99 protein-coding genes and 2 pseudogenes (2 of these 101 cut by a window edge) are annotated in these 114,886 nt (G+C 64.4%); 52 read left to right on the top strand and 49 right to left on the bottom strand.

Annotated features, from left to right (window positions below; translation table 11 throughout):
* The 3 genes from DCM80_RS07160 to DCM80_RS07170 form a co-directional block, all read left to right on the top strand.
* A protein-coding gene (locus DCM80_RS07160) for a branched-chain amino acid ABC transporter permease (RefSeq protein WP_028137583.1) crosses the window boundary here: on the top strand, positions 1–926 show its 3' portion. Its footprint begins 148 nt before the window's first position; only the last 926 of its 1,074 coding nucleotides appear in the window; its start codon lies off the left edge, out of view; the stop codon is at positions 924–926.
* 44 nt (positions 927–970) lie between these two features.
* On the top strand, positions 971–2,254 hold the full coding sequence (locus tag DCM80_RS07165) for an ABC transporter substrate-binding protein (RefSeq protein ID WP_257175612.1): 1,284 nt from the start codon (positions 971–973) through the stop codon (positions 2,252–2,254).
* Positions 2,255–2,400: 146 nt separating this feature from the next.
* Positions 2,401–3,240, top strand: a complete 840-nt coding sequence (locus DCM80_RS07170; protein WP_257175613.1) for an ABC transporter ATP-binding protein — start codon at positions 2,401–2,403, stop codon at positions 3,238–3,240.
* A gap of 12 nt (positions 3,241–3,252) precedes the next feature.
* Here DCM80_RS07170 and DCM80_RS07175 read toward each other — a convergent pair whose 3' ends face one another.
* Positions 3,253–4,407 carry an AGE family epimerase/isomerase gene (locus DCM80_RS07175; protein ID WP_257196342.1) on the bottom strand — a complete coding sequence of 385 codons (1,155 nt, stop codon included), beginning with the start codon at positions 4,405–4,407 and terminating at the stop codon, positions 3,253–3,255.
* An 86-nt stretch (positions 4,408–4,493) separates the two neighbouring features.
* Here DCM80_RS07175 and DCM80_RS07180 point away from each other — a divergent pair, with 86 nt between their 5' ends.
* The 8 genes from DCM80_RS07180 to DCM80_RS07215 all read left to right on the top strand — a co-directional run bounded on the left by DCM80_RS07180 (position 4,494) and on the right by DCM80_RS07215 (position 13,248).
* Positions 4,494–5,717, top strand: a complete 1,224-nt coding sequence (locus tag DCM80_RS07180; RefSeq protein ID WP_257196343.1) for a phenylacetate--CoA ligase family protein — start codon at positions 4,494–4,496, stop codon at positions 5,715–5,717.
* A 312-nt stretch (positions 5,718–6,029) separates the two neighbouring features.
* Positions 6,030–7,406: a CBS domain-containing protein gene (locus DCM80_RS07185; RefSeq protein ID WP_257196344.1), complete on the top strand. Its 1,377-nt coding sequence runs from the start codon at positions 6,030–6,032 to the stop codon at positions 7,404–7,406.
* Between the two features lie 19 nt (positions 7,407–7,425).
* Positions 7,426–9,345, top strand: a complete 1,920-nt coding sequence (locus DCM80_RS07190) for an N-acetylneuraminate synthase family protein (protein ID WP_257196345.1) — start codon at positions 7,426–7,428, stop codon at positions 9,343–9,345.
* Positions 9,345–10,034, top strand: a complete 690-nt coding sequence (locus DCM80_RS07195; RefSeq protein WP_257196346.1) for an acylneuraminate cytidylyltransferase family protein — start codon at positions 9,345–9,347, stop codon at positions 10,032–10,034. Before DCM80_RS07190 ends, DCM80_RS07195 begins: the two co-directional genes overlap by 1 nt.
* A complete protein-coding gene (locus DCM80_RS07200) occupies positions 10,027–10,791 on the top strand; it encodes an SDR family oxidoreductase (RefSeq protein ID WP_257196347.1) in 765 nt (254 codons plus the stop codon). Before DCM80_RS07195 ends, DCM80_RS07200 begins: the two co-directional genes overlap by 8 nt.
* Positions 10,788–11,636: a sugar phosphate isomerase/epimerase gene (locus DCM80_RS07205; RefSeq protein WP_257196348.1), complete on the top strand. Its 849-nt coding sequence runs from the start codon at positions 10,788–10,790 to the stop codon at positions 11,634–11,636. Before DCM80_RS07200 ends, DCM80_RS07205 begins: the two co-directional genes overlap by 4 nt.
* Positions 11,633–12,394, top strand: coding sequence for an SDR family NAD(P)-dependent oxidoreductase (locus DCM80_RS07210; protein ID WP_257196349.1), 762 nt, complete (start codon positions 11,633–11,635; stop codon positions 12,392–12,394). Before DCM80_RS07205 ends, DCM80_RS07210 begins: the two co-directional genes overlap by 4 nt.
* A 14-nt stretch (positions 12,395–12,408) precedes the next feature.
* Entirely contained in the window at positions 12,409–13,248 is an 840-nt protein-coding gene (locus DCM80_RS07215; RefSeq protein ID WP_257196350.1) for an SDR family oxidoreductase, read from the top strand.
* Positions 13,249–13,350: 102 nt separating this feature from the next.
* On the opposite strand, the gene DCM80_RS07220 is transcribed toward DCM80_RS07215, so the two are convergent.
* Positions 13,351–14,226 carry a hypothetical protein gene (locus tag DCM80_RS07220; RefSeq protein WP_257196351.1) on the bottom strand — a complete coding sequence of 292 codons (876 nt, stop codon included), beginning with the start codon at positions 14,224–14,226 and terminating at the stop codon, positions 13,351–13,353.
* A 58-nt stretch (positions 14,227–14,284) separates the two neighbouring features.
* A complete protein-coding gene (locus DCM80_RS07225; protein WP_257196352.1) occupies positions 14,285–14,971 on the bottom strand; it encodes a hypothetical protein in 687 nt (228 codons plus the stop codon).
* An 854-nt stretch (positions 14,972–15,825) separates the two neighbouring features.
* Here DCM80_RS07225 and DCM80_RS07230 point away from each other — a divergent pair.
* The 6 genes from DCM80_RS07230 to neuB all read left to right on the top strand — a co-directional run bounded on the left by DCM80_RS07230 (position 15,826) and on the right by neuB (position 24,164).
* Positions 15,826–18,297: a hypothetical protein gene (locus DCM80_RS07230; protein WP_257196353.1), complete on the top strand. Its 2,472-nt coding sequence runs from the start codon at positions 15,826–15,828 to the stop codon at positions 18,295–18,297.
* A 73-nt stretch (positions 18,298–18,370) separates the two neighbouring features.
* Positions 18,371–19,573: an HAD-IIIA family hydrolase gene (locus DCM80_RS07235; protein ID WP_257196355.1), complete on the top strand. Its 1,203-nt coding sequence runs from the start codon at positions 18,371–18,373 to the stop codon at positions 19,571–19,573.
* Positions 19,574–19,702: 129 nt separating this feature from the next.
* Positions 19,703–20,722, top strand: a complete 1,020-nt coding sequence (locus DCM80_RS07240; protein ID WP_257196356.1) for an NAD-dependent 4,6-dehydratase LegB — start codon at positions 19,703–19,705, stop codon at positions 20,720–20,722.
* Between the two features lie 19 nt (positions 20,723–20,741).
* On the top strand, positions 20,742–21,926 hold the full coding sequence (locus tag DCM80_RS07245; protein WP_257196357.1) for a LegC family aminotransferase: 1,185 nt from the start codon (positions 20,742–20,744) through the stop codon (positions 21,924–21,926).
* Positions 21,919–23,097 (top strand): UDP-N-acetylglucosamine 2-epimerase, encoded by a 1,179-nt coding sequence (gene neuC, locus DCM80_RS07250; protein ID WP_257196358.1) that lies wholly within the window; start codon positions 21,919–21,921, stop codon positions 23,095–23,097. Before DCM80_RS07245 ends, neuC begins: the two co-directional genes overlap by 8 nt.
* Positions 23,094–24,164: an N-acetylneuraminate synthase gene (neuB, locus tag DCM80_RS07255; RefSeq protein WP_257196359.1), complete on the top strand. Its 1,071-nt coding sequence runs from the start codon at positions 23,094–23,096 to the stop codon at positions 24,162–24,164. The genes neuC and neuB overlap by 4 nt, the downstream gene beginning before the upstream one ends.
* Here neuB and DCM80_RS07260 read toward each other — a convergent pair.
* On the bottom strand, positions 24,161–24,772 hold the full coding sequence (locus tag DCM80_RS07260) for an acetyltransferase (RefSeq protein WP_257196360.1): 612 nt from the start codon (positions 24,770–24,772) through the stop codon (positions 24,161–24,163). The two genes, neuB and DCM80_RS07260, sit on opposite strands and share 4 nt — an antisense overlap.
* A gap of 197 nt (positions 24,773–24,969) precedes the next feature.
* Between DCM80_RS07260 and DCM80_RS07265 the strand changes: the two genes are divergently transcribed.
* The 10 genes from DCM80_RS07265 (at position 24,970) to DCM80_RS07310 (ending at position 38,499) form a co-directional block, all read left to right on the top strand.
* On the top strand, positions 24,970–26,019 hold the full coding sequence (locus tag DCM80_RS07265) for a nucleotidyltransferase family protein (RefSeq protein ID WP_257196361.1): 1,050 nt from the start codon (positions 24,970–24,972) through the stop codon (positions 26,017–26,019).
* The gene (locus DCM80_RS07270) at positions 26,016–26,924 is read left to right on the top strand and encodes a Gfo/Idh/MocA family protein (RefSeq protein WP_257196362.1); all 909 of its coding nucleotides are present in this window, start codon (positions 26,016–26,018) and stop codon (positions 26,922–26,924) included. Before DCM80_RS07265 ends, DCM80_RS07270 begins: the two co-directional genes overlap by 4 nt.
* A complete protein-coding gene (locus tag DCM80_RS07275; protein WP_257196363.1) occupies positions 26,921–27,622 on the top strand; it encodes an acylneuraminate cytidylyltransferase family protein in 702 nt (233 codons plus the stop codon). The genes DCM80_RS07270 and DCM80_RS07275 overlap by 4 nt, the downstream gene beginning before the upstream one ends.
* A 13-nt stretch (positions 27,623–27,635) precedes the next feature.
* Positions 27,636–28,457, top strand: coding sequence for an SDR family oxidoreductase (locus tag DCM80_RS07280; RefSeq protein WP_257196364.1), 822 nt, complete (start codon positions 27,636–27,638; stop codon positions 28,455–28,457).
* Between the two features lie 10 nt (positions 28,458–28,467).
* Positions 28,468–29,982 carry a lipopolysaccharide biosynthesis protein gene (locus DCM80_RS07285; RefSeq protein ID WP_257196365.1) on the top strand — a complete coding sequence of 505 codons (1,515 nt, stop codon included), beginning with the start codon at positions 28,468–28,470 and terminating at the stop codon, positions 29,980–29,982.
* Between the two features lie 69 nt (positions 29,983–30,051).
* Entirely contained in the window at positions 30,052–31,440 is a 1,389-nt protein-coding gene (locus DCM80_RS07290; protein WP_257196366.1) for a surface carbohydrate biosynthesis protein, read from the top strand.
* A gap of 4 nt (positions 31,441–31,444) precedes the next feature.
* The gene (locus DCM80_RS07295) at positions 31,445–32,848 is read left to right on the top strand and encodes a capsule biosynthesis protein (protein ID WP_257196367.1); all 1,404 of its coding nucleotides are present in this window, start codon (positions 31,445–31,447) and stop codon (positions 32,846–32,848) included.
* A gap of 11 nt (positions 32,849–32,859) precedes the next feature.
* Positions 32,860–33,609, top strand: a complete 750-nt coding sequence (locus tag DCM80_RS07300; protein ID WP_257196368.1) for a glycosyltransferase family 2 protein — start codon at positions 32,860–32,862, stop codon at positions 33,607–33,609.
* A 169-nt stretch (positions 33,610–33,778) separates the two neighbouring features.
* Positions 33,779–34,741 carry a UDP-glucuronic acid decarboxylase family protein gene (locus DCM80_RS07305; protein ID WP_257196369.1) on the top strand — a complete coding sequence of 321 codons (963 nt, stop codon included), beginning with the start codon at positions 33,779–33,781 and terminating at the stop codon, positions 34,739–34,741.
* Positions 34,742–35,070: 329 nt separating this feature from the next.
* The gene (locus DCM80_RS07310) at positions 35,071–38,499 is read left to right on the top strand and encodes an autotransporter domain-containing protein (protein WP_257196370.1); all 3,429 of its coding nucleotides are present in this window, start codon (positions 35,071–35,073) and stop codon (positions 38,497–38,499) included.
* A gap of 90 nt (positions 38,500–38,589) precedes the next feature.
* Here the strand turns inward: DCM80_RS07310 and DCM80_RS07320 are convergent, their stop codons facing one another.
* Entirely contained in the window at positions 38,590–41,913 is a 3,324-nt protein-coding gene (locus tag DCM80_RS07320) for a M10 family metallopeptidase C-terminal domain-containing protein (protein ID WP_306594640.1), read from the bottom strand.
* 284 nt (positions 41,914–42,197) lie between these two features.
* Here DCM80_RS07320 and DCM80_RS07325 point away from each other — a divergent pair, with 284 nt between their 5' ends.
* Positions 42,198–42,410, top strand: a complete 213-nt coding sequence (locus DCM80_RS07325; protein ID WP_373569388.1) for a hypothetical protein — start codon at positions 42,198–42,200, stop codon at positions 42,408–42,410.
* Between the two features lie 119 nt (positions 42,411–42,529).
* Entirely contained in the window at positions 42,530–43,723 is a 1,194-nt protein-coding gene (locus tag DCM80_RS07330; protein ID WP_257196371.1) for a CaiB/BaiF CoA-transferase family protein, read from the top strand.
* A 66-nt stretch (positions 43,724–43,789) separates the two neighbouring features.
* On the opposite strand, the gene DCM80_RS07335 is transcribed toward DCM80_RS07330, so the two are convergent.
* The 7 genes from DCM80_RS07335 to DCM80_RS07365 form a co-directional block, all read right to left on the bottom strand.
* Positions 43,790–44,662, bottom strand: a complete 873-nt coding sequence (locus DCM80_RS07335; RefSeq protein ID WP_257196372.1) for an outer membrane protein — start codon at positions 44,660–44,662, stop codon at positions 43,790–43,792.
* 156 nt (positions 44,663–44,818) lie between these two features.
* Positions 44,819–46,336 (bottom strand): tripartite tricarboxylate transporter permease, encoded by a 1,518-nt coding sequence (locus DCM80_RS07340; protein WP_257196373.1) that lies wholly within the window; start codon positions 46,334–46,336, stop codon positions 44,819–44,821.
* Positions 46,337–46,347: 11 nt separating this feature from the next.
* Entirely contained in the window at positions 46,348–46,890 is a 543-nt protein-coding gene (locus DCM80_RS07345; RefSeq protein WP_257196374.1) for a tripartite tricarboxylate transporter TctB family protein, read from the bottom strand.
* A gap of 132 nt (positions 46,891–47,022) precedes the next feature.
* Positions 47,023–47,976 (bottom strand): tripartite tricarboxylate transporter substrate binding protein, encoded by a 954-nt coding sequence (locus DCM80_RS07350; protein ID WP_257196375.1) that lies wholly within the window; start codon positions 47,974–47,976, stop codon positions 47,023–47,025.
* A 175-nt stretch (positions 47,977–48,151) separates the two neighbouring features.
* Entirely contained in the window at positions 48,152–48,949 is a 798-nt protein-coding gene (locus DCM80_RS07355) for an enoyl-CoA hydratase/isomerase family protein (RefSeq protein WP_257196376.1), read from the bottom strand.
* 24 nt (positions 48,950–48,973) lie between these two features.
* Positions 48,974–50,173, bottom strand: coding sequence for an alanine--glyoxylate aminotransferase family protein (locus DCM80_RS07360; RefSeq protein WP_257196377.1), 1,200 nt, complete (start codon positions 50,171–50,173; stop codon positions 48,974–48,976).
* Positions 50,174–50,312: 139 nt separating this feature from the next.
* Positions 50,313–51,515 carry an alanine--glyoxylate aminotransferase family protein gene (locus DCM80_RS07365; protein ID WP_257196378.1) on the bottom strand — a complete coding sequence of 401 codons (1,203 nt, stop codon included), beginning with the start codon at positions 51,513–51,515 and terminating at the stop codon, positions 50,313–50,315.
* 134 nt (positions 51,516–51,649) lie between these two features.
* Between DCM80_RS07365 and DCM80_RS07370 the strand changes: the two genes are divergently transcribed.
* The 3 genes from DCM80_RS07370 to DCM80_RS07380 all read left to right on the top strand — a co-directional run bounded on the left by DCM80_RS07370 (position 51,650) and on the right by DCM80_RS07380 (position 55,887).
* Positions 51,650–52,387, top strand: a complete 738-nt coding sequence (locus DCM80_RS07370; protein WP_257196379.1) for a GntR family transcriptional regulator — start codon at positions 51,650–51,652, stop codon at positions 52,385–52,387.
* Between the two features lie 103 nt (positions 52,388–52,490).
* The gene (locus DCM80_RS07375; protein ID WP_257196380.1) at positions 52,491–55,466 is read left to right on the top strand and encodes an FAD-binding and (Fe-S)-binding domain-containing protein; all 2,976 of its coding nucleotides are present in this window, start codon (positions 52,491–52,493) and stop codon (positions 55,464–55,466) included.
* Positions 55,459–55,887, top strand: a complete 429-nt coding sequence (locus DCM80_RS07380; RefSeq protein ID WP_257196381.1) for a heme-binding protein — start codon at positions 55,459–55,461, stop codon at positions 55,885–55,887. The genes DCM80_RS07375 and DCM80_RS07380 overlap by 8 nt, the downstream gene beginning before the upstream one ends.
* Before the next feature lie 143 nt (positions 55,888–56,030).
* Here DCM80_RS07380 and DCM80_RS07385 read toward each other — a convergent pair whose 3' ends face one another.
* From DCM80_RS07385 to DCM80_RS07410, 6 genes are all read right to left on the bottom strand, one after another.
* Positions 56,031–56,813, bottom strand: coding sequence for an enoyl-CoA hydratase/isomerase family protein (locus DCM80_RS07385; protein ID WP_257175680.1), 783 nt, complete (start codon positions 56,811–56,813; stop codon positions 56,031–56,033).
* Between the two features lie 130 nt (positions 56,814–56,943).
* Positions 56,944–59,034 carry a molybdopterin oxidoreductase family protein gene (locus DCM80_RS07390; protein WP_257196382.1) on the bottom strand — a complete coding sequence of 697 codons (2,091 nt, stop codon included), beginning with the start codon at positions 59,032–59,034 and terminating at the stop codon, positions 56,944–56,946.
* A 163-nt stretch (positions 59,035–59,197) separates the two neighbouring features.
* The gene (locus tag DCM80_RS07395) at positions 59,198–60,004 is read right to left on the bottom strand and encodes an SDR family NAD(P)-dependent oxidoreductase (protein WP_257196383.1); all 807 of its coding nucleotides are present in this window, start codon (positions 60,002–60,004) and stop codon (positions 59,198–59,200) included.
* Between the two features lie 23 nt (positions 60,005–60,027).
* The gene (locus DCM80_RS07400) at positions 60,028–61,320 is read right to left on the bottom strand and encodes a TRAP transporter large permease (protein WP_257196384.1); all 1,293 of its coding nucleotides are present in this window, start codon (positions 61,318–61,320) and stop codon (positions 60,028–60,030) included.
* Positions 61,311–61,862: a TRAP transporter small permease gene (locus DCM80_RS07405; RefSeq protein WP_257175684.1), complete on the bottom strand. Its 552-nt coding sequence runs from the start codon at positions 61,860–61,862 to the stop codon at positions 61,311–61,313. Before DCM80_RS07405 ends, DCM80_RS07400 begins: the two co-directional genes overlap by 10 nt.
* A 63-nt stretch (positions 61,863–61,925) precedes the next feature.
* Positions 61,926–62,897, bottom strand: coding sequence for a TRAP transporter substrate-binding protein (locus tag DCM80_RS07410; protein ID WP_257196385.1), 972 nt, complete (start codon positions 62,895–62,897; stop codon positions 61,926–61,928).
* 298 nt (positions 62,898–63,195) lie between these two features.
* Between DCM80_RS07410 and DCM80_RS07415 the strand changes: the two are divergent.
* Positions 63,196–63,972: pseudogene (locus DCM80_RS07415) on the top strand (cyclase family protein).
* A gap of 10 nt (positions 63,973–63,982) precedes the next feature.
* On the opposite strand, the gene DCM80_RS07420 reads toward DCM80_RS07415, so the two are convergent.
* From DCM80_RS07420 to DCM80_RS07430, 3 genes are all read right to left on the bottom strand, one after another.
* A complete protein-coding gene (locus DCM80_RS07420; protein WP_028137643.1) occupies positions 63,983–64,711 on the bottom strand; it encodes a Crp/Fnr family transcriptional regulator in 729 nt (242 codons plus the stop codon).
* A gap of 278 nt (positions 64,712–64,989) precedes the next feature.
* Positions 64,990–65,115, bottom strand: coding sequence for a hypothetical protein (locus DCM80_RS07425; RefSeq protein ID WP_257196387.1), 126 nt, complete (start codon positions 65,113–65,115; stop codon positions 64,990–64,992).
* A 90-nt stretch (positions 65,116–65,205) separates the two neighbouring features.
* Complete coding sequence (locus DCM80_RS07430; protein ID WP_257175688.1) at positions 65,206–65,919, bottom strand: helix-turn-helix domain-containing protein; 714 nt, start codon at positions 65,917–65,919, stop codon at positions 65,206–65,208.
* Positions 65,920–66,073: 154 nt separating this feature from the next.
* On the opposite strand from DCM80_RS07430, the gene DCM80_RS07435 reads away from it, so the two are divergent.
* Positions 66,074–66,391: a cytochrome c gene (locus tag DCM80_RS07435; protein WP_257196388.1), complete on the top strand. Its 318-nt coding sequence runs from the start codon at positions 66,074–66,076 to the stop codon at positions 66,389–66,391.
* Between the two features lie 6 nt (positions 66,392–66,397).
* Here the strand turns inward: DCM80_RS07435 and DCM80_RS07440 are convergent, their stop codons facing one another.
* The 3 genes from DCM80_RS07440 to DCM80_RS07450 are packed head-to-tail and all read right to left on the bottom strand — an operon-like array spanning position 66,398 to position 69,411.
* Complete coding sequence (locus tag DCM80_RS07440; RefSeq protein WP_257196389.1) at positions 66,398–67,501, bottom strand: MlaD family protein; 1,104 nt, start codon at positions 67,499–67,501, stop codon at positions 66,398–66,400.
* Positions 67,502–67,504: 3 nt separating this feature from the next.
* Entirely contained in the window at positions 67,505–68,272 is a 768-nt protein-coding gene (locus DCM80_RS07445; protein WP_028137647.1) for an ABC transporter ATP-binding protein, read from the bottom strand.
* A 2-nt stretch (positions 68,273–68,274) separates the two neighbouring features.
* Positions 68,275–69,411, bottom strand: coding sequence for an ABC transporter permease (locus DCM80_RS07450; RefSeq protein WP_257175691.1), 1,137 nt, complete (start codon positions 69,409–69,411; stop codon positions 68,275–68,277).
* A gap of 173 nt (positions 69,412–69,584) precedes the next feature.
* On the opposite strand from DCM80_RS07450, the gene DCM80_RS07455 reads away from it, so the two are divergent.
* Positions 69,585–69,860: a hypothetical protein gene (locus DCM80_RS07455; RefSeq protein WP_257196390.1), complete on the top strand. Its 276-nt coding sequence runs from the start codon at positions 69,585–69,587 to the stop codon at positions 69,858–69,860.
* On the top strand, positions 69,861–70,373 hold the full coding sequence (locus DCM80_RS07460; protein WP_257196391.1) for a phage holin family protein: 513 nt from the start codon (positions 69,861–69,863) through the stop codon (positions 70,371–70,373). It begins immediately after the preceding gene.
* A gap of 8 nt (positions 70,374–70,381) precedes the next feature.
* Here the strand turns inward: DCM80_RS07460 and DCM80_RS07465 are convergent, their stop codons facing one another.
* Positions 70,382–73,075 carry a bifunctional acetate--CoA ligase family protein/GNAT family N-acetyltransferase gene (locus DCM80_RS07465; protein WP_257196392.1) on the bottom strand — a complete coding sequence of 898 codons (2,694 nt, stop codon included), beginning with the start codon at positions 73,073–73,075 and terminating at the stop codon, positions 70,382–70,384.
* Positions 73,076–73,140: 65 nt separating this feature from the next.
* Positions 73,141–73,521, bottom strand: a pseudogene (locus tag DCM80_RS07470) (universal stress protein); the annotation flags it as partial.
* Between the two features lie 214 nt (positions 73,522–73,735).
* Between DCM80_RS07470 and DCM80_RS07475 the strand changes: the two are divergent.
* Genes DCM80_RS07475 through DCM80_RS07485 form a run of 3 tightly spaced genes read left to right on the top strand, consistent with a single transcriptional unit; the run spans position 73,736 to position 77,262 of the window.
* Complete coding sequence (locus tag DCM80_RS07475) at positions 73,736–74,719, top strand: zinc-dependent alcohol dehydrogenase family protein (protein WP_257196393.1); 984 nt, start codon at positions 73,736–73,738, stop codon at positions 74,717–74,719.
* Between the two features lie 22 nt (positions 74,720–74,741).
* A complete protein-coding gene (locus DCM80_RS07480; RefSeq protein ID WP_257196394.1) occupies positions 74,742–76,304 on the top strand; it encodes a bifunctional aminoglycoside phosphotransferase/ATP-binding protein in 1,563 nt (520 codons plus the stop codon).
* Complete coding sequence (locus DCM80_RS07485) at positions 76,291–77,262, top strand: CHAD domain-containing protein (protein ID WP_257196395.1); 972 nt, start codon at positions 76,291–76,293, stop codon at positions 77,260–77,262. Before DCM80_RS07480 ends, DCM80_RS07485 begins: the two co-directional genes overlap by 14 nt.
* Here the strand turns inward: DCM80_RS07485 and DCM80_RS07490 are convergent.
* A complete protein-coding gene (locus tag DCM80_RS07490; RefSeq protein ID WP_257196396.1) occupies positions 77,259–79,112 on the bottom strand; it encodes an alpha/beta hydrolase in 1,854 nt (617 codons plus the stop codon). The genes DCM80_RS07485 and DCM80_RS07490 overlap by 4 nt on opposite strands.
* Positions 79,113–79,321: 209 nt before the next feature.
* On the opposite strand from DCM80_RS07490, the gene DCM80_RS07495 reads away from it, so the two are divergent.
* The gene (locus DCM80_RS07495; protein WP_028137655.1) at positions 79,322–80,050 is read left to right on the top strand and encodes a CBS domain-containing protein; all 729 of its coding nucleotides are present in this window, start codon (positions 79,322–79,324) and stop codon (positions 80,048–80,050) included.
* Between the two features lie 36 nt (positions 80,051–80,086).
* Here the strand turns inward: DCM80_RS07495 and DCM80_RS07500 are convergent, their stop codons facing one another.
* From DCM80_RS07500 to DCM80_RS07510, 3 genes are all read right to left on the bottom strand, one after another.
* The gene (locus DCM80_RS07500) at positions 80,087–80,545 is read right to left on the bottom strand and encodes a RidA family protein (protein ID WP_257196397.1); all 459 of its coding nucleotides are present in this window, start codon (positions 80,543–80,545) and stop codon (positions 80,087–80,089) included.
* Positions 80,546–80,566: 21 nt separating this feature from the next.
* Positions 80,567–82,258 (bottom strand): benzoate-CoA ligase family protein, encoded by a 1,692-nt coding sequence (locus DCM80_RS07505; RefSeq protein WP_257196398.1) that lies wholly within the window; start codon positions 82,256–82,258, stop codon positions 80,567–80,569.
* A gap of 147 nt (positions 82,259–82,405) precedes the next feature.
* Positions 82,406–82,924 (bottom strand): MarR family winged helix-turn-helix transcriptional regulator, encoded by a 519-nt coding sequence (locus DCM80_RS07510; RefSeq protein ID WP_257196399.1) that lies wholly within the window; start codon positions 82,922–82,924, stop codon positions 82,406–82,408.
* A gap of 250 nt (positions 82,925–83,174) precedes the next feature.
* Here DCM80_RS07510 and DCM80_RS07515 point away from each other — a divergent pair, with 250 nt between their 5' ends.
* Positions 83,175–84,350 (top strand): ABC transporter substrate-binding protein, encoded by a 1,176-nt coding sequence (locus DCM80_RS07515; protein WP_257196400.1) that lies wholly within the window; start codon positions 83,175–83,177, stop codon positions 84,348–84,350.
* A gap of 29 nt (positions 84,351–84,379) precedes the next feature.
* Positions 84,380–84,835, top strand: coding sequence for a cupin domain-containing protein (locus tag DCM80_RS07520; RefSeq protein ID WP_247801388.1), 456 nt, complete (start codon positions 84,380–84,382; stop codon positions 84,833–84,835).
* A 9-nt stretch (positions 84,836–84,844) separates the two neighbouring features.
* On the opposite strand, the gene DCM80_RS07525 is transcribed toward DCM80_RS07520, so the two are convergent.
* The 4 genes from DCM80_RS07525 to DCM80_RS07540 form a co-directional block, all read right to left on the bottom strand.
* Positions 84,845–86,095, bottom strand: coding sequence for a flavin-dependent oxidoreductase (locus tag DCM80_RS07525; protein WP_257196401.1), 1,251 nt, complete (start codon positions 86,093–86,095; stop codon positions 84,845–84,847).
* A 51-nt stretch (positions 86,096–86,146) separates the two neighbouring features.
* Positions 86,147–88,498: a bifunctional salicylyl-CoA 5-hydroxylase/oxidoreductase gene (locus tag DCM80_RS07530; RefSeq protein WP_257196402.1), complete on the bottom strand. Its 2,352-nt coding sequence runs from the start codon at positions 88,496–88,498 to the stop codon at positions 86,147–86,149.
* A gap of 97 nt (positions 88,499–88,595) precedes the next feature.
* The gene (locus DCM80_RS07535; protein ID WP_257196403.1) at positions 88,596–89,432 is read right to left on the bottom strand and encodes an enoyl-CoA hydratase family protein; all 837 of its coding nucleotides are present in this window, start codon (positions 89,430–89,432) and stop codon (positions 88,596–88,598) included.
* Positions 89,433–89,459: 27 nt separating this feature from the next.
* The gene (locus tag DCM80_RS07540) at positions 89,460–90,221 is read right to left on the bottom strand and encodes an SDR family NAD(P)-dependent oxidoreductase (protein WP_257196404.1); all 762 of its coding nucleotides are present in this window, start codon (positions 90,219–90,221) and stop codon (positions 89,460–89,462) included.
* Between the two features lie 182 nt (positions 90,222–90,403).
* Here DCM80_RS07540 and DCM80_RS07545 point away from each other — a divergent pair, with 182 nt between their 5' ends.
* Genes DCM80_RS07545 through DCM80_RS07565 form a run of 5 tightly spaced genes read left to right on the top strand, consistent with a single transcriptional unit; the run spans position 90,404 to position 96,131 of the window.
* Entirely contained in the window at positions 90,404–91,219 is an 816-nt protein-coding gene (locus tag DCM80_RS07545) for an alpha/beta fold hydrolase (RefSeq protein ID WP_373569389.1), read from the top strand.
* A gap of 12 nt (positions 91,220–91,231) precedes the next feature.
* Positions 91,232–92,521 (top strand): acyl-CoA dehydrogenase family protein, encoded by a 1,290-nt coding sequence (locus DCM80_RS07550; protein WP_257196406.1) that lies wholly within the window; start codon positions 91,232–91,234, stop codon positions 92,519–92,521.
* A gap of 2 nt (positions 92,522–92,523) precedes the next feature.
* Positions 92,524–94,050 (top strand): class I adenylate-forming enzyme family protein, encoded by a 1,527-nt coding sequence (locus tag DCM80_RS07555; protein WP_257196407.1) that lies wholly within the window; start codon positions 92,524–92,526, stop codon positions 94,048–94,050.
* Complete coding sequence (locus DCM80_RS07560; RefSeq protein ID WP_257196408.1) at positions 94,047–95,135, top strand: NAD/NADP-dependent octopine/nopaline dehydrogenase family protein; 1,089 nt, start codon at positions 94,047–94,049, stop codon at positions 95,133–95,135. The genes DCM80_RS07555 and DCM80_RS07560 overlap by 4 nt, the downstream gene beginning before the upstream one ends.
* Before the next feature lie 3 nt (positions 95,136–95,138).
* Positions 95,139–96,131 carry a 3-hydroxybutyryl-CoA dehydrogenase gene (locus tag DCM80_RS07565; RefSeq protein ID WP_257196409.1) on the top strand — a complete coding sequence of 331 codons (993 nt, stop codon included), beginning with the start codon at positions 95,139–95,141 and terminating at the stop codon, positions 96,129–96,131.
* On the opposite strand, the gene DCM80_RS07570 is transcribed toward DCM80_RS07565, so the two are convergent.
* The 6 genes from DCM80_RS07570 to DCM80_RS07595 form a co-directional block, all read right to left on the bottom strand.
* Entirely contained in the window at positions 96,128–97,174 is a 1,047-nt protein-coding gene (locus DCM80_RS07570) for a peptidase M29 (RefSeq protein WP_257196410.1), read from the bottom strand. The two genes, DCM80_RS07565 and DCM80_RS07570, sit on opposite strands and share 4 nt — an antisense overlap.
* A gap of 35 nt (positions 97,175–97,209) precedes the next feature.
* Positions 97,210–97,974, bottom strand: coding sequence for an ABC transporter permease (locus DCM80_RS07575; protein ID WP_257175713.1), 765 nt, complete (start codon positions 97,972–97,974; stop codon positions 97,210–97,212).
* Positions 97,974–98,759 (bottom strand): ABC transporter permease, encoded by a 786-nt coding sequence (locus DCM80_RS07580; RefSeq protein WP_257196411.1) that lies wholly within the window; start codon positions 98,757–98,759, stop codon positions 97,974–97,976. The genes DCM80_RS07575 and DCM80_RS07580 overlap by 1 nt, the downstream gene beginning before the upstream one ends.
* Positions 98,756–99,601, bottom strand: coding sequence for an ABC transporter ATP-binding protein (locus DCM80_RS07585; RefSeq protein ID WP_257197890.1), 846 nt, complete (start codon positions 99,599–99,601; stop codon positions 98,756–98,758). The genes DCM80_RS07580 and DCM80_RS07585 overlap by 4 nt, the downstream gene beginning before the upstream one ends.
* Positions 99,602–99,683: 82 nt before the next feature.
* The gene (gene ilvD, locus DCM80_RS07590) at positions 99,684–101,378 is read right to left on the bottom strand and encodes a dihydroxy-acid dehydratase (protein ID WP_257196412.1); all 1,695 of its coding nucleotides are present in this window, start codon (positions 101,376–101,378) and stop codon (positions 99,684–99,686) included.
* A gap of 72 nt (positions 101,379–101,450) precedes the next feature.
* A complete protein-coding gene (locus DCM80_RS07595) occupies positions 101,451–102,434 on the bottom strand; it encodes an ABC transporter substrate-binding protein (protein ID WP_257196413.1) in 984 nt (327 codons plus the stop codon).
* A gap of 166 nt (positions 102,435–102,600) precedes the next feature.
* Between DCM80_RS07595 and DCM80_RS07600 the strand changes: the two genes are divergently transcribed.
* Entirely contained in the window at positions 102,601–103,509 is a 909-nt protein-coding gene (locus DCM80_RS07600) for an NAD(P)-dependent oxidoreductase (RefSeq protein WP_257196414.1), read from the top strand.
* Positions 103,510–103,540: 31 nt separating this feature from the next.
* On the opposite strand, the gene DCM80_RS07605 is transcribed toward DCM80_RS07600, so the two are convergent.
* The 6 genes from DCM80_RS07605 to DCM80_RS07630 all read right to left on the bottom strand — a co-directional run bounded on the left by DCM80_RS07605 (position 103,541) and on the right by DCM80_RS07630 (position 107,983).
* Positions 103,541–104,098: a flavin reductase family protein gene (locus DCM80_RS07605; RefSeq protein WP_257196415.1), complete on the bottom strand. Its 558-nt coding sequence runs from the start codon at positions 104,096–104,098 to the stop codon at positions 103,541–103,543.
* Positions 104,099–104,107: 9 nt separating this feature from the next.
* Complete coding sequence (locus DCM80_RS07610) at positions 104,108–105,337, bottom strand: acyl-CoA dehydrogenase family protein (RefSeq protein WP_257196416.1); 1,230 nt, start codon at positions 105,335–105,337, stop codon at positions 104,108–104,110.
* A gap of 112 nt (positions 105,338–105,449) precedes the next feature.
* The gene (locus DCM80_RS07615) at positions 105,450–106,715 is read right to left on the bottom strand and encodes a CaiB/BaiF CoA-transferase family protein (protein ID WP_257196417.1); all 1,266 of its coding nucleotides are present in this window, start codon (positions 106,713–106,715) and stop codon (positions 105,450–105,452) included.
* 243 nt (positions 106,716–106,958) lie between these two features.
* Entirely contained in the window at positions 106,959–107,387 is a 429-nt protein-coding gene (locus tag DCM80_RS07620) for a GNAT family N-acetyltransferase (RefSeq protein WP_257196418.1), read from the bottom strand.
* Positions 107,388–107,450: 63 nt separating this feature from the next.
* Entirely contained in the window at positions 107,451–107,750 is a 300-nt protein-coding gene (locus DCM80_RS07625; RefSeq protein ID WP_028137680.1) for a hypothetical protein, read from the bottom strand.
* On the bottom strand, positions 107,747–107,983 hold the full coding sequence (locus tag DCM80_RS07630) for a hypothetical protein (RefSeq protein WP_373569390.1): 237 nt from the start codon (positions 107,981–107,983) through the stop codon (positions 107,747–107,749). The genes DCM80_RS07625 and DCM80_RS07630 overlap by 4 nt, the downstream gene beginning before the upstream one ends.
* Before the next feature lie 422 nt (positions 107,984–108,405).
* Here DCM80_RS07630 and DCM80_RS07635 point away from each other — a divergent pair, with 422 nt between their 5' ends.
* Positions 108,406–109,368: a hypothetical protein gene (locus tag DCM80_RS07635; RefSeq protein WP_257196419.1), complete on the top strand. Its 963-nt coding sequence runs from the start codon at positions 108,406–108,408 to the stop codon at positions 109,366–109,368.
* 100 nt (positions 109,369–109,468) lie between these two features.
* On the opposite strand, the gene DCM80_RS07640 is transcribed toward DCM80_RS07635, so the two are convergent.
* A complete protein-coding gene (locus tag DCM80_RS07640) occupies positions 109,469–109,855 on the bottom strand; it encodes a hypothetical protein (protein WP_373569391.1) in 387 nt (128 codons plus the stop codon).
* Between the two features lie 448 nt (positions 109,856–110,303).
* Between DCM80_RS07640 and DCM80_RS07645 the strand changes: the two genes are divergently transcribed.
* From DCM80_RS07645 to DCM80_RS07655, 3 genes are all read left to right on the top strand, one after another.
* Positions 110,304–110,492, top strand: coding sequence for a hypothetical protein (locus tag DCM80_RS07645; RefSeq protein ID WP_257196420.1), 189 nt, complete (start codon positions 110,304–110,306; stop codon positions 110,490–110,492).
* Positions 110,493–110,550: 58 nt separating this feature from the next.
* Entirely contained in the window at positions 110,551–110,895 is a 345-nt protein-coding gene (locus tag DCM80_RS07650) for a response regulator (protein WP_257196421.1), read from the top strand.
* Between the two features lie 237 nt (positions 110,896–111,132).
* Positions 111,133–112,665 carry an FAD-dependent monooxygenase gene (locus DCM80_RS07655; RefSeq protein ID WP_257196422.1) on the top strand — a complete coding sequence of 511 codons (1,533 nt, stop codon included), beginning with the start codon at positions 111,133–111,135 and terminating at the stop codon, positions 112,663–112,665.
* Positions 112,666–112,814: 149 nt separating this feature from the next.
* Here DCM80_RS07655 and DCM80_RS07660 read toward each other — a convergent pair whose 3' ends face one another.
* Positions 112,815–114,452, bottom strand: coding sequence for an AHH domain-containing protein (locus DCM80_RS07660; protein ID WP_257196423.1), 1,638 nt, complete (start codon positions 114,450–114,452; stop codon positions 112,815–112,817).
* A gap of 376 nt (positions 114,453–114,828) precedes the next feature.
* Positions 114,829–114,886, bottom strand: partial view of a DUF1629 domain-containing protein gene (locus DCM80_RS07665; protein ID WP_257196424.1) — the end only. 575 nt of this gene lie beyond the right edge of the window; only the last 58 of its 633 coding nucleotides appear in the window; its start codon lies beyond the right edge, outside the window; its stop codon occupies positions 114,829–114,831.

Below are 114,886 nucleotides of genomic sequence, written 5' to 3' on the forward strand. Positions count from 1 at the left end.
GGCTCAGCATCCTGATCCAGATCGGCATCTTCTCGATCGCCGCGCTCGGCCTCAACATCCTGGTCGGCTTCACCGGCCAGATCTCGATCGGGCACGCCGCCTTCTTCCTGCTCGGCGCTTTCACCTCGGCCTACATCTCCAACAACGCGCCGATCCCGGTGTTCTTCGCCATCCCGCTCGCGGGAATCGTCACCGCGCTGGTCGGCCTGATCTTCGGCATCCCGGCGGCGCGGCTGAAGGGCCTCTATCTCGTCATCGCGACGCTGGCCGCGCAGTACATCCTGCTCGACTTCTTCTCCCGCGCCGAATGGTTCTCCGGCGGCTCGGTGCCGGCGAGTGCCGCGCCTTTCTCGATCTTCGGCTATACGCTGCGCGGCGACCGACAATATTTCTACGTCGTGCTGGCCTATGTGCTCGTGAGCTACATCCTCGTCACCAATCTGATGCGTACGCGGGACGGCCGCGCGCTGGTGGCGATCCGCGACCATTATCTCTCCGCCGAGATCATGGGCATCAACCTGACGAAATACCGCACGCTGTCGTTCGGGCTCGCCGCCTTCTTCGCCGGCATTGCCGGCGCGCTCTACGCGCACTACCAGCTCGTGGTGTCGCAGGAAGGTTTCGGCATCGAGCGCTCGATCTTGTTCCTCGCCATGATCATCATCGGCGGCACCGGCTCGGTCATGGGCACGCTGATGGGCACCGCCTTCGTGGTGCTGCTGCCGGAATCGATGGAATGGCTGAGCCATCATCTGAAGGGCGGCGCGATCGACCAGGCGCTGTCACTCAACACCAACATCACCTTCCTGCGAGAGATCGCGATCGGGGTGATCATCATCGCGTTCCTGATGTTCGAGCCCGATGGGCTTGCGCATCGCTGGCGGCAGATCAAGGCGTACTGGAAACTCTACCCGTTCTCGCATTGAGCGCGGACCACTTCACTTAAACAATAAACAGGAGGAACCGACCCATGACGATGAAGTCACTTTTGAGCACCGCATCGCTCGCGATCGCGATCGCCGCATTTTCGACCGGCGCGCAGGCGCAGATCGCGATCGGACACCTCGCCGACTATTCCGGCGGCACCTCCGACGTCGGCACGCCCTTCGGCCAGGCCGTCGCCGACACGTTCGGCTGGGTCAACAAGAACGGCGGCGTCGGCGGCAAGCAGCTCAACCTCGACACCAACGACTATGGCTACCAGGTGCCGCGCGCCATCGCGCTCTACAAGAAGTGGTCGGCGCCGGACACCAAGGTCGCCGCGATCATGGGCTGGGGCACCGCCGACACCGAAGCGCTGACCGGCTTCCTCGCCCAGGACAAGATCCCCGACATGTCCGGCTCCTATGCCGCCGCACTCACCGATCCCGGAGGCATCAGCGGCAAGGCCAAGCCCGCGCCCTACAACTTCTTCTACGGCCCGAGCTATTCGGACGCCCTGCGCGCGATGCTGATGTGGGCCGCCGAGGACTGGAAGGCCAAGGGCAAGTCCGGCAAGCCGAAGTTCGTGCACATGGGTGCCAACCATCCCTATCCGAACGCGCCGAAGGCCGCCGGGGAAGCGATGGCGCAGGAGCTCGGCTTCGAGGTGCTGCCGCCGCTAGTCTTTGCACTCGCACCGGGCGACTACAGCGCGCAGTGCCTGAGCCTGAAATCCTCCGGCGCCAACTACGCCTATCTCGGCAATACCGCCGCCTCGAACATCTCGGTGATGAAGGCCTGCAAGACTGCCGGCGTCGAAATCCAGTTCCTCGGCAACGTCTGGGGCATGGACGAGAACGCTGCGAAGACCGCGGGCGATGCCGCCAACGGCGTGATCTTCCCCTTGCGGACCGCGGTGAGCTGGGGCGGCGATGCGCCCGGCATGAAGACGGTGATGGAAATCTCCAAAATGTCCGACCCGACCGGCAAGGTCTATCGCCCGGTGCATTACGTCGCGGCCGTCTGCTCCGCGATGTACATGAAGGAAGCGATCGATTGGGCCGCCAAGAACGGCGGCGCCACCGGCGAGAACGTCGCCAAGGGCTTCTACCAGAAGAAGGATTGGGTGCCGGCCGGAATGGAAGGCGTCTGCAATCCCTCGACCTGGACCGACAAGGACCATCGCGGCACGCTGAAGGTCGATCTCTATCGCACCAAGATCTCGGGCGCGACCGACGGCGACCTCAACGATCTCATGGCCAAGGGCACGATCAAGCTCGAGAAGGTCAAGACCGTCGAGCTGCCGCGCAAGCCGGAATTGCTGGGCTGGTGAGCCAAGCATTTGCCGAGCCCAGAACTGTCATCCCCCGCGAAGGCGGGGGATCCAGTACGCCGCGGCCTTTCGGGGGAACGTCAGGCGTCTCTGGAATACTGGGTCACCCGCCTTCGCGGGTGACGACACCGAGAAAGTAGCTGATCATGAGTGAAACGGCCGAGATCGAGCGTCCCTCCCCCAGCATCGTAGCCGCGCCTCCACTCCTCGCCGTGCGCAACATCGAGGTGGTCTATGACGACGTCATCCTGGTGCTGCGCGGCCTCAGCCTCGACGTGCCCAAGGGCGCGATCGTGGCGCTGCTGGGCGCCAACGGCGCCGGCAAGTCGACGACGCTGAAGGCGATCTCGGGGCTGCTCAAGACCGAGGACGGCGAAGTCACCCGCGGCGAGATCTTGTTCGAGGGCGAGCGCATCAACGGTATCGATCCCGACAAGATCGTCCGCCGCGGCATCTTCCAGGTGATGGAGGGCCGGCGCATCGTCGCCGACATGACGTCGCTGGAGAACCTCAAGCTCGGCGCCTTCACCCGCAGGGACCGCGAGGTCGATTCCGACCTCGACATGGTCTTCAATTACTTCCCGCGCCTGAAGGAGCGCACTGGCCTTGCCGGCTATCTCTCCGGCGGCGAGCAGCAGATGCTGGCGATCGGCCGCGCGCTGATGGCGCGTCCGAAGATGATCCTGATGGACGAGCCCTCGATGGGCCTGTCGCCTCTGCTGGTGAAGGAGGTGTTCTCGATCATCCAGAAGATCAACCGCGACCTCGGCGTCACCATCCTCCTGGTGGAGCAGAACGCACGCGCCGCGCTGTCGGTGGCGAGCCACGGCTACATCATGGAGCAGGGCAAGGTCGTGCTCGACGGCAGTGCCGACGAATTGCGCGACAACGAGGACGTCAAGGAATTCTATCTCGGCGGCGCCGGCGACCAGCGCAAGAGCTTCAAGAACCTCAAGAGCTTCAAGCGGCGCAAGCGCTGGCTGTGATCCACAAGAAGCCTAGCCCAGCACCTGCTCCGCTTCCGTGACCGCGCAGAGAACATGATAGAACGACGACGCAGGAATGGTGTCGATCAGCGATTTGCCGTCGCGATCGAACTGGTCGTACCAGCCGCCCTTCACGGGATGGCTGAGATAATGCCGTTCGAGCCGCACCAGCGCCGCGCGGGCCTCGTCCGCCGCCCCTGCCTCGCCCGACTCGGCTTGCGCGATCCACGCCTTCGCAATCTCGGTCTGCGGCCACAGCCGGCGCGTGCTGCGGCGGATGTTGCCGACGTCGTCGCCTTCGTCGATCAGGCAGCCCGTGGTCTCGTCGCGATAGCGCATCGCGGTCGCCAGGAGTTCGGCGCGCCGTTGCCCGGTCGGGCAGCCCGTGATGCGCTCGAACCCCTTCAGCAGCCAGACCCATTCCGCCTGATGGCCCGGCTCGACGCTGACCGGCTGGATCTTCGACCAGTCCTCCTCGAAATACTCCGTCAGGATGCGCTTTTGCTTGTCGTAGAGATTGGCCAGGAACAGCGCGAAGAATTCGCCGGCGCGGTTCTGGAACGACAGATCGTGGGTCGCGTCGAAACAGGCGATCATCGCCTCGAACAGATGCATGTGCGGGTTCTGCCTGCGCGGCAGCGAGACCGGAAGGCCTTCGTGCACGCCCCCATGCGGCGAACGGAGATGGCCGTCGAGGAAAGCGAGCAGTGCGTCGATCTCGGCGCGAACCTGCGCGTCCTGGTCGAGCGCGTAGACGGTCGCGAGGGCAAACAGGATGAAGGCGTGGTCGTAGGCATCACGCCGGCCGTCCAGCACCGTCCCCTCCGGCGTCAGCCGGTGCACAAAGCCGGGCCGGCCGTCGGGCGCCTTGGCTTTGGCCAGCAGATGTTCCAGTCCCTTCAGCGCGACCGCGCGCCCCTCAGGATACCAGCCCATCTGCGCCGCCTTGGCGTAGCAATAGATTTGCCGGGCCTGAACGAACACGCGCCGCGGCGCAGCCGCATCCGCCCTGCCATCGCGGTGCAGCCGGTCGATGAAACCGCCGGTAGCCTGATCCCAGCCGACGGTCGACCACAGCGGCAGCGCCTCGTCGACCATGCGGAGCTTCAGGCGCGCCACGACATCCGCAGCCTCATTCGCCGCCGCAACGCTTCCCATGTCCGCCATCGGGTCCTCTCCAGGCCTCGCCAATGGCGGTCTGATACCCATGCCGGTGGCGGCGCGCAACGGATGCCAACACGGAAAGAACAGCCATGACCGCCCATTACGATGCCCGCGAGACGCGCGAGCCGGCAGCCCGCGAGGCCGATCTGTTCTCCCGCCTGCCAGAGGTTCTGCGCGCCGCGATGGCTGCGCCAGCTTATGCCGAGCGGCTCCGGGGCCTTGATCCCGCCGCCGTGGCCTCCAGGACCGCGCTGGCGGGCCTGCCGGTGCTGCGCAAGTCGGAACTGCCCGCTTTGCACAAGGCTTCTGCGCCCTTCGGAGGCTTCGTCGCGGCGCCCCCCGGCTCATTCGCCCGCCTCTTCACCTCCCCCGGGCCGATCTTCGAGCCGGAGGGACGGCAAGCCGATCCCTGGCGCGGCGCAAGGGCCCTGTTCGCGGCCGGGTTCCGGCCCGATGACATCGTCCTCAATACCTTCAGCTACCATCTCACCCCCGGCGGCTTCATCTTCGATGCGTCGGCGCGTGCACTCGGCTGCGCCGTGATTCCCGCAGGGCCCGGCAATACCGAGCAGCAATTCGAGCTGATCGAGGCCTACCGCCCGGTTGGCTACAGCGGCACGCCGGACTTCCTCAAGATATTGCTCGATGCGGCGGCGAGTTCGGGCCGCGACGTCTCCTCGATCAAGCGTGCACTGGTTTCCGGGGCCGCGTTCCCGCCCTCGCTCCAGGCCGAGATCAAGGCGCGCGGCATCGACGCCTACCAGGCCTTTGGCACCGCCGATCTCGGCCTCATTGCGTTCGAGACCGCGGCGCGCGAGGGCATGATCGTGAACGAGGACCTGATCCTGGAGATCGTCAAGCCCGGCACCGGCGATCCCGTGGCGCCCGGCGACGTCGGCGAGATCGTGGTGACGTCGCTCGACCCGCATCATCCCTGGATCCGCCTTGCGCTCGGCGACCTCACCGCCGCTCTCCCAGGTCCGAGCAAATGCGGGCGCACCAATATGCGCATCAAGGGCTGGATGGGCCGCGCCGATCAGACCACGAAGGTCAAGGGCATGTTCGTGCGTCCCGAGCAGATCGCCGAGATCGGCAAGCGTCATTCCTCGCTCGGAAGACTGCGCCTCGTGGTGACACGACAGGACGAGACCGACGCGATGACATTGAGAGCGGAAACGGCGACCGCGAGCGAGGCGCTACGCGAGGAGATCGCCGGGACTTTGCGCGCTGTGACGAAGCTCGGTGGCGCCGTCGAACTGGTCAGCCCCGGCGCACTGCCGAACGACGGCAAGGTGATCGCGGACGAACGCTGACTTCAAGTCGCGTCCCGGATGCGTGGAGCGCATCCCTCCGCAGTTGAGATCAACTCGCGGTCGCGCGGCAGCACCGCGCGCCGTCGTGATGCCCATCCCGGCCCGATTCCAATCGCGACCATTTCGTGCGGTCTCGTTATGGAAGCCTGCGCCAAGCACTCGGCCAATGTAGAGCTACAACCCGACCAAAGTGCTTGGCACCAGCCATTGGCGGGATACCGGCGGGCCCAGGAACCTTGCATCGTCGCTGCCGCTCCCGTATTACGAACCCTTGCGATATGGCCGGAATCGGCCCTTTCTGGACCCCAAAACGTGCTTGAACGAACCCTCGTCACCATTGCCGAGACCGAAACCATTGAGGAAGCCTTCCGGCGCCTGAATGCCAATATGCTCGGCATCCTGTTCGCGCAGGACGCAAGCGGACGAATCGTCGGCGCGGTGACGGACGGCGACATCCGCAGGCGCATGCTGACAGGCACCACGATCCAGGACAGGGTCGCGACCTGCATCAACCGCAACTTCGTCTGGGCCCGGACCGGTGGTCCGCGCGAGCAGATCCTCAAATTGCTCGACCAGCGCGTGCACGTGGTGCCGATCCTCGATGGCGAAGGACGGCTGGTCGACGTGTTCAGCCGCGAGCTGTTCAACCTGTCCGAAGAGAGCGAAGTGTTCGCGCGCGCCCGCTCGCCGGTGCGGATCAGCTTCTCCGGCGGAGGCACCGATCTCACGCACTATTTCGTGGCCAATGACGGCGGCGCCGTCATCAACGCCACGATCAAGATGTACGCTCATGCGACGCTGCGACGGCGGAACGATTCCAGCATCCGGATCTATTCGCACGATTTCCGTCGCACGATCGAGGCCGACAATCTCGCAGAGCTTGGAACGGACGGAGATCTCGCGCTGATCAAGTCCGTCGTGCGCCTGATCAAGCCGGCTTACGGGTTCGAGCTCGAAGTCTCCGCTGACTTCCCGGTCGGCTCCGGTCTCGGCGGCTCGGCGGTGGTCACCTCCGCCATCATCGGTTGCTTCAACGAATTCCGCAGCGACCAGTGGGACCGCCACGAGATCGCGGAGATGGCATTCCAGGCCGAACGGCTGATGCTCAACATTCCCGGCGGCTGGCAGGATCAGTACGCCACCGTGTTTGGCGGCTTCAATCACATGGAGTTCTTCTCCGACCAGAACACCATCGTTCCGCTGCGGCTCGATCCCAACATCATCGCCGAGCTCGAGGAGAGCCTGGTGCTCTGCTACACCGGCTCGGGCCGCGATTCCGGCGACATCCACCGCGACCAGAAGGCACAACACGAGACAAGCGACGCCGTCGCCGCGGCCGCCAAGCAGAAGGAGGTGACGCGCGACATCCGGCGACACCTCTTGCGCGGCCAGCTCCTGGAATGCGGCCGGCTGATCGACGAGGCCTGGCACGCCAAGCGGAAGCTGAGCTCGAAGATCTCGTCGGACGCGATCGATGCCATCTACGATTTCGCCAAGCAGCATGGCGCCGTCGGCGGCAAGCTGCTGGGCGCCGGCGGCGGCGGTTATTTCCTGTTCTTCGTTCGCCCGTTCGAGCGCTACCAGCTGATCGCCGCGCTCGAACAACAGGGACATACCTGCTCGCGCATCATGTTCGAAGAGAACGGGCTGCGGACCTGGAAATCGCGTTTTCCGACGCGATTCACCTGACTATGAGACGAGAATGTTGATGACATCGCCCAAACAGCCTGCTCCGGTCCGCATCGGCAACCGTCTTCTGGGCGACGGCGAACCCTGCTACGTCATCGCCGAGATCGGCAACAACCACAATGGCGACTTCGACCGCGCCATCGCGCTGGTCGATGCCGCAATTGCCGCAGGGGCCGATTGCGCCAAGTTCCAGATGCGCAAGCTCGACGAGGTCTATCGTGCGTCGAGCCTGTCCGGCAAGGACGACGACCTCGCCGTCGAATATACGCTCGATCTGCTGCGGCGCTTCGAACTTCCGACCGCGCAGCAGAAGAAGATCGCCGAGTACTGCGCCGCGAAGGGTATCCAGTATCTCTGCACGCCCTGGGACGCGAGCAGCGTCGCCGTGCTCGAAAGCTTCGGCGTGCAGGCCTACAAGGTTGCCTCGGCCGACCTCACCAATCTGCCGCTGCTGGCGCGCCTCGCCGCCACCGGCAAGGCGCTGATCGTCTCGACCGGCATGAGCACGACGGACGAGATCAAGGCCGCGGCGGAATTCCTCGACGAGCGCAATGCGAGCTACGTGCTGCTGCATTGCCAGAGCACCTATCCGGCGGCGCTGCACAACATCCATCTGCGCTTCATGGAAACGTTGCGCGAGATCCACCCGGTGGTCGGCTATTCCGGTCACGAGCGCGGCATTGCGGTGTCGATCGCCGCGGTGGCACTCGGTGCCGTCGTCATCGAACGTCACATCACCCTGGACCGCGAGATGGAAGGGCCGGACCACGCCGCAAGCCTGGAGCCGGAGGAATTCAAGTCGCTGGTATCGGGCATCCGCGAGGTGGAAGCCGCGCGCGGCGAGAAATTGGCCGAGCGCGCGCTGAGCCAAGGCGAATTGATCAACCGCGAAAACCTCGCCAAGAGCCTGGTGGCCGCACGAGACCTTTCGGCCGGCACTGTGATCTCCGAAGCCGACATCGCGGTGAAGAGCCCGGGACAGGGCTTGTCGCCGCTGAAGATGCCGGCGCTGCTCGGCCGCAAGCTGACGCGGACCATGGCGGCTGACGATTATTTCTTCCAGAGCGACCTCGACGAGGGCGCGGCAAAGGCGCGTCGCTACCGCTTCGACCGCCCTTGGGGCGTGCCCGTGCGCTATCACGACACCCAGCGCTTCCTGGAGATCTGCGAGCCCGACATCATCGAATTCCACCTCAGCTACAGCGACATGGAGCGCGACCCCGCGGCCTACCTGTCCGGCACCTACGATCTCGGCTTCGTTGTGCACGCGCCCGAGCTGTTTGCCGGCTCCAAGCTGATGGACCTCGCAACGCCGGACGAGGCGCTGCGACGCTATTCGCTGGAGCAGACCCAGGCGGTGATCGACATTACCCGCGGCCTGAAGAAGTACTTTCCCAAGACCAAGCGCCCGCCCATCGTCGCCAATATCGGCGGCTTCACCATGGACGAGCCATTGCCGCCGGAGGAGAAGGCCGAGCGCTACCGCATCTTCGCGCAGAGCCTGACCGAGCTCGACATGGACGGTGTCGAGCTGACGCCGCAGACCATGGCTCCGTTCCCCTGGCATTTCGGCGGCCAGCGCCACCAGAACATCTTCATCTTCCCGGAGGAGTCGGCCGCGTTCTGCGCCAAGCATGATTTGCGCATGTGCGTCGACATCTCGCACACCAAGCTCGCCGCCAATCATTTCGGCTTCGACTTCGCACAAGGCCTCGCCCAGCTCGGACCGCACACCGCGCATCTGCATTTCGGCGACGCTAAGGGGCTGGACGGCGAAGGGCTCCAGATCGGGGAAGGCGAGATCGATTTCGACGAGATCGGACAGGTGCTGCGCAAGCATGCGCCGACCGCGTCCTTCATTCCCGAGATCTGGCAAGGCCACAAGAACATGGGCGAAGGCTTCTGGACCGCGCTCGAGCGTCTCGAGGGACACATCTGATGGCGCGCAAGACGCTGGCCGTGATCGCCGCGCGCGGCGGCTCGAAGGGCATCCCGCACAAGAACCTGCTCGATCTCTGCGGCAAGCCGCTGATCGCTTGGACGGTCGAGCAAGCACGCGCGGCGCGCGGCGTCGACGTGGTGGCGGTGTCTTCGGACAGCGACAACATCCTCGCCGCAGCCGAGGCCGCCGGAGCCGTCGGCGTGCGGCGCCCGGACGACATTTCAGGCGACCTCGCCTCCTCCGAATCCGCTTGGCTGCATGCGCTCGAGGCGGCCGACGCGCGGATGGGTCGGTTCGAGCGGATCGTCGCGCTCCAGGCTACCTCGCCGATCCGCGAACCGAGCGACATCGAGAACGCGCTTGCGACCTTCGATCGCGATCACCTCGACAGCCTGCTCTCGGTTTGCGAGGTCGAGGATTATTTCAACTGGCGTATCGGCGCGAGCGGACCGGAGCCGATCAACTACGATTATCGCAACCGCCGCATGCGGCAGCAGATCGAGAAGCGCTATCTGGAGAACGGCTCGTTCTACGTCATGATCCCGTCCCTGCTGCGCGAGCAGAACAACCGCCTCGGCGGCAAGATCGGCTTCCACGTGATGGAGCGTCACAAGATGTTCCAGATCGACCGTCCCGAGGATGTCAAGCTGTGCGCCGCCATTATGCGAAGTTACGGCTATGCCTGATCTCAGCGCCTTTTCTCTCGCCGGCAAGATCGCGGTGGTCACGGGCGCCTCGCGAGGCATTGGCGCTGCCATTGCGGCCGGCCTGCAAGATGCGGGCGCTACCGTGTTCGGCCTCAGCCGTTCCGGGATCGCGCCGCAGGACGTGACCGCCATGGCCTGCGATCTCTTCGACGACAAGGCGATCGACGACGCGTTCCGCATGATCGAGGCGCAAGGCGGGCGTATCGACGCCCTGGTCAACGCCGCCGGCATCAGCCTTCCCGCCAAGAGCGAGGAAAGCGAGCTTTCGCGCTTCCGCGCCACCGTCGCCACCGACCTTACCGGCGTTTATGCCACCATCCTCGCCGCCTATCCGCTGCTGAAGCGGCCGGGCTCGGCTGCGATCGTCAACGTCACCAGCATCAATTCGGTCCGCGGCTTTCCCGGCAATCCCGGCTACGTCGCGGCGAAGGCGGGCCTGGCCGGGCTGACGCGCGCCCTCGCCGCCGACTACGCGCCCGACGGCATCCGCGTCAACGCACTCGCGCCGGGTTACGTCGCGACCGAGATGACCGCGAAAAGTTTTGCCGACCCCGTCATGCACGAAGACAGGCGGCGCCACACCATGCTCGGCCGCTGGGGACAGCCTGCCGACCTGGTGGGAGCCGCCGTTTTCCTGACATCGGATGCCTCTGCCTATCTGACGGGGCAAGAGATCTTCGTCGACGGAGGCTGGACCGCCAAAGGCCTCGCCATCAGCTCGGATAGAAAATCGTGACCGCAACGCTGCAACGCATCGGCTTCATGCAGGGACGGCTCTCGGCCCTGGTCGACGGCAAGATCCAGACCTTCCCGTGGAACGAATGGCGCGAGGAATTCCCGCGCGCCAAGGCGCTCGGCCTGACGCGGATGGAATGGACCATCGATCAGGAACGGCTGCGCGAGAACCCGCTGATGACCGAGCCGGGGCAGCAGGAGATCGTTGCGCTGTCGCGCGAGAACGGCGTACGCATCCCGAGCCTGACCGGCGACTGCTTCATGCAGGCACCGTTCTGGAAGGTCGATGCCGTCGTGCGCGACGCGCTCGTCGCCGACCTCGACCTCCTGATCGCCGCCTGCAGCCGCATCGGCATCGAGTTCGTCGTGATACCGCTGGTCGACAACGGCAAGATCGAGCGCCAGAGCGAGAGCGATACGTTGAAGCGCGTGCTGCTGGCCCGCCAGGAATCGCTGACGAGGCAGAACGTCAAGATCGTCTTCGAATCCGATCTGCCGCCGGGCGAGCTGGCCAGGTTCATGGAGGCGTTCCCGGCCGACGTCTTCGGCATCAACTACGACAGCGGCAACAGCGCCTCGCTCGGCTACGACAGCGACGAGGAGATCGCCGCTTACGCGCCGCGCATCCTCAACGTGCACATCAAGGACCGCATTCGCGGCGGCACCACCGTGCCGCTCGGCACCGGCAATGCCGACCTCGCCAAGACGATCCGCCTGATCGAGCGTTCCGGCTACAAGGGCCAGTACATCCTGCAAACCGCGCGCGCCGCCGACGGCGACCATGCCGGCGCGCTCGCCAGATATCGCGACATGACAATCGGCTGGATCGAGGACGCCGCGCGATGAAGCTCGAGCTGAACGATCGCGTCGCTCTCGTCACCGGCGCCAGCCGCGGGATTGGGCTTGCGATCGCGACGACGCTCGCGGCGGAAGGTGCCAAGGTCGCGCTCGCCGCGCGTGGCGCCGATGCGCTTGATGCCGCACGTGCTGCGATCGGCGGCACCACGTCGACGCACGTGGCCGACGTGACCGATCCGGCCGCCGCCGCGGCCCTGACTCACGAGATCGAACGGCGCTGGGGGCGCCTCGACATCCTCGTCTGCAATGTCGGTAGCGGCGCTTCCGTACCGCCGGGACAGGAGACTGCGGCGGAGTGGTCGCGCGTGATGGATCTCAATCTCTTCGCCGCGACTAACATGATCGAAGCTGCCCGGCCGCTGCTGGCGCGCGGCAGCGGCGACCGCGCAATCGTCTGCATTTCCTCGATCGCAGGCATGGCAGCGCTTGGCGCACCCGTCACCTATTGTGCGGCAAAGGCGGCGCTGAATGCCACCGTGCGCGGTCTGGCGCGCCCGCTGGCGCTCGAAGGCATACGCATCAATGCTGTCGCACCGGGCAATATCCTGGCCGCCGACGGCACATGGGCGCGCAAGCTCGCGGAAAACAGAGTTGCGGTCGAGGAGATGCTTGCGCGCGAGGTGGCGCTGCGCCGACTTGGCAAGCCCGAAGAGATCGCCGACGTCGTCGCATTCCTCGCCTCGCCCCGCGCGGCATTCATCACCGGCAGCGTCCTCGTCGCCGATGGCGGCCAGTTGCGCAGTTGAACAGGAGCCTTCGTATGGCAAGCCCGTCTTCACGCTATGACCTGACCGGCAGCACCGCTCTCGTGACTGGCGCAGGCGGCCTGCTCGGGCGCCAGCATGTCGCCGCGCTTTCCGAGGCCGGCGCGCGCGTTGTCGTCACCGACGTCGGGCTTGCGCAGGCCGAAGCGGCCATTGCCACCCTCAAGCAGCACGCGCCGTCGGCCGACCTGATCGCCCTGGCGATCGACGTCACCACGCTCGACTCGGTGCGGGCTGCCAGCGAGCAGCTTTCCGGTCGCGGCGTCTCCGTCGACATCCTCGTCAACAACGCAGCTATCGACCCCAAGGTGACCTCCGCACCTGGCGTGATGCATTCGTCCCGCTTCGAGGCATTTCCGGTGCCGCAATGGCAGACGGAGATCGCCGTAGGCCTGACCGGTGCCATGCTGTGCGCGCAAGTGTTCGGCGGCGCGATGGCGGCGCGTGGCCGCGGCGTGATCCTGAACATCGCCTCCGATCTCGGCGTGATCGCGCCGGACCAGCGACTCTATCGACAGCCGAACGTATCGCGCGAGGAAGAGCAGCCGGTGAAGCCGGTGACCTATTCGGTGATCAAGCACGGCTTGATCGGGTTGACGAAATACCTGGCAACCTACTGGGCCGATCACGGCGTGCGCGTCAACGCGATCTCGCCGGGGGGCGTCTTCAACAACCAGGACCCGGCCTTCGTCGAGCGATTGACCCGACTGATCCCGATGGGCCGCATGGCCGATGTCGACGAGTACCGCGCCGCCGTGCAATTCCTCTGCTCGGACGCATCGAGCTACATGACGGGGCAAAATCTCGTCATGGATGGGGGGCGGAGCGTCTGGTAACCAGGCGGCGCACGCCGCCGAAGAGACTGCGCCCGGCGCTGTTACGAGGGCAAGCCAGACCATGGCAGCATTGCCGCCTGCTCCAGCGCACGATGTCCTTGATCAATGCTGCAGAATGCCGGCGAGATTCATGTGCGCGGGCCGCGAGTGCTCGATGCCGAGCAACGTCCGCCGATTGTCGTTGGTGCGCTGCAAGTGCAGGCTCGCAAGCGTCATTCCGGTGCAAGTGGTGACCGTGGTTCCTCGCCCGCCGAATGGCTTGAGAAAGTCGAACACGCGGCTGCCGAACATGTCGACCACCGACATCTCGCGGGCTCCGAGCGGCGGGATCTCCCCGAAGTCGCCCTCGATCTCCTCGCCGTCCCCGCGGATCAACCTCGATTTCGGCCGCGCCGCGTGCGCGTATTCGGGATCGGAGGAATGATTGATCAGCATCACGCTGCTGACGATGTCGTCGGTCGCAATGATCTTCGGATTGATGCCCGTGAACCCGACATGTGCCTTGAGCCTGCCCTCGTTCAAAGGCCGGGCGAACGCGCCGGTGCGGTAGATCGCGACGTTGTCCTGATCGACATAGGTCATCGAATAGCTGGCCGGCGACGAACGGAAGCCGTCCATGCGTCCGCGCGACATCACGGCGATGACGAGGTAATCGTCCTGCGGCAGCTTCAGCGAGGCGAAAAGACGAGACAGCTCGATCTCGACTGAGGCGCCCGGCGCGTAGTCCTTCGGAAACTCGTAGGTCGCCCGGTATTCGCCGTCGCGCGACAGGATGTGCAACTTGAACCTGAGCTTCTTGCTGAAGCCCGAGGCGACCAGGCTCGAGAGCTCCGGAAGGAGATCCTTGACAGTCTCGCGAAAGTTCTTGCGCAGGCTGCCGGCAACGAGGCTGCGAAGATACTTGATGTCGACCGGACGATACCATGCGGGGATCGAGAAACCCATGCGCGACTCGACGCCCGCGAAAGTCGGGAACATGAACCTCGGCTCGTAAGGCTTCCAAGGACTGGATGAGAAACGAGTCACGAACGCGCCCCTAAAAATGATGCAAGCTGAACTTGCCGTTGGCAAATTCATAGTAGCTGAACGGGCTGGCGATGTTGGTGCCCTTGAACTCCAGGGCGAATCCCTCGGCCGCGCCGATCAGTCGATCGGCCTCCGGGAAGAGGTCCAGCGTGCTGATGCGGGCTGCGCCCATCGGCGCAATTTCCGGCAGCACACGCTCGCCCAATGTGGTGCCGTCCAGGGCCATGAGCCGGGCCGTCCCCACCGAGACGCCTTCGGACGCCATGCAGGAGTTCACGAGCACCACACCGGACTCCCTCAGGAATCGCGTGAGGTAGGATTGCATCCAGGCAGAGGTCGGAAACGGCGTTGCCGCGACGGGCTCGCGCTCGTGCGACAACGTGATCGCCCCGTGCTGCGAGAAATATTGTGCGTAGTAGCCGGTGGTCACCTTCCGTCCGGGACGAAGCTTGGTCTCGTGTTTCGGAACCAGGGTCATCGCGACCGTTCCCGAAATGCGGGGGCACAGCTCCGACGTCTGCAATTGCAACTGCCCGTCAACCCCGAGTTCCCTGTGGAAATATCCAGCCGGCTTGCCCGCTCCGTCGAAGAACCAGACATGAGCGTCCACCTCCGGATGATCCTTCATGAAGACCGAGAAGTAGTTGAACGCGCAGACTTCCGTGGTGACAGTCGCGTCGTTGCGCAGATACAGCACAGCAGGCGGATAGCCTCTCGCAACGGCCTCGCCAATCAGCAATTCACCGGGCATTCGACAAGACTCGGCGGGAGAGCAACAGATCGGCACAGGCCGAACCGGCCAATGGCCTTGCACAAATCATACGCGATGTCCTTGCCCGCATGCTAAAACGCCGCCGCAATTCCAGGTTTCTTTACGCCGGGCCGAGGGGGGAATCAACCGGAACGGCGTCGCGCGCCGAAACACAGCCCGCCGGCCTCCCTCTCGTCGTGCTCAAGGGACGCCAGTGCTCCGTAGCGGCGCGGGCGGCCGGCGAAGATCCCCCTGCTCCCGACTCTGTTGGCGATTCCACCTGCCTTGAAATCCTTGCATTGCCGCTACGGCTCCCGTATGACCGAATCCACCTGGTTGATTAGATACCTGCCTGAAATTGGCCGGAACATCGGCCTTTTTTGATGGACCCGCGCCGTGTTTCAACGACTGCCCGTCAGCTTCACTCCGATCACGGCGTCCATTCCGCCAGGGAAGCGCTGACGTGCGCGGGCAGACAACGGCACGAGCGTTCGGCATGCTGTCGAATGCATCCAGGGCAAAGACCTGCGCGATGCCCTGCAACGTTGCGCCTGCATCATCGCGAACATCTGCAGCTCTTAAGCGAGGCGGGGTTTCAACTGCTCATCAACCAAACCCGACCGCCGGCCGCCGGAGCAGCTGATCCTGAAACGACTGGCACCATACTTCAGAGACTTCTCCGAACAGGATCGTTTGCGCTAGGCTCGCTGGTCGTTTGCCGCCCGGCCCGATCCATCGAAAGGAACTGACGATCTCCATTTCCCGGTCGCTTGGCCAAAGCTCATTGTAGAGATCTCGCGATGTGGACGACCACACTTGTCCTGACGTTCCTGTTCTTCCTGATCCAGCTCGGCACCGGCTTTTCGATTCTGGCCATTGCGTCAACGAGATTCGTCGAAATTTGCCAGCTCACCAAGGCCCAGTTCGTCACTCTCGGGCTGACCATCGGCGCGTCTGCAACGGGCATCCTGTTCGGATTGTTATCGGTTCTCGTAAGCAATATTTGGCTTCACCTTGCGATCATCGTTGCATTGTCCTGCTTCGGACTGGCCTGGTCGTGGCCCAACTGGCGTCCAGTCGTCGGCGACATCCGCACGGCGGCGATTTGGTGCATGCTGTCGCTCCCCATTGCCCTCATCACATGGTGGTGGACCTTCGGCGCATTTTCCAACTTCCCCTATGCGGACATCGGCGCAGACGTTCACTGGATGAAGACTGCGCAAGAATACGCCGACAGCGGCATTCTCAATCCCTACGCAGCCCAATCCTATGTCGATCTCCGCTCGGCGCTCTCCGGCGCCCTGGCCGGAACGCTCGGCCTGGATCTCCTGCGGTTCAGTTGGACCTACCGCTTCTTCTCGGTCCTGTTCTTCCTGTTGGCGTCCTATGCCTTCGTGCAAGGCATCTATTCCACGTCTTCACGAAGATGGATCGCCTTCTTCTTCGCGGCGACGGGCAACACGGTCGCCTTGATGACGAACGGCAGCCTGGCCGTCGCCGGCAGCGTCGTGTTTCTCGGCGTGCTGATGGGCAATTCCAATCGGAATGCAAACGGTCCGTCGGCGCGTTTCGTCCTGCTGCTGATCGTCGGCACCATCGCGACGCTGCTGCTCGCTTTCGCCGTCAACAACAACACACTCATGCTCGCGCTACTCGTGGCCTTGCTACTTCTGCTCAGGATCATGAGCGGCACCACGGAATATGCAGCACCTCTCCTTCTCGGTTGCATCTGGCCGGCGACGTTGCTGCTTGCGCATCGCGGCTCCTATCTGTTCGTTCCAACCGTTCTGGTCAGCTGGCTTCTCTATCTTGCCATTGTCCGGATGATCTCCGCTTGGCCGGCGCCCGGCATCGCGGTCCTTCGATTCCTTTCCTTTGGCTTGCCCCTGATCATCGCTGCAATCGTCCTCTGCGTTGCGGGAACGCGCTTCGGCTATATCCCGTCGCTGAGCACCAACGAGACGTTCTCCTCGATTACGGAACTGGTTCTGGGCCGAAGGATCCAGGTGGGTGACGAGCTGTCCCTGGGCTCCGGACCGCAGATCGCCACTATCGAGCTCGGACGGGCAATAGGTCCGCTCTTCTCCATCTGCATCACACTGGGCATTGCATGGTGGTGGATGACCCGACCTGCCCGTCGTGATCGCTCGGGTGCAATCGAGCGCCAAGCCGAAGGCTTCCCCATACTCGTGTGGTCCTGGATTGCCGGCTGCGGTCTGAGCGTCGCTATTCTCTCGGGGTTCCCTTTTCTGTATCGAACCGGCGCGATCCTCGTGTCGCTCTTCACGATCGCGGCGACCGAGACCTTTTGCCAGTTGTTGGTCGATTCCGCCCCGTCCTCGCGATATCGGCGGACCCTGGTTGCGGCGGCGGTTGCGCTGCTTGCGACCATTCTCGTGGTTGCGATCTACGGTTTTGCCTGGCGGCCAGACCTGCCTTTTGCGCAATATCAGGGGTTCCTGCGACCAACGGAAATCGCAGGCGTTGGGCTGCTCGTGATGCTTGCGCTATTGACCCTTTCGCGATCGAGACCGATCTACATTTGCAGTCTGGTGGGTGTCGTGGGGTTGGGCGTGGCCGTCGACAAGGCCGGTTTGTCCGGCATTCTCAAAAACTACAGCTATGGCGCGCCTCCAGACCGGGCCGCGGTCGTTTCGCATTACAATGCCAACGACCTTGAAGTCGCCCACTGGCTCCGCACCAATCTCAAAAAGGGAATTCTTCTCTCCGACCCCTATACGTTGGGCATAGTCCAGGCATTGACGGGCGCTCCAGCGGCCTATTTGTTCTCCAATCTGGACACCGTCAACGCAATACTCGCGCAGCGGGCAAAATCAATTCTGCGCGCCATCCTTGAGCCGGCGGGAGAAGGTCAAGGCGTCGCGAATGCGTGCAGACTGGCCATGTCTCTGATTGGCCCAATCAATGCGGACGCCTTCTTCCAGATATATAGGATCGAGCCATACCGCGGATTCCTGCGGACCATCCGCGGCGGGCCGACAACCGCTCCGGAACTGCCTCCGCCGTCGTTCGACACACTCCAGAACATTCCGGAGCCGAAGGACGACGATTGGAACGTCGTTGCGATCATCACGCCACGGACCATCGAGTGGACGCGGCTCGCGAACGATCGCCGTCTCAACTATTTTCCGCCCACCGAGCCGATTGAGCCTGCTCTCGCCGAAGCGTTACGCGCCAGCCGGTTTCGAGTGTTGTTTGCCAACAAGCAGGCAATCGTCGTTCGCACTCCCTGCTCGCGTGAATTGAAGTGAACGAGACCTTGATCCTCCTATCGTCTCAGATCGGCGTTGCGCTCCGGCGTGCACGCCGGCAGAAGGGCATATCATGCTGAGACAGGCCGTGATCCTCGTCGGCGGGCTGGGTACCCGGCTGGGTGAGCGAACCAAGCTCGTTCCGAAGCCGATGCTCGACGTCGGCGGACGACCGTTTCTCGACACGCTGATCGACGAGCTCGTGCGCTATGGCGTGTTCGATGAAATCCTCCTGCTGGCGGGCCACAAGGCCGAGATCGTCGAGACGCACTACGCGGCAGCCGCCAGGGGGCGGACGCGAATCGTCGTGTCCCGTGAAACGGAGCCGCTCGGCACCGGCGGCGCGCTCGTGCATGCGCGCGACTTGCTGCACGATCGCTTCCTGTTGCTGAATGGAGATTCCCTGTTCGACTTCAACCTGCTCGATCTGATCGCCCGTGCGCATGACGGTCGCGTTCACATGGCGTTGCGGGACGGCGTCGTCGGGGACCGCTACGGCCGCGTCGTGCTCGATGGCGACGTGGTGCGCGACTTCATCGCCCCGGGTGCGGGGGCCACCGGGCCGGTCAATGCCGGGATCTACGTCATCGACAAGTCCGTTCTCGACGACATCGCGACGCTTCCCGCCTCGCTCGAGCAGGAAATATTCCCCGGCCTCGCCAAGTCCGGCGCGCTGCGCGGCACGGCCTATCGCGGCTACTTCATCGACATCGGCATTCCCGACGATTTCGCTCGCGCCGATCGCGAATTGCGCCGGCAACTGCAGCGGCCGGCCGTGTTCTTCGATCGCGACGGCGTGCTCAACCACGATGCTGGATACACGTTCGAAACGCACAAGTTCGACTGGATCGAGGGCGCACGCGAGGCCGTAAAGGCCGTGAACGATGCCGGTTATTTTGCCTTCGTCATCACCAATCAGTCCGGCGTCGCACGCGGCTACTACGAGGAGCACCACGTCGTCGCTCTGCACCGCTGGATGGCAGACCAGATGGCAGAAATCGGCGCGCATATCGATGCCTTCGAATACTGTCCCGATCACCCCGACGGAAGCGTCGCGCGCTACTGTCGTGTGAGCGACCGGCGCAAGCCGGCGCCCGGCATGATCACCGATCTCGCCCGGCGCTTTCCGATCGACATGACGCGCAGCATGGTGATCGGGGACAAGGAAAGCGATATGGAAGCGGCGCGGGCGGCCGGCCTCGCAGGATACTTGTTCGAGGGCGGAAATCTGGAGGCTTTCGTGAAACAGCGCCTGAGACCGATCGACGGGCCTTAGGCGCGCAAAAAACGCTGCATCCCCGGACATTTGACAGCCGCCGAGCGCTGCTCTGTTGCGCGCGAGCGTCAGTGTGCTATAGCGCCATCTTGTTGCGAATATTGGCGTAATCGCCTTTTGGGGTCCGGCATGGCAGATCTGAAGGACGCCCGCGTCCTCGTTACCGGAAGCGACGGCTTCATCGGTTCGCATGTCGTCGAGGAACTGGTGAAAGCCGGAGCCCGCGTCAAGGCGGTCGTCTATTACAATTCCTTCAACTCGTGGGGCTGGCTCGACACGATACCGGCCGACATCATGGCGTCGGTGGAGGTGGTGGCTGGCGACATTCGCGACCCGCATTTCATGATCGCGGCCGCCGGCGGCTGCACCGACGTCCTGCACCTGGCGGCGCTGATCGCCATCCCCTTTTCCTATGTCGCGCCCGATTCCTATGTCGAGACCAATGTGCGCGGCACCGTGAACGTGCTCCAGGCCGCGCGCACGGCCGGCGTGCGGCGCTTCGTTCAAACCTCGACCAGCGAGGTCTACGGCACGGCGCAGACGGTTCCGATCAAGGAGAGCCATCCGCTGGTCGGGCAGTCGCCCTACTCGGCATCGAAGATCGCCTCAGATCAGATGGCACTGTCGTTCCAGGCATCCTTCGACATGCCCGTCGTTGTGATCCGTCCGTTCAACACATTCGGCCCGCGGCAATCGGCGCGCGCAGTGATCCCGACGATCATCAGCCAGATCGCGACGGGCAAGCGGAAAATCCGTCTCGGGGCCGTCAGCCCGACGCGCGATTTCTCCTTCGTCACCGACACCGCACGCGGCCTGATCTCGGGCCTCACCGCGCCCGCGGAACAGGTCGTCGGCCAGACCATCAATCTCGGCAGCGGCTTTGAGATCTCGGTCGGCGCGACCGCGCAGATGATCGCCGATGTCATGGGGACCACGATCGAAATCGAGACCGACGAAGTGCGCCTGCGCCCCGCCAACAGCGAGGTCGAGCGGCTCTGGGCCGACAATTCCAAGGCCCGCCAGCAGCTCGGCTGGAGCCCAGAATTCGGCGGCATCGAGGGTATGCGGCAGGGTATGATCAAGACGGTGAACTGGTTCACCAATCCTGCAAACCTCAGCCGCTACAAGGCTGACTTGTACAATGTCTGAGACAATGGTGGACGGTCCCGTGACAAGGTCAGGCTTCGACCAGGAAAAGATCGTCGATGCCGTGCGACGCGCGGTGGGAACGCCGAACGGCATTCTCGGGCTGCACGAACCGGTGTTCGCCGGCAACGAGATCGCCTACCTCGAAGAGTGCATCAAGAGCACCTACGTCTCCTCGGTCGGCCCCTTCGTCGATCGGTTCGAGCGCATGCTCGAGGAGATCACCGGCGCCAAGCGCGCGGTCGCCGTCGTCAACGGCACGGCCGCGCTGCACGCCTGCTTCAGGCTCGCCGGCGTCGAACCCGGCGACGAGGTCATCTCGCCGGCGCTGACTTTCATCGCGACGACGAATGCGATCGCCTATTGTGGTGCGACACCGCATTTCGTCGACAGCTCACTCGAAACGCTCGGCATGGACGCGCGCGCACTCGCGGTGCGGCTCGACGCGATCGCGCAGAAGACTGCAACCGGCACCATCAACCGCGAGACCGGCCGCCGCATCGCGGCGATCGCTCCGATGCACACCTTCGGCCATCCCGTCGATCTCGACGCGATTGCCGCACTTGCAAAAGATTGGAACATCGCGCTGGTCGAAGATGCCGCCGAATCGCTGGGATCGACCTACAAGGGTCGCGCGGTCGGATCACAGGCACGCCTTGCAGCACTCAGCTTCAACGGCAACAAGATCGTCACCACGGGCGGCGGGGGCGCCATCCTGACCAATGACGAGGAACTCGGCCGCCGCGCCAAGCACCTGACGACGACGGCGAAATTGCCGCACAAATGGGCCTTCGTCCACGACGAGATCGGCTTCAACTACCGGCTGCCCAACTTGAACGCGGCGCTCGGCTGCGCGCAGCTGGAGCAGCTCGACGGATTCTTGGCAAGCAAGCGGAAGTTGGCTGCGGCCTATGAGCGCGTCTTTGCGGATGTGCCCGGCGCGCGCTTCTCGCGCGAGCCCGCGGGCACGACGAGCAATTACTGGCTCAACGCTATCCTGCTCGACGAGGCGTATGCCGACAGGCGCGACGACCTTCTCGCCGCGCTCAACGACGCCGGCTTCGGGGCGCGCCCGGTCTGGACGTTGATGCACAAGCTGCCGATGTTCGCACAGAGCCCGCGCGGCGACCTTTCGACGGCCGAATCCATCGAGCGCCGCCTGATCAACCTGCCCAGCAGCGCCAGCATCAGGGCCCGCGATGAATAGTGGCGCGCGAAAGATCTGCTTCGTCACCGGCAGCCGTGCCGATTTCGGCCTGCTGGTCTGGCCGATGCGCGCGATCCGGGAAACGCCCGGATTGACACTTCAGCTCGTCGCCACCGGCATGCATTTCGCGCCGGAGTTCGGCTACACCTTCAGCGCGATCGGCCACGAAGGATTCGAGGTCGACGCGCGCGTCGAGACGCTGCTGAGCAGCGACACCGGCGCCGGCGTCGCGAAATCGGTCGGCCTCGGCGTCATCGGCTTTGCCGATACCTTCACACAGCTACAGCCGGATCTCGTCGTCGTGCTCGGCGACCGTTTCGAGATGTTCGCAGCCGCGCAGGCTGCGATGTTCATGCGGCTGCCGATGGCGCATCTGTTCGGCGGCGACGTCACCGAGGGCGCGGTCGACGAGTCCACGCGCCATGCCATCAGCAAGATGTCGCACCTGCATTTCACCAGCAATCAGGACTCGGCGCGGCGAGTGATGCAACTCGGCGAGCACCCGTCCCGTATCCACACCATCGGCTCGGTCGGCATCGACGCCATCAAGCAACTCGATCTGATGGACCGCGACGGCATCAGCCGTGCGATCGGGATGCCGCTGGGCGAACGCAACGCGCTCATCACGTTTCACCCGGTCACGGTCGAAGCCGGGCGCTCGGTGGCCGAGCTGGACGAATTGTTCGCGGCGCTCTCGACGCTCGATCCCGCCTTTCGTTTCGTGTTCACGCTCGCGAATGCCGACGCCGAGGGCCGCGCCTTGAACGCCCGGATCGAGGCTTTCGCGGCCGGCCGACCGAACACGATGGCGGTCGCCTCACTCGGCCAGCTTCGCTATCTCAGCCTGATGAACCAGGTCGACGTGGTGATCGGTAATTCCTCGAGCGGCGTGCTCGAAGCGCCCTCCTTCGGCGTTCCCACGGTCGATATCGGCGACCGTCAGAAGGGACGCGCGCGCGCGGCCTCGGTGTTTCACGCAGCGCCCGAACGCGGCGCCATTGCCGGCGCCATTGCGGCGGCGCTCCAGCGCGGCCGTCAGGCCACCGTCAACCCTTACGGCGACGGCGAGTCCAGCCGACGATTTGCCGATATCGTCGCCGGCATCCCGGATTTCCGGCAGCTGCTTGCAAAGGGCTTCTACGAGCTTGCGCCAAGCGGAGTGCAGGCATGACCCCGCACACGCTGATCATCGCGGAAGCGGGCGTCAATCACGACGGAAGCCTGGAGAAGGCGCTGGCGCTGGTCGACGCCGCCGCCGACGCCGGCGCCGACATCGTCAAGTTCCAGACTTTCAACGCGAAGGCACTGGCGGGCGGCGCGGCGAAGAAGGCCGACTATCAGCAGCGTACCACCGATGACGCCGAGAGCCAGCTTGCCATGCTGGAACGACTCGAGCTGCCGCAGGCCGCGCATCGCACGCTGATCGAACGAGCCACGGAGCGCGGCATCGAATTCCTGTCGACGCCGTTCGACGACGCTTCGCTCGCCTTCTTGCTGTCGCTGAGACTGCCGCGCATCAAGATCGGATCGGGCGATCTCACCAATGCGCCGCTGCTGCATGCGGCGGCGAGCGCCGGCGCGACGCTGATCCTATCGACGGGCATGGCGACGCTCGGCGAGATCGAGGAGGCGCTGGGCGTCCTCGCGCATGGCTACGGCCCATCCGATGCCCCACCCGGCATCGCCGCCTTCCGCGCGGCGTGGCGCGATCCGGCCGCGCGCACGGCGCTCGCACGGCACGTCATCCTGCTCCATTGCACGACCGAGTATCCCTGCCCCATCGGTGACGTGAACCTCGCGGCGATGGCGACAATGCAGACCGCGTTCCAGCTTCCAGTCGGGTATTCCGATCACACCGATGGTTTCGAGGTTTCGGTGGCTGCCGTCGCGCTCGGCGCGACGGTCATCGAAAAGCACCTGACGCTCGACCGCAAGGCGCAAGGCCCCGATCACGCTGCCTCGCTCGAGCCGGACGATTTCAGGCGCATGGTCGCCGCAATCCGCAATGTCGAGAGCGCGCTCGGCGACGGCGTGAAATCGCCAAAGGAGTCCGAGATCAGGAACGTTCCTGTGGCGCGCAAGAGCATCGTTGCGGCGCGTGCGCTGAAGGCTGGCGAGACCATCGGCCCCGCCGACATCACTGCCAAGCGGCCCGGCGGCGGCCGGCCGCCGATCGACTATTGGTCGCTGGTCGGAACGGTCGCGCCGCGCGCGCTCGAGCCGGACGACCCGGTCTAGCCTTGCGGTCTTGCCGGAACGCCGCGCAGGACGGACCCAGGCGGGCATGGAGCCGTGACCACCGATCCCATCGCGACCAGCGTGTCGTCTCCGATCGCGATGTGATCCCTCACCCGGCTACCGAGACCGATGAAGCAATTCTCGCCGATCCGAGTGCCTCCACCGACCACGGTTCCAGGCGACAAATGCGTGCAATCGCCGATTCGCACGTCGTGCTCGACGACGACAGCGGAATTGATGATGCAGTGATCGCCGATCCGGCTTCGTGCGTTGACGATCGCGCCCGGCATGATGACGGTGCCTGCGCCGATCATGGCTGACGGCGAGACGATCGCGCGCGGATGAATCACGGGCGCCCAGCGCTTGACCGGCATGCGGCCGATCATCTGCCGGCGTGCGGGCCCCGCCTGCATCGATCCGATTCCGAGCACGAAGGCGGCATCCGGATACTCGCGCGCGGCCTCGTCGGTTCCGAGATAACTGACGTCGCCCAGCGTTCCGGGCTGCCGATCGAGGAAGCCGACGACCTTGAACTGGCCGGACAACAGCGCCGCTTCGCAGACCATGAAGGCATGCTCGCCGCCGCCTATGATGATGAGATCATCCATCGCGATTCCCCTGCGCCGGACGATCTTAACGGGGGACAGCGGGTCTTCAAACCGTCGATTCGGACCCTCGAAACGCCGAGGTCAACGGAGCTGTTCAGGGGGTGCCGTTGGGGTTGACGCCGCCTCTCGCAGCCGCGATATAGCAGGCTCAGCCGTGGGCCGCCCCCCAATATCTGGCGTAAACGAGGCAGATTGCCATGAAATCCTGGCGTAAGGCCGTCGTTGGAACGCGGGCGACCGTGGGCGAGGCCATTGCTGCCATCGAGAGCGGAAGCATTCAGATCGCGCTCGTGCTCGACGACCAGAATCGACTGCTCGGCGTGGTTACCGACGGTGACGTGAGGCGCGGGCTGCTGCGGGGTGTGCCGCTCACCGGCCTTGCGACCGACATCATGAACCGCACGCCGGTGTCGGTTCCGGCGACGCTGCCGCGCGAGGAGCGCCTGCAGCTGATGCGGCAGAAGTCGATCAAGCAGCTCCCGCTTGTCGATGAGGGCGGCCATCTGGTCGTGGTCGAGACGCTCGATGAGCTGCTCGAGCCGGCTCACTATCCGAACCCCGTCCTGATCATGGCGGGCGGCCTCGGCGAGCGCCTGGGCGCGTTGACGCGCGACGTGCCGAAGCCGATGCTCAATGTCGGCGGCCGACCGCTGCTCGAGACGATCGTCCGCAACGTCGTGCAGCAGGGCTTCGGCAACATCTTCATCTCGGTCAACTACAAGGCAGAGACGATCAAGGACTACTTTGCCGACGGCGCCGCCTTCGGCGCCAACATCCAGTACATCCACGAAACCGAACGCCTGGGGACTGCAGGCGCGCTGGGACTGTTCAGGACGCCGCCGGACCTGCCGATGATCGTCACCAATGGCGATATCCTCACCACGATCAACTACGGGGCCCTGCTCGACTTCCACAACGCAACGCCGGCGGCGGCGACGATGGCCGTACGCGAGCACAAGGTCCACGTCCCCTATGGCGTGGTGTCCACGTCGGACGGCTTTCTCGATGCCATCCGCGAGAAGCCGACCGAGAGCTGGTTCGTCAGCGCCGGTATCTATGTGATCGGCCGGTCCGTCTTCAGCCATGTTACGCCCGGCGTCAGCATCGACATGCCGACGGTGCTGGAGCGGGTGATTGCCGACAAGGGACGGGTCGCGGTCTATCCCATTCGGGAATACTGGCTCGACATCGGCCGCCTGGAGGATTTCGAGCAGGCTCATGCGGAGTTTCACGAGGTCTTCCCGTGACCTCGACAAAAGCCGTCGTGGTTGGCCTCGGCTCGATCGGCACAAGGCATGCGCGCATCCTGCGCGAGCTCGGCCTGGAGGTCGCGACCGTCAGCCGCCGCGAAGGCGGCGACTACAGGTCGATCGCGCAAGCCATCGTGGCGGCGCATCCGGACTACGTGGTGATCGCCACCGAGACCGCGCGCCATGCGGCGGATCTGCAAGAGCTCGCGCAGGCCGGCTTCGCTGGCAAAGTCCTTGTCGAAAAGCCACTGTTCGCGACACCGGCCCCTGCCCCGAAATATCCGTTTGCCCATGTCAGCGTCGGATACAATCTGCGCTTTCACCCCGTCATGACGGCGCTGGCCGAACGACTGCACGGGCGCGACGTGATCACGGTCGCCGCCTATGTCGGCCAGGACATCAGGGACTGGCGGCCCGGCCGCGATCATCGCGCGACCGCATCCGCCACGGTTGATTCCGGAGGCGGCGTGCTGCGGGATCTCAGCCACGAACTGGATTATCTGCTGTGGCTGTTCGGGCCGTGGCATCGCGTGGCGGCGCTCGGAGGCGCATCCGGCGCGCGCGACATCGACGTCGACGACCACCTCGACCTGCTGCTCGATATGCAGCGGGCGCCGTCGGTCCACGTCCATATGGACTACCTCGACCGGCAGGGCATCCGCCGCATTCGCGTCAATGTCGACGACGACACCATCGAGGCCGACCTCGTCGGCAGCCGCCTCACGGTCAACGGCAAGACGACCGAGATCCCAAGCGAACGCGACCAGAGCTATCGCGACATGCATGTCGCGGCGATGCACGGCGCGGCGCCCATATGCTCGCTGCCCGAGGCGCTCGGTGTCGTCCATCTGATCGACGCCAGCGAGCGGGCTATGCGCACCAAGACCTGGATTTCGCCATGAGTCTGCTCTGTACCATCTGCGCGCGGGGAGGCTCGAAAGGGGTCGTCGGCAAGAATGCGCGCGATCTCCTGGGCAAGCCCGTGCTGGCGTGGAGCATCGCGCAGGCGCGCGAGACCGGCTTGTTCGATGCGATCGCCTTCAGCAGCGATTCCGACGCGCTGCTCGACGCGGCGCTGAAGGCCGGTGCCGACATCGCGGTCAAGCGTCCCGACGAGATGGCGACCGACGCCGCGCCGAAGCTGCCGGCGATCCGCCACTGCCTCGAGCAGGCCATTGCGCAAACGGGCACGACGCCGGAGATCTTCGTCGATCTCGATGTCACCTCGCCGCTCCGGCTGGCCTCCGACATTGCCGGCGCCGTGGCACTGCTGCGCGAGAGCGGCGCGCGCAACGTCATCACCGGCGCGCCGGCGCGCCGCTCGCCCTATTTCAACCTGGTCGAGCAGCGCAGCGATGGCAGCGTCGGCCTTTCCAAAGCCGCCGATCCTCCGATCACGCGCCGGCAGGACGCGCCGCGCTGCTTCGACATGAACGCGTCGATCTATGTCTGGCGTGTCGCGCCGTTCCTGGCGCAGCCGGCAGTGTTCTATCCCGACACGCGTCTGTTCGAGATGCCGGAAGAGCGCTCGATCGACATCGATTCCGATCTCGATTTCGCGCTGGTGGAACTGTTGCTGCGCCAACGACTGTCGGCCTGAGGAGGCCCAAGCGATGACCACGAGCTTCAAGGCTCTGTTCGATCTGACCGGCCGCACGGCCGTCGTCACCGGCGGATGCGGCATCCTCGGCCGGCGCTTCGCCGAAGGCCTCGCCGAGTTCGGCGCCAATGTCGCGATCGTCGATCTCGATCAGGCTGCGACCGATGCGGCGGCCGCCGACGTCACGTCACGCCACGCCGTCCGAGCCAGGGGCTATGGCTGCGACATCACCGAGCCCGGCTCCGTCCGCACCACGGCCGATGCGATAGAGGCCGATCTCGGGCCGGTCTCGATCCTGCTCAACAACGCCGCCAGCAAGACCCGCGACGTCGATGCCTTCTTTGCGCCCGTCGAGAAATTTTCCCAGGACACCTGGCGCGAGATCATGGCGGTCAACCTGGACGGCATGTTCAACGTCGCGCAGGTGTTCGGCGGCCGGATGGCCGAGCGCGGCTATGGCGCCATCGTGCAGACCGCCTCGATCTACGGCCTGATGGCGCCCGACCAGCGCATCTACGAAGGCTCCGAATATCTCGGCCGCGCCATCAACACCCCCGCGGTCTACACGGCGTCCAAAGCCGGCGTCATCGGCCTCACCAAGCACCTGGCGACCTACTGGGCGGCGAAAGGCGTTCGCGTCAATACCCTCACCCCGGGCGGCGTGGAGAGCGGCCAGAACGAGACCTTCAAGGCGCGCTATGGTGCCCGAATTCCGCTCGGTCGCATGGCCAAGTCCGATGAAATGGTCGGAGCCATTCTGTTCCTGGTCTCCGATGCAGCGTCCTATATCACCGGTCAGAACATCGCGGTCGATGGCGGCCTGAGTGCATGGTGAGCGGCGACGCATGCTCAACCAGTTGATCCGGAATACGCTGATATCGAGCGCAGCCTTCGGCATTGCTGCGGTGCTCGGCTTGGTGGTCATCCCCGTCATCATCCGGACCTGGGGTGTGGCCGAATTCGGCCTCATCGTGATGGCGCGCATCCTGCTGCCAAGCGGCATGATGGGGCTGCTCGATCTCGGTCTCGCCGAAGTCACGACGCAAGCGATCGCGCGGGCGCGCGAGCATCGCAATTGGCGCCTCGCGGGCCAACAGCTAGCGTTACTCACTGTGATGGCCGCCGTTCTCGGAGGGCTGCTCGCAGTCGCGATTTGGATCAGCGCGCCCTACCTGACGATCGCGCTCCGCGTCGATACCGCTCACGCCGACAGGTTTTCCGATATTTTGCGCTACACGGCACTGGCCAATCTGGTCCTGATCCCCGCACTTGTCTGGGAAGGCATCGTGAAGGGCTTCGAGCGCTACAACGTGCTGCGGCTGGCAGAAGTGACCTCCACGATCGTCTACGTCGCCTGCACCATTTGGGCTGCAAGGTCCGGGTCCTCGTTCGAACTGGTGGCCTATATCTATCTTGCGAGCACCTTGATGCGGGCGTGTCTGGTGTTCGTTGCCGCCTTTGTCGCCGTCGTGCGCAAGGTCAGGCTCGCGCTTTGGGACGCACCGATCCGGCGCGATCTGTTCCACCGCTGCGCGCTGTTCGCGCAGGGCAAGCTGACGGGCGGCTTGGCTTTGCCGATTCAGCCTTTCCTGGTCGGCCTTCTGTTCGGACCCAAGGGTGTCGGGGTGTACGATACCCTGGTTCGGCTGCCTCGCGTATCCAAGGTCGTCGTTGGACTGCTCACGTCCGCCTTGCTGCCGGTGGCAAGCCGCCTGGACGAGCGCGGTAACGCCGTGGCGTTCCAACGCCTTGGTGAATTCGGCCTCATCATCCTGCCCATGTTCACGGTGCCGCCGCTGGTCGCGGCCGCCGTGCTGTCGCGCGAAATCATGCAGGTATGGATCGGATCGCAGATGACTGCCTACGCGCTCTGGATGGGTCTGAGCTTTCTGGTGCCGATCTGCGCTCAGTATCTGGCCTTCGGCAACGTCATGTTCCTCACCCGAACAGACGTGCAGGCGCGTTTGAACCGGCTCATGATCTACCAACTGGCAGTATGGACCGTGGTGGCGGTTGCGACCCTGCGCCTGTTCGACGAACGAGCGCTGATCCTTGGTCAGGTGGTTGGGAACGTCGTCATTCTACCGCTGCAGATCAGCGCCGTGAGCCGCGGGTTGCACCTTGACTCCTACCGCCTCGTTAGAGCACTTCTCGCCCAAGTTGCCATTCTCGCGGTCCTGGGGCTGCTGCTATTTGAGCTTGCAGACCGTTTGGCAATCGACGGTTTCTGGGGACTCGGGCTGGCGATTGCCGCGTTCTGCGTGGTGAGCTGGGCCATTCAGTATTTTCTCGTTCTGGAAGACCGGCAACGGGCGGTCTTCGCGGAACTCGGCCATCGCTTCGGCTGGACACAGACCTAGCTTCGTGATTGGCACCACCTTGCTCAGGAGATCGATGAGCGTTTTGATCGGCACGAGGAGACGCGAACGGTGCGCATAGGCCTGGTGGTCGATCACCCCAAGCGTGACCTGCCGGGCGCAGTCATGCTCGGCTATCAGCTCGCCCGGCGCGGCGCCGCCGTCGCGCTGGTGCCGATGTACGAGCAGGCCGTCGATGTCCCGCGTCTTGGACTCGACGCACTGGTCGTCAACTACGCACGTCCCGTCAATCTCGACCTGATGCGCAGCTTTGCCAGAGCGGGTCTCGCGCTCTACGTGCTCGACACCGAAGGCGGCGTGCTGGCAGAAAAGGGCGGCAACTCGCCTCCGGCGATGGCCGCCCACATCAAAGCCAGCGGCTACGCCGACATACTGGCGGGCTATTTCTTCTGGGGAAGCCGGCTGCACGACGCCTTCCTCGCAGCCGAAACCATGAAGCCGGAGCAGCTTCATCTCACCGGATGTCCGCGCTTCGACTTCGCAGCCCCACGCTGGCGCGCGCTGCTCGACGGCGAGCCGCAAGGCTATCTGCTCGTCAACGCCAACTTTCCGCTGGTCAATTCGCGCTTTACCGACAAGCCGGGCGGCGAGCGCGAGGCGATGGTGCGGGCCGGCTGGGATGGCGCCTATGTCGACCGCTTCATCGCGGATCTGAAGCAGGTCTTCGCCAACTATCTCGCCGAGATCGACCGGCTCGCCGCAGCGCGGCCCGACCGCAACATTCTGGTGCGTCCGCACCCCTTCGAGCGCGAGGACGTCTATCGCAATGCGCTTTCGCGCCACGCCAACGTCCTGATCGACGGCACCGGCAGCGTGCTCGACCGCATCCGCAATGCGGCCGCGGTCATCCATCTCAACTGCGGAACGGCCGTGGAATCGGTATTGCTCGGAAAGCTGCCGCTCCAGCTCGAATATTTGAACACCCCGACCACGGCAGGCCACGCCGCGTTGCCCACGCGCGTCAGCCGGCAGGTTGCCTCGTTCGAGGAGCTGCTCGCCGCGGTCGATGATATCGAGCGCGAGACCGAGACCTTCGATTTCGCCCGCGTTCACGCCGCCGATATCGAGGCCTTCTTCCATCTCAACGACGGAAAAGCCGCCGGACGCGTCGCCGATGTTCTGATCGGGACGACGAGCTCGCACCGTCCCTACGTCTCGCTGCTTGCCACGGTAAAGGGAACGCGTGCCAAGCCGAGCCTTGGTCAGATCGTCAAGGGCGCCGCCAGCGCCGCGCTCGGCTCGGCGGTCACCGAGCGGCTACGCAGCCAGTTTAATCCGGCCCGGCGCGACAAACGGATCGCGCCGCCCTTCGTCCAGTCCCTGCTCCAGCGCATCGCCGCTCACGATCAGGCGAGTCCGTCTCGATTCACGGCAAGACGCGCGCATTGCGCGACGACGGGCCTGCCGCTCGCGAGCATTGCGATCGAACACGCCAAGTAGAGCCATGGTAGCATCTGCAAAGACCATTCTCATCACCACGCTTGCCGAATACCAGACCCGGTTCTGGATTCCGGTCGCGCAGCGATTGCGCGCGGCAGGTCATGACGTCGAGTTGCTTGCCTTCGACGATCGCAGCGCGGAGATGTCGACTGCGGAGGGCGTGCCGGTCACGAACATGTACCGCGAGGGCCTCAAGGCCGGCCCCTCACCCGACGATCGCGGCGCGTTCGACGCGCGCGTCGCATCCTACGGGCTCGACGGCACCAATTTCCTGTTCAGCCACGAGCGCTTCACCTTCGGCATTCGCGACACCGCCGCGCTGCGCCGGCGTTTCATGATCTATGCCAACGCGATGGAGGCGGTGCTCGACCGGCTGGAGCGGCAAGGCAAGCGCGCCGAGCTGGTGCAGGAGCTGGGCGGCTTTCTCTCGGTGCTCGCGAGCTTCTACGCCGCCAAGCGCCGCAACATTCGCAACTGGTTCATCGAGCCCTCTTTCTTCCGCGGCCGCATGTACTTCACGCCCGACACGCTCGGCGCACCCGACGTGATGCCGGCGCCGGCGGACGCCGTGTCTTCGGAGGTGCGCGCCTATCTGGACGACACGCTGACGCAGCGCGCGATCGTCATCCCCAAGAAGGACCAGCATCATTATTCCGCAGCCTTCAAGAAGGTCGTGAACCTGCGCAATGCCCGCCGTCTCGGCGAGAAGCTGTGGGACCAGTTCGCACTCGGCAAGCACCAGGAGTTCGGGCACAATCTGCGTCACGCCCGCGTGCACGCCGCGATGGCGCTCAACGCGACGCGGCTGCGCAAGCTCTACAGGCCGATGCCCGAGGCGCCCTTCGTCTATTATCCGTTCCACGTCCCGGCCGACATGGCGCTGACGCTGCGCTCGCCGGACTATCTCGACCAGGTCGCGACCGTCGACTTCCTGCTGCGGACGATCCCGGACTCGCATGTGCTGGTGGTGAAGGAGCACCCCGCCCAGATCGGTGCGATCTCTGCCGACCGCCTTTTCGAGCTGGCGCGCCGGTTCGACAATTTCGTGCTGCTGCCGCCGCAGACCAACAATTACACCGTGCTCAATCGTGCCGATGCCGTCATCTCCGTCAACAGCAAGTCGGGTGCCGAAGCGCTGCTGCTCGGCAAGCCGGTCGTGGTGATGGGCGATGCGTTCTACCGCTCCTGTCCGCTGGTATATGCGGTCGATCGTCTGGCCGACGTACCTGCCCGGCTGCGCGAGGCGCTCTCCGCCGGGTCTTTCGATCCGGCCAAGGGCGCGCCCTATTTCGAGTCCGCCTGGCGCCAGTCTTATCCGGGCGAGCTCTATATCAGCGATCCCAAGCTGCTCGACACGTTTGCGGCCTCCTTGCGCACGGCAATCGCCGAGCCGGCCCGCGTGAACTGAACGGACCCATCATGCCGCTCGTCTCGATCATCACACCGTCCTGGAACGTCGAAGGCCTGATCGAGGAGACGATCGGCTCGGTGCAGAGCCAGACATTCGCCGATTGGGAGCTCTTGATCGCCGACGACTGCTCGACCGACAAGACGCCGGCGATCATCGCCGCCATCGGCGAGCGCGACCCGCGCGTCAAGCTGATCCGGCAGGCCAGGAACGGCGGCCCGGCGCTGGCGCGCCAGGCGTCGATCGACGCCGCACAAGGCCGCTATCTCGCTTTCCTCGACAGCGACGATCTGTGGCTGCCCGAGAAGCTGGAGCGGCAGCTTGCCTTCGCGAAGGAGAAGCAGGCCGCGCTCAGCTACACCGCCTTCCGGCGCATCAACGAAACCAACACCGTCACCGGACGGCTGATCGAGGTGCCGGCCTCGCTGACCTACGACCAGCTCCTGAAGAACACCGCGATCGCGACGCTGACGGCGATGGTCGACCGTGAGATCGCCGGCCCCATCGCGATGAAGAACGAGGGCTATGACGATTTCTGCCTGTGGCTCTCAATCCTCCAGCGCGGTCACACCGCCTACGGCCTCAACGAGGATCTGGCGCGCTACCGCGTCAGGGGCTCCTCCGTCTCCAGCCGCCCGGTGCGGTCGGCAAAATGGGTCTGGCAGATCTACCGCAATGTCGAGCACCTCTCCCTGGTCCGATCGGCCTGGTGTTTCGGCCATTGGGGGGCACGGGCCTGGTTGAAGCGGCGGGAATTCTAAGCTGATCGCCGGGCAGCCCGGCGCACCCGCCCCCTAAAAAGTGCGGAAACAACCCCATGCACAGTAGAGGTGTTTAGATACCTCACTCCAAGGCATTTGGCTATTGGCGAGTCCGGCCGTTGCCGATACCACTCAGCCGCTCCCCGTCGCGAACAACCTGGAATCGATCATGCCGTTTGAAAACTACAGGAACAGCCGCATCCTCGTGACCGGGGGAGCCGGGTTCATCGGATCGCACCTCTGCGAACGACTGCTTGAGACCGGGGCCGAGGTGGTGTCCGCCGACAATTATTTCACGGGCAGCCGGCGCAACATCGCCCATCTGATCGCAAATCCGCTGTTCGAGGCCGTCCGGCACGACGTCACCTTCCCGCTCTACATCGAGGTCGACGCCATCTTCAACCTGGCCTGCCCGGCCTCGCCGATCCACTACCAGCGCGACCCCGTGCAGACCACCAAGACCTCGGTGCACGGCGCCATCAACATGCTGGGGCTCGCCAAGCGGCTCAAGGCGCGCATCTTCCAGGCCTCGACCAGCGAAGTCTATGGCGACCCGCTGATCCATCCTCAGACCGAGGATTACTGGGGCAACGTCAATCCGATCGGCATCCGCTCCTGCTACGACGAGGGCAAGCGCTGCGCCGAGACCCTGTTCTTCGACTATTGGCGCCAGCACGGCCTGCCGATCAAGGTCGCGCGCATCTTCAACACCTACGGCCCCCGCATGCAGCCCAATGACGGCCGCGTGGTGTCGTCCTTCATCGTCCAGGCTCTCAAGGGCGAGCCGATCACCGTGTTCGGCGACGGCGGACAGACCCGCTCGTTCTGCTATGTCGACGATCTGGTCGAGGCCATCATGCGGTTGATGGCAACTGCGGAAGACATCACCGGCCCGATCAATATCGGCAACAATTCCGAGTTCACGATCCGCGAACTCGCCGAGAAGGTGATCAAGCTCACGGGCTCGCGTTCCAAGCTGGTGTTCAAGCCGCTGCCGCAGGACGATCCGCGCCAGCGCCAGCCCGACCTCGCCAAGGCCAAGGCGCTGCTGAACTGGGAGCCGAAGGTCGCGCTCGAGGACGGGCTGAAGGAGACGATCGCCTATTTCAAGCGCACGCTCGAGATCGCCTGAGCCGCTGCGGGAACGTCCATCGACGCATTAAGCCCCCGCAATAATCGCGCCGCGCGGCATCATCAGCGATCGGCGCGCCGCCTGGACTCGGGAGCCCCTCCCCCAGCGGACACGGGCCTTCCGGCCTGCCCCGCCGCAATGCAACATGTTGCCCGGTAGCCACGGCGGCTGAAAATGCAGGGCGAGCCAGGCCGGAAACGAGCGCAAATGGACGGCCATTCATTGCGGGCCGTTGCGGCACCATGGGAACATGGCGTGGGTGTCGGGCGACAGCACACGCCAAAGTTGCATACTCGCAATGATTTCTTTGCTGATTTGAGAAGATTTGGATGGCCGGACCGATAAAGGCAGGAGGGCGGATCGGATATGGGCTGCGATCCATCGTGCGCGGCTCCCTGGCGACATTCCTCGCGACCACCGCACTCGGCGTCGTCGCCGCGCACGCCCTGGACGGCACCTGGACCGGCGGCTCCTCGGACTGGACCAATCCGGCCAACTGGTCATCCAACCCGGGCGTGCCCGACGGGACCGCGACCTTCGCCAACACCGGCAACACGGCGGTCGACAACAACAACGGCGGCATCAGCATCGGCACCATCCGGTTCGCGAACACCTCGCAGGCCTACACGTTCACGATCGGCAACCCGTTCACCGTCAACGCAACGGGCATCATCAACAACGACACGGTCAATACCCAGAACTTCGAGGTCACCTCCGGCAACAATCTGGTGTTTCAGAACGGCAGCACCGCGAGCGGCGGCGTCGGGATCGTGATCATCACCAACGATGTCGGCGGCAACGTCAAATTCAGTCAGAGCAGCACGGCCGGAACAGCAAGTCTCGCCAACAGCGGCATCGTCACGTTCGAGAATTCGGCCTCTGCCGGCAGCGCCACGATCACCACCAACAACGGCGCGACGACGAACTTCACCGGCACGGCAACCGGCGGCAGCGCCAGGATCGTCACCAACGCCGGCGGCACCGTCGATATCTCAGGCCTGACCAGCGGCGGAATGACGGCCGGGTCGATCGAAGGCGCAGGCGATTATGTCCTCGGCGCCAACACCCTCACGACCGGCAGCCTCAACAGTTCGACCCAGGTCGACGGCATCATCTCCGGCGCCGGCGGCCTGACCAAGGTCGGCACGGGCACGCTGACGCTGGCCGGGACCAACACCTACAGCGGCGCCACGACGATCTCGGCGGGAACGCTGGCAATCTCCGGCTTCGGCAGCATCTCGTCGTCCAGCCTCGTCACGGTGGACGCGACACTCGACATCTCGGCGTCCGCCGTCCCATTCAACGTGATCACGACGCTTGCCGGCAGCGCTTCCGGCGTCGTCGACATGGGTGGCAACGGGCTGGTGATCACCAATGGTTCGACCGAGTTTGCAGGCACGATCCAGGGCACCGGCGGGTTCGAGGTTTTCGGTGGAACGCAGACGCTGTCCGGCATGAATACCTACTCGAATGCGACCCAGATCGATGCCGGCGCCACGTTGGCGCTGAAGGGGGCGGGCTCGATCGCAAATTCGGCGTTCGTCTCGTTCAGCGCGGCGAGTGCCACGCTCGACATCTCGCAGACGACCTCCGGCACGTCGGTCCGCGGCCTCGGTTCGCCCGGCGGCAGCGGCATCGTCGCGCTGGGATCGAAGACGCTGACGATCACGTCCGGCAGCACGTTCGGCGGCGTGATCCAGGACGGCGGCATTGCCGGCAGCAGCGGTGGCAGCGTCGTCATCGCCGGCGGCGCCGTTCAGGCGCTCGGAGGCGTCAACACCTATACCGGGACGACCACCATCCAGGCCCTCGGCGAGCTGGACCTCGTCATCTCCGGGGGCACCGATGGCAGCATTGCGACCTCGAGCAACATGATCGCCAACGGCGTCTTCGACATCACGGCCCTGAGCACCGGCACCGCGATCAGATCGCTCTCGGGCGCGGGCACCGTCAATCTCGGCGCCAACACTTTGACGATCACGAGCGGCAACGGCACCTTTGCCGGCGTCATCGACGACGGCGGCGCCGGTGGCGGACTCACACTCACCGGGGGCACGCAGACGCTGACCGGCATCAATACCTATACCGGCGCCACCGCCGTGACCGGCGGCACGTTGGTGGTGGATGGCTCGATTCTGAACAGCTCGACCGGCGTCAATGCCGGCGGCACGCTCGCCGGCAGCGGCACGATCGCGGGGGTCGCCGTCAACGGTGGCACGCTGGCGCCCGGCAGCACGACTAACCCGTTCGGCCCGATGACGATCAGCGGATCGCTGACCTTTACCGCCGCCTCGACCTATCTGGTGCAGGTGTCCTCGGCCAATGCGAGCCTCACCCAGGTCACGGGCGCAGCCGGTCTCGGCGGCGCGGCGGTGAGCGTCAACTTCACATCGGGTACGGTCAAGAAGCAGTACACGATCCTGACTGCTGCCGGCACCCTGGCCGGCAGCACCTTCAACCCGAACGTCGCCACCAACGTGCCGACGCTGAAGGGGACGCTGAGCTACGACCCCAACAACGTCTTTCTCAACGTCAACGTCAATTTCGCGCAAGGTGGCGGGCTCAACGTCAACCAACAGAACGTCGCGAATACATTGACCAACTTCTTCAACACCACCGGCGGTATTCCCGTGGCCTTCGCGGCACTGTCGCCAGCGGGGCTGAGCACCGCCTCCGGCGAGCTCGGCACCGGTATCATCCAGGCGGCGATCAATGCCGACGGCCAGTTCCTCAACCTGATGCTCGACCCGACCGTCGCCGGACGCAGCGGTGGCTTCGCCAAGGCGGGCAGCGTCGCACAGTTCGCCGGGAGCAATGAGGTTGCCTCCTACGTCGCGATGCGGCCGGCCACGGCGCGCGAGCGCGAGGCTTATGCGATGGCGACCAAGGCGCCGCTCCTTTCCTCGCAGCCAAGCAGCCGCTGGAGCGTCTGGGCGGCCGGCTATGGCGGCTCGGCCCAGGTCGGCGGCAACGCACCGGTCGGCTCGCACGATCTGACGGCGCGGGCCTGGGGCGGTGCAGCCGGCGCGGACTACAGGATCTCGGTGGACACGCTGGTCGGCTTTGCGCTCGGTGGCGGCGGCCTGAATTACTCGCTCGCCGACGCGATGGGCTCGGGCTCGGCCGACCTATTCCAGGCCGGCGTCTACGGCCGGCACAATTTCGGGCCGGCCTACGTCTCGGCTGCGCTCGCCTATGGCTGGCACGACGTCACGACCAACCGCACCGTGGCGCCCGGCGGCTTCGACCAGCTCCAGGGCCGTTTCAAGGCCGACACATTCTCGGCCCGCTTCGAGGGCGGCTATCGCTTCGCGACGCCGCTGGTCGGCATCACGCCCTACGCTGCGGCGCAGATGACGAACTTCAATCTTCCCAATTACTCGGAAGTCAGCCTCAACGGTGGCGGGCTGTTCGGGTTGAACTATGCTTCGCAATCGCTGACCGATACCCGCTCTGAGCTTGGCCTGCGCGCCGACAAGTCCTACGCGATGCAGAACGGCGTACTGACGCTGCGCAGCCGCGCCGCCTGGGCACACGACTACAATCCGAGCCGCGCAGTCACCGCGCTGTTCCAGACCCTGCCCGGCACCAGCTTCGTGGTGAACGGCGCTCAAGTCGATGCCGATTCCGCACTCGTGAGCGGCAGCGCCGAGATGAAATGGCTGAGCGGCTTCTCGATCGCCGCCACCTTCGACGGCGAGTTCTCGAGCAACGTCACCAGCTATTCCGGCAAGGGCGTGTTCAAGTACGCCTGGTGAGCTGCAAAGCCGCGGCGTCCGGCGCGCGGCAGCCGTCTTCGAAATCGCGGCGGCTAACGCCCTAAACTGCGTCGATCGACGTCCACGCCGTCAGTTCAGCAGGAAACCGTTGTCCTGCTGGTTGTGAAGAAAGTCGGCCAGAATGTCGCTTACATCCGAGTCTGGGCTTTCCGACTGCTGCGCCCACAGCTCTGACGCTGTCTGCACATTCGCGGGTGCAGGCATCGCATCCGGCAACTCGAACGAGGCCGTCGACGAAGTCTCGTCCTGAGTGAAATTGAAGGCAAAGCCCTCCCCGGACATATCGGGCCCGGCAGTTGCGGGCGGCGCTGCGCCCACGGCGCCATCGCCATTGAGATCCTGCTGCAGGGTCGGCTCAAGCGCCTTCAGGGACGGATCGGACCCGAGTACCTCAGGAGCCGCGGCAAGCGTCGTCACGAAATTGCCGCTGCTGTCGGTGCTCCAGACGGAATAATGTCCGTTCGCCGTGTTCTTCCAGACCACGTCGTAACCGCCCGACACTTGCTCGGCGGCAATGACCGACCATGTGCTGTAATTGGCCGTGTTCACCACAGAGCCCAAGTATTTCAGCGTAGGGCCGGTGCCGGTCGCGATGTTCTCCAGATAATAATTGCCACCGGACACGACCACGCTGGTCGATCCGATCGCCTCGACCGTCACAGGAGCGGCAACCGGCACCCCGATCGTGCCGTCGCCGTTAAGATCCTGCTGCAGCGTCGGCTCCAACGCCTGCAGAGAGGGATCGGTGCCCAGCACCTCGGGTGCCGCCGCAAGCGTCGTCACGAAATTGCCGCTGCTGTTCGTGCTCCAGACCGAGTAATGCCCGTTCGACGAATCCTTCCAGACCACGTCGTAGCCACCGCCCGAGACCTGCTCGGCCGCGATGACCGACCATGTGCTGTAATTGGCCGTGTTCACCGCATTGCCCATGTACTTCAGCGTAGGTCCAATGCCGGTCGAGATGTTCTCCAGATAGTAGTTGCCACCGGACACGACCACACTGGTCGATCCCAGCGCCTCGACCGTCACAGGAGCGGCAACCGGCATCCCGATCGTGCCGTCGCCGTTGAGATCCTGCTGCAGCGTCGGCTCCAACGCCTGTAGAGATGAATCGGTGCCCAGCACCTCCGGGGCTGCCGCAAGCGTCGTCACGAAGTTGCCGCTGCTGTCCGTGCTCCAGACCGAGTAATGCCCGGTCGACGAATCCTTCCAGACCACGTCGTAGCCGCCGCCCGAGACCTGCTCGGCCGCGATGACCGACCATGTGCTGTAATTGGCCGTGTTCACTGCATTGCCCAGGTACTTCAGCGTAGGTCCGGTGCCGGTGGAGATGTCCTCCAGATAGTAGTTACCGCCCGACCGCACGACGCTGGTCGATCCCAGCGCCTCGACCGTCACAGGCGGGGCAGCCGGCACGCCGATCGTGCCGTCGCCGTTGAGATCCTGCTGCAGCGTCGGCTCGAGCGCTTTCAGAGAGGGATCGGTCCCCAGCACTTCGGGGGCCGCCGCCAGCGTCTTGACGAAATTGCCACTGCTGTCCGTGCTCCAGACCGAGTAGTGCCCGTTCGAGGAATCCTTCCAGACCACGTCGTAGCCGCCTGACACCTGCTCGGCGGCAATGACGGACCAAGTGGTGTAATTCGCCGTGTTCACCACCGAGCCTGAATATTTCAGCGCAGGTCCGATGCCGGTGGAGATGTTGTTCAGATAGTAGTTACCGCCCGACCGCACGACGCTGGTCGATCCAAGCGCCTCGATGGTGACGACGCTGAGGCCAATCGTTCCGTCGCCGTTGAGATCCTGCTGGAGGGTCGGCTCCAGCGCTTGCAGCGTCGGATCGCTTCCCAGCACTTCCGGGGCCGCCGCAAGCGTCGTCACGAAATTGCCGCTGCTGTTCGTGCTCCAGACCGAGTAATGCCCAGTCGAGGAATCCTTCCAGACCACGTCGTAACCGCCGCCCGACATCTGCTCCGCGGCAATGACCGACCAGGTGGTGTAATTGGCCGTGTTCACCACAGAGCCCGCGTATTTCAGCGTAGGTCCGGTGCCGGTGGAGATGTTGTTCAGGTAATAGTTGCCGCCCGACTGGACCACGCTGGTCGATCCGAGCGTCTCGATCACGGTCGTCATCAGAGTCGAGCTGGCGACCGCGACGCCGGCAAACTGGAAATATTCGACCCCAGTGACGGTATCGGTGCCGTCAGGAGAACCGCCGCGCAGGTCGACCAGGGTGAAGGTCTGTGTCGTCGTGTTGTACGTAATCGTGTAGTTGGCCTGGCCGCCCGAGTACACCGCGGTGTCGGTGCCGGCGCCGCCGGTGATGGTGTCGTTGCCCGCCCCGCCCGTGATCGTGTCGGCGCCGCCGCCGCCGGTCAGCGCATTGGCGATGGCGTTGCCGATAATGGTGTCGTTGCCGGATCCGCCGATGGCGTTGTCGATGTAGGAGCGTGCGTCGCTATTGTAGAGATAGGCGTTGTAAAGGTTGCCAGAGGCGTAATGGCCGTCGCCGAGATACGCCAGTTGCGCGGAAGAGAACACCGACGAAGCGCCGGGATTGAGATTGAGGCTCAGGTTCGTCGTGTAGTTCGACAGGTCGTAGGTATCGACGCCGCCGCCGTCCCAGACCGTCTCGTAGATGCGGTTGGCCGAGCCGCCGACCCCGCCGCCCGCCGCGAGCTGCCCGACGCCGTTGATGGATTGCTGCCCGGTGGTCGGATTCCAGGTGTAGACGGTATTGCTGCTCTGGGTCGTGAAGTCCGCGCCGTACATCGTCTGGAGCGCGAGGATATCGTTCGCCATGTAGGTCTGCGAATATCCGTACGCCTCGTTGGTGTAGCCGGACGTCGTTGAACCACCGACATAGCTGCGATAGCTCATGACGGTGTATTCGCTGCTGTCATGCGCGCTCGGCACCGCGACGTTGGCGGGGCCGCCGGCCTCCTGGCTGTGCTTGAGGCCGAGGGCATGGCCGAGCTCGTGCAGCGCGGTCGTGAAGTAATAATTGCCAAGCTTGGCCAGCGAGAAATTGTACTGGGTGCCGAACCAGATGTCGCCGCCGGGCGCATAATTGAAGGGATAGTAGGCGTAAGCAGTCGGATTGGCCGCCGGCGATTGCGCGACCATGATGTCGGCGCCGTTCGTGCCCGCGTACTGGATGTTGGCGTTAGTGTAACCGAGGATCAGCCCGACCGCGTAGTTGATCGCCGCCTGGATCTGGGTGGGCGCCGAGGCGAAGCCCGAGGTGGTCGGCTCGCCGTCACCATAATAGGGATTGGGATAGTCGCTCGATGCGTCGGGAAAGCTATAGGTGATCGTGCCGGTCCATTTGTAGCCGGACAGCAGGCCGTCGATCTCGGCGTTGTTGGTGGCACTGACACTGACAGCGGTGGCCAATTGACTCTCCAGAGCAACGCATTGGGCGTGATTCGCCGCGAAGGCCCATAATTCTAGCTTGAGAGTTAAACGTTTGGTTTAAATGGGGCACTGGCGTGCGTGCGCCTTCGATAAGACGATGTTAGCCATCAAAACCCGTAGTCATACGGGCCGCCAATAAGGTCTCGGGTCCCGGAACGCCCGTGATTTTCAGGGTTTTCATGACACGACCTCGATTTCCAGCTCGCCTGTTTGGCGCCCTGCTCACGCTCGCCGGATTGAGCCCCCTCGGAGGATTGCCTGTCATGGTGGAAAAGGCCAAGGCCGACGACAAGGGCAAGGCAGTGCGCACGCCCGTGATGCCGATGGCCCGCGACCCCGCTGTTGCGGTGGCAGAGGAATACGAAGCCGCGCACCGCAAGGGAACGCGGGAGGCCCTTGAGCTCTTCATCGCACGCCACCCCGACGATCCCCTGGCCGAGCAGGCGCGCGTCGAACTGAAACGCCTGTCGCGCTGATCTCGCAGGCAGCGCATCAGGCATGGCATTTCGGCAGGCGGGATCGGCGTCGGCGCGGACTTGTGGCGTGATCTTTCGGCACTATGGTAGGCCCGCAATCTGTCCCGGAGCCTTTCAAGATGCCCTTTCCGCATGCCTCGGAAGCCCTGTCGCGCTTCACCGTGCTCGATCTGACCCGCGTCCGTTCCGGGCCGACCTGCGTGCGGCAACTGGCGGACTGGGGCGCGAATGTCGTCAAGATCGACGCGCTGACCGAGGACGCCGGCGGTGAGCAGCCGGGCGGCCCCCGGCAAGGTTCCGACTTCCAGAATCTGCACCGCAACAAGCGGGCCATGACGCTGAACCTGAAAGACGAGCGCGGGCTCGCATTGTTCAAGCGCCTCGCCGCCAAGGCCGATGTGGTGGTCGAGAATTTCCGACCCGACGTGAAGAAGAAGCTCGGCATCGACTATGACAGCCTCGCCGCGATCAACCCGCGCATCGTCTATGGCAGCATATCCGGCTTCGGCCAGGACGGCCCCTATCACAAGCGGCCCGGCTTCGATCAGATCGCGCAAGGCATGGGCGGGCTGATGTCGATCACTGGGGCGCCGGGCCAGGGCCCGATGCGGGTCGGCATTCCCGTCGCCGACCTGACCGCCGGCCTGTTTTGCGCCATGGGCATTCTCACCGCGCTGCTCGAGCGCGAGGTGTCCGGCAAGGGCCAGTGGGTGCAGACGTCGCTGCTGCAGGCCCAGATCTTCATGCTCGACTTCCAGGCCGCGCGCTGGCTGATGGAGAAGGAGGTCGCCAAGCAGGCCGGCAACAATCACCCCACCAGCATCCCGACCGGCGTGTTCAAGACCTCCGACGGGTACATCAACATCGCCACCACCGGTGGACGGATCTGGGAGCGCTGCGCGCAGGCAATCGGCGCGCCGGAGCTCTATGCCCATCCCGACTATGCGACGGCCCCTGCCCGTTCCAAGAACCGCGACGCGCTCAACGCCGAGATCGAGAAGCGCACCGTGACGAAGTCGACCGAGACCTGGGTCCGCGAGCTCAACGAGGCCGGCGTGCCCTGCGGGCCGATCTATGCCATCGACCAGATGTTCGAGGACGCCCAGGTCAAGCATCTCGGCATCGCCCAGGACGTGCCGAACGAGGAGGGCCGCCAGATCCGCCTGGTCGGCCAGCCGGTGACGCTGTCACGCACGCCGAGCAGGATGGTGGCGCGGCCGCCGGAATTCGGCGAGCAGACCGAGGAGGTCTTGAAGGAATTCGGCCTCGGTGCGGACGAGATCGCCAAGCTCAGAGATGCGAAGGTGGTGTGAATTGGGCCGGAAACGACGATGCCCGGCAGGATTGCCGGGCATCGAAGGCGCCTCGCTCTGGACAGCTCAGTATTTCGCGACGACGGGGGTCGGGGTGAACGCATAGTTGAAGCCGGCACGCAGCACGTGATCGTGGAAACTGACGTCCGCCTGGTTGGCGGTTCCCGCGAAGTAAGTCTTGGTGCCGAAATCCATGTAGAGATATTCGAGCTTGGCCGACCAGTTCCGGGTGAACTTGCGTTCGACGCCGGCGCCCAATGTCCAGCCGAGCCGGGTATCGCTGCTGGACACCGCCGCCCCGATCGGAAAGCTGAACGCGCCCACCGGCGTGGTGCCGCCGAGGCCCGGCCCGAAGACCTGGATTCCAAGATTGGTCGCGGACGAATACTTGAACTCGCCGACAGCGAGACCACCGGTCGCGTACCAGAGGGTCTGCGGATCCGACAGGATGCCGACGCGTCCGCGGAACGTCGCGAACCACTGCAGATCGTAGGAAAGATTTGCGGTGAGCGTTGCAATGGAATTGAAGTCGGAGCCGATGGGAAGACCGATGATATTCGAACCGTAGCGCGCGCTTGTCGTGGTCACCGTCCGCGACGAACGCTCCCCGGTCGCCTGAATGTCGCCCTCGAGGCCGACGACCCATTTCGGATCGACCTGCCAATTGTAGCCCAGCTGACCGCCGGCCAGCCAACCATCGACGTTCTGGCCGAACGCACCGAACTGCGTGGCCGGGAATGGCAGTGCGATCGGCGCGATGGTCGTGTCCGCGCGGCCCCAGCTGTATCCGGCGTTCAATCCGGCATAGAGGCCCGTCCAGCTCCAGACCGGATCGACCACCGGCGGGGCCTTCACGTAGGGTTTCGATGCCAGGTCGGCGGCCAATGCACTGCTCGCGACCAGTGATGCCGCCACGATGCCTATCACAACCTGCTTCATTGCAATGCCCTCTGAAAGACTGGAAATCCAGGGGGAGCATAGGCGCCAAGGACGGCCGAGGCTGTCGCCCGGCAGCAACATTTGGAGAGAAGCACTAGGCGTGAGCAACCGGCCTATTGCGACACGACGAGCTAAGATACTGATAAAACTTGCTTGTCATAGCGTCGCCGGTTTGTCCCGCTGGCTCCAGCCGACCCGGCCGAGCAAGCGCTCGATCAGGGGCCAGAACAGCAGCACGATCGCGAGTGTCGTGATCGAGCCGACCAGCCCGTTCGACCAGAACACCTTCAGCGTGCCGCCGGAGCCGATCATCGAGAGGCGGAAGGCATCCTCGGCGCGGTTGCCGAGCACGAGCGCGAGGGTGAACGGCGCCAGCGGAATGCCGATCTTCTTGAAGACGTAGCCGACCACGCCGAAGCCGAGCATCAGCCAGATGTCGAACATCGCGTTCTGGATCGCGTAGGCGCCGATCGCGCAGGACACCACGATCATCGGCGCCACCGCGGCAAAAGGCACGCGCAGGATCGAGGCGAAGATCGGCACCGTCGTCAGCACCAGCACGAGGCCGACGACATTGCCGAGATACATCGAGGCGATCAGGCCCCAGACGAAGTCCTTGTGCTCGACGAACAGCAGCGGTCCCGGATTGAGCCCCCACACCATCAGCCCGCCGAGCAGGATCGCCGCAGTGCCCGAGCCGGGAATGCCGAGCGCCAGCATAGGCAGCAGCGCCGAGGTGCCGGAGGCATGCGCCGCCGTCTCGGGCGCGAACACGCCCTCGATGCGGCCCTTGCCGAAGCTCTCCGGCTCCTTGGCGAAACGCTTGGCAAGATTGTAGCCCATGAAGGAGGCCGCGATCGCGCCGCCCGGGGTGATGCCGAGCCAGCAGCCGATGAAGGAGGAGCGCAGCAGCGTCATCCAATATTTCGGCAAGTCCCTCCAGACGCCGAGCACGACGCGCAGGGAAATGCTCGCCGCATGTCCGCGCAGCGCCAGCCGCTCCTCCATCGTCAGCAGGATCTCGCTGATGCCGAACAGGCCGATGACGGCGACCAGGAAGTTGATGCCGCGGAGCAATTCCGGCGAGCCGAAGGTCATGCGCAGGTTGCCCGACACGGTATCCATGCCGATGCCGGCCAGCAGCAGCCCCAGCGACATCGAGATGACCGTCTTGTGCTTGGCCTCGCGTCCCAATCCGACGAAGGAGCAGAAGGTGAGCAGATAGACCGCGAAGAACTCGGGCGGGCCGAATTTCAGCGCGAAGGAAGAGATCATCGGCGCCAGGAAGGTGATCAGCAGCACCGCCACCAGCGAGCCGATGAAGGAGGAGGTGAACGCCGCGGTCAGCGCCTCCGCCGCCCTGCCCTGCTGCGCCATCGGATAGCCGTCGAAGGTGGTCGCGACCGACCAGGCCTCGCCGGGAATGTTGAACAGGATCGAGGTGATGGCGCCACCGAACAGCGCGCCCCAATAGATGCAGGACAGCATCACGATCGCCGAGGTCGGATCCATCGTGAAGGTGAGCGGCAACAAGATCGCGACGCCGTTGGGACCGCCGAGGCCCGGCAACACGCCGACGAAGATGCCGAGCACCAGCCCGACCATCATCAGGACGAGCGTCTTCCACGTCAGCAGGACGGCAAAACCGTGGAGCAGGAGACCGAAGGCTTCCATGGCAGGCCCGCCTAGCGGCCGAAGGCCGCTTCGAGCGGCCCTTTCGGCATGATGACGTCGAAGGCGACGTCGAAAGTGACGAACATGATCGCCGTGAACACGAAGGCGGTCAGCAGCGACTTCCACAGCGCGATCTTTCCGACCAAACGCATGAAGCCCGCGATCAGCAGGAAGCTCGCGACATAGAGGCCGAGGAACTGCATCGCCAGGCAGAACAGCAGCGTCGGCACGAACACCGCCAGCACGCGGCGCGCCTGCGCCTGCGTGACGAAGGTCTCAGCCGCCTTGCGGTGCGCGACCAGCGCCGCGATCAGGCCGTAGAGGCTGCCGCCGCCGAGGATGACCGAGAGATAGAATGGGAAATATCCAGGCTCGGGCCCGGTCGAATCCCAGGACGCGCCGGTGCGCCAATTGTCGTAGCCGAGCGTGACGGCCAGCGCGAGCAGCAGCAGGCAGACGACGATCTCGATCGTGCCGGAGGACACGACGGAGGGCGAATCGTCTTCGGGCGCGGTCGGATCGTCGACGACGATTTCGAGATCGGTTTGGGACATGAGCTGCCAAATCAAATTGCCCTGTCATCATCCGCGAAAGCGGATGATCCAGTACTCCGTCCAGAAGCCATATCGTTGAGCTCTGTGCGATACTGGATGCCCCGCCTTCGCGGGGCATGACGCCAGAGGTGGTTACTTCGCGACGAAACCGGCTTCGGTCATCAGCGACTTGTTGAGCGCATCATCCTCCTCGAGGAACTGCACCATGTCCTTGCCGGTGAGGAAGATCGGCTTCAAGGCCTGCTTCTCCATGTAGTCCTTGTACTCCGAGGTCTGCGTCACCTTGTGGAAGAGATCGACATAGAACGCCTGTTGCTCGGCCGTCACCTTGCCGGGCAGGAACATCGCGCGCAGCATCAGATATTGCACGTCGACGCCCTCCTCCTTGCAGGTCGGAATGTCGGCCCAGGACTGGGTGTCCGTCACCTTGCTGGTGTAGGAGATGCGCTCCTTGTCGAACACGCAGAGCGGACGCACCTGGCCCGCGCGCCAGACTTCGAGATTCTCACTGGGGTTGTTGACGTTGGCTTCGGTGTGGTTGCCGACCAGCTGGGTCGCGGCCTCGCCGCCGGACTTGTAGGGCAGATACGAGAACTTCGCGCCGGTCTTCTGCTCGAGGAAGACGGTCAGCACGTGGTCCTCGCGCTTGGAGCCGGTGCCGCCCATCTTGAACGGCGCACTCGCGGCCTTCGCGGCCGCGACGAATTCCTTCACCGTCTTGGGACCCGCGCTGTTGTCCCACAGCACGAACTGGTCGAGCGCGACCACCGAAACCGGGGTCAGCTCACGCCAATTGAAGGGGATCTTCGCCGACAGCGGCAGCATGTAGATCAACGAATAGGCGATCAGCACCTTGTTCGGATCGCCCTCGCTGGACTTCATGTACATCAGCGCTTCCGCACCCGAGGCGCCGCCCTTGAGCGAGACGACGATCGGCTGCTTCATCAGATTGTTCTTCTGGATCGCGGCCTGCATCATCCGCGCCATCTGGTCGGAGGCACCGCCCGCGCCTGCCGCCACCACGATCTCGACCGGCTTGGCCGGCTCCCAGCCGGCAAATGCCGGCGTGCTCAACAACAGCGCCATTGCAGCGCCGACGGCTTTCCCTGGAATTCGCACGAGTTTCGTCCCCTGATGTTTATTGAGTTGTAGTGCGGAAACTTTTATCCCTGCATTGTGCGGACTATCACCGACGAGTTCAAGCAAGCGAGCCGGTCGAACCCTATGACTTTCGGCTGACGAAGCCGAAAGCGCGTGAGACTTACCTGCCCTTCCAGACCGGCGCGCGCTTGTTGAGGAAGGCGTCCATGCCTTCGCGGAAATCTTCGCTCATATAGGCCTTCAGGATCAGGTCCTCGCCCTCTTCGCGCGACAGCGTACGGCGGATGCGGCGCACGGCTTCCTTGGTCGCCTCCAGCGTGAGCGGGGCGTGGCTGGCCACGAGCTTTGCGGTCTCGTCGGCGCGGCGCTGCAGCGTCTCGACATCGGGCACGACCTCGTTGAGCAGGCCGAGCGCCAGGGCTTCCTGTGCCTCGACGAGGCGCGCCTTGAAGATCAAGTCCTTGGTGCGGGCGGGTCCGACCAAGGCGACGACGCGACTGATGTTGGACATCGACAGGCAATTGCCGAGCGTGCGCGCAATCGGAAAGCCGATCCGCGTCGTCTCGGTGCCGATGCGTAAGTCGCAGCAGGCGGCAATGCCTGCGCCGCCGCCGGTGCAGGCGCCGGCGATCGCCGCGATCACGGGCACGCGGCATTGCTCGAGCGTGCCGAGCACGCGGTCGATGCGTGCCTCGTAGTCGAGCGCGTCCTGCGCGGTCTTGAATGCACGGAACTGGGAAATATCGGTGCCGGAGGCGAACGCCTTGTCGCCGGCGCCGGTCAGGATCAACGCCTTGATCGAGCGGTCGACGTTGATCTCGAGGCAGATCTCCGCCATGCGGTCATACATGGCGAAGGTCATGGCGTTGCGCGCCTGGGGGCGGTTGAAGGTAATCCGCGCGATGCCGTCCTGGACGGAGTAGAGCAGGTCTTCGTTGGTCGTCGCAGGTGCGTTCATCACGCGCTCACTTTCCAAGTTCGTTCAGGCCACCTGGGCCTTGGTCATCTGCACCGCCTCGCGCCCCTTCAGGACGTCCATGGCCGCCAACACGCCGCCGCTGCGGTGCGGAATTTTTGCGAGATCGAGGCCCATCTCGACGCCGGCAAGCGTGCCCATCAGCATCAGATCGTTGAAATGGCCGATATGGCCGATGCGGAAGACCTTGCCCTTGACCTTGTTCAGGCCGGTGCCGAGCGACATGTCGAAGTTCTCCAACACCACCTTGCGGAACGCGTCGGCATCAAAGCCCTCAGGCACGCGCACGCCGGTCAGCGCCGGCGAGTGCGCGGCCGGGTCGGAGCACTGCGTCTCCAGGCCCCAGACCTTGACCGCAGCACGCGTGGCGGCGCTGTGGCGCTTGTGGCGGGCCCAGACGTTTTCCAGCCCTTCCTCCTCCAGCATCTTGACCGCCTCGCGCAGGCCGTAGAGCAAATTGGTGGCGGGCGTATAAGGGAAGGTGCCGAGCGTGTTGAAGTTGATGACTTCCTGCCAGTCCCAATAGGAGCGCATGCCGGGGTTAGCCTTGGCGACCGCGAGCGCTTTTTCCGAGACGGCGTTGAAGCCGAGGCCGGGCGGCAGCATCAGGCCCTTCTGAGAGCCGGCGACCGAAACGTCGATACCCCAGGCATCGTGCTCGTATTCCATCGAGCCGAGGCCGGAAATGGTGTCGACCATCAACAGCGCCGGATGCTTGATCCGATCGAGCAGCTTGCGCACCTCCAGCGGCGGCGTCACACAGCCGGTCGAGGTCTCGTTGTGAACGACGCAGACGGCCTTGATCGCATGCTGCTTGTCGGCGGACAGGCGCTTCTCGATCTCGGCAAGGTCGGCACCATGGCGCCAGTCGCTCGGGATGAAGTCGACCTCGAGCTTGAACTTGTCGGCGATGCCGCGCCACAGCACGGCGAACTGGCCGGTCTCGCACATCAGCACCTTGTCGCCCGGCGAGAACACGTTGACCATCGCCGCTTCCCAGGCGCCGGTCCCGGACGACGGGAAGATGATCACAGGCTGCTTGGTGCGGAACACCCGCTGCATCGCAGCAAGGACGGCAAAACCCAGCTCGGCGAACTCCGGACCGCGATGGTCCAGCGTCGGCATGTCCATCGCCCGCAGCACGCGATCGGGTACGTTGGTCGGTCCTGGAATCTGTAAGAAATGCCTTCCAGTATGCACGGTCATCGGCGTCCTTCCCGGTCTAGCCTTGGTTTGGTGGGCGCCGAATAGCACCATTTGACCGGCTTGTCCTCTTTCGAAAGGGTTGGTCCATCCATGGCGGACCGGCCTGCCCTCGACTGCCGTCCCTGCCATAGTCGCCCCCTTACGTGCCGACGATCTTGAGATGCGGCGAGGCATTGCCCTGCGGGCGCTGCTCCAGCAGCTTCATCGCGACGTCGACGCCACCGGCGCGATGCGGCACGCCGGCGACCGAGAGGCCCATTTCGACGCCCGTGAGCGCACCGAGCAGCGTCAGCGCGTTGCATTCGCCGAGATGGCCGATGCGGAAGACCTTGCCTGCGACCTTCGACAGGCCCGAGCCGAGCGACATGTTGTAATTGTCGAGCACGACTTTCCGGAACTGGTCGGCGTCATGCCCCGGCGGCATCAGCACCGCGGTGAGCACCGGCGAGTAGTCGGCCGGCTCCTGGCAGAGGATCTCGAGGCCCCAATGATTGACGGCGGCCCGGGTCGCAGCCGCCAACCGCTGGTGGCGAGCGAACACGTTGTCGAGCCCCTCTTCCAGCAGCATCGCAATCGCCTCGCGCAGGCCGTAGAGCAGATTGGTCGCGGGCGTGTAGGGGAAGAAGCCTTTTGCATTCGGCTTGAGCATCTCCTCCCAGTCGAAATAGGAGCGCGGCATCCGGTTGGCTTTGGACGCAGCCAGCGCCTTCTCCGAGATCGCGTTGAAGCCGAGGCCGGGCGGCAGCATGAATCCCTTCTGCGAGCAGCTGACGCTGACGTCGACCTTCCATTCGTCGTGGCGATAGTCGACCGAGCCGAGCGAGGAGATGGTGTCGACCATCAGCAGCGCCGGATGCGAGGCGCGATCGATCGCAGCGCGGATCTCGGCGATGCGACTGGTGGCACCGGTCGAGGTCTCGTTGTGCACGACCATGACGGCCTTGATCGCGCGCGCGGTGTCTTCGGTGAGCTTTGCCTCGATCGCCGCTGGGTCGGCGCCCCGCCGCCAATCGCCCGGGACGAAATCGACCTCGATGCCGAAGCGGCCGGCCATCTGCCGCCACATCGTGGCGAAATGACCGGTCTCGACCATCAGCACCTTGTCGCCCGGCGACAACGTGTTGACGATCGCAGCCTCCCAGGCCCCCGTCCCCGATGAGGGGAAGATCACGACCGGACCCTTGGTCTGGAAGATCTGCTGGCTGCCTTCGAGCACGGCGCGGCCGAGCTCGCCGAACTCGGCGCTGCGGTGGTCGATGACGGGCATGTCCATGGCGCGCAGGACGCGCTCAGGGACCGGGCTAGGGCCCGGAATCTGAAGGAAATGACGTCCCTGATGCATGAAAACCTCCCAGTCGGCGACCCTGACCGGTTTGCCTCGCCCAATTTTGCATTCATTTTTTGTCATTACAATCGAATTTTGGTATTCGATAGCCGACGTCGACGCGACCAGACGGGCAAACTATTGTGCTGCAAATGAAATCCACGATTCCCGACAACGGGGTTCCGATCACCCCCGCCGCAGGCAATGGCGGCGACCGGCAGGAGGCCTCGCTCCACGGCGAGATCCTGCTGCGGCTGCGCGACTACGTGGTGGAAGGCAACATCCCGGAAGGAGGCCGCATTCCCGAGCGGCAACTCTGCGAGATGCTCGGCATCTCCCGCACGCCCCTGCGCGAGGCCCTGAAGGTGCTTGCCGCCGAGGGCCTGATCGAGCTTTTGCCCAACCGCGGCGCACGAGTGCGCCAGCTCAGCCAGCGCGACCTCGAGGAGCTGTTCGATGTAATGGCGGGACTGGAGAGCCTGGCCGGGCGCCTTGCCTGCGAGGCGATTAGCGACGCGGAAATCACCGCGATCGAGCAGCTGCATTACGAGATGTACGGGCATTATCTACACCGCGACATGCACGGCTATTTCCAAGCCAACCAGCGCATCCACGAGAGCATCGTCGCGGCCGCGCGCAACGAGACGCTGAAGACGGCCTATGCCAATTTCGCGGGCCGAATCCGCCGCGTCCGCTACTCCGCCAATTTCGCCCGCAAGCGGCAACGCTGGGCGGAAGCGATGCGCGAGCACGAGGCGATCCTCGATGCGCTGCGCCGGAGGGCCGGCAGCGAGCTCAGCGACATCCTGTTCCAGCACCTGCGCAACAAGCGGGCGGCCGCGATCGAGCACCTGACCGAGCCCCAAGAGCCCGCGCCGGCCTCGCCTTGAAGGCGGCCAACCTGGTCATTTTTGCATTCATAACGCGTCGGTCGGGAACGATAATGAATAACTCAGCAAGGCTGAGCCTTACTGGATCAGTGCGAGATCAGGGATGACAAACGCCTCCTCGCTCGAACGGCGTCTGCGGTCGGAGCTGACCGGCGACGTTCTGTTCGACCCCTTCAGCCGCGGCCGCTACGCCACCGACGCCTCGTTCTATCAGATCGTGCCAGCCGGCGTGGTGGCGCCCAAGACCATGGAGGAGGCCCTGCGGGCGCTGGCGATTGCCCGCGACGAGGGGCTGAAGGTCACCCCGCGCGGCGGCGGCACCTCGCAATGCGGCCAGACCGTCAATGACGGCCTCGTGGTCGATCTCTCCAAGCATCTGAACCGGATCCTGTCGCTCGACGTCGAGAACCGGACCTGCGTGGTCGAGCCCGGCATCGTGCTCGACGACCTCAACCGGCAGCTCAAAAAGCACGGGCTGTGGTTTCCGGTCGACGTCTCCACCGCCTCGCGCGCCACCATCGGCGGCATGGCCGGTAACAATTCCTGCGGCGGCCGCTCCTTGCGCTACGGCACCATGCGCGACAACACGCTGTCGATGGAAGCCGCCCTCGCCGACGGCACGCTGAGCCGCTTCGGCGAGGTCTCGCGCGATCTTGCCGATGTTGATGCCGGCGACAAAGTCCGGGCGCTGTTTCGCGACATGCTCGATCTCGGCTCCCGCGAGGCCGAGGAGATCGCGACGCGGTTTCCCAAAGTGCAGCGCCGCGTCGGCGGCTACAATCTCGATGCCCTGGTGCCGCGCAACGCGCCGAACAACATGGCGCACCTCCTGGTCGGCTCGGAAGGCACCCTGGCCTTCACCACCAAGGTCGAGCTGAAGCTGTGGCCGGTGATCCGCAACAAGGTCCTCGGCGTCTGCCATTTCGGCAGTTTCTACGAGGCGATGGATGCGGCCCAGCATCTGGTCAAGCTCAAGCCGATCGCGGTCGAGCTGGTCGACCGCACCATGATCGCGCTCGGCCGCGACATCGCGATGTTCGCACCCGTCATCTCCGCCGCCATCAAGGGCGATCCGGATGCCGTGCTGGTGGTCGAGTTCGCCGAGGAGGACCAGGCGGACAACCTGATCCGCCTGAAGCAGCTCGGCGAGCTGATGGACGATCTCGGCTTCGGCTGGAATAACGACACGCGCAAATGGGGCGGCGTGGTCGAGATCATCCAGCCCGCGCTGCAGAGCGGCATCGCCGATTTTCGCGCCGCCGGTCTCAACGTTATGATGTCGATGAAGCAGGAGGGCAAGCCGGTCTCCTTCGTCGAGGACTGCGCGGTGCCGCTGCCGCACCTTGCCGACTACACCGCGCGGCTGAACGAGGTGTTTGCCAGGCACGGCACCAGCGGCACGATGTATGCGCACGCCTCCGAGGGCTGCCTGCACGTGCGCCCGGTGCTGAATTTGAAGCTGGAGAAGGACGTCAAGGCGATGCGCGCCATCGCCGAAGAGACTTTTGCGCTGGTGCGCGAGTACAAGGGCTCGCATTCCGGCGAGCACGGCGACGGACTGGTCCGCTCGGAATTCCACGAGACCATGTTCGGCGCGCGCCTCGTCGCCGACTTCAGGGAGGTGAAGCAGCGCTTCGATCCCGGCGGCGTCCTCAACCCCGGCAAGATCGTCGACGCGCCCAGGATGGACGACCGCTCGCTGTTTCGCTTCAAGCCCGATTATCGCGTCGGTGAGCTGAAGACGAAGCTCGACTGGTCGGCTTATCCCGGCGCCGGCGGCGGGTTCCAGGGCGCGGTCGAGATGTGCAACAACAACGGCGCCTGCCGCAAGCTCGAGGGCGGCGTGATGTGCCCGTCCTACCGCGCCACGCGCAACGAGAAGGATGTCACGCGAGGGCGCGCCAACACGCTGCGGCTTGCGATCTCCGGCCAGCTCGGCCCTGATGCGCTATCGTCCGACGAGATGATGGAGACGCTTAAGCTTTGCGTTTCCTGCAAGGCCTGCCGCCATGAGTGCCCAACCGGCGTCGACATGGCCAAGATGAAGATCGAGGTGCTGGCCGCGCATGCCGCGAGCCACGGCCTCACGCTGCGCGATCGTCTCGTCGCGTATCTGCCGCGCTATGCCGGCCTCGCCTCGCGCTTCGCGCCTCTGGCGAATTTGCGCAATCGCAGCCCATGGCTGCGGCGATTGTTCGAGCGCTTTGCCGGCATCAGCGCGCGCCGGGCGCTACCCGCCTTCCGCAGCGACGTGTTCGTGCCGCCGGCCGAAAGCGTCGGCCCGCAAGCCGGCGGCGAGGTCGTGCTGTTCGCCGACACCTTCAATCGCATCTACGAGCGGGAAAACCTCGACGCTGCGCTGCGCGTGCTCGTGGCCGGCGGCTATCGCGTACATCTGCCCAGGCCGGCAAGCGGCGGCCGCCCGCTCTGCTGCGGTCGCACCTTCCTGTCCGCCGGTCTCGTCGATGAAGCGAGGGCCGAGCTCGACCGGCTCGTCACCGCCTTCGCGCCCTTTGCAGCGCGCGGCGTGCCGATCGTCGGTCTCGAGCCGAGCTGCCTGTTGACGCTGCGCGACGAGCTCGCTTCGCTGCGCAAGGACAACGACGCCAAGGCGGTCGGCGCGCGTGCGCTGACCTTCGAGGAATTCCTGGTACGCGAGGCCGAAGCCGGCCGGCTGCAACTGCCGCTCGGCAGCGTTGCCGACAAGGCCGTGGTGCACGGCCATTGCCACCAAAAATCCTTTGGCGCCTTCAAGCCGGTCGAGCAGGTGCTTCGGCTCGTTCCGGGCCTCGAGGTCGAGACCATCGAGTCCAGCTGCTGCGGCATGGCCGGCGCCTTCGGTTATGGCGCCGACACCTATGATGCATCGATCGAGATGGCCGAGCTGTCACTGCTGCCCGCAGTGCGGCGCGCAGGTGAAACGACGCTCGTCGTTGCCGACGGCACGTCCTGCCGTCACCAGATCCACGACGGCACGCAGCGCGAGGCGCTCCATGTCGCACGCGTACTGGCGCTGAGCCTCGATCGTAACGAGCCCAATTCCACTTCCACCACTGCAAAGGAACCCAGACATGGCTGACCTCACGCTCGAAGTTGCCCGCAAGATCCTCGACGCCGCCCTTGCGAAGGCCGGCGAGCTCAAGCTGAAGCCGCTGGTCGTGACCATCCTCGACGCGCGCGGCGTGCTGAAGCTTGCCGCCGCGCAGGACGGCACCAGTCTGATGCGCGCCGAGATCGCGCACGGCAAGGCCTATGGCGCACTGGCCATGGGCATGGGCTCGCGCGCGCTGTTCCAACGCGCCCAGGAGCAGGCCTATTTCATCGATGCCGTGAACACGATTGCCAAGGGCGCGCTGGTGCCGGTGCCCGGCGGCGTGCTGATCGTGGACGGCACGACCCTGCTCGGCGCGGTCGGCGTCTCCGGCGATACGTCAGACAATGACGAGGCCTGCGCGGTGGCGGGTATCCAGGCGGCGGGACTGAGGGCAAATGCGGGGTAGCTTGTCATTCCGGGGCGCGCCCGCTTGGCGCGAGCCCGGAATCCATTCCCCCGCGTCGCTTGCTGCACGATGGATTCCGGGCTCGCGCTACGCGCGCCTCGAAATGACGGCGGGCTCGTCCCCCGGACGCGAGAGCGCAGGCCTCACCGCCCCGTCCAGACCGGCTTCCTTTTCTCGCTGAACGCCTTGAGGCCTTCCTTGGCGTCCTCGGTCATCGCGAGCAGCGCGATCTGGCTTTCGGTATAGGCGATGCTCTCGTCGAACGACATCGCGGCGATGGCGCGCATGGCGTACTTGCCGCGGCGGATCGCGGTCGGGGACTTGTCGACGATGCGGCCGATCAGCCAGTCGACCTTCGCATCCAGCTCGGCCGTGGGCACGACGTAGTTGAGCAGACCCGCAGCCTGCGCGGCCTTGGCATCGAACGGCTCGCCCGTGAGCGCCCATTCGTTGACGAGGCGCGGCGGCGCGATGCGCTGGAGCAGGCTCAGCACCTGCATCGGGAACACGCCGACCTTGACCTCCGGCAGGCCGAACACGACGTGATCGGCCGCGACCGCCATGTCGGTCATGCAGAGCAAGCCCATGCCGCCGGCCATGCAGACGCCGCCCACCCGCGCAATCGCCGGCTTGGTGGCGTTCTGCGACAAACGTAGCAGGTCGGCATAGTCGACATTTGGCTTGGAATGGTCCATCGCAAAAGCCGCGCCGGAATTCTGCAAATCGGCGCCGGCGCAGAACGCCTTGTCGCCTGCGCCCGTCAGCACGATGACGCGGACGTCCTTGTCGTCATGCGCGTCGCGATAGCCTTTGGTGATGCCGGCGATGACCTCCCCGTTCAGCGCGTTGCGCTTCTCCGGCCGGTTGATGGTGATCCAGAACGCCTGCCCGCGCTTCTCGGTGATGATTGCTGTGGTCTCGGTCATGGTAGCTCGCTTCCGCCGCTTCGTGCCGCCATTTGCGGCAGCTCCGACGCAAGGTGCAAGCCCAAACTAAGGCGCGGCCGCGCTTTAGCGCCTCGACGCAAATTTGCTCGAGATCAACGCGGAGCGCCCCTCAGGCCACGACCGCTTTCCTGATCCAGACCTTGTTGTCATGGAACGCGGCCCCGCCGATCGGCGCGACGGCCTCGGCGCCCGTCAGCATGTTGATGCCACGGCCGCCGATATGATTCTTGTTGGGATGAACGGATTCCGCAATCAGGACGCCGCGCCGCACGCCGTCGAACAAGGTTGCGATCAGCGTGGTCTCGCCGCGCGTATTGCCGAGCGTCACCGCATCGCCGTCGGCGATGTCGAGGGCGGCGGCATCCAGCGGATGGATCATCACGCGCGCCTTGCCCTCGCGCGCCTGCGAGGACGGCGTCTCGTTGAACGTGGTGTTGAGGAAGCTGCGCGATGGGCTGGTCGCGAGCCGGAACGGATGGGCCTGATCGGTTTGCTCGATCACGGCCCAATGATCCGGCAAGGACGGCATCTTGTCGACATCGCCCATGGTCACGCCGAATGGCGGGTGGACCCAATCGGCCTTGAAGTGGAATTTGCCGTCGGCATGGGCAAAACCGTCGAGATAGTGGGATGTGCGGAAATCCGGTTGCAGGTCGCGCCAGAGATCGGCCTCGAGGCCGCCGATGTCGCCGTGGCCACTCAGCTTCAGCGTCGCGTCGATCAACTCGCGCGGGGTCATCTCGAAACCTCGATGCCTGGCACCGAGCCGCGGCGCCAGCGCCTGCAGAACCCAGTGGTTGGAGCGGCATTCGCCGGGCGGATCGATCAACTTCGGCCCGACCGAGATGTGCTGGTGGCCGCCGCCGTAGTAGAGGTCGTCATGCTCCATGAACATGGTCGCGGGCAGCACGATGTCGGCCATCTGCGCCGTCTCGGTCATGAACTGCTCGTGCACCGCGACGAACAGATCCTCGCGCCCGAAGCCCTGCCGCACCAGCGCCTGCTCCGGCGCCACCGTCATCGGATTGGTATTCTGGATCAGCATCGCCTTGACCGGCCCCTTGCCGCGCAAGGCTTCGCCGTCGCCGGTGAGGATGCGGCCGATCTTGGACTGGTCCAGTGCGCGGATGCCAGGATCGATGGCATCGTGGCCCTCGATGATGGATTCGTTGAAGTGCCATAGCGCGTAATTGTTGAAGAAGGCACCGCCGCCTTCGTATTGCCAGGCGCCGGTCACCGCGGGAATGCAATTTGCCGCGTGCATCTGCGTGGCGCCATTGCGGCTGCGCGTGAAGCCGTAGCCGAGGCGGAAGAAGGTGCGTTTGGTCTCGCCGACTGCCTTGGCGAAGGCCTCGATCTCCGCCACCGGCACGCCTGTGATCGCGGACGCCCATTCCGGCGTGCGCGTCTTCAGATGCGCCTCGAGCTCGGCAGGGCAGTCCGTGTACTTGTCCATATAGGCGCGGTCGGCATAGCCGTCGCGGAACAGGACATGCATGACGCCGCAGGCAAAGGCGCCGTCGGTGCCGGGCCGCAGGATGATCTTGATGTCGGCCTGCTTCATGGTGTCGTTGTCGTAGATGTCGACCGCCGCGATCCTCGCGCCGCGCTCTTTCCGCGCGCGGGCGGCGTGTGTCATCACGTTGACCTGGGTGTTGACCGGATTGGTGCCCCAGATCACGACGAGGTCGGACAGCGCCATCTCGCGCGGATCGGCGCCGGCGATCTTGCCCGTCCCGATCGCAAAGCCGATGCGGGCAACGTTGGCGCAGATGGTCTGATAGAAGCGCGAATATTTCTTCACATGCGTGAGGCGGTTGAGACCGTCGCGCATCACCAGCCCCATCGTGCCGGCATAGTAATAGGGCCAGATCGATTCCGCGCCGAACTCGCGCTCGGCGGCGTTGAAGCGTTGCCCGATCTCGTCCAGCGCCTCGTCCCAGGAGATCCGCGCGAATTGCCCGGAGCCCTTCGGTCCAGTGCGGCGCAGCGGGTAGATCAGCCGCTCAGGATGATGGATGCGCTCGGCGTAGCGGGCGACCTTGGCGCAGACGACGCTGGCCGTGTAAGTCTGCCGCTTCGAGCCGCGGACGCGGCCGATGCTGCGGCCCTCGATCACCTCGACATCGAGGGCGCAGGCGGAGGGGCAATCATGCGGACAGGTCGAATGGCGGATTTCGATCTTGGCGTGCTGGTTCATGGTCGGATTCGTAACACCGAAATACCATCCAGCCGAGGGCATTTTGTCGGCAGTGCCTATGCGATTTGCTCAAACCGCGCGCGGCCCGGTTCCTGCTGCAACCGCGAAGACGGCCCGGTCCGGTCAGACGGTAGCGTTACGCGCCGGCGCCCTGCCGGTCGCGCTACTTGTGCAACTGGGTGAGGCCGGTCGGCGGTCCGTCGACGGCGGTCCAGCCGCCATCGACGAACAGCGTGCTGCCGCTGACATAGCTCGCCGCATCCGAAGCGAGATAGGCGACGGCGGTCGCGACCTCGTCGGCACTGCTCCAGCGATTGAACACGGTATGGCCGGCATAGAGATTGTAGATGTCGGGCCGCTGCTTGAACGGACCGGTGAGCGCCGTCTCGGCGATGCTGGGCGCAATGGCGTTGACGCGCACGCCGGCATGGCCGACCTCGGAGGCGAAGCCCTTTACCAGGAGGCCAATCGCCGCCTTGGTCGAGCCGTAGACGCCGAGCCCCGGCTCAATGGTCACCGCGCGCACCGAGGAGCAGGCGATGATGCTGCCGCCTTTCTGCGCGACCATGATGCGGCCGAAGGCCTGGAAGAAGTAGACCGTGCCCTTGACGTTGAGGTTGAGGACGCGGTCGAGATCTTCCTCGGTGTAGTCGAGGATGGTCTTGCGGATGTTGAGACCGGGCGTCGTCACGGCGATGTCGAGCCGTGGGAATTTCTGCATCATGACCTTGGCAAGCGCATTGACGTCCGCAGCGCTCGCGGCGTCACAGCTGGCTGCCTCGGCCCAGCCGCCCTTGTCGCGAATGCCGCCGGCGGTCGCCTCCGCCCCGTCAAGCGTGCGATCGGCACAGACAACGCGGGCCCCCAGCCCGGCCAGCGCCTCGGCCGACGATTTGCCGATACCCGAGGCGGCGCCGAGCACCACGGCCGTCTTGCCGGTGAGATCGAAAAGCTTGCGATAGTCCGTCACTGATAGCCTCTCCTGTCCTGCCGCTATCCCTTGTAGCCCATCAATAGGCGCGGCAGCCACAGCGAGAATGCGGGGACGTAGGTCACGAACATCAGAGCTGCGATCAGCGCCGCGTAGAACGGCAGGATGGTGCGCATCACAGCGCCCACCGAGATGCCACCGATGGCGCATCCCACGAACTGCGTCGTTCCGACCGGCGGCGTGTTCAGCCCCAGCGCGCAATTGATCAGCATCAGCATGCCGAACTGCACCGGATCCATGCCCGCCTTCATCGCGATCGGCAGGAAGATCGGCGTGCAGATCAGGATGGTCGCGGCCATGTCCATGAAGGTGCCGAGCACGAACAGAATGACGTTGATGAGCAGGAAGATGACCCAGGGCTGCGACGAGACCTTGCTCATCATTTCGCCGGCGAGGTCGGCCACCTCGTAAAGCCCCATCAGATATTGGAACATGGTGGAGACGCCGATCAAGAGCAGCACCACGCCCGTCGTCTTCACCGCCTTGGCGGCCGCGCGCAGGAAATTGCTCCAGGTCATGGTGCGGTAGATGAAGAACGTCAGCAGCATCGTGTATGTGACCGCGATGGCCGCCGATTCAGTTGCCGTGAAGACACCGGACAGGATGCCCGCCAGGATGATGCCGACGATCAGAAGGCCCGGCAGCGCGGCTGCCAACGAGCGAAACACCTCGGGCCAACCCGGAAACTTGCCGGCCGGATAACCGCGCTTCACCGCAACCGCGTAGGCAGCGACCAGCATGCAGACCATCAGCACGAGCGCCGGCAGCAGGCCGGCCGCGATCAGCGCACCGATCGAGACCTTGCCGCCGGCGGCGAGCGCATAGATGATCATGTTGTGGCTGGTCGGCATCAAGGCGCCGACCAGCGAAGCGTGCGTGGTGACGTTGACAGCGTAGTCGGTGTCGAACCCTTCCTTCTTCATCATCGGGATCATCACCGCGCCCATCGCCGATACGTCGGCCACGGGCGAGCCGGAGACGCCGCCGAACAGGGTGCAGGCGACCACGTTCGACATGCCGAGGCCGCCGCGGATGTGCCCGACCAGATTCTTGGCCAGCTGCACGATCTTGTCGGCGACGCCGCCGTGCAGCATCAGCTCACCGCTGAACACGAAGAAGGGAATTGCGAGGAACGAGAAGATGTTCATCCCCGACATCATCTGCTGGAAGATGACGGCGACCGGCAGGCCTTCGTAGAGGATGGTGCAGATCGCGGAGAGGCCGATCGCGAAGGCAACCGGCACGCCGAGGATCAGGAAGCCGAAAAAGGTGGCGCCGAGGATGATCAGTTCCATGAGGGGACGACCTCTTCGCGGCGCAGGAGAGCGATGATGTGCTCGATGGAAAAGGAGACGATCAGGAGACCGGAGGCGATCAGCGGCACGTAGCGGATCACCTCGGGAAGGCCGAGATTGGGGATCTTCACGGTACCGACGGACGCCCCGAGGATCCAACCATTATAGGCCATGGCGACGCCGAACGCGGCGACCAGCACGTGGATCACGATCTCGATCTTCTCTCGCGCGTGGTCCGGCAGCATCACCAGCAGGCTGTCCATGCCGATATGTCCGGCATCGCGCACGCCGACGGCGGCGCCGATCAGCGTGACATAGAGGATCAGCACGAGCGCAAGGTTCTCTGTCCAGGTCGGACTGGAATTGAGCACGTAACGTCCGAACACCTGGTAGAAGACGATGGCGACGATGACGAGCAGTCCGGTCACCGACAGATACATGCCCGCGCGCGCAATGGGTGCGTTGATCCGCGACAGCACGCCGTTGGACCGGCGCCCGGAGACCGCGTCATGCTCGTGATCTGCGACGTGTGGGTCTGTCATCCCGCGTCTCCCTGCGAGGGCCCGGTCACCTCGCGGCGACGCCGGGCCCGCGCCGCTAGCGTTCTACTTCGTGCCCTGGATGCGCTTGACGAGGCTCTGCAGCTTCTCGTCGCCGGCAAACTTCTGATAGACCGGCTTCATCGCATCGACGAATTCCGTCTTGTTGGCGATCGTGACGACCTGAACGCCGGCCGCCTCGACCGTCTTGCGGGACGCCTGCTCACGCTCGTCCCACAGCTTGCGCATCACGGGCACCGATTCCTTGGCCGCCTTGCGGATCGTCGCCTGATCCTCCTTGCTCAGCGTGTCCCAGACCTTTTTCGACATCACGAGGACTTCGGGCGCGAGGGAGTGCTCGGTGATGTTGTAGAACTTGGCCGCCTCGAAATGGCGCGAGGACTCGTAGGACGGCCAGTTGTTCTCGGCCGCATCCACCAGGCCGGTCTTCAGCGCGGTGTAGACCTCGCCATACGGCATCGGCGTCGGGTTGGCGCCGAGGCTCTGGATCATGCCGACCCAGAGATCGGATTGCTGGACGCGGATCTTCAGGCCCTTGAGGTCGGCGAGCGACTTGACGGGTGCCTTGACGGTGTAGATGGACCGGGCGCCGCTGTCGTAATAGGCGAGACCGATCAGACCCGCAGGCTCCATCGCGGCCAGGATCTCGTCGCCGATCGGCCCATCGAGCACGGCGCGCATGTGCTGCGTGTCGCGGAATACGAAGGGCAGGCACAGGGCGATGGTCTCGGGCACGAAATTGTTGAGCGGCGATGCGTTGATGCGCATCATGTCGAGTGCGCCGATCTTGAGCTGCTCGATGGTGTCCTTCTCGGAGCCCAGGGCTCCATTGGGAAACACCTTCACACCAAGCTTGCCGCCGCTCGCCGCCGCGAGCTGCTTGCCCATGAACTTGACCGCCTCGACGGTCGGATAATCGGCGGGGTGGACGTCGGCCGAACGGAAATCGCGTGCGGACGCCAGGGGCGCTGAGACCGCCAGTGCAACGGCTGTGATGATACCGGTGAGTGTCTTCATCTGGGCTTTCCTCCTGGGTTGATTTTGTCGTGGTCCGGCGGATGCTGCGGGGCCGCCTTGGGTCGCTCCACCTCAAGCATGAAGTCAAGCGCCAATGTCGTCCGTAGGGCGGGCGGCATTCTCTGTCCAAGCCAAATCCGGCATCGATCGATGCAACACTTGCATCGATCGATTTCTGGCGCAATTCGCATTGCGGTGGGGTCGGGCGGGCAGGCTGCCTCCGGGCACGCGACTTGACGCCAGCAATCTAGGCCCCTCAAGATGACCGGCACAGCGGACCATCTCGAAGGAATGTCCAATGCCGCGGAAGCTGATCGATATCTCGGTGCCGCTCAGAAACGACGTGACGGCCGATCCGCCGGGCAACCATCCCGCCATTTAGTATATCGACCACCAGCAGGGCCTGCCGCGGATGCTGCAATTCTTCGACGGCCTCAAGGCCCAGGATCTGCCTGACGGACAGGGCTGGGCCGTCGAGCAGGTCTCGCTGTCGACCCACAACGGCACGCATCTCGACGCGCCCTGGCACTTCCATCCGACCATGAACCGCGGCGAACGGTCATGGACGATCGACGAGGTCCCGCTGGAATGGTGCTTTCAGCCGGGCGTGAAGCTCGACTTCCGGCATCTGCCCGACGGCTACGTGGCGGGCGCCGACGACGTCGAGAAGGAGCTGAAACGCATCGGGCACACCCTGTCTCCGTTGGAGATCGTCGTCGTCAACACCAGCGCCGCCGCAAAGTTCGGCAAGGCCGAATACGTGAATTCCGGCTGCGGCATGGGCTATGAAGCCACCATGTACCTGCTCGAGCGCGGCGTGCGGCTGACCGGCACCGACGGCTGGAGCTGGGACGCGCCGTTCGTCTATACCGCGAAGAAATATGCAGAGACGCATGACGCCGGCCTGATCTGGGAGGGCCACAAGGCGGGACGGCATATCGGCTATTGCCATCTCGAGAAGCTGCACAACCTCGACCAATTGCCTTCGACCGGATTCACGGTCTCATGCTTTCCGGTCAAGATCGAACGCGCCTCGGCGGGGTGGACCCGCGCCGTCGCCATCATCGACACTTAGGCGGACGCCGTCACTCGCCGTCGAGGCCGCTCTCGGCGAGTTCGCGCAGCGCATCCGTATCCAGCACGACGATGGCGCCGTGCTCGAGGCGAACCCAGTTGCGGCCGGCCCAGGCGCGCAATTGCTTGTTGATGCTCTCGCGCGTCATCCCCACCATCTCGCTGATCTCCTGCTGCGTGATGGCGAGGGTGCCGCTGCCGGAGTCGAACTTGCGCTCCTCGGTGAGACCGAGCAGCGCGCTCGCGAGCCGGCCCGGCAGATTCTGCAGGATCACCTGCTCGACCTGCTGGCTGGTCCAGCGCAAGCGCGCGCAGAGCAGCTCGATGAATTTCATCGCCAGCGCCGGCTGGCTCTTCACGAACGGCAGGAAGTCCCGGCGGTCGATGATGTAGAGCTCGCAATTGGTGTTGGCGGTCGCATCGGCCGATCTCGGCGCGCCGTCGAGCACCGCGATCTCGCCGAAGATTTCCCCGGGACCGATCAGGTTCAGAATCGCATTCCGCCCGTCCGGCGACGAGGAGGAGATCTTCACCGTCCCCGAGATCACCGCGAACAGATTGTTGCCGGGATCGCCCTTGGCGGCGATCGTCGCGCCGCGCTTCACGGTGGTGTGCTTGGCGTAGCGACAGAGCTGATCGAGCGCTTCCGGCTCCAGATCCGCGAAGATCGGGTGCTTGCGCAGGACCGATAGCTTGTTGCCCGCCGACTGTCGGGGATCGCCGGTCTTGTCCTGAGGCACGCCGCGGCTCCTAAGACTGCGAGGCACTGAGGTTCCTGCGTAGTCAACGTTATCAGGCTTTTCAACCGGAAAGCACGCGCGGGGTTTGAGACAAATGAGGCGAAAAGTCCGCGATCGAGCCGAAAGCCCGCATCCGAAGGCTGCACCAGAGCATTCGAATCGATGCAGAGTTGCGGGCGACGCAAGGCCGCAATGCGTCGACAGGCCGGCGAACAGCCAAGCCGGCCGGACGAGCTCAGCCTGTTGGCAGGTCTGAGCGGACTACGATCGCGGGAGCTTCAGCGCTTGGAATCCGGGTCGAGCCGGATGGAATTGGTTTGCCGGTCGGCCCAAGCCAGAACAGCGGCAAATACGACGAAGATTGCGACGACGACAACGGTCACCAGCAACGCGTCAGCGGGCATTGTTCCCTCCCCCCATGATTTGCAGCATTATTTTGCTGCAGCGAGACGGCGTCATTGATCGAGATCAAAAACGTGGGGGGCGTCGGAAGATCAGGCCGCGGCCAGGGCCTCGGCGCGCGCGGGATCGAGCAGGCTTATGCCGCCGTGAATGATCTCGATCACGCCGTGACGCTCCAGCTTGGTGAAGGTGCGACTGACGGTTTCGATGGTCAGGCCGAGATAGTCGGCGATGTCCTGGCGGCTCATCGGCAGTGGAACCGTGTCGGATAGGCCCTTGTTCGCGACCAGCCGTTCACGCCAGCCGAGCAGGAAGGTCGCTACCTTCTCGTCGGCCGAACGACGGCCCAGCAGCACCATATGATCGCGCGCCTGGCTCAACTCGCGAATGGCCAGCTCGTTGATCCGCTTGAGCAGAAGCGGCCGGTCTTCGATGAAACGGCTGAACGGAGCTTTGGCGAACTGGCAGACGGTCACGACACCGATCGCATCGGCCGAAAAATTGTGCCGGCCGGAAAGGTTCATCCCCAGGAAATCGCCAGGCAAGGCGAAACCGACGATCTGCCGCCGGCCGTCGGGCAGCAGCTTGTACAGCCGCATGACGCCCTCGAGGACGTTGTAGAACGAGGTCGTGATGTCCTCTTCGGAGAAAACGGTCTCGCCCGACTCGAAATGAACGCGGCGTCCGAGATGCTCGAACTCCCTGAGCTCGATTGCATTCAGCGACGAACAAACAGCCGCACCGCGTACGGCACAATCGTTGCAAAAATGTCCGTTCGGCTCAATCATGACCACGGAAGGCTTCATCCACCGCTCCCCGCGCCGGCTGCACCCCGCCCCCAGGCCGAGTCCACCGCGCGGCTGGATTTTACTGCACTGCGCCAAAGCCAATTGACTCAGATCAAATTTGGGTGGCATCCCCGTCTTATTCTGCTTCAGAGCTCGACGGGATCATTCTTCCATGCTGCAAGGCGCCCTACGTCACAGCCTGATCGGGCTGCTTCTGGTTACGCCTGCCCTGGCGGCACCGACCGCCGAACAGCGTGGCAAGGCTTTTGCGAGGGCCAATTGCGCGCACTGCCATGCCATTGACCGCGCCTCCCGCAGCCCGCTCGAGGGCGCACCCCCGCTGCGCATCCTGCATCGGCGTTACCCAATCGAGACCCTGGGCGAGGCGCTGGCCGAGGGAATCAACACCGGTCACGCCGACATGCCGGCCTTCGAGCTCAGTCCGGACCAGATCCACGACCTTCTGTCCTACCTGAAGACCCTGGAATAGACGGCGTCATACCGCCTGCACGGTCCACCCGATCAGCTCCTTGGCGATGCGGGCAAAGGCCGCGTCGAAGGCGGCGACTGAAGCGGCGGGCTCGACCTTGTCGAGCTTCTCGCTGGCCTCGACCAGGCGCGAGGCAATCACCTTGCCGTTCTTGTCGACGATCCGTGCCGACAGTCCGATCTCGACCCTCGCCTCGCCCTCAGTGGCGATCCGAAAGCGCCGGATGTCGATCAAGAGCTGGTAATCCGCCTGACCGAGATCGCTCGTGCGCAGCGGTGCGTGGGCGATGTCGTAATTCTCAAAACTGTCGATCAGGCGTGCCTGCACCAGCTTCGGAATGCTGTCGGCCCAGAGGAAGTCGGCAAAGCCCGGCCTGTCGCCGACGGGCACGAACAGCATGCGCTGGGTCTGCAGCATTGCGACCGCGCTCGGCTCAGGGATGGCCAGTGACGCCGAGAGCGTCTTGCCGGCAGGCCCGAGGTTCTGCGGAATGTGCAGGTCGTAGGTGACCTTCTGCGCGGGAGCGCCGCCGCCGGTCATCTTCTCCAGGCCGGCCAGAATGCCGTCGATCTTGCCGGTGTTGCGCGCGAGCCCGTCGGAGAAGGTCTTGAAATTCGCGATGGTGTCCTTCAGCGGGCCGGAATTGTCCTGAAGCACCGTATCGACCCGCCGCAGCGCATCACGCGCCGCCTGCGTCATGCTCTGACCGGCGCCGGCCTCGGCGATCAGGGTCACGGGCTCGCCGGATTTGGCGACGATCATACCGCCCTCCAACGTCACCACCGGCACGCCGGTCAGGCCCTGGAATTCGAGACCGACCCTGGTATCGGAGCGGACCGGCGTGGCAGTCGCAACCGAAATCGTGGCATTGACGAAGCGCGGGTTGTCCGGCGCGAGCCCGAGCTGGGTCACCTCGCCGACGCGGATGCCGTTGAACAGCACGCCGGCCCCGACCAGGAGGCCTGGCACCGGCCCCTGGAATTGCACATGGTAGTTCGTGCGCGGCCCGATGCCGCCAGTGTTGTTCAGCCAATAGACGAAGCCGAACACCGCGAGGATCGCGGCCAGCACGAAACTGCCGATCAGCACGTAGGGAGCGCGGGTTTCCATGTCTTATCTCATCTCGTGTTGCAGCATCTGCGAGCGCTTGCCGTGAAAATAGGCGCGCACCCAGGGATGCTCGGATTGCAGCAATTCCCGCATCGGGCCGATCGCCACGATCTTGCCGTCGGCGAGCGCGGCAACGCGGTCGCAGACGGTGGTCAGACTCGCAAGATCGTGGGTCACCATGAACACGGTGAGCCCAAGCGTCTTTTGCAGCGTCTTGATCAGCGCATCGAAATCGCCGGCGGCGATCGGATCGAGGCCGGAGGTCGGCTCGTCCAGGAACAGGATCGGCGGATCGAGCGCGAGCGCGCGGGCCAGCGCCACGCGCTTGGTCATGCCGCCGGACAGCTCCGCCGGATATTTGTCGGCGTCCTGGGGACGCAGGCCGACCATTTCGAGCTTGGCGATCGCGATCTCGTCCATCAGCTCCTGCGACAGGACCAGATTTTCGCGCAAGGGAAACTGGACGTTCTGGCGGACCGTCAGTGAGGAGAACAGCGCCCCCTGCTGGAACAGAATGCCCCATGTCGTGGCTGCGCCTCGGCCGTGCCCCCCGGTGGGTTGTCCCATCACGTCGATGGTCCCGCCGCGGCGCGGTATCAGGCCGATGATGGTCCGCATCAGCACCGACTTGCCGCCGCCGGACGCCCCGACCAGCCCAAGGATCTCGCCGCGGCGGACGTCGAGCGACAGATGGTCGAGCACCGTCTGGCGGCCGAAGCCGACCACGAGATCACGGACGCGGATCGCGAACTGGTCTTGCGATGCGTCCATCGTCACATTCCGATCGAGGCAAAGAAGACCGCAAACAGGCCGTCGAGCACGATCACCAGGAAGATCGATTTCACCACCGACGTCGTGGTCTGTCGCCCGAGCGACTCGGCGCTGCCCTTGACCCGCAGTCCCTCGCTGCAGGCCACGATCCCGATCACCAGCGCCATGAACGGCGCCTTCAGGATGCCCACCTCGAAATGCGTGACGGAGATGGCCTCGTGCAGCCGCGCGATGTAGATCGCCGGTCCCATATCGCCGTAGAATTGTGCAACGAGGCCGCCGCCATAGAGCGCGGCAATCGATCCAATGAAAGTGAGAATCGGCAAGGCAATGACCAGGGCCGCAACGCGCGGCAGGATCAGGACGTCGACGGGATCGAGCCCCATAGTCGAGAGCGCGTCGATCTCCTCGCGCATCTTCATCGAGCCGAGCTCGGCGGTGTAGGCGCTTCCCGACCGGCCGGCGACCATGATGGCGACGATCAGCACGCCGAGCTCGCGCAGCACCAGGATGCCGACCATGTCGACTGTGTAGGACTCCGCGCCGAACCGGCGGAAATGGAAGAAACCCTGCTGCGCGATGATGGCACCGATCAGGAAGGTGATCAGCGCGACGATGGGAATCGCCTGCCACCCGATGCGGTAGAGCTGATAGACCAGCGAGGTCAGCCGCAGCGAGCCCGGCCGGCGCAGCACGCCGACTATAGCCATGAACAAGGCACCGAGCATCTGGAGGAAGATCGTGATGTCCTCGCGCGATCCGACCGTCGACTTGCCGAGATCGCCAAGCCTCGACAGCACCGGGTTGGGCGCAGCCGTGGGGGCCGGTGTGTGCCGGTTGACCTGGCGCACCTCATCCATCAGCCCGCTGAAATGATCTGCGACGCCGACGAACTGGGCCGACCTTCCGGATGATGCGGCCCTGCGCGACAGCTTCTCCAGGACCCAGGCGCCGAGCGTGTCGAGCGCGCTGACGCCCGACATGTCCAGGGTGACGGCGCGCGAGCGATCGACGTCGGCTCCGACCGACCGGGACAATGTCTCGAGCGTTACCACATTCGCGGCGGTCCAGGGCCCTTCGGGGCGCAGGTTCAGCACGTCGCCGGACGGCGTCGCGAGCAACAGCGGTTCGTGGTTCACGCTTCCACCTCGTCGGGACAACCGGTCCCCATTCAGACGGCATTTCTAGGCCAGCATATGGCGGCCGGCTTGACCTGTCTCAAGAGCGAACGGCAATGCCGATTGACCCAAATCAAGCGTGATCGGGCGCGCGGGCCCTAGGCTTGCGTCCGTTCAATGGGGATATCGGGTTCATGTTCGACCGTGACAGGATGAGCGAAGAATTGCGCACGCTGAAGGTTGATGTGACGCGCTTGCTGAGCACCGCCGGCGAAGAGATGTTCGAAAGCTCGAAGGATCGCGCCGAGGCGCTCGCCGATCAGATCAGGGTTGCGCTCGCCGAGCTCGGCGAGACCGTCGAGGAAGAGCACGAGCAGCTTCAGGGCCTTATTGCGGACCGTCCCATCACATCGCTCGCCTCCGCTTTCGCACTCGGCGTGGTCGTCGGCTTCATGCTGAGGAGACACTAGGTGAATACCGAGAACGTGGTCAAACACCTGCGCGTGCTGTGGCGCACCGACAGGATCATCGCGGACATCAGGCTGCGTCATCTGCTGATCGGCCTCGGCCTGCGCGCCTTCGCGGCACTGATTGCGGCGTTCGGGCTTCTGATGCTGGAGCTGGCGGCCTATTTCGCGCTGGTCCAGATCTGGAGCGCGATCGCCGCGGCGGCCATCCTCGGTGCCGTCAATTTCGCCATCGCCGCTGCCATCTTTGTCATCGCCGGCCGCGCTCCGTCCGGCCGCGACATCGAGCTCGCCGGCGAAATCCACGACGCCTCCATCGAGGCGCTTCAGCTCGAGGCGCGCGCACTCCAGGCCCAGGTCTCGGGCGCGGTGCATCATCCGCTGAGCACGATCGTGCCGGTGCTGGTGCCGCTGATCGCGATCATCGTGAAGAATTTGCGGTCGACGGCCAGAACATCGGCCAAGACATCTGCCAAGTCATCCACTGCCGCAGGTTCGGCCGAAGCGTCCTCCTGAGCTGGCGCTCAGAGTTTCAACTTGACGTCGCAGATGTCGGGTTCGGCCGGATCCGGCTTGACCTCGAAACCCAGGTTTCGGCACATCTCGAGCATCACGATGTTCTCCTGGAGCACGTCGCCCGAGATGACTTTCAGTCCTTCCGACTTGGCGTAGTCGATGATGAGCTGCATGAGGGCCCAGCCGAGCCCCCTGCCCTTCAGGTCGGACCGCAGCAGGATCGCGTATTCACCGTTCTCGTAGACCGAATCCGAATGGAGCCGGACCACGCCGACCATCTCACCGGTGGCCTCGTCGAATGCAATGAAGGCCATCGCGCGCGCATAGTCGAGCTGGGTCAGGCGCGCGATGAACTCGTGGGTAAACTCCTTCATCGGCGCGAAGAAGCGCAGGCGCAGATCGTGCGGCGTGACGTGGCGCAGGAATTCGTGGATGGTCGGCTCGTCCTCCGGGCGCATCGGCCGCACGAAAATGCGCCAATCCTCCTTGAGCTTGAGGCGGCGCTCCCATTGCGACGGGTAGGCCCGAACGGCGAAATTGGCCGGGCCGGAGCCGACGAACTTCCGTTGCGGTGGACCGACCGCGACGCGGGCATCCACCGCAGTCACGCCGGTTTCGTCCGCCAGCAACGGGTTGATGTCGAATTCCCGGATCTCGGGAATGTCGGCGGCCATCTGCGCCAGCTTGACCAGCACCATGGCGACCGCGTCCTGCTTGACCGCCGGCACATCACGATAGGCCTTCAGCAGCCGCGATACACGCGTGCGGTCGATCAAATCGCGGGCGAGCTGCAAATCGAGCGGTGGCAGCGCAAGCGCCTTGTCGTTGATGATTTCCACCGCCGTGCCGCCACGGCCGAACACGACGACGGTTCCGAAAGTGGGATCGTCGGCGAGGCCCAGGATCAGCTCGCGCGCCTTTGCCTTGACGACCATGGCCTGGACGATGACGCCCCCGATGCGGGCTTCCGGGCGCAGCTTTTTTGCACGTGCCATAATGCCCGTGGCCGCGCCCCGGACTGCTTCGGGCGTCGTCAGATTGAGCACGACGCCGCCGACATCGGATTTGTGGACGATGTCCCGCGACATGATTTTCAATACGACTGTGTCGCCCTGTGCGAAGATATCGTTTGCATAGGCCACCGCCTGCTCGACATCGGCCGCCGCATAGGTCGGCACCATCGCGATGTCATAAGCTTCGAGCAGATTCTTGATCTCGACCGGCTCCAGCCATTGCCGGCCATCCGCGATCGCGGCGGTGACGATCTGCCGCGCCCCTCGAGCGTCGGGAACGAACGTGTCGGGCATCGCGGGGGGAACCTGGCTCAGCTCCTCCACCACTTCGCGGTGCCGGACCAGATGCATGAAGCCGCGCACGGCGTCGTCCTCAGTCGGATAGTTCGGCACACCCGCGCTTGAAAGCGCCTGAATGATGTGCTGATCGGCGCCGACCCAGGCCGCCAATACGGGCTTCGCCCAGTTGCGGTGCTCGTTCCGGTACCTGCCGACGAGCTCCGTCACGGTCTGAGCGATCTCGGCCGCCGAGGCAATTGCAGTTTGCACGTTGAGAACCAGAACCGCGTCGTTGTCGCGATCGGCCAGCAGCAGCTCCAGCGCCGCCGCATAGCGCGCGGCATCGGCGTCGCCCACGATGTCGACGGGATTTGCACCGGACCAGGTCGGCGGCAACGCAGCATCCAGCTTCCTGCGCGTCTCCGCCGAGATGGTCGCCGGAATTCCACCGAGTTCGACCAGTCGATCGACGGCGAGCACGCCGATGCCGCCGCCATTGGTCAGGATGGCGAGGCGCTTTCCGGCCGGCGATTCGACGCGGCCGAGTGTCTCGGCACAATCGAACAGCTCACGCAGGTCGGAGACCCGCAGGACGCCCGCGCGGCGGAACGCCGCGTCGTACACGGCGTCAGCGCCGGCGAGCGCGCCGGTATGCGTGGCAGCCGCCTTCGCGCCCTGCGCCATGCGGCCGGACTTCACCACGACGACGGGCTTCACGCGCGCGGCGGCGCGCGCAGCCGACATGAACTTGCGCGCATCCTTGATGGACTCGATGTAGAGCAGGATCGCGCGCGTCTTGTGATCCATCGCGAAATAGTCGAGCAGATCGGCAATGTCGACATCGATCTGATCGCCGATCGAGACGATGCCGGAGAAGCCGACACCGCGTTGCGCGGCCCAATCGACCATGCCGGCGGCAATCGCGCCCGATTGCGAGATCAGCGCGAGGCTGCCCGCCCCCGGCATATGCGCGGCAAAGCTGGCATTCAGGCTGACTCCGGGCATCATGATGCCGAGACAGTTAGGTCCGATCAGCCGCATGCCGTACTCGCGGGCTGCGGTGATGGCAGCCTCGTGCAGAGATCCCGGTCCGTGGCCGAGCCCGGCCGAGACGATCAAGGCGCCCGCCGAGCCGCGACGGCCGGCCTGGTCGATGATGCCGGGAATCTCACGCGCAGGCGCGGTGACGATGACGAGCTCGGGCACGAAATCGAGAGCGTCCAGACTCTTGACCGCGGCGATGCCGCCGATTTCGGCATGGCGTGGATTGACGAGGCCAAATCGCCCCTTGAATTCGGCCTTGCGAATGTTCTCGAGAACGGCGCGTCCCACCGAGACCGGACGGGCGCTCGCGCCGACGAGCGCAACTGAACGCGGCGCCAAAAGATTATTCAGACGATAAGTTGACATGAAAGCAAATGCACCCGCTCGGCGACGGTTCGATGGTTGACGATCAGGCTGGACGAATGACGAGCCTAGTGCGAGATCATAACCCAGCATGGTGGCTCGCCAATGACGGCCATTGTCACACCGCCCCAGACGATCTCATTCAGGGGCGAATGATGATAGGCGCCCATCACGATGGCGTCCATGCCGGGGGAATTCGTCCAATTTCGCAAGACCTTGCCGATCGAGCTGCCGCGGCTCGTCGCCGCCTCGAACGAGACATGGACACCGTGTTCCCTCAGATTTTCGACCAGAGCGGTTCCGGATTGCACGATCGCGTCGGTCTTCTCATTCGCCACGGTCACCACGCGAACAGAGGCCGCCGCCTGCGGGAGCGGCAACGCGTCGCCGACCGCATGTGCCGCATGCGCGGAGTGATCCCAGGCGATCATGACGTTCTCAAGTTTTGGGCCCGCGCGGCTGGCCGGCAAGCGGCAGAAAGACGTCCTTGATAAGCATCGGGATTCTCCTTGGCGCCACGATAGGGCCGGCGCTCGTCGAGACGCTTGATCCTCGTCAAGCCAAGGAAACGCGGTCTGGAGCCGGCGTTGACCGGCGTCAAGGACTGGCCGATCGGCTATTCTATGGATAGTTCAGTCGGAGCGGTTCGCCCCGGAGAAGCTCATGCGCGCGATGGTATTGCCGGCCCCGCGAACGCGGCTCCAGCTGGAGCAGCGGCCCGACCCGATACCCGGCGAGGGTCAGCTCCGCGTGAAGATCAGCGCCTGCGGGGTCTGCCGGACCGACCTTCATCTCGTCGATGCCGAGCTGCCCGATATTCGCTATCCGATCGTACCCGGTCACGAGATCGTCGGCCGGGTCGATCTCGTGGGCCCAAATGTCGCAACGCATGCGCCCGGCGACCGCGTCGGCATTCCCTGGCTCGGCTTCACCTGCGGAAACTGTCGATTCTGCCGGAACGGCATGGAAAACCTGTGTGACGCACCGCTGTTCACCGGCTACACCCGCGATGGCGGCTACGCGACCCACGCCGTCGCCGACGCCCGCTACGCTTTCCCGCTCGGTGAGGCCGGCAACGACGTAGAGATTGCGCCTCTGCTCTGCGCCGGGCTGATCGGCTGGCGCTCGCTGGTACTGGCCGGCCCTGCCGAACGGCTCGGCCTCTACGGTTTTGGCGCGGCCGGCCACATCATTGCGCAGGTCGCGCACTGGCAGGGGCGATCGGTCCATGCATTCACGCGACGCGGCGATGCTGCCGCGCAAGATCTCGCCCGTCGTCTCGGTGCCGTCTGGGCGGGAGCATCAGACGAGCTGCCAGACGAGCCGCTCGACGCCGCCATCATCTACGCACCATCAGGCGAGCTTGTGCCGGCTGCGCTGCGCGCGGTCCGCAAAGGCGGGCGCGTCGTATGCGCGGGCATCCACATGACCGACATTCCAAGTTTCCCTTATGATCTGCTCTGGCACGAGCGGCAGCTGGTCTCCGTCGCCAACCTGACCCGGCAGGACGGCATCGATTTCCTCAAGATCGCTCCGCAAGCGGGCGTGCGCACCGAAACGACGGCATTTCCGCTCGAGCAGGCCAACGAAGTTCTGGCCATGCTGCGGGCCGGTCAGATTCTCGGCGCGGCCGTGCTGACGCCCTGATGGTGCTCGGATGTCCATTTCCATGAAAGACGAAATGGCGACCCAGGAGCGGGTCTTCCGGACGCTCACGGGCCATCCCGGCGTGACGCGGATCGACACGCATGGAGCCTCGGTGTTCCTCGACGGCAAGCGCGCGCTGAAGATCAAGCGCGCCGTCCGGTTTCCCTTCCTCGATTATTCGACGCTCGATAAGCGCAAGGCGGCGTGCGAGGAGGAAATCAGGATCAACCGGCCGTTGGCGCCGCAAGTCTATCATCGCGTCGTCGCGATCACGGAAGAGCCCGATGGGTCGGTGCAGGTTGGCGGCGCCGGCCGGCCGATCGAGTATGCGGTGGAAATGTCGCGCTTCGACGAAAGCAAAACGCTGGATCATCTGGCAAAGTCGGGGCCGCTGGATCCAAAGCTCGCCTTGGCCGCCGCAGACGCGATCGTGGCTTCGCATGCAGGGGCGGCCGACCCCGACGGAAAAGTATGGGTCTCATCCATCCCCGCCCTGATTGACGGCAACAGTCAGGGCCTGCGGGCTGGTGGGCGTTTTGGCCCGGAAGACATCGAAAAGCTTAGTCAAGTCTCGCACGAGGCCTATTCGCGTCTCCGCCCCTTGCTCGCGGAGCGCGGCCGGAAGGGTTTTGTCCGCCGTTGCCACGGCGACCTGCATCTCGCAAACATCGTTCTGATCGATGACCGGCCCGTGCTGTTCGACGCCATCGAGTTCGATGCGCAGATGGCGACCGTCGACGTGCTCTACGATCTCGCATTCACGCTGATGGACCTGTTGCACCACGATCAGCCGCACGCGGCCAACCTCGTGCTGAACCGATATCTCACCGCGACGCCCGCCGATAATTTGGACGCGCTCTCGACCCTGCCGCTGTTCATGTCCGTCCGGGCGGCGATCCGCGCCCAGGTGGCTTTGGCACGGCTGAGGCCGCCGCATTCCGACGACCCCGGCATTCTCGAGCAGGCGCGGCGCTATTTTGACCTCGCCAGGATGCTGATCCATCCTGCCGCTCCGCGCCTGATCGCCGTCGGCGGATTGTCAGGCACCGGCAAGACGGTGCTGGCGCAAGCGCTGGCACCCCGCATCGCACCGCCGCCCGGAGCCGTCGTGCTGCGCAGCGACATCGTCCGCAAGCAGATGTTCGGGGTCGAGGACACCCATCGCCTGCCGCCCACCGCCTACACGCCGGAGCATGCAGCCCGCGTCTACGACACGCTGGCTCAACTTGCCCGGCGGGTGCTGGCGCAAGGCCATTCCGCGATCATTGACGGCGTATTTGCCCGCGAGGACGAACGAGACGCGATCGCGGCACTGGCGAGGGAGTGCAACGTGCCGCTGGACGGCCTGTTCCTGATTGCGGACCTCTCGACCCGGCAGATGCGGATCGGAAGTCGCCGGGGAGACGCATCCGACGCCACGCAAGAGGTTGCCGCGCTGCAGGAGCGCTATAATATCGGCCGTGTCGGTTGGGCGACCATCGATGCATCCGGGACGCAAGAGCAGACGCTCCAGAACTGCCGGAACGCGATCGCTGCAGGCAAACAGGGCAATCTGATTGGCGCGGGCAAAGATGGCGCGACCTAGCACGATCTCGACGGCCGCTCGCGTCACGCCGGCGGCACGTCGCAATGCCCTGCCCGGCCGCCTCAGTCCCGGGATGGCCTGCGATACCGCGTTCCGGATCATCGCGCGCCGTCACCTTGCCGCCATCCTCGCCCAGCATGACGGCACCTGCCGCGGCGATCCCGATGCGCTGCACCAGATCCGGATCGCCCTGACGCATCTGCGCACCGCCATCCGCTTCTTCTCGCCGATGGTCGACGACGCCCTGCGACCGACGATTTGGGCCGAGCTGAAATGGCTGAACAGCCAGCTCGGCATGGTGCGGGACCTCGATGTGGCGATCGAGCGGGTCGTGGCCGAGAGCGGCGACGAGCTCGCCGTGATCGCCGAGCTTCAGCACTGGGACGAAAAACGCGCCGAGAGCCATCGCGAGCTGGCGCTCGCACTGCAATCCCCGCGCTATCGCCGCCTTGTCGAGCAGGCCTCGGCCTGGATCGAGAGCGGCCCCTGGTCGACCCGGCGCAGCAAGGAAGCCATCCGGTTGCGCCGCTGCACGCTCGCTGACCATGCAATGGAGCGACTGGCCGAGTGGGAGACGAAGCTGCTCAAGAAGGCGCGGAAGCTCCGCAAGCTCGACGTCGAGAAGCGTCACAAGCTGCGGCTTCTCAACAAGCGAATGACCTATTCGATCGAGTCACTCCAGGACCTGTTCGCCGATGAATCGCTGACGAAACAGAAGTCCATCCTCAAGCGATTGCGCAAGGCGCAACGGTCGCTCGGACAATTGAACGACGACGCGCGCGGCCAGGCGCTGGCCGCGTCATTGAATGGCGCCGGCCACGAAGCCGGCAAGCGCTTCCTCAACCGCAAGCGGGAAAAGAAGCTGCTGCGGAAGGCGTCGGACGCCTACCGCAAACTGGACAAGACCAAACCCTTCCGCTCCTCGGATCTCGCGCCAGGATCCGAACCGCAATCTTAGGTGTGGACGTAGTCTCCCGGCGCATCGGGCAGTCCCGGCGCGTCTCCAACTCCGGTCCGAGGCGGATCGCTGGGCGCGCCGGAATGCGCCGCTAGCCAACTGGCCCATTCCGGCCACCACGAGCCCTCGACGTGCGGAGCCAGCTTCAGCCATTCGTCGGCACCGACATAGGGCGCATCGGCAGCCTTGGTCAGCACCTGATAGCTGTGGCCGGGCTCTTCCGGAGGTGCAACGACACCGGCATTGTGACCACCGCTGGTCAACAGGAACGTCACGTCGGCATCGACCTGGTAGTGGATCTTGTAGACGGATCGCCACGGCGCCACGTGATCGGCGAGGGTGCCGACCACGAACATCGGCGCGTGGATATCGGATAGCGAAATGCTCCTGCCGTCGACTTGATAGCGCCCGCCGGCCAGATCGTTGTCGAGGAACAGCTTGCGCAGATATTCCGAATGCATGCGATAAGGCAGCCGGGTTGCGTCCGCGTTCCAGGCCATCAGGTCGCTCGGCGGCGCGCCCTCGCCCATCAGATAGTCATGTGACAGACGCGACCAGATCAACTCGTTGGAGCGCAGCAGCTGAAAGGCGCCGGCCATCTGCGTCGTGTCGAGATAGCCTCGCTGCCACATCATGTCTTCGAGAAAGGCGACCTGGCTCTCGTTGATGAAGAGCGTCAGCTCCCCGGCCTCGGTGAAATCGGTCTGGGCCGCAAGGAGAGTGACGGTGCCGAGACGGTTGTCGCCGTCGCGTTCCATCGCCGCCGCGGCGATCGACAGCAGCGTACCGCCCAGACAATAGCCGAGCGCATGCGTCTTCCGCCCCGGCACGATCAGGCCGATCATGTCCAGCGCCGCCATGACGCCCAGCTTGCGATAATCGTCAAAGGCGAGATCCCTATCCCTCGCATCCGGATTGCGCCAGGAGATCGCGAACACGGTGAACCCTTGGCCGGTCAGATATTTGACCAGCGAGTTCTGCGGCGAGAGATCGAGAATGTAGTACTTCATGATCCAGGCCGGCACGATCAGGATCGGCTCGGGCCTCACCTGCGCGGTGGTCGGGTGGTACTGAATGAGCTCGATCAGCTCGTTGCGGTACACGACCTTGCCGGGCGAAGCCGCCACGGTCTTGCCGACCACGAATTGCTCGCCACCCGCCAGCTTCGAGTTGGAGAGCAGGCGCATCAGATCGCTGCACCAGTTCTGCCAGCCAAAGACGAAATTCTCCCCGCCGCTCTGGAACGCCTTCTCCAGCACCTTCGGATTGGTTGCTGCGAAATTCGACGGGGCCAGCATGTCGAGCATCTGGCGCATCGAGAACTCGACGATGGCCTCATTGGGGTGCGAGACGCCACGCACGCCCGTCGCGGCATCGCGCCACCAGCGTTCTGCGAGCAAGAACCCCTGCGCCAGCAGATTGAACGGCGCAGTCTCCCATTGCGGTCCACTGAAACGGCGGTCCCGTCCCTGCGGCTGAATCACGGACCATGGCTTCTGCTCCGGCGACGCCGCGTGCGCGGCGGCTTCCGCCAGCCGGCCGATGTCGCGCAGGATGGTGCGGGAAATCTCCATCTGGCGCTGCGGCGCCGCAGCGAGATGCGAGCCCCAATCGAGCCAGGCAAGCGACAAGGCAAGCGGCGAAATTCCGCCGGTGAACCGTGCCAGCATGGCGTGAAAGGCGCGGTCGAGTGGATATGGCTCGGATTCAGGCGGAGGGTCGGCGGCGGCCGTCTTTTCTGCGGGCTTTTCGGCGCTCACCGTCGAAGCTGCGGTAGCAGCGGCGGGGCTGAGCGGGAGGACCTGCACGGCCGGCTCTTCGGCCCGTGGAAATATCTGCACGACGCTCATGGCTGAATGATCCCAAGGGCTGCGGTCTGACGTCGGCGGAAGGATATGGCCGGCGTTCGCATAAGCGTTGAGCTGCATCAAACCGGAGGGCGGATCACGATTGCTTCATCAGTGAGGACGGGTTGTCCCCATTGACCTGAGTCAAGCCGCACCCGGGCGCCCGGGGTAGTTTTCGCGCATCGAAATTTGACAAGCCAGCGGAGTTGTCCATGCGCGCCCACCAGATCATGACCCGGTCGGTCATCTCGGTTACCCCCGACACCAGCATCGTCGAGGCGGCGAATATCATGCTGAAGCGGCATGTCAGCGGCCTCACGGTGGTCGACGAGACCGGCAAGCTGGTCGGCGTCGTCTCCGAAGGCGATTTCATCCGCCGCAGCGAAATCGGCACCGGGCGCAAGCGCGGACGCTGGTTGCGGTTCATCCTGGGTCCTGGCAAATCCGCCAGCGATTTCGTCCACGAGCACGGCCGCAAGGTCTCGGAAGTGATGACCGACACGCCCATCACCATCACGGAGGATACAGCGCTCGCCGAGATCGTCGACCTCATGGAGCGCAACAACGTGAAGCGGCTGCCCGTGGTGCGCGGCGACAAGGTCGTCGGGATCGTATCGCGAGCCAACCTGCTGCAGGCGGTGGCGGGGCTCGCCCGCGAGGTGCCGGATCCGACGGCGGACGACGATCACATTCGCAGCCGCATCATCGAGACCATGGAGAAGAACGACTGGTGCCCGTTCGGACTCAACGTCATCGTCCGTGACGGCATCGTTCACCTCAGCGGCGTCATCACCGAAGAGCGCACACGGCAGGCGGCGATCGTCGCAACGGAGAACGTCGAAGGCGTGAAGAAGGTGCACGACCATCTTTGCTGGGTGGACACCATGTCGGGCATCTATCTGAACTCGCCTGAGGACGACGAACTCGCCAAGGCGAGCTGAAAAGGTAGCTGACGAGGCGAGCCTGAGTCTGGGCGATCAGCGCGGAATGACGGCGGTGGCCTCGATCTCGACGCGAGCCGCCTTCTCGACGAGACGCACCACCTGCACCAGCGCCATCGCGGGATAATGGGTGCCAAAGATGGCACGGTAGACCTTGCCGAGCGCCTTCAGGTTGGACAGGTACTCGTCCATGTCGACGACGTACCAGGTCAGACGCACGAGGTGCTCGGGCCGCGCGCCGGCCTCGGCCAGGATCGCCGCGATGTTGCTCAAGGTCTGGCGCACTTGCGCAACGAAGCCGTCGGCGAGATGCTCCTCGGCGTCCCAGCCGATCACGCCGCCGGTGACGACGATGCGCCCTTCGGCGGCCATGCCGTTGGCATAGCCCTTCGGCATCGGCCAGCCCGACGGCTGGAGCACCTGCATCCGCGAACGGGTGCCATCCTCGGTGGCTGTCGGCAGCACCGCAAGCTGCGGGCCTTTCGGCGTCGTCACGGACAATTCGTCATCCTTTTCTCATTCCGCCGCGACGCCCGAGGACGTCACGGCGGCCTGCGCCAGTTGCCGCAGGGCAAAGCGCTTCAGTTTGCCGGTCTCGGTCTTCGGCAGTTGCGTCACGAACGCGATGGCCCGCGGATATTTGTATGGCGCGATCTCGCGTTTGACATGCTCCTGCAGCTCGGCCACGAGCTGAGCATCCGGCGTCACGCCGGGTGCAGCGACGACATAGGCCTTCACGATCATGCCGCGTGCCTCGTCGGGGGCGCCGACCACACCGCACTCGGCGACCGCCGGATGGGTGAGCAGGGCCGCTTCAACGTCCGTGCCAGCGATGTTGTAGCCGGAGGACACGATCATGTCGTCGGAGCGGGACTGGTACCAAAAATAGCCGTCGCTATCCATCAGATAGGTATCGCCGGTGATGTTCCAGCCGTTCTGGACGTACTTGCGCTGGCGCTCGTCGGCGAGATAGCGGCAACCGGTCGGCCCGCGCACCGCGAGCTTGCCCATCGTGCCCGGCGGCACGTCATGGCCGTCGTCATCGACGATCTTGGCCTCGTAGCCCGGCACGGGCTTTCCGGTGGCGCCGGGACGGATCTCATTCTCGGTTGCGCTGATGAAGATGTGCAGCAGCTCGGTCGAGCCGATGCCATCCATCAACTTGATGCCGGTGGCCTTGAGCCAGGCGTCGAAGGTCGGCTTGGGCAGAGTCTCACCGGCGGAGACGCATTTGCGCAGCGAGGAAATGTCGCGCCCGGCGAGCTTGCCGATCATGGCGCGATACGCCGTGGGTGCGGTGAAACAGACCGTGATCCTGTCCTGCTCGATCGCCGCCAGGATGTCGTCGGGCGTCGTCTTTTCCAGCACCACGAAGGAGGCGCCGATGTGCATCGGAAACAGCACGCCGCCGAATCCGAAGGTGAACGCGAGCGGCGCCGAGCCGACGAAGCGATCGGTCTGCTCGGCCCGCAGGATGTTGCGCGCATAGCCGTCGCAGACCGCGAGCATGTCGCGGTGGAAATGCATGGTGCCTTTGGGATCGCCTGTCGTGCCGGACGTAAAGGCGATCAGGCAGACGTCGGCGGCGGCGGTATCGACGGCTTCGAACTCCGGACTTGCGTCGGCGATGAGCGCTTCGAGCGAGTCCGCCGCGCCGTTGCCCCAATAAACGATACGCTTCAGATGAGGCGCGGCAGCCCTCGCCTTTTCCATTTCCTCGGCGAGCTTGCCGTCGCACAGCGCCAGCGCAATCTCCGCCTTCTGGATCGGATAAGACAGCTCCTTGGCGCGCAGCAGCGGCATCGTGGCCACGACTATGCCGCCGGCCTTGATCACCGCGAGATAGGTCGCAACCATCATCGGGTTGTTGGCAGAGCGCAGCAGCACCCGCCCGCCGGGGACGAGACCGAGCTTGCCGACCAGCACGTTAGCGATACGGTTCACGAGCGCCTGCAGCTCGCGATAGGTGTAGCTGATGGCGGGGCTGAGGACGCAGGGCGCATCCCCATGGCCCTGCTCGACCCAGCGGTCGAGGAAGTAGCTGACACAGTTCAATCGTGGCGGATAGTTCAGCTCCGGCCGCGTGAAGATGAAGTCGGGCCAGAGCTCGCGCGGCGGCAGATGCTGCTGCGCAAACGTATCGACATGGGCCGTGGCGGCGTTGCCGTCATGCGAGCCCGTGACTTGAACCTTGGCGGCGTTGGCCATCGCACGCTCCTTTCAGCATGGATTGCACCCGGCAGCACGATCTGGAAAACATTTTAGGCTTAAAACAATTCGGCGCAATAGTGGATTTTGGGCATCCCGTGCTTTTTCATGCGGCAAAAGGGATGGGGCGGCCCGCCGGCCCTGCGCTTACGGCCGGCGGCGCGCGGCCGATTTTTGCGCCGACGCCTTGGTCTTGGCGAGCAGCCGCATCAATTCGCGGACGTCCTTGGGCGAGAGGTCGGCGAACAGATCGGCGATCCAGGTCTCGTGTTCCGCAGCCATGCGGCGGAACTCGGCGCGACCGAGTTTCGTGAGGCGGATCACCTGGACACGGCGATCCGTTTCCGACGTGCGGCGGTCGAGATGACCGGACTCCACAAGGCGCTCGACCAGCCCGGTGACGTTGCCGTTCGACACCATCATGCGCTTGGAGACATCGGACAGCGTCATGCCGTCCGGGGCCTTGTCGAGTTGCGCCATCAGATCGAACCGGGGCAGCGTGACGTCGAACCGCTGCCGCAGCCGGCCGCGGACCTCGCCCTCGATCAGCGTCGTGCAGGTCAAAAGACGCAACCAGAGCCGCAGCTCGTCGGCGTGGTCTTCCGGCGTTTCGACGGCCTTGGTCTCGGAATCGAGCATCTCGGTGCAGTCACTCTCGGCGGGCATTGGCGCCGGCACGGATTCCCCAACATTTTGAGCTTCAAATAAATCGGAGCCGGCCGCAAGTCCAAAGCTGCAACAATCGACCGCAGCGGAATTTCTTTAGGCTTCAAATAATTGGCGCGCCCCTTGCATGCGCGCTGCCCGCAGGATGGCGATGGCTTGCGCGCTGCTTGCCGCGGCAGCCGTCATCGGCATAAGCTTGGATTGAAGTACGCGGCTTGCAGCGCAAGCCTCGATGTCACGGGGACAGATCATGAAGACTCAATTGACCTTGGCCGCAGCCGCCTTGCTGGTCGGCACCGCCCTCAATCCAGCCGTGGCGCAGGAGAAGATCAAGCTGGGCGTGGTGGTGACCCTGTCGGGACCCGCCGCTGCGCTGGGTCAACAGGTTCGCGACGGCTTTGCGCTCGCGGTGAAGGATCTCGGCGGCAAGATGGGCGGCCGCGATGTCGAGGTGATCGTTGCGGATGACGAGCTCAAGCCGGATGCGGCGGTGACCAAGGTCAAGGGGCTTCTCGAGCGCGACAAGGTCGACTTCGTGGTCGGCCCGATCTTCTCCAACATCCTGCAGGCGATCCACCGGCCTATCACGGAATCGAAAACCTTCCTGATCAGCCCCAATGCCGGTCCGTCGACCTTCGCCGGCAAGGACTGCAACCCGTTCTTCTACGTGACTTCGTACCAGAACGACCAAGTGCACGCGATCCTCGGCAAGGTCGCGCAGGATCGCGGCTACAAGCGCATGTACCTGATGGTGCCGAACTATCAGGCCGGCAAGGATTCGGTGGCGGGCTTCAAGCTCGACTACAAGGGCGAGATCGTCGAGGAATCCTACATGCCGCTGAACACGCTGGATTTCCAGCCGGAGCTGTCCAAGATCGCCTCACAGAAGCCCGATGCGCTGTTCACGTTCATGCCCGGCGGTCTCGGCGTCAATCTCGTCAAGCAGTACCGGCAGGCCGGCCTCGCCGACAGCATTCCGGTGCTCTCGGCGTTCACGGTGGATGAATCGACCCTGCCGGCCCAGCAAGATGCCGCCGTCGGCATGTTTGGCGGTGCGAACTGGGCACCCAATCTCGACAATCCCCAGAACAAGAAGTTCGTGGCGTCCTACGAGGCCGCCTACAATGTCGTGCCCGGCACCTACGCCTTCCAGGCCTATGACGCCGCGATGCTGATCGACAGCGCGGTCAAGGCCGTGAAGGGCGATCTGTCGAACAAGGCAGCGGTCCAGGCGGCGCTGAAGAAGGCCGACTTCACCTCGCTGCGCGGCACCTTCAAGTTCAACACCAACGGCTATCCGATCCAGGACTTCTATCTGACCAAGGTGGCCAAGCGTCCCGACGGCAAGTTCCAGACCGAGATCGTGCAGAAGGTCTTCGAGAATTACGGCGACCGTTATGCCAAGGACTGCAAGGCGGCGAACTAAGCGGCGTACTGCGTTAAGGGAGGACTGCAATGAAGAGCGAAATCACCGGCATCACACGGGCCAATGAAGGCATCCAGGGCATCTCCTGGAACATCCTCGGCCAGACCTATGTGCCGAAAAGCTATGCCGAGCACAGCTTCTCCTGGCATGCGACGCTGCCGCCGGGCACGTTCGTGCCGCCGCACATCCATCCCGACCAGGACGAGTATCTCTACATGCTGGAGGGCAAGCTCGATTTCATGCTGGGCAATTCGGAGTCGCAGGCCACCGCAGGCGATCTGATCCGGCTCGGCATGGGTGTCCCGCACGGCATCTTCAACAAGTCGGAGCAGACCGCCAAAGTGCTGTTCTGGGTCTCGCCGAGCCGCAAGCTGTTCGACCTGTTCTGGGGCCTTCACAACATGAAGGAGCAGAAGCCGGAGGACGTGGTGGCGTTGGCGGCCGAGTTCAACATCCACTTCCTGCCGCCGCCGCCCGGCGGCTAGCGGCGCGGTTCAGGCGCGCACCGCCGCGAGTCCCGGCACGGCGGCGAAACCGGCCTTGGCGGCATAGCCGCGCACGATGGCCTCGCGCTGGGAATAGCTCAGCACATTGTCGACATTGTCGAAGCCATCAGGGGCGAGCTGCTCGACGGCGTCGATGACGCCCTCGGGGCCGCCGCGCCGGTTGGAGCGAACGATATCGGCCGTCATCGGCAGGCGCTTCTTCTCATACTCGAGCAACGCCTGGCGCGGATGCTCGGCGCGCACCAGCGCGTCGGCAAGGCAGCGCGCATCGAGGATCGCCTGCGAGGCGCCGTTGGAGCCGACGGGATACATGGGATGCGCGGCATCGCCGAGCAGCGTGACCCGTCCGGACGACCAGTAAGGCAGGGGATCGCGGTCGCAGGTCGGATATTCGTAGAATTCGGGTGTCGCCGCGATCAGGCTCTTCACGTCGATATAGGGCACCGAGAAGCGCGCGACGTGCGGCATCAGCTCCTCGCGGCGGCCCGGCCGTGACCAGTCCTCCTTGCGCGGCGGCGGGGCGTTACCCTCCCCGACCTTCACCAGTACGGCCCAATTGGTCAGGCGGCTGGCCGGGCTCGATCCTTCCGCGATCGGATAGATCACCACCTTGGCATTGAGACCGCCGGCCACGATCATCGATTTGCCGGTCAGGAACAGCGGCCAGTCGCGCGCGCCGCGCCACAGCATCAGGCCGTTCCAGCACGGCGGTCCCTCGTTCGGGAACAGCGTCTCGCGGACGCGGGAATGGATGCCGTCGGCGCCGATCAGAATGTCGCCGCGCGCGGTGTGAATGTGCGCGCCAGCGCGATCGAAGAAATAGGCTGTGACGCCGCCCTCGTCCTGTGTGAACGCGCCCAGCCGGCAGCCGGTGTGGATGGCATCGGCCCCAAGCCGTTCCTCGACGGCGCGGTGGATGACGCCTTGGAGGCGGCCGCGGTGGATCGAGAATTGCGGCACGTCGTGGCCGGCGTCGATGCCGCGGGCTTCGCGCCAGACCTCCTGACCATGGCGGTTGAGATAATAGAGCTGGTCGGTGCGAACAGCGACGTCATCGAGCTTCTGGAGCAAACCGAGACCGGCGAGTTCCCGCATGGCGTGCGGCAACGTGTTGATGCCGACCCCCAGCTCGCGAATGGTGTCGGCCTGCTCGAAAATCTCGCAGTCGAGGCCGCGCGACCGCAACATCAATGCCGTGGTGAGACCACCGATACCGCCACCGACGATAATCGCCTTCATCGCCCTTACTCCACTCGAAACACAGGCAATGGGTTAACGTCGCACGGGCGGTCACTCCGCCGCAAGCGGGTTTGTCGCCTCCGCCTTGAGCTCGGCCCGGGTCTTGGGCTTAGCCTTAATTCTCAGCTCCTCGAGGTCCTGCCGGTCGCGCACGCTGTTGCGGAAAATTTGCTCTTTTCCCGGCAGATATTGCGGCGGACAGAACGCCCCATCTGCGCCGTACCAGGCCGCCGCCTTCATGGTGAAGAACGGATCGACCAGATGCGGCCGGCCGAGCGCGACGAGATCCGCCCGGCCGGCTGCCAGGATCGTATTGGCCTGATCCGCCGTCGTGATGTTGCCGACGCACATCGTCGCCACCCGCGCCTCGTTGCGAACCTGATCCGAGAACGGAGTCTGGAACATGCGGCCGTAGACCGGCTGCGCATCGCGGACGGTCTGTCCCGTCGAGACGTCGACGAGATCGACGCCGGCTTCGGCGAAAGCGCGTGCAATTGCCACGGCATCGTCGCCGGTGATACCGCCTTCAGCCCAGTCGGTCGCGGAAATACGAACCGACATCGGCTTATGCTTCGGCCATACAGCCCGCAGTGCTTCGAAGATTTCGAGCGGGAACCGCAGACGGTTCTCGAGCGAGCCGCCATATTCGTCCGTGCGGGTGTTCGTCAGTGGCGAGATGAAGCTCGCGAGCAGGTAGCCGTGGGCGCAATGCAGCTCGAGCATGTCGAAGCCGCAGCGCTCGCCGCGCTCGGCCGCCGCAACGAACGCTTCCCTCACCGCGTTCATGCCGGCGCGGTCGAGCTCGCGCGGAACCTGACTGTCGGGAAAATAGGGCAGCGGCGATGCCGAGACCACGTCCCAGCCGCCCTCCTCCAAGGGACGGTCCATCCCGTCCCACATCAGCTTGGTCGCGCCCTTGCGGCCGGCGTGGCCGAGTTGCAGGCAGATCTTTGCAGCCGAATTGCCGTGGACGAAATCCACGATGCGCCGCCAAGCGGCTTCCTGCTCGTCGTTCCACAATCCGGCGCAGCCGGGCGTGATGCGGGCATCGCGGCTGACGCAGGTCATCTCGGTGAAGATGAGGCCGGCACCGCCGATCGCACGCGAGCCATAGTGCACGAGGTGGAAATCGGTCGGCACGCCCTCCTTCGCCGAGTACATGCACATCGGCGACATCACGGCGCGATTGGCGATCTCCATCTCGCGCAGCCGGAACGGCTGAAACAACGGCACCGCGGGCTTTTGGGTGTCGACCTCAAAGCCGCTGTCGCGAACCTGTCTGGCAAACGACTTCTCCACCTCGGCCACGAAATCGGGCGCGCGAAGCCTGAGGTTGTCGTAGGTGATCGCCTTCGATCGCGTCATCACGCCGAAGGCAAACTGCACGGGGTCGAAATCCCAGAAGCGGTCGACGTGCTCGAACCAGACCAGCGACACGTCGGCGGCGTGCTGGGTCTTCTCGACCTCCTCGCGGCGGCCGTGCTCGTAAATGTCGAGTGCGGCCTTGATGTCCGGGGCCCTCTCCATCGCTTCGGCAAGCGCGATCGCGTCTTCCATCGCGAGCTTGGTGCCGGAGCCGATCGAGAAATGCGCGCTCGCCTTGGCATCGCCAAGCAGCACCATGTTGTCCTTGACCCAGCGCTTGCTGCGGATCATCGGGAAATTGCGCCACATCGAGCGATTGGTGAGGAGCTTGTGCCCATCGAGGAACCAGCCGAAGATCTCGGCCATCCGCGCGGCGGACTGCGTCTCGTCCAGTTCTGTCAGGCCGGCGCGCTCGAACGTGTCGGGATCGGTCTCGAAGATCCAGGTCGAGTGTCCGGCCTCATACTGATAGGCGTGGGCGATGAACGGCCCCCACTCGGTTTCCTGGAAGATGAAGGTGAAGGCGTCGAGCGGCCTGGTCGAGCCCATCCAGGCGAACTTGTTGGTACGCAGATCGACTTCCGGCTCGAAATGATCGACATATTTCTCGCGGAAGCGGCTGTTGATGCCGTCGGCGATCAGCACCAGGTCGGCATCGGCGAAGCGAGCTTCGTCCTCGATGTCCACCTCGAAGTGGAGGACGACCCCGAGCTCGCGCGCCCGCTCCTGCAGGATCAGAAGCAGCTTGCGCCGGGAGCAGCCGCAGAAGCCGTTGCCGCCGACCCGGTGCACGGTGCCGCGAAAATGCACCGCGATATCGTCCCAGTACGCGAACTCCTGGGTGATGCGGCGATAGCTCGGCGGATCATGCTTTTCGAAATTGTCCAGCGTGGCATCCGAGAACACCACGCCGAAGCCGAAGGTATCGTCGGCCCGGTTGCGCTCATACACGGTGATATCGGCGCCGGGGCGCTGCTTCTTGAGCAGGATCGCAGCATAGAGACCCGCAGGTCCGCCACCGATGATCGCGACTTTCATGGGAGCCTCGCCAATTCACCCGGCCATGAAAGTATTTTAAGCCTAAAATAACTTCGCGCAAGTCCCCGTTACTGGCGAGGTCACAGGCTGACCGGCCCTAGTCGCCTCGGAAGACCGGCTTGACCTTGTTGGCGAAGGCCTCGAAGGCACGCTCGAAATCGGCTGTGGTCATGCACAGCGCCTGGGCAACGGCCTCCGCCTCGATCGCTTCCTCGACAGACATGGCCCATTCCATCGCCAGCATCCGCTTGGTCATGGTGTTGGCGAAGGTCGGCCCTTCCGCGATCTGCTTGGCCAGGACCTGCGCCTGGGGCAGCACCTGCTCCGGCGTGACGATGCGACTGAAGAAGCCCCAGCGCTCGCCCTCCTCCGCGGTCATGAAGCGGCCGGTGTAAAGCAGCTCGGAGGCGCGCGACTGTCCGATGATCCGTGGCAGGATCGCGCAGGCGCCCATGTCGCAGCCAGCCAGCCCCACCTTGTTGAAGAGAAAGGCCACCTTGGACCCACTTGCCGCCAGGCGCATGTCCGAGGCCATGGCGACGATCGCACCAGCGCCGGCACAGATGCCCTCGACGGCGGCGACGATCGGCTGCGGGCAGGCCCGCATCGCCTTGACGAGGTCGCCGGTCATCCGCGTGAAGGCGGTCAGCCCCTTGGTATCCATCTTCACCAACGGGCCGATGATCTCGAACACGTCGCCGCCCGAGGAGAAATTGCCGCCGGCGCCGGTGACGACAATGGATTTGACCTCGTCGTCGAAGGCGCAGGCGCGGAAGAAGTCGGTCAGTTCCCGGTAGCTTTCGAACGTCAAGGGATTCTTCCGTTCGGGCCGGTTGAGCGTGACCGTCGCAACGCCGTCGACCACGGCCAGCAGGAAATGCTGCGGCGAGTAATCCGCGAGCGGCACGGTGACGGGATTGGCTGGTCTGCTCATGCGATCTCCTTGGTATGTCTGTCCGCGCTAGATTTCGCCGCCCGCAACTGCGATGGCCTGCCCAGTGATCGCGCTGGCGCCTTGGCCGCACAGCCAAAGCACGGCGTCCGCCACCTCTTCAGGCGCGATCAGGCGCCCTTGCGGATTGTGCCTGGCAAGCTCGGCGATCGCCTGCTCGCGGCTTCGTCCGGTCTTCTTCATGATGTTGTCGATGCTGCCGGCGACGAGGTCCGTGTCGGTAAAACCTGGGCAAACCGCGTTCACGGTCACGCTGCTGCCGGCGAGTTCGAGCGCAAGCGAACGAACCAGCCCGATCGCAGCGTGCTTGGCCGCTACGTATGCGCTGACATAGGCATAGCCCTTGAGGCCCGCGGTCGACGCAATCACGACGATACGGCCATAGGGGCGATCCTTCATGCCCGGCAGCACGCCGTGGATGGAATGAACCACGCCCATGAAATTGATGTCCATCATGCGCGCGAACAGGGCACTGTCCGATTTCGCGAATGGCGCGGATTCGGCGCTGCCCGCATTGGCAATCAGGATATCGATCGGCCTTCGCGCATGGGCCTCGGCAATGGCGGCCTTCAAGACCGTCTCGTTCGCGACGTCGGCGACCGCGGCGAAATGCGCGGCGCCATCATTGATCGCCTCCTCGAGGACCTGGGCATTCCGGCCGATGATCGTCACGGTCGCGCCGGCGCCGACGAGAGCCGCCGCGATCGCGCGGCCGATGCCGCGGCCTCCGCCGGTCACCAGCGCGTGCGGCGAGTGAGGCAATCCGGACATGCGCTGGCTCCCTCGGATCTGTGACCGTTGCACCGATATATTTTAACCTTCAAACTTTTGCAACGAAGGCGCAGAATCCATGCGACGGAGGCCGGCCCGGAAATTGCTTTAAGTGTAAAATTATCGCTTCCCATCCCCGAAAGGCCTGTTAGCATCGATGGGGGCAAGCAAGAGGATGTCGCGTGCCGCAGCCTGGGCCAATGATAACAGAGGACGGACGCTTCGCCTATGAAGCCGCGGGCGATCCCAATGCGATCCCTCTGATCTTCCTGCATGGCATCGGGGGCGCGGCGCGAGCCTGGCGACGGCAGCTGGCTACGTTCGGCGACCGCTTTCGCGCCATCGCGTGGGACATGCCGGGCTATGGCGGTTCGGCACCGCTCGCGAGCGTCAGCATCGCTGCCCTGGCGGACGCGCTCCAGCAATTCATCGCGCAGCTCGGTGCCACCAGACCCATCCTGGTCGGTCACTCGATCGGCGGCATGATCGTCCAGAAACGGCTCGTGCGATCTCCCAAACTGGCGCGCGCGGTCGTGCTGGCGCAGACCAGCCCTGCCTTCGGCAAGGCCGACGGCGACTGGCAGAAATCGTTCATCGCGGCGCGGCTCGGCCCGCTCGATCGCGGCGAGACGATGCAGTCGCTGGCGCCCTCGCTGGTGAAAGAGCTGGTCGGCGACGATCCGGATCCTGCGGGAATGGAGCTTGCGCGCGAATGCATGGGGAGCGTACCCGAGGCAAGCTATCGCGCCATGATGCTCGCTCTCATCGGCTTCGATCAGCGCAGCACGCTCAAGGATATCTCGGTCCCCACTCTGCTGCTATCCGGTTCCAAGGACAATAACGCGCCGGCGCCAATGATGGCGAAGACGGCGACCTACATCCCGGGGGCCGAATACGTCGAGCTTCCCGGCGTCGGCCATCTCGCCAACCTCGAGCGGCCTGATGCGTTCGACGAGGCCCTCGGCCGTTTTCTGAATTCCATTACGACCAAAGCGTAAGGTGACTGCGCAATGACCATGCAAGTCAGCAAGACCCTCGGCACGACTGACAAGGTCGCGCTGGATGCGCCGATCTTCGATCCCGTCGCGTTCCGCCTGAGCGAGGAGCAGGCCGGCATCATCGCCCGTGCAAGGGAGATCGGGCAGACCGTGTTTTCCGATCGCGCCGCCACATACGATCGCGAGGCAATCTTCCCGACCGAGAATTATCGCGACCTGCATCGCGTCGGTCTGCTCGGCATTGCCGTTCCTAAGAAGCACCGCGGGCTTGGCGCGAACTACCAGACCTACGCTCTGGCAGCCGCCGAGATCGGCCGCTATTGCGGCGCGACCGCGCTGACCTGGAACATGCATGTCTGCTCCACTCTTTGGTCGGGCCCCCTCGCCGATGATCTCGACATGGACGCGGAGACCCGCGCCGAGCACGAACGGAGACGCTCGATCCACTACAAGCGGATCGTCGAGGACGGGGCGATCTATTCGCAACCCTTCTCCGAGGGTGGCGCGGCAGCCGCCGGCGGCGTCGCGTTCGGCACCGAGGCGAAGCCCGTGGAAGGCGGCTGGATCGTCAACGGCAAGAAGATTTTTGCGTCGCTCTCGGGCCACGCCGACTATTACGGCGTGCTCTGCACCGAGATCGAGGAAGGTGAGAAGGCGTCTCGCCGCAACACGCTTTACCTCGCCATCTCGGCCAAGTCGGAAGGCGTCTCGGTCGTCGGCGACTGGGATCCGCTCGGCATGCGCGGAACGGTGTCGCGCACGCTGCTGTTCAAGGACGTGTTCGTCCCGGAGGATTCTGCGCTGATGCCGCGCGGCGTCTATTTCCAGGCCGCGATGCGCTGGCCGCACATGTTCCTGACGCTGTCGCCGACTTATATGGGCTTGGCTCAAGCCGCCTACGACTTCACCGTGCGTTATCTGCGCGGCGAGGTGCCGGGCATGCCGCCGGTCAAGCGCCGGATGTATCCGACCAAGCAGATCGCTGTCGCGCAGATGCAGATCAAGCTCGAGCAGATCAAGGCGATCTGGTTCCAGGCCGTCACCGAGGCCTGCGCCAATCCGAGCAAGGAACAGGTGTTACGGGCCTATGCCGCACAATACTCGGTGATGGAGGGCGCCAATGAACTCGCCGCGCTCGCGATCCGGACCTGCGGCGGCCAGGCCATGCTGCGCTCGCTGCCGCTGGAGCGGATCTATCGCGACAGCCGCTGCGGCTCGCTGATGCTGCCCTGGACGGCCGAGCTTTGCCTCGACCGGATCGGGCGCGAGGCGCTGTACGAGGCCGGCGAGACGGACGACTGACGGTGGATCTCTGCAGTCTGATCGATCGCAACGCGGCGTTCTCGCCAGACAAGACGGCCATTGTCTTCGAAGACGAACGGCTGAGCTATGCCACGTTCGCCGCGCGCATCGAGCGGACCGCGACGGCGTTGAAGCAGGAACTCGGCGTCGGTCGCGGCGACCGGGTCGCGATCCTCAGTCTGAACCGGCCGGATTATCTGGTTCTGCTCTACGCCTGCGCGCGGCTGGGGGCGATGCTGGTGCCGCTGAACTGGCGGCTCGCCGTCGCGGAGCAAGTCTTCATTCTCACCGATGCAGGCGCCAAAGTGCTGGTGCTCGAACGCGCCTTCGAGGGCGTGCTCTCCGAGCTTATGCCGGGGACAGCCGTCGTCGGCCTCGACTTCGCACCGCCTCGCGGCACAACCTTCGAAGGCCTGCTGACGCGCGGCGACGGCACCGGCCGCAACCCGCACACCGATCTCTCCTGTCCGCTGCTGATCGTCTATACGTCAGGAACGACCGGACGGCCCAAAGGCGCGGTGCTGCGCCAGGAGGCGCTGTTCTGGAACGGCGTCATGAGCCAGCATATGCACAACATGACGTCGGACGATCATGTGCTGACCGTGCTGCCGTTCTTCCACGTCGGTGGTCTCAACATCCAGACCACGCCGGCGCTGCAGCTGGGTGCGACCGTCACGATTCACGCGCGCTTTGCGCCGGATACCGCGCTTGAAGCCATCGAACGAGAACGGCCGACACTGACGGTGATGGTGCCTGCGATCATCCAGGCCGTGAGCGAGCATCCCGCATGGACGAGCACCGATCTTTCGTCACTCAGGGCCGTCGCCACCGGCTCGACCATCGTGCCGCCGCACCTGATCGAGCGTTTCGTCGCCCGGGGCGTTCCCGTGCTCCAGGTCTACGGCTCGACCGAGACCTGCCCCATCGCCATCTACACGCGGCTTGGCGGCGATCTGTCGCGCACGGGATCGACCGGCCTCGCCGGCCTGTGCTGCGAAGCCAAGGTGGTCGATCATTCCGGCAGCGAAGTAGCGGCAGGCACGCCGGGCGAGATCGCGGTGCGTGGACCCAACGTGTTCTTCGAATATTGGGGCAACGAAGCCGCAACGCGCGATGCATTGCACGACGGCTGGTACCGCACCGGCGATATCGGCCTGTGCGACGCCGATGGCTATTTCTGGGTCCGCGACCGCAAGAAGAACATGATCATTTCTGGCGGCGAGAACGTCTATCCGGCCGAGGTCGAGCGCGTCCTGCTCGAACATCCCGATGTCAGCGAATGCGCCGTGATCGGCAGGCCAGATCCGCGCTGGGACGAGGTCCCCATCGCTTACGTGATCCGGAGATCCGGCTCTCCACTCGAAGCGGATGAACTCAGAACACATATCCAGGCGCAACTCGCACGGTACAAGGTGCCGCGCGACATCGTCTTCGTCACCGACCTGCCGCGCACGGCGCTCGGCAAGGTCCAGCATTTCCTGCTGAAGCAGCTTGATGCGCAGTCGCGCGCGCAGGGAGAAGCATCTTGAAGATTGCAGTTCTGGGTGGGGGAAACGGCTCTTTCGCGGCCGCGGGCGATTTTGCGCTATCGGGACACGAGGTGCGGCTTTGGCGCCGCGATGCCGACCAGGTCGCGGCGCATCGCGCCGCCGGCTCGCGCATCCTGGTGAAGGATCACAACGGCCGCCACGACGTGACGCTCGCGTTGGTCACGGCCGACATCGCCGAGGCCGTCGGCGGCACTGAGCTGATCCTGTGCCCCGCTCCTGCCTTCGCGCAAGCAGATATCGCTCGCCTGCTTGCCCCGCATTTGCGCGATGGCCAGGTCGTCTTCTTGCCGCCGGCGACGTTCGGCTCGATGATCTTCGCCCAGGCCGCGCGGGACGCCGGTAACCGCGCCAAGGCGAGCTTTGCCGAAACCGGCACGCTGCCCTGGCTGACGCGCAAGCACGGACCGTTCGAAGTCGCCATCACCATCCGCGCCAAACGTCTACCGGTCGGTGTGTTCCCGCTCGACCAAGCGCCTTACGCCCTCGATGTGATCGGGCGGGCTTTCCCCGAGGCGATCGAACCGTGCGGAGACGCATTGTCCGGCGCGCTGATGAATGCCGGCCCAATCATCCATCCGCCGCTGATCGTGATGAACGCCGGCCCGATCGAGCACTTCGAGAGATGGGATATCCACAAGGAAGGCACGCAAGCCGCGATCCGGCGGGTCACGGATGCGCTCGACGCCGAGCGGATTGCCGTGCGCGAGGCGCTCGGCTATGGCGCGCCACATTTCCCGCTCGCTCATCATTACGCGAGGGAAGGCGAGATCTGGATGTATGGCCGCGGCTCGCATGACCGCCTGACCGATTCCGGCGACTGGCGCGAACGGATCGTGCTGACCGAGCATCGCTACATGCGCGAGGATCTGCGGCTCGGGCTGTCGCTGCTGGTCTCCGTCGCGGGCCTGGCCGGCGTTGCCACTCCTTTGGCGAAAGCGTTCCTGTCGATCGGCGGCGCGGTCTGCGGCGAGGATTTTTCGCAGGGTGGCCGAACGCTCAAGACATTGGGGCTCGACAATCTCGGCAAGGCTGAATTGCAGACGCTGCTTCGCAATGGATTCTGAACGATGACAAGTCGCGCCAATATCGCCTGTCTCGGCGCTGGCCGCATGGGGCGCGGCATTGCCGTCGCGTTCGCCTATGCTGGACACAAGGTCACGATGATCGATGTCAAGGCGCGCTCCGCGGAGGAGTTCGCCAAGCTGGAGGCGGACGCGCTGGGTGAAGTCGGCAAGACCTTTGCCAGCCTGTCGAAGCTGGGAATGCTGACCGGAGCGGATGTCGGCCCGCTGATCGCGCGGGTCTCGGTGGTGCCCGCCAGCCAGAGGGGCGCAGCACTATCCGACGCCGGCATGGTCTTCGAGGGCGTCCCGGAAGTCGTCGAGCTCAAGCGGGAGGTGCTCGGGGCGGCTTCAAGGCAGGTCGGACCTGACACGATCATTGCATCGACCACATCGACGATTCTCGTCGACGATCTCTCAGGCGCGATCGTAAATCCCCGCCGCTTTCTCAACGTGCACTGGCTCAATCCAGCCTACCTCATTCCGCTTGTCGAGGTTTCACCTGGGAAGGCCACCGACCCCGCCATCATCGACGAGGTCAAGAGCCTGCTCGAAGGCATCGGCAAGGTGCCGGTGGTCTGCGCGGCGACGCCCGGCTTCATCGTGCCGCGCATCCAGGCGCTGGCAATGAACGAGGCCGCGCGCATGGTCGAGGAGGGCGTCGCCAGCGCGGAAGAGATCGACAAGGCGATCCGCTACGGCTTCGGCTTCCGCTATGCCGTGCTCGGCCTGCTCGAATTCATCGATTGGGGCGGTGGCGACATCCTCTACTACGCGAGCCGCTATCTCGAGGGCGCGCTCGGCAGCGACCGCTATCGGGCGCCGGACGTCATTTCCCGCAACATGCATGAGGGCCGCATCGGCCTGCGCACCGGCGCCGGCTTCCTCGATTATTCGGGGATGGACGTCGACGCCTATCGCGCGAAGCGCCTGCAGGCCATGGTGGATTTGCTCCGCCACTTCGATCTGGCACGTCCGCCGGTGCTCGATCCCGACTAGCCGAAGACGTCCTGAAGCACGCCTTCCCGGACCACCGCAACGCCGTCGAGCTCGATCGTCGTTCCCATCATCGGCAGGTCGAAATGACCCGCCGTGTAGCGGCCGGCGAATTCGTTCGCGCCGGTCGAGAACAGGAAATTGCCGGAGACGGCCCGGATCTCCGTGCCGTTGGTGTCGCGCTGGTCGTACATCGAGAGCGCCTCATAACGCGCACCGGGGTTCATGCCGAAGCCGACATGCGAGACCGCATAGGCCTCGCGATCGCCCCAGGCTGCGAGATAGGCGCGCATCATCGCGGCATCGGTGCCCTCCCCCTCCAGCTCGACGACATAATCGTCCTTCAGGGTCATCTTCACGGCCGACGTCAGGTAACGCTTGAACGTGAGATTGATGTCGCCCGGCGCCATCACCAGCGTGCCGTTGATCGTCCCGCTCTTGGGAAAGCTGACGACGATGCCGCCGGGCCAATGCGCCAGCGTACCGGGCTTGTCGGTCCAGCCCCACACACCGACCGTGGACGCGCCGACCATATCGACGTCGAGCGCCGTGCCGGCCTTCGAGGTCACGCGCATCCGCTTGGTTCCCCGCAGCAACTTCGCCGCGGCCCGAACGCGCTTCTCGAGCGCGGAATCCGGCACCATCCGCTCCAGCGCCTCGGGGTGCTCGTTGGAGATCACCAAAATCCGCGCGCCGGCCTTGAGGATCTCCGGCGTCTCCACCGCGTGCATCAGGCCTTCAACGGTGCAATCCACCACGAAGCCCGCCTGCTGCAGGGCGGCGATGACCGGACCAAGCTTCTGGATCGCCTCGCTCGCGCCGGTGGAGCGAACCGGAACGATGTTCCGGTTGCGCGGCGTCGGCATCACCACGTGAAACGGCCGCGCGCCCATGCGCAGCAGCGCGAGCTCCGCCAGATGAACGTTCAGCGCCCGCGACTGCGTCTCCGACAGGATCGCCGCAGTATCGCCGGCCTTGACAGCACATCGCTCGAAAATCTCGCAAAATGCGTCGATCCATTTTGCCTCGATGCGGTCAGCCAGCATGGGTCACTCCCGGTCTTGTTTATTCTTCGTTCAGATCACGCTTCTGGAAAGCCGCGCAAGAGGTACGACCGCAGGGCTCCCAACAAGGCGTTCAGGATCAGCCCCAGCAGCGAGATCGTGATCAGTGGCACGAACATGTCGACAGCCTGGAAGGTTCGCGCCGCGGTCACGAGCGCGTGCCCCAATCCGTCCGTCGACGTGATCATCTCGGCCAGAAACACCACGATGCAGGAAATGACAAGTCCGATCCGGCATCCGGTCAGGATCGACGGCATCGCCGCCGGCAGCACCACTCTGAACAGAATCTGGATGCGCGGCGTTCCCGCCGCCATGGCCGACCAGATCAGCTTCTGCTCGACGGTCGACGCACCGTAATAGGTCGAGAGCAGAATGGGAAAGAGCGCGTCCGCGGCCACCAAGGTGACCTTCGATCCGTGGCCAAACCCGAGCAAGAGCAGGAGCGCCGGATAGAGCGCAACCTTGGGCAGCGGGGCCAGGACGCGGACAATGGGCCGGACCACGGCGTTGATCGCTGGACTTGCCGCAGCGGCAATGCCGATGCTGACGCCGAGCACGACCGCAATGGCGAACCCGGCAAACAGCCGGATCAGGGTCGCCGCGATCTCTTGCTGGAAGGTCCACGTCGCGAGCTGCTGGAGCAGCCGGCCGAAGACGAAGCCCGGGGGCGGCAGCAAGACCGCGGGTGCAAAGCCGAATGACACCAGCCCCTGCCACAGGGCGATGATCAGGGCGATCGGGGCAATGCCAAGAAGGACGTTTGCGGAAAGAAGGCGCGGCATCAGGAGAAACTCAGCGGCATGTCGAACTGAGGCTCGGACCAACGCACGAGCCTGGCACGAACCCTTTCGAAAATGGCATCGAGACAGATTCCCATGGCGCCCACGATGATGATCATCGCAAAGACGGTGTCGTACTGGCCCATGTCGAGCGCATTGAACAGGATGTTGCCGGCCCCTGACTGCCGCGCGATCATCTCGCTGGTGATCATCGTGATCAGCGCAAGCACTAGACCCGTGCGGCAGCCGGTCAGGATTTCCGGCAGCGCCGCGGGCAGTACGATCCGCACCAGGCGCTGTACGGATGAAAGTCCCATTGCGGCACCCGACCACAGCATCTTCTCTTCGACAGCCTTGGCGCCCTCGAAGCTGTGATAGATCACGGGAAGGCTGACGCCGAGGAAGATCACCAATGTCTTCGTGATGTCGCCAACGCCCAGCCACAGCATGATGATCGGCATCAAGGCGGCCTTCGGCACCGGATAAATCACCATCAGGAGCGGATTGAAAAAGGCGGCAACGCTCCGGCTGCGTCCCATCAACAGGCCCAGCGGAATCGAGATCAGCACCGCCACACAGAACCCGAGAGCCATGCGGCGAAGCGAAGCCAGGATGTTGAGGAGGGATTCCTTGTCGCCGAGAATGTCCGGAATCGCCCGGATCGCCTCGACCGCGGTCGGGAAGCTGTCGTTCTTGAGCACGATCGACGCAACCTGCCACACCGCGAGCAACCCGATACAGGCCAGAACCGGTGCGGCTCGTCTGATCAGGGCAGCCGGCGACATCATAGCGCAGTCCCGGCTTCGTCGCTTTCATCGAACATGCGCTCGATATCGACGACATACTTCTGATAGCGCGGGTCGAGCAACAGCTCGCTGCGACGGCGCGGCCGCGGTAGATCGATGTCGATGACCTCGCGGATGCGGCCGGGCGATTTCGACATCATGACGACTTTGTCGGAGAGGAAGACGGCCTCGTCAACTGAATGAGTGACGAACAGCACCGTCTTGCGATCGCGCTCCCAGATATTGAGAAGGTCGTTTTGCAAGCGCGTCCGCGTATGGGCGTCGAGCGCACCGAACGGTTCGTCCATCAGGAGAACTTCGGGATGGTAGGCCAGCGTCCGGGCCAGCGCCACGCGTTGCTTCATCCCACCCGACAACTCCTTGGGATAGAAGTTCTCGTAACCCTTGAGGCCGACCATCTCGAGCAAGGCCAGGCTCTGCGCTTCGGCCTCGCCAGTGCGTACACCTTGTTGGCGGGGGCCATACATCACGTTGCCGAGCACGGTCTTCCACGGAAACAGCGCAAATTCCTGGAACACCGGCCCGCGGTCCGGACCGGGGCCCGTGATCGCCTGTCCCTTCATCTTCGCCGCACCGCTGGTCGGGCTGACGAAGCCGCCGACGATATAAAGCAGTGTCGACTTGCCGCAGCCGGACGGACCCAGGATGGAGACGAAGGCTCTCTCCTCGATCGTCAGCGAGATGTCCGAGAGCGCCACATGATCCCTGCGCGCCGAGGTCTGAAAGACCTGCGAGACGCGATCAATCTCGATGATTGCCGAAGCCGGCTCTCGTGATGTCACCGGTCTCACCCATTCGCTCGGTCTCGCAGGCACCACCGTCATCCCGTCGCTCGCTTCACCGTAAGGCTCGGACTTAGCAAGAAGCCTGCCAGACAGGCGGGGGTCTTCGCACCCGTGCGATACGTCATTCGAACCACGGCCATTCTGCGGGGCCTTCATGCGTCACGGCTCCGCCCGGCGCCTGCCCAACCAGCCGCGCATACTTCGCAAGCGCCCCTGCACGATGGCGCGGCGGACGCTGCTTCCAATCGCGTCGTCGCGCGGCGATCTCACCCTCGTCGAGCAGGACATCCATCCGCCGGTTTGCGGCATCGATCCGGATCCTGTCACCGTCGCGAACCAGCGCCAACGGACCGCCGACAAATGCTTCCGGGGCCACGTAGCCGATGCACATGCCGCGGGTGGCGCCGGAGAACCGGCCGTCGGTGATCAGCGCCACCTTTTCGCCCATGCCCTGCCCGTAGATCAGCGCAGTGACGCCGAGCATCTCACGCATGCCGGGACCGCCGACCGGCCCCTCGTTGCGGATCACGAGAACCTCGCCCGCCGCGTAAGTGCGATCCCGAACCGCCTTGACGCAGGCCTCCTCATCCTCGAACACGCGCGCCACGCCTTCGAAGAACTGGCTCTTCAGGCCGGCAACCTTGATCACGGCGCCATCGGGGCAGAGATTTCCCTTCAGCACTGCCACGCCGCCGTCAGGCATGATCGGGGCACGAGACGCATAGACCACCTCTCCGTCCGGTGCGTTGGCCGCGCCGTATTCTTCAGCAAGCGTGCGGCCGGTGATGGTGATGCAGCTGCCATCGATGTGACCGCTCTGGATCAGCTCGCGGATCACGACCGCGGCGCCGCCGATATCATAGACATCCTTTGCGGTGTATTTGCCGCCGGGCCGCAGGTTTCCAATCAGCGGCGTCCTGGCAAAGATCTCGCCCACATCATCGATCGTGAATGCAATGCCGGCTTCGTTCGCAATCGCCGGCAGATGCAGCGCGGCGTTGGTCGAACCTCCCGTCGCCGCAACGATCGCCGCACCGTTCTCCAGGGCTTTCCGCGTCACGATGTCGCGCGGCAACGGTCCGCCACGGGCCAACATCTGCATGATCAGACGTCCGGCGCGCCGCGAGATCTGCGCGCGCTCGGCATAGATGCCGGGCACCATCGAGACGTTGGGAATGGTCAGCCCCATCGCCTCCGAGACCATGCCCATGGTGTTCGCGGTGAACTGGCCGGCGCATGCGCCGATGGTCGGCAGGCACGCACGCTCGATCCGCTCGAGCGTAGTGCCGTCGATCTCTCCGGTCATGAAGCTGCCGACAGCCTCATAGGAATCGAGCACGGTCAGCGTACGCCCCTCCACACGGCCCGGCAGCGAGCTGCCGCCATAGATGAAGATGGACGGCACGTTGCAGCGAACCATGCCCATCATGACGCCAGGAAGCGTCTTGTCGCATCCGCCGTATCCGATCAGCGCGTCGTAGGCCAGACCATGGACGACAGCCTCGATCGAGTCGGCGATCAGCTCACGCGAGAACAGCGAGAACTTCATGCCCTCGTGGTTCATACTGATGCCGTCGGACACCGACACGGTCGAGAATTCGCGCGGCGTGCCGCCGGCTTCCTCGATGCCGGTCTTGGCCGCAGCCACCTGGAAGTCGTGGGTCATGTTGCAGGGCGTCTGCTCGCCCTTCATGCTGACGACGCCTACCATCGGCTTCGCAATCGCTGCGTCGTCGAGCCCCATGGCGCGCATGAACGCGCGATGCGGGGCCCGATCGAGACCGTCTGTCGTCACTCGTGATCGCAACTTCTTCATACGTGCATCTTCATTGTGCGGCGTCCCGGATCCGGGACACCGCTGGATCCCTGTCCCGGATCGCTGGCCCGCCTATTCCAGCGGAGCGACGATGGTCGGATGCTTGAACTGCGTGACATCCAGCTTCGGCAGCATTCCGGTCTCGGCGTAGATATCCAGCATCTTCTGGATCGCGGGGAAGTTCGGTGCCGCGCCTGGATCACGGCCGAAATCGTTGTCCTTGAGCAGGTAGGTCTCGAGCACCGGAATGGGCGCCTTCAGCACTTCATTGACGACCTTGAGAGTCTCCTCGCGGTTTGCCAGCGCCTTCTTCATGCCTGAGGTAATGTCGCGAACATAGGCCTTGACCAGTTCGGGATTCTTGTCGACGAAATCGGCGCGGCAGGCTTCCAGGATATGCACGATGTTCGGCATGGCCTGCGAGAGCGAGAACAGCTTCCTCGTGCCGCCCTTTGCCTCCGCGCGCGCGGCAAACGGCTGGTTCATGTTGACCGCATCGACACGGCCTTGGCGCAGCGCGTCCTCGGAAACCGCGAAACCGACCTCGACCAGCTTGATATCCTTGGCTGGATCGACGCCATTCTGCTTCAGGAGCAGATTGAACGGACCCTGGGTCCCGCCGCCGATCACGGAAATGCCAACCGTCTTGCCCTTGAGATCGGCGATGGTCTTGATCGGCGAGTCATCCTTGACGGCCCAATAGACGGAGAACCCGCCGGGCTTCTCGAACACGTGCTGCGCCACGATGTAGGCCTTGAGATTGCCGCCGACCACGCCATTGGCAAGCGACAGCGGTGCCTGCGTCGCGCAGTCCAGCGCACCGGCTGCCAGGGCCTGCGTCATCGGCGCGGTGCCCTGGAATTGGGTCCATTCGATGTTGTAGGCCTTGCCGAGGTTGGGGAATTCGGCCTGGCGGCGCATCATCCAGTACTTGGATTCCTCGGCCGGGATCGTCCAGCCGACGCGGATCGTCTGTTGCGCCCATGACGGGCTTGCCCCCGCGCTCACGGCAGCCGCCGCCCCCAAAGCCAGGATCCACTTCGAAACGGTTCGCATCGTGCCCACTCCGCTGCTCCGGCGCCGAAGGGCGCCACCCAACCCGACCGCCTCAAATGTTTCATGGTTCAAACATTCAGGCAAGCCATGCGGGCCGGAGGGTTCTGCCGTCCGACGCGAAATGTATGATAGGCCGGCGTCGCGCTGCGACAGAAAGAGGCAACCTATGGCTGATGCGAGCAACGCAAACCCGCACGGCGCCGAGAGGCTTGGCTATCTCGGCCTCGGGCTGATGGGAACGCCGATGACCCGGCGCCTGCTCAAGGCCGGTTATCAGGTCACGGTCTGGAACCGGTCGGAGGGCAAGGCGGCTCCGCTCGTCGAAGCCGGTGCCAAGCGCGCAGTCACGCCTCGCGATCTCCTGGCGAACTCGGATATCGCCTTCATGTGCGTAACGGATGCAACGGCCGTCGAGGAGGTGATCTTCGGACCGGAGGGACTCGCCGCGGCGCCTGGTGCCGGCAAGCTCGTCGTCGATTTCTCATCGATACATCCCGATGCCGCGCGCCACCTGGCGACGCGATTGAAAGACGCTAATGGCGCCGGCTGGATCGATGCGCCGGTGTCTGGCGGGACCAAGGGCGCCGAAGAAGGCACGCTTGCGATCATGGCGGGCGGCGAAGCAGGCGACATCGAACGGGTCCGGCCCTACGTGCTGGCCATGGCGCGCCGGCTCACCCATATGGGCCCGGCAGGCGCCGGCCAGACCACCAAGCTCTGCAATCAGGTGATCGTCGGGTGCGCGATGGCCGTGCTGGCAGAAGCCACGCGTCTCGCCGTCAACGCCGGGATTGACGCCAATCGCCTGCCGGAAGCGCTCGCCGGCGGCTTCGCCGATTCCATTCCGCTTCAGCTGTTCGTGCCGCGGATGGTGCAAGGCATTCACTCGCCGCCCCTTGGTCACATCGCCACGATGCTCAAGGATCTCGATACGGTTGCCGATGTCGCACAGGCGACCTCGACGCCGGTGCCGATGGCCTCGCTTGCCGGACAACTCTTCAGGTTGGCCAAGGCCGCGCACGGCGCGGATGCGGACGCATTGGAGATCTACAAGCTTTCAGCCGCAAAGGGCTGAGCTGTCGCGCGCGAGATAAAGCCCACCAGGATCACTTCTTGCGCTCGTCGTCGGCGAGAAATCGGCCAAATGCCCCTCGCGCGAAGAGCAGCGGCTCGGTCGTGCTGTAGGTATAGGCCTCGACCGCGCCGAGAAAGATCACGTGGTCGCCGCCATAGTAGCGATTCACGGACCGGCATTGAAAGTTGGCGACGCTCTCGGCAAGCACGGGCGCCCCGCCGAGGCCCGGCGTCCAGTCCACGCCGGTGAACTTGTCGTCCGAGGATTTTGCGAATTTGTTCGCAAGAGCCTGCTGCGAAGCGCCGAGCACGTTGACGGTGAAATGGCTGGCGTTCTGGAAGATGGTCAGGCTCGAGGAATAGACGACGAGGCTCCACAGCACCAGCGGAGGATTCAGCGAGACCGAGGCGAACGAGTTGCACGTGAGGCCGTAAGGTTTGCCATCAGGCGCCGCGGCCGTGATGATCGTGACCCCCGTTGCATAGGTTCCGAGCGCGTTGCGAAAGTCGCGAGGATCGATCGACGAGTTGTCGCTCGCGAACTCGTTGGCGGGATCGGACACACGAGGCTGCTGCGGCTGATCATTCATCGGCCGGCCTCACAGCGTGAGATTTTCGGACGGCAGCCCTAGCGCCACACGTCCATAATTGGTTCCGGCCGCATCGAAGTTGAACGCGAGATGCGAGTTGATCGCGTGCGCATCGCGGAACTGCCGCTGCAACACGCCGCTCGTGAACAGGCCGCGCGCCCCGCTTGCAGCAAACAGCATCGAGACCGCGTCCGTGCACAGGTTCACGGAAAAGGATCCATCGCGCCGATATCGGGTCTTGGTCGCCATGTCGGCGATGTGACCGCGCCGCGCGTCCTCCATGGCCTCGAGGCATGCCGACCGCATGATCAGGCGTGCGGCGTCGATCTTCGCCGAGGCCTCCGCGATCTTGATCTGGGTGCTCTGAAAATCGCTCAGCTTGGCGCGGTTGTAGGTTGAAATGCGGTGACGTGCGACCTCGACGTAATCGTCGAGACACGCCTGCGCGTTCCCAAGCGCAACACCCGAGAGGACGTAGGGGAACAACGAGAACACAGGCAGCGCATACAGCGGATTCGGATTGACCCTGCTTCCCGGCGTCGGGCCGCCGGCGAGATCGCCGACAGCGACGGTCATATAGTCGGCCACGAAGGCGTCCCTGACCTCCACGTCGCAAGACCCGGTCCCGCGCAATCCCGCGACATTCCAGGTGTCCAGCACGTTGTAGTCGCCCTTGGGCAGCAGAAAGATGCGATACTCGATGCCGTCCGCCTCGTCGTCGGAGTACACCACGCTTGCCAGCATGTTCCATTCACACGAGGCAACGCCGGAGGAGAACGGCCAGCTGCCGCGTAGCTGGTATCCGCCCTGCACCCGCGTGGCACGTCCGGCGGGAAAAATGAACGAGGAAGCGATCAGCACGTCCGGATCACGGCCCCAGACCAGATCCTGCGCCTTCTGCTCGAACATGCCGAGCATCCAGTGATGGCTCGCCAGATTGGCGAGATTCCAGGCGACCGACGCATCCGCTTGCCCGAGCAGCTCGGCGCAATCGACGAGAGCGACATAGTCAAGCTCCGCGCCGCCAATCCGTGCCGGTTGCAGCATTCGGAACAGGCCGGCATCGTGGAGATCCCTTTCGGTTTCCGGCGGGAGATGCCGCAGCTCCTCTGTTCGCGCCGCCCGCTCGCGCAATCGCGGCACGAGCGCCCCAGCCTTAGCGATCATTTCCGCGTGGGCACGTCCGCCGGCTTCCGGGCCGGCGGGCTGATCCATGCTCGGCTTTCGACCAGGCGCCATTTGTGTCCCTCGCTTTCACACATTTATGCGGCCGCCCCATCGCCAAATCAAGCCATGCAGCTGGCACCGGCCCGCAAGCCGGAGCCTGGTGACATGGGGACCGATCCCGAGCCTAGCCCGTCGAGGTCCTGCTCGCGCCAAAGATTCCTTTCTGGGCAAATTCGGTGATCCGACGCTCGTCATAACCGAGAACATTGCGCAAGATGTCCTCGGTATGCTCGCCTAACAGTGGGGCGGCAACGGGATCGACTGTGCCGGTCAGGCTCATGGTAATCGGCGGCTCGATGTTGGGCACCCATTCCGCCGTCGGGTGCCGAATCCGGTTCAAGCGCTGGCGCTCGCGTGCCTCGGGCGCATTGAATCCCTCCTCGACCGTCCGGAGATAGCCGACCGGGATATTGGCCTGCTTCATCTTCGCCATCCAGTTCTCGAGCGTATCGCTGGCAAAGACCTCGGCGATGGCTGCGCGCAAGAGCTCCTTGTTCTCGGAACGGGCCTTGCGCGTGGCAAACTTGGGATCAGTGATGAGATCTGGCCGGTTCAGGACCTCGACCACGAGCCGGCGATAGAGCCGATCGTTGGCGCAAGCCATGTAAAGTGGCCCATCGGATGCCTCATAGACGCCGACGGTGGGCGACCCGCTGGGCGAATTGCCGAACCGGCCGGGATTTTCGCCGTTGATGAGATAGGCCATGCCGTAGAAGCCTGTCATTCCCATCGCGACGTCGAACAGAGCGACTTCGACACGTTGTCCGCGGCCGAGCCTGTCGCGCGCGAGCAGCGCCAGCAGGATGGCGTTACAGGCAGACATCCCCGTCGCCATGTCCACGATGGGCGGGCCGGTGCGAACCGCGGGGCCGTCGGCAAACCCATTGAGCGACATGAAGCCGCTCTCCGCCTGCGTGATGGGATCGAAACCGGGCCGCGAGGCGAATGGTCCGGAGCGGCCGTAGGCGGAGATCGAGCAATAGACCAGCCGTGGATTGAGCGGCGCGACCGACTCATAGTCGAGCCCGAACTTCTTCATGACCCCGCTCGAGAAGTTTTCCACGACGACATCCGCCTTGCGGATCAGATCCAGCGCGATCTCGCGGGCTTCCGGCACGGAAAGGTCGAGCGCAATGCCGCGCTTGTTGCGGTTCAGGCTGAGATAGGCGGCGCTCTCGCCGCCGATTTCGGCGTGCTCATAGGCGCGCGTGTCGTCGCCGCCGTCGGGATTCTCGATCTTGATGACCTGTGCGCCAAAATCGGCGAGCGTCTGCGTGCAGGCCGGTCCGGCGACGACACGCGTGAAATCGATGACCAGGAGACCATCGAGCGCGGTCAGCCCTGCCGTCGCCCGCGACGGCCGTTCCGGCAATTGAGGCTTGTTGGGCATGGATCGCGCTCCCTTACATCGGCTTGTGGCCGCCGAATTTCCTGCAACAGCAAACTTAAAGCCCGGCGCCGCCGGCTTCGCAAGTGCCTCGCTTGCTTTACCCCGAAACGCAGAAACGGCCCGGCAGCCGTCAAGCTGCCGGGCCGTTGAACATTTCCGGGTGCATGAAGGTCACGCGTGTCACGCAACCATTCCGGTTTGAGAAGGTCACGTTCCGCATCACGGGAAACCCGCGCGGATCGTTCAGCGCAGCCATTTTCGCCAATAGAGCGTATGCGACCAGGCCCAAGGCGCGTCGGGCTCGTAGAGCCGATAACCCGCACGGATGAAATTGTTGGCAGATACCGGATTGTCCGTCGTATCCGAGACGATGCTGTCCCATCCGAGGCGTCGCGCTCGCACTTCGACAGCCCGCATCAGCCTGAGTTGAAGTCCCCGTCCCCAGTGATGCCGCAAGACCCCGACCCGGCAGAAATACCCACTGTTCCGCGCATGCGTCGACGGCACGACGCCGGCGAAGGCGATTGCGTCGTCATCGTGGTAGGCGATCCACCATGCCCCCGACTCGAATTTCGGCACGGCCGCCCCATCGAAGAATGTCAACCGGTGCAAATCGCCGAGGGTCTCGGCAGTCTCGTCATCGTCCGCATCGACGATCCGAATTCTGTACATGGGATGGCCCTATTGGCAGGGATCGTCGCAACTGCGTGACCTGCGCGCCTTGGTGATCGAGGCTCACTTGCCCAGCGCGACCTTGACGCCGAGCCAGACCGCCCCCATCAAGCCGGTTGCGACCACCGTGATCACAGCCTTGAAGGTATAGCTCTGCGCCTGTTCCACGCTCTTTCGCCAGCGCCGCAGATGCTGGAAGTCGGCCCGAAGCTCTTTCCGGTCATCGTCTTCGATTCCGAAGGAGGCCAGGACTGATGCCACCGATTTCAACACGATGGCATCGACGCTCTCCTGCTGAACCCTTTGCTGCTCGGCCAGTGTCTGCGCGACAATCGCCCGAATCTCTTCGTCCTGAATCTTCACCGCTTGATGATCCTCGCAACGTTCTCGAAGCCGCGCTTGGCGAAGTAAAAGGAGACGACCAGGTTTGCCGTGATCGCGGCAAACCCGGCCAGGCCGTCCGTGGAGCCCAAACCGAGGACTTTGTCCCAGACCAGCAGCTTGCCCGAGCCGCGTCCGCCATACACGCCCTTGTAGCGCGCGGGTTTGAGCAGCGGCTCGAAGATCTTCGCCGTCGGAATTTTCAGGATCGACAATGGCTGCGCTCGCTCGCCCTAGGGCAGGCCGATGCGCCTGCGCCACATTGCAGACCAGTCTTCGTTGTTTGGGGACGTTGACTGTCTCTGGCCTAGATCAGGATCAGATTGATCCCCTGCTGGCCGTTTGGGCCGACGTTGTAATTTGCATCTACGCCCTGGTGTGGAGATGTACCCCGATCCCGTATCGCGTCATAGCGGCTGGTGGTATGGGGCTCGAAGCCACTGTTGGGGACAACATTCGTCGCAAGGCGTCCTGCCAGGACATTCCACTCTCCAATATTGCGAGGCATTGATTCTGAGCTGAAGAGCACGGCCGGACGGTACGGTCCCTTGCTCAACTTATGGGTGTTCAGTTATCCTGCGAAGCCGCAACACGCAGACGAATGTCCCACCATTGACTTTCGATGCAGGAGCAGTCCGTGAGCTTTGATAAGATGACCCGTTGCGCGCCGCTGCTGGCGCTGGTTGTCTTTCTCACGTTGGATACGAATGTGTCAGCTCTTGCTCAGGAAGCGATCGGGACCGCTATCGACAGATGGCGCCCCAAGGATGGCGTCTACGCCGAGCCGGGCAAGAATTTCCAGTCGTCCTGCGACGAACGCAACAACATGACGATCAATCTCCGAGGCAAATCAGTCTACGGCTACGAATGGGGCTGCAAGGTCAAGACAATTACTGATCTTTCGCCGGGCTCGGTGCAACTCGACATGATCTGCAATGACTACAACCTGGCGCAGAACCTCAACCCCCGCGATCCCAACTGGGAGAACAGGCAGTTCAAAGAGATTATGTTCGTCAAGCGGCTCGATGAGGCGACGATCTCCGTTCAGAAGAGCTTGAACGGGAGATTCAAGGATCCGCCCTGGCGCGAGGCCTACTGCCCTCTCAAGACGCAACGCGCGCTTGCCGAAGCCACACTCGCAGCCAAGTCTGAAGCCAAGCAGAAGGCCAAACAGGAACGAGCCCTCAAGGCGGCTCACCCGCGGGACGGCGTTTACGCGGTGGCCGGCTTCGATTTTGACGAGCGCTGCACGAAGTTCAACGACACGGTCGTCACGTTCTCCGGAAAGTCGATCGCGACGGCCTCGAATATCTGCCAGATCAGGAATACGCAGGTTCAGCTTCCCGACACCGTCAGGATCGACGCCGACTGCACATTGCAATCGGCTCCAGGCCCTGACGCCGTCAGAGTGCAGGACCCGGACACCATTCAGGACCGCAAGAACCTGATGTTCAAGAAGATCGACGACAAGACCGTCATCCTCTGGATCATCAAGGACGGACACTTCACCGGCGACGGCCGCAAGCTGTCCTACTGCAGCGACCAGGTGCAGCGCGCCTATGCCGGGCCACGCCGAACCAGCAAGCAGACCAGGAATTAGCCGAAGGCATCAAAACGAAAAACCCGCGCTGGACTGCATCCGCGCGGGCACCACCAACTTCTGTCGGTGATGCCATTCTGCCAGTGTTTTGCCCGACGGGTCAACGCTCGATCGATACGCGATTGCAGATCGGGATCTCCGCCGTCTCGAGCGTCGTGACGGCGTCACCGCCGCTCGAGCTCGCCGGATGCACGATGATGCGCTCGATCCGGTGGATCAATTCCAGCACGCCGTCCTGGCCGTTCTCGACGTGCTGTGCGGCCTTGCCCCAGCCGCGATCGAGGATGGCGTTGGCGGCCGATACGCGTGCCGCGGGCGTTGCATCCTCGCTGCGCATGACGCCGACCAGCACCCGGATGGCGGTTCTGGTGTGGCTGCGCGCGAGCGAGCGGATCTCCGTCAGGTTACGCGCGCGCGCCGTCCTCCCGCGCGCGGGCAACGGGACCGGTGCTGGCTCGAGCTCACCCTCGATGATGTCGTCGCTCACGAGAAAGTCTCCCACAGCACGATGGCAACGAGGCCTGCGACGGCCAGCGATATCAGGTAGGCGGTCATCATCTCTCCTCGATAAAATGCGCGGCAGATCGCGCCATGAGGCGCGATCGTTTCGGGCGCGAACCCTATCTCCGTGTCTTCCGGAGACCGCAGCGGCGCGGGCCATCGGCCCCAGCGCCGCAGGCCGGCGCGTTCGCGCGTGCACGGCCAGCAATGGTTCGGACGGCGGCGCGCCGATCGGCGCTCCAGGTTTGACGAGTGCGTGGCCGCAATGCGCCGCCGCCGTCCGATTGCGCAACCGAGACGAAAAAACCCGCGACGGATGATGTCCGCGCGGGTCGACCAAACTCGTCTCGATGATGTCATTCTGCCGGTGTTTTGCCCGACATGTCAAACGAACCAATGCGCCGCGCCGAAGTTGGTCGGTCGGGAGGACCGTCATGACCCAAAGGACAGATCGCAAGCCGCGCAGCGAGGCTAACCCGCGTCGCGACAAGGACCGCGCCCCGGACCATGCCGCCATCGAACAGCCCGGCGAGAGCGCCGACGGCGGCCGCGACCTCGCGCGCGGCGAAGGCGGCACGATCGATCTTCCGGCGAGGCCGGGCGATTTGTCGAAGGACGATTAGGCGGTCCGGAACTTACGCGACGACAGGCGCGTTGACGTCCTGGTTGGAGGGAACGTTGATGAGTCACACTGTCCTGGTTGTTGACGACGATCCCCCCGTGCTCGAGACCATCGTGGCCATGCTCGAGGATCTCGGCTGCGAGGTGATCAGCTCCAGGAGCGGCCCGGATGCACTCGAGCGGCTCCGGGAGAACCGCGATATTTCGGTCCTCATCACCGACATCAACATGCCCGGCATGGACGGTCATGAACTGGCCGAGCTGGCGCGGCGCCTCCGCCCCGAGCTGAAGATGCTGCAATTGTCGGGGCGCGAGCCCCGGCGCGGCGGCCTGCCGATGATCAGGAAGCCGTTCTCGTTCGAGGAGCTCGCCGACGTCCTGCAGCGAACCGCAGGCATTCACTGACCACAGGCCAATAAAAGAGGCCAATGAAAAACCCGCAGCGGATGGCGTCCGCGCGGGCTGAACTCAATTCTTTCGATGATGCCACTATGCCGGTGTTTTGCCCGACGTGTCAACGCGGCGGGCGCGGAAGAGAAGGCCCCTCCTCCCAGCTCAATATGTGGTGCGCGACGGGCTTGCTTCAAGTCCCCGATCCTGCCGTAGAACCCCCGACCCAACCAGACCATCGAGGGGGTCAACATGCCTGTCCTGCTTCCGACGTCCCGTTCACGCCGCAGCGCCCACGGCGCCGATGCTGCGACGGCAACGCCGAAAGACCATGCCGTCGTGATCGCCGGCGGCGGCCCGACCGGGCTGATGCTGGCCGCCGAGCTCGCGCTTGCCGATGTCGACGTTGCCGTGGTCGAGCCGCGCCGCGACCAGACGATCGTCGAGACGCGCGCCGGCGGCCTGCACGCCCGCACCATCGAGGTGCTCGATCAGCGCGGCGTCGCCGAGCGCTTGCTGCGCGAAGGCGAGATCCTCCAGCTCGCCGGCTTTGCCTGGACCCCGCTCGACATCAGCGATCTCCCCACACGGCATCCTTACGGGCTCAAGCTGCGGCAGGCCCGCATCGAGCGCATCCTGGCCGATTGGGCCGAGGAGCTCGGCGTCCGCTTCTATCGCAATCGCGAGGTCACCGGCTTTGCGGAAGACGAGACCAGCATCGCCGTGACGCTGTCCGGCGGCGCGCGCCTGCACGCAAAATCTCTGGTCGGCTGCGACGGCGGCCGCAGCCTGGTGCGCAAGGCGGCCGGCATCGATTTCCCCGGTACTTCAGCGACGCTCGTTAACCTGATGGCCGAGGTCGAGATGCGCGAGCCGCCGCAGTTCGGGCTGCGCCACGATGCGCTCGGCTTTCACGGCCTCAGCAGGACCGAGAGCGGCCGCGTCCTGGTCGTGGTGACGGAAGCAACGCTCGCGGCGACCGGCCAGCCGGCCTTGCGCGATCTCAGCGAGGCGCTCGTTGCCGTCCACGGCACCGACTTCGGGGTGCATAGCCCGGCGTGGATCTCCCGCTTCACCGATGCGGCGCGGCAGGCCGCCTGCTATCGCAAGGGCCGCGTGCTGCTCGCCGGCGATGCCGCCCATATCCATCATTCCGTCGGCGGACAGGGCCTCAATTTGGGTGTGCAGGACGCCGTCAATCTCGGCTGGAAGCTGGCGCAGGTGGTCAAGGGCCTCGCGCCGGACAGCCTGCTCGACAGCTACCACGCCGAGCGCCATCCGGTGGCCGCGCGCGTGCTGAAGACCACCAGGGCGCAGATCGCCCTGCTCCGCCGCGGCGACGACGGCCGCAAGGCCGCGCGCGAGGCGATCGCCGAGCTGCTCGCCATGGACGAGCCGCGCCGGCGCTTCGGCGCGATGATGAGCGGGCTCGACGTCGCCTACGATCTCGGCGAAGGCCATGAGCTGCTCGGCCGGCGCATGCCCGATCTCGACCTCGCGGTCGAAGGACGGACGCTGAACCTGTTCACGCTGCTGCACCGCGCGCGCGGTGTGCTGCTCAACTTCGGCAAGGAAGGCGGCATTGACGTGGCGCCGTGGCGAGACCGCATCGATGTCGTCGACGCCGGTTATGACGGGCCGTGGGAGCTTCCGGTGATCGGTCGGGTCACCGCGCCGGGCGCGGTGCTGGTGCGGCCCGACGGGCACGTGGCATGGGTGGGAGACGGGAGCCAGCACGGATTGGAGGAGGCCCTGACGCGGTGGTTCGGGCCGGTTGCTGCGTAGAACACGGAACGTCACAGCTCTTCGTATATGAAAGCCCGCGGTATACCGCGGGCCTTGATCCGAACTCTTCCGATGACGCCATTTGCCGGTGTTTTGCCCGACGTGTCAAACGATCGAACTGGCTCGGCGTCGACCACTCCGTACGCTCCTCACTGCGGTGGAAGCAACGGACGTATCCAGCGCGAGAACCACTCCCCGGCGTCGGTATCAGAATTGTCTGGATTCTCTACGCCAAAGATCGGAGGTGGAACGAAATAGCTCGGCTCGTCGGCGAAGAAACCGATCGGCTTGCTGGGCTGCGATCGCCCGCTTCCAGCGATCGGCACTGTCCAATTGCCGAACCGCTCGTTGAACTCCGTGGAAGGCAGATATGGGACCGGCGCACTGCCGGACGTGAACACGCTGCCCGCATTGGACTCGTTGGTCCGCGTGAGGCGCCGAACGTTTTCGGGCGCCACTGTTCCGTGTGGAGGAGTGTCCGGCACGTTGTCTACGTTCTCGGCAGGCACGGAGCCGTCTGGCGTGTTGGCCCAGTTGCCAAAGCGATCCGCAAAGGCGCTTACAATAGTCTTCGGATCGATCGACGACGTTGCACCCGGCTGCGGCCCGAAGGTCGATGATGCCGAAGAGCCGCGGCTGCTAGCCCCGTCGTCGACGCGAAAACCGTTGTCGATAGTGTCGTGCGCAGGCGCTTCTGTCGAGAACACACCTCCACTAGGCGCAGTAGCGCCCTCCGTCGTGCCCGGACTGCTAACCTCTGCGTTCGCAGCGCGCGCAACCGCCAAAATACCTCCAACGCCGAGCAGCCAGGAGAGCAAGGAGGGAGCCGCTAGCACGGCGGCGCCACCGGCCAACCAAGGAAGAAGATCACGCTCCGGAGATGCGCCTCCAGCCAACGGATTCTCGTAGTATGGATTCGTAACGCCGGAGTGCGGATCGGATTGCAGCACCAGCGGGTCTGATGGAGCGGCCGTTGTCGGAGGCAATCGACCGATCTGCTGTTCATTGGGATCTAGCTGGGGGAAAGGAGGCAGCGCGCGTATGAAGCGGGGATCACTTCGCGCGAACCCTTCCTGTTCGTTCAAACCAGCCAGCGAAGGTGAATTGTAGCCGGACAGCGGCGGAAAGTCGCTCGGGTTCACTGGCGCGACACCCGGAATGTGCCGAATGTACGAGGAAGGGTCGAACACTTCGAACTTGGACCAATTCGTTCCGCGCAGGTCGCGATTACCAGCCGTCACGTTGACATCGCGATTGCGAGCAATTGCCTCGTCTATGAGTTTCTGCCGCTCCGGATGATCCAGATAGAGCAACCATTTGATCAGATGATCCTGACCGGCGCCCGCTCCCCTTCGCTCGATATCTCCGATGGTTCGCAATAGATCGGGGTACTGATCGCGGTAAGCCTTGGGGTGCGTCACAATTTTCTCGATCCACTCGACGACGTCTTCTCGTGTTTTATCGATAGGCACATTGGGGTAGAGATGGCCATTGAGGAAGCCGACGCGCATAGCATCGATCAGTGTCTTAATCTCCGCTAGTCGCTCCTCTGGACTTTCGATCTTTGCAATCTGATCAAGCCTTTTACAAACGAAGCTTTTGTATGGTCCGACATGCCCGCCGGGATGGGGCGAAACATTCAACTTTGCAGCGAGCTCTCGATTTGCTGGCAGATAGATTCGGTTTGCGGAGGAGTCGATATCGAACGTCTGCTTGTCAATGCCGCGAAACGCGCGGTGATCTCTACAGCTCTCTGGAATAATATGATGGTCGGAAAAAATTGACATGCACCCTCACAAAAGGGACTTCATTGAGTATGGGGGGTGGCAAATTGGATGAATGAGCGCGCAAGCGCGGGCCCGACGGGAGGCCCGCGAGCTCATCGACAGGACTGCAGTATTTTCTGAAGTGCTATGGCACGCGGCGCAGTCGACCCGACCGAACGCAGGCAACGGCCTCAAGGCGCGAGTTTGTTGGATTCTCTTAGATCAAGAAGAAATATCGCGCCGACGTCGCTATCCGCTTGCGGGACGCCAGCCTTGTTGCCAGCAGAATATGCCTGCTTGCACGGTTCATCGCCGAAGCGAAACGGCCCCTCGCATGTGTCTCAGGAAAGCACGCTCTCGGCGAGAGAAAGGACTTCATTCCTCGGGACGGAGAGAGTCAAATTTCGCCTTTCGAAGTGTCGGCAAAGTGGATTTTCTTCAACCCCGCCGACTTG

It is taken from the genome of Bradyrhizobium sp. WBOS08 (genome assembly GCF_024585125.1).
Lineage (GTDB): Bacteria > Pseudomonadota > Alphaproteobacteria > Rhizobiales > Xanthobacteraceae > Bradyrhizobium > Bradyrhizobium japonicum_B.

What these genes read in the sequence shown, in the direction of transcription:
- DCM80_RS07165 (WP_257175612.1), top strand. Translation starts at nt 971, where the DNA reads ATGACGATGAAGTCACTTTTGAGCACCGCATCGCTCGCGATCGCGATC.
- DCM80_RS07170 (WP_257175613.1), top strand. Translation starts at nt 2,401, where the DNA reads ATGAGTGAAACGGCCGAGATCGAGCGTCCCTCCCCCAGCATCGTAGCC.
- DCM80_RS07175 (WP_257196342.1), bottom strand. Translation starts at nt 4,407, where the DNA reads ATGGCGGACATGGGAAGCGTTGCGGCGGCGAATGAGGCTGCGGATGTC.
- DCM80_RS07180 (WP_257196343.1), top strand. Translation starts at nt 4,494, where the DNA reads ATGACCGCCCATTACGATGCCCGCGAGACGCGCGAGCCGGCAGCCCGC.
- DCM80_RS07190 (WP_257196345.1), top strand. Translation starts at nt 7,426, where the DNA reads ATGACATCGCCCAAACAGCCTGCTCCGGTCCGCATCGGCAACCGTCTT.
- DCM80_RS07195 (WP_257196346.1), top strand. Translation starts at nt 9,345, where the DNA reads ATGGCGCGCAAGACGCTGGCCGTGATCGCCGCGCGCGGCGGCTCGAAG.
- DCM80_RS07200 (WP_257196347.1), top strand. Translation starts at nt 10,027, where the DNA reads ATGCCTGATCTCAGCGCCTTTTCTCTCGCCGGCAAGATCGCGGTGGTC.
- DCM80_RS07210 (WP_257196349.1), top strand. Translation starts at nt 11,633, where the DNA reads ATGAAGCTCGAGCTGAACGATCGCGTCGCTCTCGTCACCGGCGCCAGC.
- DCM80_RS07215 (WP_257196350.1), top strand. Translation starts at nt 12,409, where the DNA reads ATGGCAAGCCCGTCTTCACGCTATGACCTGACCGGCAGCACCGCTCTC.
- DCM80_RS07220 (WP_257196351.1), bottom strand. Translation starts at nt 14,226, where the DNA reads ATGTTCCCGACTTTCGCGGGCGTCGAGTCGCGCATGGGTTTCTCGATC.
- DCM80_RS07230 (WP_257196353.1), top strand. Translation starts at nt 15,826, where the DNA reads ATGTGGACGACCACACTTGTCCTGACGTTCCTGTTCTTCCTGATCCAG.
- DCM80_RS07235 (WP_257196355.1), top strand. Translation starts at nt 18,371, where the DNA reads ATGCTGAGACAGGCCGTGATCCTCGTCGGCGGGCTGGGTACCCGGCTG.
- DCM80_RS07240 (WP_257196356.1), top strand. Translation starts at nt 19,703, where the DNA reads ATGGCAGATCTGAAGGACGCCCGCGTCCTCGTTACCGGAAGCGACGGC.
- neuC (WP_257196358.1), top strand. Translation starts at nt 21,919, where the DNA reads ATGAATAGTGGCGCGCGAAAGATCTGCTTCGTCACCGGCAGCCGTGCC.
- neuB (WP_257196359.1), top strand. Translation starts at nt 23,094, where the DNA reads ATGACCCCGCACACGCTGATCATCGCGGAAGCGGGCGTCAATCACGAC.
- DCM80_RS07260 (WP_257196360.1), bottom strand. Translation starts at nt 24,772, where the DNA reads ATGGATGATCTCATCATCATAGGCGGCGGCGAGCATGCCTTCATGGTC.
- DCM80_RS07265 (WP_257196361.1), top strand. Translation starts at nt 24,970, where the DNA reads ATGAAATCCTGGCGTAAGGCCGTCGTTGGAACGCGGGCGACCGTGGGC.
- DCM80_RS07275 (WP_257196363.1), top strand. Translation starts at nt 26,921, where the DNA reads ATGAGTCTGCTCTGTACCATCTGCGCGCGGGGAGGCTCGAAAGGGGTC.
- DCM80_RS07280 (WP_257196364.1), top strand. Translation starts at nt 27,636, where the DNA reads ATGACCACGAGCTTCAAGGCTCTGTTCGATCTGACCGGCCGCACGGCC.
- DCM80_RS07285 (WP_257196365.1), top strand. Translation starts at nt 28,468, where the DNA reads ATGCTCAACCAGTTGATCCGGAATACGCTGATATCGAGCGCAGCCTTC.
- DCM80_RS07295 (WP_257196367.1), top strand. Translation starts at nt 31,445, where the DNA reads ATGGTAGCATCTGCAAAGACCATTCTCATCACCACGCTTGCCGAATAC.
- DCM80_RS07300 (WP_257196368.1), top strand. Translation starts at nt 32,860, where the DNA reads ATGCCGCTCGTCTCGATCATCACACCGTCCTGGAACGTCGAAGGCCTG.
- DCM80_RS07305 (WP_257196369.1), top strand. Translation starts at nt 33,779, where the DNA reads ATGCCGTTTGAAAACTACAGGAACAGCCGCATCCTCGTGACCGGGGGA.
- DCM80_RS07310 (WP_257196370.1), top strand. Translation starts at nt 35,071, where the DNA reads ATGGCCGGACCGATAAAGGCAGGAGGGCGGATCGGATATGGGCTGCGA.
- DCM80_RS07325 (WP_373569388.1), top strand. Translation starts at nt 42,198, where the DNA reads ATGGTGGAAAAGGCCAAGGCCGACGACAAGGGCAAGGCAGTGCGCACG.
- DCM80_RS07330 (WP_257196371.1), top strand. Translation starts at nt 42,530, where the DNA reads ATGCCCTTTCCGCATGCCTCGGAAGCCCTGTCGCGCTTCACCGTGCTC.
- DCM80_RS07335 (WP_257196372.1), bottom strand. Translation starts at nt 44,662, where the DNA reads ATGAAGCAGGTTGTGATAGGCATCGTGGCGGCATCACTGGTCGCGAGC.
- DCM80_RS07340 (WP_257196373.1), bottom strand. Translation starts at nt 46,336, where the DNA reads ATGGAAGCCTTCGGTCTCCTGCTCCACGGTTTTGCCGTCCTGCTGACG.
- DCM80_RS07345 (WP_257196374.1), bottom strand. Translation starts at nt 46,890, where the DNA reads ATGTCCCAAACCGATCTCGAAATCGTCGTCGACGATCCGACCGCGCCC.
- DCM80_RS07350 (WP_257196375.1), bottom strand. Translation starts at nt 47,976, where the DNA reads ATGGCGCTGTTGTTGAGCACGCCGGCATTTGCCGGCTGGGAGCCGGCC.
- DCM80_RS07355 (WP_257196376.1), bottom strand. Translation starts at nt 48,949, where the DNA reads ATGAACGCACCTGCGACGACCAACGAAGACCTGCTCTACTCCGTCCAG.
- DCM80_RS07360 (WP_257196377.1), bottom strand. Translation starts at nt 50,173, where the DNA reads ATGACCGTGCATACTGGAAGGCATTTCTTACAGATTCCAGGACCGACC.
- DCM80_RS07365 (WP_257196378.1), bottom strand. Translation starts at nt 51,515, where the DNA reads ATGCATCAGGGACGTCATTTCCTTCAGATTCCGGGCCCTAGCCCGGTC.
- DCM80_RS07370 (WP_257196379.1), top strand. Translation starts at nt 51,650, where the DNA reads ATGAAATCCACGATTCCCGACAACGGGGTTCCGATCACCCCCGCCGCA.
- DCM80_RS07375 (WP_257196380.1), top strand. Translation starts at nt 52,491, where the DNA reads ATGACAAACGCCTCCTCGCTCGAACGGCGTCTGCGGTCGGAGCTGACC.
- DCM80_RS07380 (WP_257196381.1), top strand. Translation starts at nt 55,459, where the DNA reads ATGGCTGACCTCACGCTCGAAGTTGCCCGCAAGATCCTCGACGCCGCC.
- DCM80_RS07385 (WP_257175680.1), bottom strand. Translation starts at nt 56,813, where the DNA reads ATGACCGAGACCACAGCAATCATCACCGAGAAGCGCGGGCAGGCGTTC.
- DCM80_RS07390 (WP_257196382.1), bottom strand. Translation starts at nt 59,034, where the DNA reads ATGAACCAGCACGCCAAGATCGAAATCCGCCATTCGACCTGTCCGCAT.
- DCM80_RS07400 (WP_257196384.1), bottom strand. Translation starts at nt 61,320, where the DNA reads ATGGAACTGATCATCCTCGGCGCCACCTTTTTCGGCTTCCTGATCCTC.
- DCM80_RS07405 (WP_257175684.1), bottom strand. Translation starts at nt 61,862, where the DNA reads ATGACAGACCCACACGTCGCAGATCACGAGCATGACGCGGTCTCCGGG.
- DCM80_RS07410 (WP_257196385.1), bottom strand. Translation starts at nt 62,897, where the DNA reads ATGAAGACACTCACCGGTATCATCACAGCCGTTGCACTGGCGGTCTCA.
- DCM80_RS07425 (WP_257196387.1), bottom strand. Translation starts at nt 65,115, where the DNA reads ATGCCCGCTGACGCGTTGCTGGTGACCGTTGTCGTCGTCGCAATCTTC.
- DCM80_RS07430 (WP_257175688.1), bottom strand. Translation starts at nt 65,919, where the DNA reads ATGAAGCCTTCCGTGGTCATGATTGAGCCGAACGGACATTTTTGCAAC.
- DCM80_RS07435 (WP_257196388.1), top strand. Translation starts at nt 66,074, where the DNA reads ATGCTGCAAGGCGCCCTACGTCACAGCCTGATCGGGCTGCTTCTGGTT.
- DCM80_RS07440 (WP_257196389.1), bottom strand. Translation starts at nt 67,501, where the DNA reads ATGGAAACCCGCGCTCCCTACGTGCTGATCGGCAGTTTCGTGCTGGCC.
- DCM80_RS07445 (WP_028137647.1), bottom strand. Translation starts at nt 68,272, where the DNA reads ATGGACGCATCGCAAGACCAGTTCGCGATCCGCGTCCGTGATCTCGTG.
- DCM80_RS07455 (WP_257196390.1), top strand. Translation starts at nt 69,585, where the DNA reads ATGTTCGACCGTGACAGGATGAGCGAAGAATTGCGCACGCTGAAGGTT.
- DCM80_RS07465 (WP_257196392.1), bottom strand. Translation starts at nt 73,075, where the DNA reads ATGTCAACTTATCGTCTGAATAATCTTTTGGCGCCGCGTTCAGTTGCG.
- DCM80_RS07475 (WP_257196393.1), top strand. Translation starts at nt 73,736, where the DNA reads ATGCGCGCGATGGTATTGCCGGCCCCGCGAACGCGGCTCCAGCTGGAG.
- DCM80_RS07480 (WP_257196394.1), top strand. Translation starts at nt 74,742, where the DNA reads ATGAAAGACGAAATGGCGACCCAGGAGCGGGTCTTCCGGACGCTCACG.
- DCM80_RS07485 (WP_257196395.1), top strand. Translation starts at nt 76,291, where the DNA reads ATGGCGCGACCTAGCACGATCTCGACGGCCGCTCGCGTCACGCCGGCG.
- DCM80_RS07490 (WP_257196396.1), bottom strand. Translation starts at nt 79,112, where the DNA reads ATGAGCGTCGTGCAGATATTTCCACGGGCCGAAGAGCCGGCCGTGCAG.
- DCM80_RS07495 (WP_028137655.1), top strand. Translation starts at nt 79,322, where the DNA reads ATGCGCGCCCACCAGATCATGACCCGGTCGGTCATCTCGGTTACCCCC.
- DCM80_RS07505 (WP_257196398.1), bottom strand. Translation starts at nt 82,258, where the DNA reads ATGGCCAACGCCGCCAAGGTTCAAGTCACGGGCTCGCATGACGGCAAC.
- DCM80_RS07510 (WP_257196399.1), bottom strand. Translation starts at nt 82,924, where the DNA reads ATGCCCGCCGAGAGTGACTGCACCGAGATGCTCGATTCCGAGACCAAG.
- DCM80_RS07515 (WP_257196400.1), top strand. Translation starts at nt 83,175, where the DNA reads ATGAAGACTCAATTGACCTTGGCCGCAGCCGCCTTGCTGGTCGGCACC.
- DCM80_RS07520 (WP_247801388.1), top strand. Translation starts at nt 84,380, where the DNA reads ATGAAGAGCGAAATCACCGGCATCACACGGGCCAATGAAGGCATCCAG.
- DCM80_RS07525 (WP_257196401.1), bottom strand. Translation starts at nt 86,095, where the DNA reads ATGAAGGCGATTATCGTCGGTGGCGGTATCGGTGGTCTCACCACGGCA.
- DCM80_RS07530 (WP_257196402.1), bottom strand. Translation starts at nt 88,498, where the DNA reads ATGAAAGTCGCGATCATCGGTGGCGGACCTGCGGGTCTCTATGCTGCG.
- DCM80_RS07535 (WP_257196403.1), bottom strand. Translation starts at nt 89,432, where the DNA reads ATGAGCAGACCAGCCAATCCCGTCACCGTGCCGCTCGCGGATTACTCG.
- DCM80_RS07540 (WP_257196404.1), bottom strand. Translation starts at nt 90,221, where the DNA reads ATGTCCGGATTGCCTCACTCGCCGCACGCGCTGGTGACCGGCGGAGGC.
- DCM80_RS07550 (WP_257196406.1), top strand. Translation starts at nt 91,232, where the DNA reads ATGACCATGCAAGTCAGCAAGACCCTCGGCACGACTGACAAGGTCGCG.
- DCM80_RS07565 (WP_257196409.1), top strand. Translation starts at nt 95,139, where the DNA reads ATGACAAGTCGCGCCAATATCGCCTGTCTCGGCGCTGGCCGCATGGGG.
- DCM80_RS07570 (WP_257196410.1), bottom strand. Translation starts at nt 97,174, where the DNA reads ATGCTGGCTGACCGCATCGAGGCAAAATGGATCGACGCATTTTGCGAG.
- DCM80_RS07575 (WP_257175713.1), bottom strand. Translation starts at nt 97,974, where the DNA reads ATGCCGCGCCTTCTTTCCGCAAACGTCCTTCTTGGCATTGCCCCGATC.
- DCM80_RS07580 (WP_257196411.1), bottom strand. Translation starts at nt 98,759, where the DNA reads ATGATGTCGCCGGCTGCCCTGATCAGACGAGCCGCACCGGTTCTGGCC.
- DCM80_RS07585 (WP_257197890.1), bottom strand. Translation starts at nt 99,601, where the DNA reads ATGACGGTGGTGCCTGCGAGACCGAGCGAATGGGTGAGACCGGTGACA.
- ilvD (WP_257196412.1), bottom strand. Translation starts at nt 101,378, where the DNA reads ATGAAGAAGTTGCGATCACGAGTGACGACAGACGGTCTCGATCGGGCC.
- DCM80_RS07595 (WP_257196413.1), bottom strand. Translation starts at nt 102,434, where the DNA reads ATGCGAACCGTTTCGAAGTGGATCCTGGCTTTGGGGGCGGCGGCTGCC.
- DCM80_RS07600 (WP_257196414.1), top strand. Translation starts at nt 102,601, where the DNA reads ATGGCTGATGCGAGCAACGCAAACCCGCACGGCGCCGAGAGGCTTGGC.
- DCM80_RS07605 (WP_257196415.1), bottom strand. Translation starts at nt 104,098, where the DNA reads ATGAATGATCAGCCGCAGCAGCCTCGTGTGTCCGATCCCGCCAACGAG.
- DCM80_RS07610 (WP_257196416.1), bottom strand. Translation starts at nt 105,337, where the DNA reads ATGGCGCCTGGTCGAAAGCCGAGCATGGATCAGCCCGCCGGCCCGGAA.
- DCM80_RS07615 (WP_257196417.1), bottom strand. Translation starts at nt 106,715, where the DNA reads ATGCCCAACAAGCCTCAATTGCCGGAACGGCCGTCGCGGGCGACGGCA.
- DCM80_RS07620 (WP_257196418.1), bottom strand. Translation starts at nt 107,387, where the DNA reads ATGTACAGAATTCGGATCGTCGATGCGGACGATGACGAGACTGCCGAG.
- DCM80_RS07645 (WP_257196420.1), top strand. Translation starts at nt 110,304, where the DNA reads ATGACCCAAAGGACAGATCGCAAGCCGCGCAGCGAGGCTAACCCGCGT.
- DCM80_RS07650 (WP_257196421.1), top strand. Translation starts at nt 110,551, where the DNA reads ATGAGTCACACTGTCCTGGTTGTTGACGACGATCCCCCCGTGCTCGAG.
- DCM80_RS07655 (WP_257196422.1), top strand. Translation starts at nt 111,133, where the DNA reads ATGCCTGTCCTGCTTCCGACGTCCCGTTCACGCCGCAGCGCCCACGGC.
- DCM80_RS07660 (WP_257196423.1), bottom strand. Translation starts at nt 114,452, where the DNA reads ATGTCAATTTTTTCCGACCATCATATTATTCCAGAGAGCTGTAGAGAT.